This window comes from Flavobacterium sp. (assembly GCF_036782315.1).
In the GTDB taxonomy this organism is placed as follows: Bacteria; Bacteroidota; Bacteroidia; order Flavobacteriales; family Flavobacteriaceae; genus Flavobacterium.
In genome coordinates, this window is the sequence record NZ_DAIPZK010000005.1 from 57,672 (window position 1) to 155,944 (window position 98,273).

Consider the following 98,273-nt stretch of genomic DNA (forward strand, 5'->3'; position numbering starts at 1 on the left):
ATAAGTTTCCATGTTACTGCACTTCCAGAATATGGAGGCATCTTATTTCCTTTTGCTATTGGTGCTGTTGTTGATGGTGTACTAACAACTTTCCAAATTCCTGATTCTGGACAAATTTCACCTGTTCTAGCGGTTGTCCCAATTGGTAATTTTGACATAATTAATTTTTTTTATAGTTAATAATGTCCAAACTTAAAACCAATAAAAAAGTATTCCTTACGGGAATCCGTAAAGTGATTATTTTTTTAATTTGAGAGTTAAAAAAATTAGATGATGCCTAAATCTTTGGCAATAGCAATTAAGTGAATGTTGTTGCTTGCTTTGAAGTAATCTTTGAGTTTAGCCACTCGTTTTTCAATAGTGCTTTTACTATTTGGGGTAATATTTAATTTTTTAAATAACGCTTCCATGTCTTCAATTGCAACGCCATTGGCAAGATGAGTTAGCAAAGTTATGTCGTAATTGTCAATTTCTTTGCCTGTTTTATCCTGTAAAGTATGTACTAATTCGGGAGAAATAAATGTTTTACCATAAAGTAAGGTTTCAATAGCTGTTTTGAGTTGACTAATACTATTTCTTCCTTTGTGTACAAATGCGTTAATCTTTTGCTTCTCAAAAAGTGTTTTTATTGTGTAAGCTTTATCTTCAACCGAGTAAACAATTACATTGAGTTCAGGTTGTAAATTTCTAATAGTTTCAATGAGTTTTTCTCCTGAAGGAATTTCCACTTTTCTATAATCGGCAACAAAAGATAAATCGCTAATTAGCAAATCGAAGGGTTCGTTGTCTTGTTTGGCTTTTTTAAATTTTAATAACGCATCATCACAATATTTAGCGTACTGAATTTCTTCAACTCCAAGAGATTCAAGGGTTTGTTTTACGGCTATATTAATACTGTCGAAATCTTCTGCTATTAAAACTTTTTTAAACATATGCTATTATTTTGGAATCTCAATTTTTACTTTAAATCCTTTTTCAGGTGCAGTGTCAAAATTAATAGTTCCGTTTATAGAAAGAATGCGGTTTTCCGCATTTTGAAGACCATTTTTTAAATTTAATAAGTTATCCGTTCCAATCCCATTGTCAGAATAGTTGATTTGTAAAGATTTCTTGTTGGATTTAATCGAAATACTAGCCAAGGAACATTGGCTGTGTTTTTTCATGTTGACCATTAATTCTTGAAGTACACGATGAACAACAACTTTAATTTCTTTTGAAGTTTTTAAATGATTAAAGGCATCCATATTTACAATTACATTTCGATCTGAAGAATTATAAGTGGCAAGCATAGCTTTTAATTTTTCAAGATATAATTCACCAGTGTCAATGTCTTTGTTTTCATTTGAAATATTTCTCGTTCGGTTGTAAATGGTTTCTAAATTTTCTAATAGGATATCTTTATTTTTTTGATTTAATAAATCTTGTGTTTCGGCAAAAGCAATGGTATTATGAACATCATTTGCTAGTTCATCATGTAATTTTTTAGCAATTCGAGTTTCTGTTTGATAGGCTGTTTCTTTGATTTTTTTTCTGTTTCTTTTTTTGATTCTATAATAAGCAAATAGACCTATTCCAAAAAGAGTAATAATTCCAACAACAGAAAATTCTTTAAGCCGTTTTTGTTTTTCAAGTTCTTTGAGAGCTTGTTTAGAATCGTACTTTATTTTTGCAAATTGATTTTTAGCTTGTTGTCTTACGGTTTGTATACTATCATTTAATTTAAAGGTTTGTATAGCATACTCTTTAGCTTCAATACCATCTGATAGTTTAGTTAGAAATTGTAATGCTTCAATTTTATCATCTGGATTATTTGTTTTTTTTGCCATTTCAAAGGCTTTTAAAGCATAGTTTTTGGCAACATCTAAATCTGCTTTTTGATAATATTCTGCTAAATGCATATATGAAGAAGTTAATCCAATAATATCCTGATTTTTTTCTCTGAGTTGTTTAGATTGAATTAAGTAATCGAATGCTTTTTTATCATTAAGTTTATATAAAACATATCCTAAATTATCAATTACTCTAGCGTACTCTATATGATTAATTTTTAAAGAATCATTAATTCTTAGTAACTCTAAAATTTCTCTAGCTTTTATATAATTTCCTTGATTGATATAATTATATGCTATATTATTTTTAATAATGCATTTTGATAATTCATCTGCCGTAATTTCTAAACTTTTTTGATAATATTTTGATGCTTCATTGTAATTATGTAGCTCTTGATAATTTAATCCTAGTATATTATAAATAAATGTTTTAAAATCTAAATTAGTGTTGTCTGTAAAATAAGTTATAGCTTCTGTAGCGCTTGATTCACTTCCTACATAATCTGATTGACGCATTTGAATGTTAGACATTTGAATTAAGCAATATATTATTTTTTCTTTTTCTGAATAAACATTACAAGAAGCCTTTGCTTTTTCATAATTATAAAAAGCTAATGTATTGTTTTGCTTTTCAAAATTATATTCCGCTTTTTCTAAATGTAACTGATATAATTTGTTATGATAAGGTATTTTGTCACAAAATAGAAATGTAGTTCCTGTGAAGCATAAAAAAATTCGAAGAATGTATTTTTTAAAAATCATTCTCCGAATTTAAAGATTCTAATTTTAATACAAAAATTTTTTAGTAATTATGGTTTTGGAGGTTTTACAGGTGTTGTTCCTCCTTGACCGCCTGTGTCTCCTTCACCTAAAGTGTCTCCTTCTTTTTGCATTAAGGAATAATCGAATTCTTGAACTTCAGAATTTGTTTTTGAGATTGGAAAATCGTTGTCAGTTGTACAAGAAGTTGCAAAACCACCGACAGCTATGATAGCTATAAATAAATATTTTTTCATTGTAATTGAAATTAAAAATTGAACATAAGTTTGGCTGTTCGGAACTATTCCGAATTCATTTTTTCGGGCAATTAAACCCAACTCTTTTGAGTACTCGTTTGTTTTTTTGGGAAGTGTGAGTGTGCTAATACAGAACTTTCATTTCATACTTCCCGAATAAAAATTCGATTCTGTATAGCGACACTTTTTTAAATCAGTTTTGTACATTTGTTTCAATAGCTAGTTAAAACAAGAACTGATTCTGAAGCAAAGGAAGTGTGTTTTTGTGTGAATGTTTGTAAGGAATTCCGATAATTCTGATAATTCCGAATAATACTGATAAATGCTTAAAAATTCCGTTATGGCAAAAACATTTGATGATTACATTCTTGCAGTAAGAAGTAAATATGAATTTGAAAAAAGTAAGGTTTATTCTGATTTTTTGTTACAACCTTCACCTGCTCAATTACGAGATTTATGTTTGATAATTCATGATAGAGGATTGTCTAAAAAAGATAAAGAAGTTTTTGAATTGTTTTTCAAAACAAAACCTGATATTGAATTACGAAAAGCTATTGAAAATATTGATGTAGAAAAACTAAAAAAGATTTGTAATTTCTTAAATAAGAAATCACAAACAACAAGTCAAAATACTTTAAACCTAATAGCAATTTTAGTTGATTATGATTTACGTCCTTTTAGTTACTTTTTGAATTCCAATCAAAAGCAAGAAGATATTGAAATTGAGAGTTTACCTGAATATAATAATGCAGTTCATGAAATACAAGCTCAAATACCTGAGCAAAAGAAGAATTTTAAGAGGAAGTTTTTATTTGGGTTTTTAGGATTAACAGGGTTAACATCGATTTGTTATACAGCAAAAGATATTATTTCTCCCGATCCACAGTGTATGCAGTGGCGAAAAAATCATTATGAAATTGTTGATTGCAATAGTGAAAGTCAACAAGGTTTATTGAAACAATATGATATAATTCCATTTGATGATCATCAAAGTAAATTAATCAAAATTGAAGTTTCTGATACAACTATATTTTTTAAAAATGGGAAGTCTTTATATTGGTATTGTAAAGTAGATGGTAAACCAGAATTTTTCAATACCCACGGTATCCATCCTGAAACTGGTAAAGCCTTGAAACCTGTTAGTGAGTATATAGTTGAAAAGTATGTACGATAAACTCAAATTTTAACATAAACTGCAGAAAATCTACAGCAATTTATAAATTCATTTTTTATTTATTTGCCAAATGTTAAAACACCACCCCCGTAAAAATACTTAGTTGACTAGGTAAAAATACCTGGTTTGAAAAACAGGTATTTCTACGGTTGTTTTATGTATGCAAATAAATATATATTTGACAAATTTTGTAAGAATAATACTTTAGATTAATGAGAAATAATAACCCCTACTTGATAATTGCTGGTTTACTGGCAGTTACAACACTTCATGCCCAAGACATTCTTTGGGAACGCTCCTACGGAGGAAAACATGCCGAATTTTTATATGATGCAATTCCAACAGCTGATTATGGTTTCATATTGGCTGGAAGTTCTATTTCTAATAAAAATGGAAATAAAACAGAAGCTAATAAAGGCGATCTCGATTATTGGGTTTGGAAAATGGATGAAAAAGGTAATGCTGAATGGCAAAAAAGTTTTGGTGGTAGTGGAGTTGATTTACTACAAAGCGTAAGAATCACAAATGACGGTGGCTTTATTTTAGCAGGAACTTCAAGTTCTTCAATAAGTGGAGATAAAAAAGATGCTTGCAAAGGTCAAGAAGATTTTTGGATTATTAAACTAGATGCTAGAGGTCAAGAAATTTGGCAAAGAACTATTGGTGGAAGTGGGCAAGAAAAACTTTTAAGTATTGCTCAAACAAAAGATGGTGGATATGTTTTAGGAGGTTCGTCAAGTTCAGATAAATCTGAAGTGGATGAAAAAGGTGTTGAAGATAAATATGGTAAGAAAGAAAACTCAAGAGGAAGTTTAGATTACTGGGTTGTAAAACTTGATAGTAAAGGAGAAATCGAGTGGGATAAAACCATTGGAGGAAAATATGTAGACGAATTAAAAAGTATTGAGCAAACAAAAGATGGGGGTTTTATACTTGGAGGTTATTCTAACTCTACTGAATCAGGAGATAAATCCCAAAAAAACTTTGGTCTGGGGGATTATTGGATAGTAAAAATAGATAAAGAAGGTAACATTCAATGGCAGGAAACTATAGGTGGAGATAAAGACGATAATTTATTTGCATTAACTCAAACTAAGGATGGTGGTTTTATTGCTGGAGGAAACTCAAACTCAGGAGCTACAAATTCTAAATCAAAATCAAATAGAAATGGCACTGATTTTTGGGTAGTTAAATTAAATGAAAACGGAAGTATTTCATGGCAAGAAACGTACAATTATGGAAAGTTAGATGTGCTTACATCGATTGTTGAAAACCCAGATGGTACATTTTTAATTGGAGGATATGCGCAATCAGAAGTAAAATCCAACAATTCAAAATCAAATGATAAAAACACAAAATCAGATAAAGAGGGCATAAATGATTATATCGCTTTAAAGATTAAAGCAAATGGAGATGAAATTTGGACTCAAACTGTAGGTAGTAAAGGTGATGAAGTATTAAAAAAACTTTTTGAGACTAGAGATGGGGGTTACATATTAGCTGGTACATCTAAAGGACAAGTTTCAAGAGACAAAAATTCATTTAAAGGAGGAAGTGATTTTTGGATTGTAAAACTCAGAGACAAAGACAAAAAACACAAAGACAAAGAGAACATTGAGGCAATACCTAACCCAGCAAATACATTTACAAACGCAATTGTTGGCTATGACTACAAAAAAGGTACAGCCACTTTGTTTGATTTAAGCGGAAGAATGATTAAATCTGTTAAAATTGAAGGAGAAAGAACTATTCCAATAGATTTAAGCGGACTTCCTCAAGGAATTTATATTATTGAGGTAAAGACAGACGTTAGTACAGATGGTGTTAAAGTGATTAAGAAATAAGAAAAAACATATACTTATGAATAAATACATTAAAGCAATATTGTTCAGTTTTTTTTGTGTAATTGGAGTAGCACAAGAAGAAATCAAATTACCAAATTTTACCCCTCCATCTCCTGAAGCATCTGCAATGACAAAATATGCAGATTTGCAAGCAAATGAATTTAAAGGAATGGTTAGCCATACAATTCCTCTTTATACATACAAAGCAGGACAATTAGAGGTGCCTATTTCAATTTCATATAACGGTTCGGGTGTGAGAGTTGACGACATACCAACTTGGGTGGGAATAAATTGGACTCTCAATGCAGGTGGTGTTATTACAAGAACGATTAGAGATATTGCAGATGAAACTACGGGAGTGAATAAAAGAAGAATTTTTTCTGATTCCGATGTGGCGTACTATAATACAAATACTATAGATGGTTCTTCTCAAGCAAATTATATATGGCAAACATTTACAGATTCGCAATATGATACTGAAGTTGATATTTTTCAGTTTAATTTTAATGGATATTCAGGGAGTTTTTATTTTGATGAAAATTGGAATGCTCAGTTAATCAAAGACGATCAAAATCTTAAAATTAATATAGGTTCTAAGGCAGATTTTAATAATTACAAAATAATTGAAATTTATGATCCAAATGGAGTAAAATATACTTTTGGTGGTATCTCTGCAATTGAAGAAACAACATTACGAAATGTAATTAACGGGGGATTAACAGGTGAAACATATCAAGGTATTACCGCTTTTTATTTAACAAAAATTGAGCATCCTATTAATGGCAGTATTTACTTTGAGTATGAAACGTTGTCATCACAAATCTTGTCTGTTCAAAAAACTCAAAAGAAAAGCAGAGTTATTGCTTATGCTGATGAAGATTATTGTATGGGGAATGGTGATAATAATAGTAATAAAAAATGTCAAAACTACAGAGATATAGTAGCTGTTACTTCCTCATTAATAACGGTTTCTTCAAGAGTTATTAATCCTAGATATTTAAAAAAAATATATTCTATAAATAATAATGAGCAAATCAATTTTAATTCAGAAAACATTGACAATCAATCATTTAAAAGGGTTTTAAATTCCATTACAGTCGATAAAGATGGTTTGGGTCCTCTTGGAGCATTCAAAACAATTGACTTTGAGTATTATGGTTTTAGTCCTAATCCAAATCCTCCTGCTACAACAAGGTATGCTCAAAAAAGATTTTTTTTGACTAAGATAATATTTGACAAAAATGTTGAGTATGCTATTAATACACAAAATGGTAGAAGGAACAATATTTATGAGTTTGACTACAATGTCCCAGGAGGTTTACCAAATAGGTTTTCTTACTCACAAGATTTTTTGGGTTTTTTTAATGGTAAATCAAATGTTACTGGAATTCCAAACCACCCTACATTTAATCCTTTTGGGAATGAGATTGTTGCGGATAGATCACCTGATTTTAATTATGCAAAATATGGAAGTTTAAAAAGAATTTACTATCCAACAGGTGGTTATACGGAATTTGATTACGAACCAGCGAGCAAAGCAAAAAAGAAAAAATACAAATCAATATCCCTTCATGCTTGGCGTAATATGTCGCAATATAATTTTAGTACAAATAATTATTTAACTGATGGAGTTCCTAAAATATTGCCAGAAGAAGAAGGAAGTAATGTGATAGGAATATTTAATGTTTTTCAAACACAATATGTTAATATTAATGTTCTTTTGAAAGCATATAGAGAGCAAGGCGATATTATATTGAATCAAAATGAAAGAGCTACTATAATAGTTACAAAAGTAAATCCTAGTACACTTCAAGAGGTTGTTATTAAAACTCAATTATTGGCCTTTAATTCTGATTCAAGTTCATTAACTCAAATAGAAATTGTTCAAAAATCATTTTTAGTTAGTGTACTTTTTCAGCAAGGATATAATTATAAAGTAAGTATTAGTATAAATCCTACCTCAAGTAATGACCCAATCGGAATGGAAGCATTAGTAGGTTTAAGTTATGATGATGGGTATACAATTGAAGATAATTTAGGTATAAGGTTGAAGCGAATGACTGATTATTCAGAAGATAATCAGCCTGAAAACATTAAAAGATACTACTATTCAGAAATAAACAATATTAATGCACCTATAGACTTACAAACTTTACCAATTTTAGGGGAAGGCAATAATTATGTTAAAGAAGATAAACACATATTTAATGAAATTTGTATTATTAATCAAAATTGTCCGTCAGGTACTTCTAGTAATGCAGAAGAAATTTGGTATCAATATCTTAATATATATTCAGATAGGGCTGTTTATGGAGAAAGTGATGGAGGAGATATGTATCAAAATGTTAGTATTAGTTTAGGTGGTGATAATTTTGAAAAAGGCGGAATAGAAAAACAATTTGATATTTTTTCTAGTTACGGCGTTACTGAAATAAAAACTTTCTCAAACAATTTAACTCTTTCAATCGCTGCTTATTTAATTGATGCCGATAATGAATTTTTAAATAAGTTTAATTCTATTCCTTCTCCATATAATGGTACATTGGTAAAAGAAAGATACTTTAAGCGTGAAAATTCAAATCTGAGTAAAATACGAGAGGTTGAGTACAATTATAATTATAACAGAAGTGGTAAATTAAATAACGTAATCAGTCACAAAGAATTTGAGCCAATTTGGTTTGAACCTGGAGAAACTCAATCAAATGTTGCGTCATACTTTACCTTAGGAGTTTACATTACAGAATCTAAAAGAGGTGAATTAATCCAAAAAATTACTAAAGAGTACATTGATCCCGTTCCATTAAATGTTTTAGATGATTCATCATATAATAGAATTACGTCAGTGGAAAATTATCAATATGGAATTTTCAGAGGGTTACCAACAAAAATTATAACTTATGATAGTGATGGTTCAACCCATGAAGTTAACAATTATTATGTTAATCAAGGAACAAATCAAGTATATCAGACAGGTTTAACACCAATTCAAGTTAATGCTGTTCAATCACTTTACGCTAAAAATATAATTAATACACCTATACTTGTTGAAAAAAGAAAAGATTCAGAGGTAATAAGTAAAGTTAGAACAATTTACAGAGATTTAAATTCTGTAATTCCAAATTCTAAAATTGTTTTGCATAAAATTCAATCTGATAAAGGAGAAGAGTCGGGGTCTTCTTTTGAAGACAGAGTGATTTATCATGAGATTGATGATTTTGGTAGACCAACATTGGTTTCTTTAAACAAAGGAACAAAGACAAAATATTTCTACAACAGTAAAAATCAAGTAACAATGAAAATTGAGAATTATGTTGCTGGAGCTGGAGGCATGCTTTCGGATGATATTGAAAATTTACCCATAGCTGCACCTTGTGTTTATCTTGATGCATCAGGTAATCCATTGCCAATCTTAGTAACAATTTATAAATATGACCCTGATACTGATTTGTTAACCGAAATCATAGATCCAAAATGTGACCATTTGTATTACATATATGATGATTTGCATAGGTTAAAAATGATTAAGGATAAAGAGAATAAAATTTTACAAGAGTTTGATTTAAGTTTCAAAAGATATTAATAGAAAAGTATGAAATATATATATATTATAATCAGTGTGTTTTTTAGTTTAGTATCTTTTGGGCAAGACACTAATCAAAATTACACAAAGAAAGTTACATACAAATTGCCTACAACTAATTCAGTTAATAATCCAGATATTACAATTGCTAATACTGAAGTTGTCTATTACGACGGTTTAGGTAGACCAATACAACAAATAAATCACAAGCAATCTAATTCGGGGAAAGATATTATCACTCATATAGAGTATGATCAATTTGGTAGGCAAATAAAAGAGTATTTACCTTATGTAAGTTCAGGCGCATCGCTTAGTTATTTACCATCAGCTCAATCAGATTTATTGGGTTTTTATATTTCACCTAGTTTTGCCAATACGGGTAATCCAAATTTTGAGGCAACTGGTAATCCTTACAGTGAAAAAATACTTGAAAATTCACCTTTGAATAGAGTTTACAAACAAGCTGCTCCAGGAGAGGATTGGAAAAAAAATGGAGGTAAAGAAGTTAAGTTTGAATATGCTACTAATCTTTCTACTGGTTCTGAAGCTGTTAAATTGTACAAAGCAAATGCTTCATGGAATAATAGTTTAGGAGTGTATGAAATCTCTTTAGTTCAAAATGGTAATTACGGAGCCAATCAATTATATGTTACGATAACAAAAGATGAACATTGGATTTCAGGAAAGAATAATACTACTGAAGAATTCAAAGATAAAACAGGTAAAATAGTTTTAAAAAGAACCTATAACAATAACGATGCTTATGAAACCTATTATGTTTATGATCAATTTGGTAATTTAACGTATGTCATACCTCCATTAGCGAATGGTAATACTATCAATTTAAATGATATGTGTTATCAATACAAATATGATTACAGAAATCGTTTAGTTGAAAAAAAGCTGCCAGGTAAACAATGGGAGTTTATTGTGTATAATTCACAAGATATGCCCGTTGCCACAGGTCCTGCATATAATCCATGGGGGGCTTCTGAGGAAACTGATATTGGCTGGCTTATTACTAAGTATGATTCTTTTAATAGAGTTGTTTATACAGGATGGTATACAGGAAAGGATGTTAACTCTATAGAAAGAGCAAAATATCAAGCAGAACAAAATGGGTTGCTTACTCCTTATGAAAGTGTTTCAGTAAGTTCAAGTTTTGATAATCTACCATTAGGTTATACAAATAATGTTGAACCTATAGCAAGTTTCAAATTGTTAACCATTAATTATTATGATAATTACAATTATTCAAATGCACCTACAATTCCTACTACTATGCCTCACAGTAGTTTTCCTATTGCATCCAATGTAAATGGACTTCAAACAGGCAGTTGGGTAAGGGCTTTGGATAATCCAAATAATACTAATGGTGAAGTATCTTATACAATATACGATAATAAATACAGACCAGTTCAAACTGAAACGACTAACCATTTAGGAGGCTATACTAGAGTAGACACTAATTTAGATTGGGCAGGAAAAACGATTTACACCATTACAAAACATAAACGTACTAGTTCAGATACAGACATTGTTATTAAAGATATGTTTGAGTATAGTCCGCAAGATAAATTGGTTTTACATAAGCAACAAATTAATCAACTTGCTGAACAATTAATTGCAAAGAATACATACGACGAACTAGGACAATTAATTAGCAAAAATGTTGGTGGAGAAGATGTTTCAGGATCATCAAGCTTACAAAAAGTAGATTATACCTATAACATTAGAGGTTGGTTAAAATCCATTAATGACGTGTTGGATATTGAATCTGAGAATGATTTATTTGCCTTTAAAATAAATTATAATGATTATGATTCTCATGGCTCAAATGATGTTGCCTCAACTCCGCTGTATAATGGAAATATTTCCTCGACTTATTGGATAACTAGTGCTGATAATGTTTTAAGAAAATACAATTATAGTTATGATAATTTGAATCGGTTATTAGAAGCAAATTATTTAAAGCCACAAAGCTCAAGTTACTTTGATAATTATTTAGAACAAATCTCATATGATAAAAATGGTAACATTACATCATTATATCGCAATGGTAATTTAGATACAGATGGTTATCAAATGGAGAATAATATTGATGAATTAAAATATTATTATGATCAAGACAATCAAAATTTATTAAAAAAAGTTTTTGATTTGTCAAATTCGCCCGATGGATTTTCAGAGAATAATGATGACATAGAATATAATAACGGGCAATATGAGGACAATACCGATGATTATGAGTATGATAGAAATGGTAACATGATAAGTGATACTAATAAAGGTATTGATCAAATAATATATAATCATTTAAATTTACCTGTAACTATTGTATTTGGAAATGGAAATGTAATTAATTATCTTTACAATGCGTTAGGTCAAAAAATAAACAAATCTGTAATTGATAATTCTTCATTATTATTGAACTCAAACGTTGAAATAGATTATTTAAGTGGTTTTCAGTATAAAAATACAGTATTACAGTTTTTTCCACATGCAGAAGGATATGTAAATGCTACAGAAGAAATGGCACTTTTGGAAGGAACAAGTTACAGTTTTAATTATGTTTTTAATTATACAGATCATTTAGGTAATATTAGATTAAGTTATGGATTTGATCCTTTAACTCACAATATAAAAATAATGGAAGAGAATCATTATTATCCATTTGGGTTAAAACATACAAACTACAATAGTGATCTCTTATTATATTCAAAAGGAACATCAGGGTCTATCGGTTTAAGAAGACCACCTCCTGTAGCTCCTGTTGAGCCTTCTTACAAGTATAAGTACAATGGAAAAGAGTACCAAGACGAGTTGGGGCTTAACATGTACGACTACGGAGCAAGAAATTATGACCCTGCTCTTGGTAGATGGATGAATATTGACCCATTGGCAGAACAAATGAGAAGACATAGTCCATATAACTATGCTTTTGATAATCCAATTAGATTTATTGACCCTGATGGGATGGCACCAACAGATATTGTTGAAGACCCAATCCAAAGAGATAAGGATGGTAACATTGTTTTTGTAAGTGCAGGTTATGGAGAAAATGTTCAACATCCAGGTGGGAGTAATGATTTTGAAGTTGGTTATATTTTTGCAGATGATGGCACACCTATTAAAGTTTTAAATAATAGCCAAGGTGGTACTAAGGAATGGGATACAAATTGTCATGGTACAACCTTTGCTGATGGGAAATACTGGATTGATAATAGAGAAGTTCCAGCATTAATAAAAGGTGATGGTTATAAATCAGTTAGTGTAGATGATGCTCAAAAAGGTGACAAAGTTGTATATTATGGGCCAAAAGAAGCGGAACATTCAATGACTGTTACTCAAACAGATGGAACAGCATCTGGTATGATGGTTTATGGTCAAGGTGGATTAGAAGTTGAAAACCATACAGACAAAGCAACTGAAGCTTGGCCGACTGCAGTAGACTTTAAAGTACTTAGGAAAGAAACACCTGATAAAGTTATAACAGAAGAACAAAAAATATTATTATCAATAACAATACCTCAAGATTGATTATTATGAATTTAAAAAACAAAATTTTTCAGTTAATTTTTTTTATGGTTTTATTTTCCTGCTGTCCTCAAAATAAATTCCAGTTAGGCGCTCAAATCAACGGGGATATTAGCAGTAGAAATAAAATTATGATTCCATCGGGAGCATTGCTTGATGTTAAAGAGATTCATTATAAAAATATTTCTTATACGCTAGCTATTTCGGAAAATAAAAAAATAAAGTATATTTCAACAAAAGATTCAAAATTTAGTGTAGAAAAATTGAAGATAAACGATGATATTTCTAAAATTTTTGATGAAACTAAAATAAAATATATTCCAGGCTGGGGTTATTATATGAAAGTAAACTCGGAATGGTATGTAGGATTAGACTTTAGAATGAAACCAACAAAATCATCTAAAATTGGTTGGTTTTTTAAATATGAATTTTCTGAGCCAAATCCTAACTGGTAATGTTTCAGATTTAGTGATGAGCACTTTTTTGATATTTAACAAATTGATAATCAACAAAAATTAAAAATAATTATAAAAAAGATGAGCTATATAGTTCATCTTTTTTTATGTTTAAAGAGCTTAAATCAAAGAAAATGATAAAAAATGAAATCTCGTGTATCAGATTTAGTGATAGGAAAATTTGTCCAAGTTGTAGTTCAAATCATGTTATAAAAAACGGTTATACAGCTAATAGGAAGCAACAGTTTATTTGTAAAACATGTAAAACTAGATTTATAGATTTTTATACCTACAAAGCTTATAATAATTGGGTAAACAAAAGAATAATTCAATTTACAAAAGAAGGTCTTGGAATAAGAAGCACTGCAAGAATTTTAAAAATATCAACTACAACCTTGTTAAAAAGAATAATTTCAATTGCAAAGAAAATACCTAATCAGCCTATATTTAAGAACAAGACATATGAGGTAGATGAAATCAGAACATTTATCAAAAATAAAGAACGTCCAGTTTGGATAGTTTATGCATTAGAAAGGAAAACTAAGCAAGTTGTAAATTTTAGTATAGGAAGAAGAACCAAACGAACATTACAATATGTTACAAATACATTGTTACTTTCAAATCCTAAAACAATTTATACGGATAGTTTAGTACATTATAAGTCTCTTCTAAATGAATTAGTTCATAAAATAAAGCCCTTTGGTACTAATCATATTGAGAGAAAAAACCTTTCATTAAGAACTCATCTTAAACGTCTTAACAGAAAAACTATTTGTTTTTCAAGAAGTTTCATATTGTTACAATGTATTTTGAGAATTTATTTTTGGGGTTAGAAATTTACTAGTTATTCACCCAAATTATCAGATTACTAATATCTGCTCCTTCAAGTTTTTGTGAGGTTATAAAATTAATTTTATTTTCTTTGATATTGATTCTCAAAATATATTCATTTATTATCAAACAACTATTAAATCGATTAGCAATTAAAAAGTATCCAATTTCGCATTTTGTTTTTTTATGGTTTAGTTCTTTAATAAAATTTAAAATGAATGAATCTAATGTCTCTCCAAAATAATTGTACTCACAACTAAAATCTATAGAAAAAAGAGATTTTACATATTATAAATTCCCATTTTTGCATGAATCTAGAAAACTTTTTATTATGAAAGTTTTTTCAATATCTTCATTTTCAATACGTTTATTTTTTTTACAAACTTCATAAAATACTTCATTTAGCCTTTTTCTTAGCTCTAGGTTCTTTGGGTCAAAAAGAATTGCTCTCTTGTAGTGTACAACAGCTTTTTCAATTGAATATATATCATTTTCCATCAAATGTCTTTCAGCTGATTCAATATAATGTTCTGATATTTCTTTATCTGTTTTCATAGTGTAAAATGTAATTAATTTAACATCAAAATAAATGCCATAAATTTGATTTTCAATATTTAAAATGTCACATGGTTTTGATAATACTTAGTAAAAATTACTTAGGCATTTTAGTGGGTTATAATATTGAGTTTACTATAAAAACAAAAAGATTAATATATTATGGTTTTTCTCATGTTGTTTTTATTAAAAAAAGATATTTAACCTTACTATGATTTTCTAAAATCATTTTACGGATTTCCACATTTTTATTCCATCCACTTTATTTACTTTCGCTAAGAAAGTTCCTACGTATTTCTACCTAGTTTGAAAATCAGGTATTTTTACGGGTTGTATAGGTGCTATTTTTTTATTATGTTTGGGAAGTAAGTATTTTATGACAATGGTTAATCAAAATCCAGAACAAATTGCTGGTGATTAAAAAGATAAGCAGTTGTTTGCTAGCGATAATGTGATACATAATAAAACGTAAATTAACTTAGTGTATAGAGTAAAAAAATATTCAGCTGATTAAAATCCATTTTAATGATTTATAAAAAATAATACGCAACAATAGTTGAATATATCTTTTTAAAACAGCTAAATATGTTCAATTAAATAGTAAAACATAGAATATTAATAAGTTATAGGCAAACTCCGATTACAGCTTTATAAACATACAACAAACTAAACATATGAAATTAGTCAGTTTTACTTTGGAAAATTTTCGCGGATACACCGAACCAACAACAATAACTATTGATGATTTAATTGTTCTGATTGGAAAAAATGACGTAGGAAAATCATCCATTTTGGAAGCAATGGATATTTTTTTTGAAAATAGAAAGTTAGATTCTGATGACATAAATATTGTTGCTAAAAAAGACAAAAAAGGTATTAAATTAACAGCAACATTTACACAGCTTCCAACTGAATTAGACGTTGATGCAGGTGCAATGACAAATTTAAAAGATGAATATCTTTTAAATTCGGATGGTTTTTTAGAAATTAAAAAAGATTACTCAACAATGTCAAAACCCAAAACTTACATAGTCTGTAATCATCCTACTAATAAATTTGCAAATGACCTTCATAACCTTAAAATCAAAGAACTTCTAACTCGAGCAAAAGAACTTAATGTAACTGAAGATTATAATGCCAAAATAAAAAACGAAATTAGAAAAGCAATTTGGAAAAGTTTCGGAGAAGAATTAATAACAAACACAACTTATCTTGAAATTTCAGAAGAAGGAATCAAAGATTTTTGGGACAAAATCTTCCCAGAACTTCCATTGTTTGCACTTTTTCAATCTGATCGAAAAAATGACGAGAAAGATAAGGAAATACAAGACCCTTTAAAAGTTGCCGCTGAGGAAGCTTTTAAAAAGCATTTAGTTGTTTTAAATGATATAAAGAGACAAGTAGAAGAAGAAGTTGCTGAAGTAGCTAATCTAACACTTGAGAAACTCAAAGAAATGAACGAAGAAGTTGCAAAACAATTAACACCTCAATATCCAACAGAATTGAAATGGCATAGTTTATTTACTCCAAGTTTATCTAGTGATGAAGTACCTATGAACAAAAGAGGAAGTGGAGTTCGAAGACTACTACTCATTAATTTCTTTCGAGCAGAAGCGGAAAGAAAGAGAAAGTTGAAAAATACTGCAAATGTAATTTACGCAATTGAGGAACCAGAGACATCACAGCATCCTGATTGGCAAAAAAAATTAATTGAAGCGTTAATCGATTTATCTTCCAATGGAAATACACAAATTATTGCAACTACACACAGCCCTAGTTTAGCTAGTTTAATACCCGTTGAAAATTTACGTTTTATCCATAAAGAAAATTTAAAACTCATAATTGAAGATGGAAGTAATGAAAACTTGGAAGATATCGCTACAACTCTGGGGGTTTTGCCAAATATTGGAAAAAAACCTGAAGATGTTAATCTTTTTCTTTGTTTAGAAGGTCCAACAGATATTGCTTTTTTTAATGCTATATCTCCATTATATGGAATAGATTTGGTTAATGACCCTAGAATAATCGCTATAAGCCTTGGAGGAGGAACATTAGGGCATTGGGTTACCAACAATTATCTAAAAAAATTAAATAAACTTGAAGTTCATATTTACGATAGAGATTTGGACAACAAATATCAAGAATTCGTAAACGAGGTGAATGCACGTGGTTTAAATCATTTTGCCACTTTGACACAAAAAAGAGAACTTGAAAATTATTATCATGAAAGTATTATAGTACCAAGTTTTAGAGCGAATGACGGATTTGACATAATGTTAACTGTTGATGATAACTCTGACATTTCTTACATTATAGCAGAACTAAGGCATTTACATAGAAATCCAGGAAGACCATTTGCAGATGAACCAAAACGGTATCGTGAGCGTTGTTTGAGTTTTGTAAAGAAATATTTAAATGAGCATACTGCCTTATGTCTGACCATTGAAACTTTTCAACAAAGAAACTCTCATGAAGAAATAGACAATTGGTTTAAGGAAATCAAAGCAAGATTAAATTAAGTTTGAACAAAACAGCGGTTTGTTTCAATTACTACTTTCTGATTTCCTTAAATAAATACACTTCTGAATGAAATGTTTTGTAATACTTTTAATTTTTGGAGGAGAATATAGAAATCATCTAATTGGTTTATAAAGTTTTAGAGCAATTATTGTGAGTTTGAAAGCATAATGATTTTTATAAAAATTGAGTCAACTAGTATCTAATAATTTTTAGATACTAGTTTTTTATGCAATTATTTTTAGTCTAAAAATTACATTTAGTTATATTTAAAGGAAATAAAGTATATATTTTTTGTTTGATGTAAAAAAATCAAAATCTATCAAATAACAGTTTTTTGTCTATTTGATACTAAATTTTACTTTGATTATTCTACTTCGATTTTTCTATTTTTTTGATGTTTTTACTACTTTGAAGTTTCTATTTTTTTGAAATTTTTACTTTGTTTTTTCTACTTTTTCTATGTGTTTTCTAATTTGAAGTTTCTATTTTTTGAAGTTTCCATCTTGATTTCTTCTGATTAATTTTTTTACAACAAAAAGTTTGTAATATTACAAACTTTTTGTTAAATTCGTACTTTGTAAAAAATAATTAATATGATTAATGTTGCAGATTACTTTTCTATTTTAGAAAAAGCTCCTTACTTATTTGATAAAATTCAAGAAAAAGTTTTTTTAAAAACAGAAATTGATATTGTTTATTCTGATATAAAAAATTGGGAAAGATTCGATTTACTATCAGAATGTGATGAATCTGATAAAGGGAATTGGAATAAAATAAGTTATTCGGAATATGTTTGGATTAAAATAGTTGAACAGTTAAAAGATTTTGGAAGTAGTAATGAAGAGATTTTATTGCTTAAAAATCATCTTGTTAGTAAATTTAAAGTAAAAGACTATATTTTACTATTTGATAAAGTAAAAAATACCATAGGAGAAAAAGACTTTGAAGTATACAGTCAGTTATATAATGATTTAAATGAAGTAGATTCTAATCAAAATTTGAATTTTAATATTTTAGATATTTTAATAGTAAATATTATTTATACTAGTGAACAACTTTCTTTATTTATAAGAAAAGATGATTCATATTATTTTTTACCATTTTCTGAAACAATGTTACAAGAATATAGTAATTCAGGTATAAGAAGTTTAGTAGATGATTTTTTAAATTTTCCATTTTACAATATTCCAATAAGTAGTTATGTTTCTAAATTTTTAAGTAATAAAAATGATGTGAAGTATAATTCATTTACTATGATATTAACGGAGCAAGAAAGTAAATTATTGAAAATCATTAGAAAGAATTTTCAAAAAATTAAACAATTAAAAGTAAAATATAAAACTGGCAATATTGAATTGATTGAAGTTACTACAATAAAGAAAGTAGCTTTAGAAAGTAGAATAATCAATCACATAAAAAAATCGGATTACAAAAAAATTACTATAGATATTGCAAACGGAAATATTGTAAATTTTGAAGATACTGAAAAAATAAAATTATGATACTGAAAAACTCAGATCGATAAATAAATAGTAAGCTTATCGTAGAAAGCGAAAGTGATGCACATGTGTAATAAACATGGTTTCATTTAAAGAATGCAAAAAAATATTAAACAAAAAAGGAGTAAAGTATTCAGATGAGAATATTAAAGAAATCAAAGAACTGTTAGAGTTTTATGCTAAATTAACTGTAGAAGAATTTTATAAAAAACATAATTATGAAAAGAGCAGCCATAATGTGTCGCGTAAGTAGTGATGAACAAGCTAAAGGATATAGCTTGGATATTCAGTATGAACAATTAGTTACTTATTGTAGTAGAAACGAGATAGAAATTGTAAAGGAGTACAAGGAAGACCATTCTGCTAAAAATTTCAATAGACCTGAATATCAAAAGTTTCTTACTTTTTTAAAGAAGAATAAAGGAGCTATAGATTTATTATTAGTTACATCTTGGGATAGATTTTCAAGAAACTTAACCGACTCGCTAATAATGATTAGGACTCTTGAAAAATTTGGAGTTGAAGTACAAGCAATCGAACAACCAATAGATATGAGAATTCCTGAAAACAAAGCAATTTTGGCTATGTTTTTAGCTATTCCAGAAATCGATAATGAAAGAAGATCAATAAAAATTAGAGGAGGAATCCGAGCAGCTCTTAAATCTGGAAGATGGTCTAGAATGGCTCCAATTGGATATAAGAACTCTAGAGATGAAAAAAACAAGCCAATCGTAGTAGTAGCTGATAATGCTAATTTAATTCAAAATGCATTTAAAGAAGTAAGCGAAGGCAAACCTCAGAGTGATATTATAAAAGATTTGAGAAAAAAAGGAATTAAAGTAAGTAGAAGCAATATGTCTAAATTGCTTAGAAATCCATTCTATATGGGTAAAATAATAATCCCAAAATTAGGAAATGAACCTACTCAAATTATTAATGGAATTCATGAAGCAATTGTTTCGGATAGTTTATTTTTTAAAGTACAAGATGTTTTAAATGGAGTTACATCAAATAAGAAAGAAGGGTATTCATTTCAAAGAGATGAATTTCCTTTGAGAGGTATTCTTTTTTGCTCTTCATGTAATGCAAAGTTAACGGCTAGTAAATCTAGAAGTGCAACTGGGAGAAGATATGCTTACTATCATTGTAATTATTGTAAAAATGAAAGATTTCCAAGCGAAGATGTTAATAATAACATGGAATCTATTTTGGGAGAATTTCAATTTACAAAAGAATCGAAAACTCTTTATGAGTTGATGGTAAAAAATTTATTGAATAATAAATCAGGAGAAGATGAATTATCACTCGACAGATTAACTGTTCAATTAAATGAACAAAATACTCGAATTCAAAAACTCCAAGATTTGTATGTAGATGGAAATATTGATAATGAAAATTATATGTTAACATTAAAACGATATGAAGGAATAAGAAGAGATTTAAAAGATAAAATTGAAGCTTTAAACGTTACAGATCTTACTTATGGCAAATGGTTAAAGTCTGGTATTTCAGTACTTAGTAACCTAAATAGTTTTTATAAAAATGGAACAGTAGGAGATAAGCAAGCATTACTTAGTTCTATATTTCCTGAAAAAATATATTTTGACGGAAAAAAATGTCGAACTCAAAGAATTAACGAAGTTTTGAGGGTTATAATGTTGAATAACAATATTTTAGAAAATAAAAAAAGTGAACAAATCTATAAAAATATAGAGTTGTCCACTTTAGTGGAGTCGGAGAGAATATAACCTTTCTCAAAACTTCATATTTTAAAAGGAGAGGAAGATGTTACTAAATTAGGGTAACCGATTTTACCACCTTTTTAAACTAATCAAATTATCTCAAATCGTATTCTGTAAATTTAAGCATATTTTTAATTTTAAAAAATAAAAATTGTTAATGAAACAGTAATTATTTTTTAGAAATATAATCATATTAATATCTGATAGATTTTTACTAATATATTGATACTAGAGATATAACAACTAGATATCCCAGTAAATCTATTTTACTCATATTTTAATTATTTATTTGATTTTTTCAAAAAAATAATAGATGTAACTTATTTATCTTATAAGCATTGTCTTTTTTCAAGAGTATTTACTTAAATAAGTAAATTAATTAATTGAATTTGTTTTTGATATTCTTAATTTTTAATATTTTTTTAACTTTTTTTCGAAACATGATTTTTATCATATTAAAGGATATTTTTGTCTTTTAATTTTGGCTTGTAAAATGATAGTAATGAAACTATTATTGAAACCAATATTTAAAAACTAATTTTTTCTACCATGAGTAATTTTATTAAAAAAGTTCTTGTATTATGTGTGGCTTGTGCAGCAAGTATCGCATGTAAACAGAACGCTGACTCAACAACCAATTATGCAGACATTGCTGTTGGTGATGAAATGATTGCAGAATTAACAGCGCCTCCATTTGTTCCCAAACCAATTGGAAATCGCCCTGCTAAAAAATTAATTGTAAACATGGAAATTAAAGAAATCGAAGGTGAAATGGCCGACGGTGTTAAGTATGTTTACTGGACTTTTGGAGGTAGTGTTCCAGGAAGTTTTATTAGAACTAGAGTAGGTGACGAAGTAGAATTTACTTTAAAAAATCACCCAGACAACAAATTGCCTCACAACATCGATTTACACGCAGTTACAGGACCAGGTGGTGGAGCAGCTTCTTCATTAGTAGCACCTGGGCATGAAAAAACATTCAATTTTAAATGTATTAATCCAGGATTATACGTATACCACTGTGCTACAGCACCTGTAGGGATGCACATTGCAAACGGAATGTACGGTTTAATTTTGGTGGAACCAGAAGGTGGTTTACCTCCAGTTGATAAAGAATACTACGTAATGCAAGGGGATTTCTATACGAAAGGAAAGTACGGAGAACCTGGAATGCAACCTTTCGATATGACAAAAGCTGTTGATGAGCACGCGGATTATGTTGTATTTAATGGTAAAGTTGGGGCTTTAACAGGTGAAAAAGCTTTAACGGCTAAAGTAGGAGAAACAGTTAGAATTTATATGGGTAACGGTGGACCAAATTTAGTTTCTTCCTTCCACGTTATTGGAGAAATTTTCGACAAGGTACACATTGAAGGTGGAGACATGATCAACAAAAACGTACAAACAACTTTAATTCCTGCTGGAGGTTCTGCAATTGTAGAGTTTAAAGTTGACGTTCCAGGAACATTTATTTTAGTAGACCACTCTATCTTCAGAGCATTTAATAAAGGTGCATTAGGGATGTTAAAAGTAGAAGGCGCTGAGAATGCTAAAATTTATTCTGGTACTACACAAGAAGGAATTTATCACCCAGAAGGAGGAACTATTCAAAACATGCCGAAAACAGGTAATGGAAAAGAAATTGTAGTTAACAAAACCTTAGACCAACAGATTACAGATGGTAAAAATGTTTATGGAAGAACTTGTTTTGCTTGTCACCAATCAGAAGGTCAAGGAATACCTGGAGCTTTCCCTCCATTAGCTAAATCTGATTTCTTAAATGCTGATCCAAATAGAGCTATCAATGCGGTTCTTCACGGATTAAGTGGTGAAATCACTGTAAATGGTAAAAAATACAATTCGGTAATGACCAGTCAAAACCTTACAGATCAAGAAATTTCAGATGTTTTAACTTATGTATACAACAGTTGGGGAAACAACAAAACCAAAGTAACTCCAGAAATGGTTAAAACACAAAGAGCAAAACCAGCTCCAAAAGCAAAAGAGATGCATTAATTAAAAATAAATAGAATAAATACAAAATGAAAAAAATAGTATTGAGTGTAATTGCACTTATAGTAACTGGAACTTTAATCAGTTTTAAATTACCAACAACCAAAACATCTGAAGTAGTTGCATTTCAGGATGGAAATAAAGGAAAAGCAATTTATAATAAAACTTGTGTAGCTTGTCATCAAGCAAACGGACAAGGAATTCCAAATGCATTTCCACCTTTAGCAAAATCAGATTATCTAAATAAAGATGTAAACAGAGCTATTAAAGTGGTATTAAACGGATTAAGTGGACCTGTTACTGTGAACGGACAGAAATATAATAGTGCTATGACAAGTCAAGGATTGAGTGACGAACAAGTGGCAGATGTATTGACTTATGTTTACAGCAGTTGGGGAAATAACAATACAAAAGTTACCCCTGCTATGGTAAAAGCACAAAGAGGTAAAAAATAAACTATAAACAAACTGAAGAATGGAAACTCATATTTTAAAACGATTTCACTACTGCCTAATTTTATTATCTTGGGTTTCCATTTCTTTTTCTCAGGTGCTAGAGGATATGGTAACCATTGGATCAGGTAGTTACGTTCCTTTATATGGAACAACAGATAAAAAACCAGTTTATATCAAATCCTTTTTATTGGATGTATATCCAGTTACAAATCGAGAGTATTTAGAATTCTTGAAAAAAAATCCGAATTACAGAAAATCAAAAATCAAACGCCTTTTTGCCAATGCTACTTATTTATCAGAATGGACTGGCGATTTAAGTTTCGGACCATTAAATGCCAATGCGCCAGTTACAAACATTTCTTGGTTTGCAGCAAAAGAATACTGCGAATGTCAAGGTAAAAGATTAGCCACTTTAGACGAATGGGAATATGTAGCTATGGCCGATGAAAAAAGAAAAGACGCTCGTTCTAGAGAAGAATTCAACAAATACATCTTGAGTTGGTACGAAAAAAACAAAATCTACAACAATTCCGTAGGGAAAACATTCAAAAATTATTGGGGCGTTTACGATATGCACGGACTTGTTTGGGAATGGACTTTTGATTTCAATAGCATCTTTTTATCAGGAGAATCAAGAAAAGATAAAGATACCGATAAAGATTTGTTTTGCGGAAGTGGTTCAGTCAACGCCACCGATTTAATGAATTATGCGGCTTTTATGCGCTATGCTTTCAGAGGCAGCATAAAAGCAAACTATACTACAAAAAATTTGGGCTTCAGATGTGCCAAAGACATCGCTAATTGAGTTTTCAATTAAAAAAAATAGTCATGAAAAAGATAATTTTATTCGTAATTGCTTCCCTTTTATTAATCGGATGTAATGCAAAAGATGAAAAACAAGATATAAAGGATAAACCAATAACTGATTTATCAATTTACAACTTACCTGAAAAATGGTCCAATCAAGATGGAAAAGATATTGAACTGAAAGAACTGAGAGGAAAAGTTCTTGTTATGGTAATGATTTACACTTCATGCAAAGCGGCTTGTCCAAGATTAGTTGCTGACATGCGAAATATTGAAGAAAGAATTCCTGAAGAATACAAAGATAAAGTGCAATTGGTTTTAGTAAGTATTGATCCAACGGTTGATACGCCAAAACGATTAAAAGAATTCTCTATTGAAAATAAAATGACTGGAAATCAATGGGTTTTCTTGCGTTCTAACGAAGAAAACACAAGAGAATTTGCTGCGGTTTTAGCCGTAAATTATAAAAAAATATCTCCGATAGATTTTTCACATTCTAATATTATCAGTGTATTTAATGAAGAAGGAGAATTGGCATTCCAGCAAGAAGGCTTAGGAGTTAGTTACGATAAAACGGTTTCAAAAATTAAAGAAGAAGCGGCTAAAATAGAGTAGTGCTTCCCCAAAAAAATTCAATACAACATGAAACTTCAAAATAAAATGCTAGTTGCAGTTGCTTTTGCAATTTCAACCGTAGGTTCTTTTGCCCAAGAGTTAGAAGTCAACCTACAAATACGACCTCGATTTGAATACCGAAACGGTTTCAAAGAATTAATGAAAGATGATTTTTATCCCACTTCGTTTGTTTCCCAACGTTCGAGAATGAATTTCTTCTATAAACAAGAAAAATTTAAAGCCAATTTATCGTTTCAAAATGTAAGAGTTTGGGGTGATGTGGCAACCACTTCTCCTTCTGATAAAAATGGAGTAGCGTTATTCGAATCTTGGATTTCGTATGATTTTAATACCAATTGGACAGCTAAATTCGGTCGACAAGTGCTTTCATACGATAATCAAAGAATTATGGGTGGAATCGATTGGTTACAACAAGGTCAAAGTCACGACGCGGTTTTAGTTACAAATAAGAAAAATAACTACCAATTGGATTTCGGTGCAGCTTTAAATAACAATAACGAAGCCTTGTATGAATCCGCTTATATGACGAATTACAAAAACATGCAGTTTATTTGGTTCAATCAAAAATTTTCAAAAATGAGTTTGAGCTTTTTAGCATTGAATAATGGTTATCAATATGAAAATTTAACTGAAAATAAATTTCAAGTTGCCTATTTACAAACTCTCGGAATTTACGGAAAATGGGATGCTTCTAAATTTTATGGTGATTTCGGTTTGTACGCTCAAACAGGTGAAGCTGCAGTTACTAATGATAAAGTAGATGTTGGTGCGTATTATGCTGGATTTAGTTTAGGATATAAATTCTCTTCTCCATTTAAAGCCGAATTAAGTTTCGACTATTTATCAGGAAAAGATCAAAATGATACCGATACCAAAGTAAAATCATTCACACCATTATTTGGAACCAATCACGGATTCAATGGTTTGATGGATTATTTCTACGTTGGGAATCATAAAAACTCGGTTGGATTACAAGATTATTACACCAAATTCATTTACGACAAGAATAAATGGCAAGTAACGTTAGCTCCACATCTTTTTTATAGCGCTGCTTCGGTTTACAACATGACTACTTTAGAGGCAAAAGATAGTTATTTAGGTACAGAAATAGATTTAACAGCTACTTATAAAATGGATAAAAGCTTTGTAATTTCTGGTGGTGTATCAAAAATGTTTGCTAGCGATACAATGGAAATATTAAAAGGAGGAAATAACAACAATTGTAACAATTGGGCATGGGTAATGATTTCATTTAATCCGCAATTGTTTACTTACAAAAAATAGATTGATTAATTATAAATGGGTTATTTTAATTAAAAAAGGACTGCTAATGTATTTTAGCAGTCCTTTTACTTTAAAAAGAGTCGCTCTGTTTTGCAAAACGACTCCGTTTAAAGAACCTAATTAACTAATAAAACTTATCTTGTAAAACAATGGCACTTGGAAACAAAATATTATTTTCTAAATGAATGTGTGTATGTAGATCCGCTTCAAATTCTTGTAACATTTTAAAGGTTACTTTGTAAGTGTTACAAGCATCAGCCGGTGGGTTGTAGTTGTTTGATAATTCTACAATTTTTTCAAATCGTTCGCCTTCATTTTCATGTTCCTCCATCATCATTGCAATAGGATTGGCAACAGAACCAAATCCAGGATTGTTGATAGGTGTGTTATTTCGATTCGCTTCTACCATTTTTTTGATGAATGGAAACAGAATTAACTCTTCTTTTTTCATGTGTTGGGTTAATTCATCAGCACTTCTTTTGAATAGTTTTTTAATTTCGAATAGTTCCGGATGTTGAGCGCCGTGTACTTGTTCCAATTTAAGTAAAAACGATAGCAATTGCGGAATTTTCTCTTCCACATAACGATGGTGTTTTTCCTCAATATAATCAATTAATAAATCCAATTCCCAAGATTTAAAATCGATTCCTTGATTGTTGTTGTTTGCCGTAACACGTTTTAATTCATCTAAAAGCGCATATTTATCAATGCCTTTTTTTGCACATACTTCATCGATTGTTCGGTTCCCTTTACAACAAAAATCGATACCTAACTGACTGAAAACTCCTGCAGTTCTATAATCATCTGCTACTATTTTTCCCACTGTTTTGTTTGAATCTATTACCATAATAATGTTTTGTATAAATAAAAGACAAATTTATCCTTAATTTAATTTCTATAGTATGATTTGAATCATAAAGCATGTTTTTTTTTGGTAGTTATTTTGTATTTAATTAAAGGACAAAATTATCCTTTATAATTTCTAACTAATATCTAAAATATGTTATCAAAATCACAAGCACGAGCATTTTTTTTAGGTGGAACAGTAGTAACCTTTTTAGTCTTTATAGGCTTAACTATTTACTCGTTCATGCCTAAAAATGATCAAACTTATCATGATAAGATTGATGCAAAAGTTATTCGAGGAAAGGAACTTTGGGAATCGAATAATTGTATGGGTTGTCATACCATACTTGGAGAAGGAGGCTACTACGCTCCAGAACTTACCAAAGTAATCGAAAGAAGAGGAGAAGGCTACGTAAAAGCCGTTTTACAATCGCCAGTTCCTTGGGGACCAAAAGGCAGAAGAATGGTCAAATACGAAATGAACGATGCCGATGCCGAAGCCATGATTGCTTATTTCAAATGGATTGGAAACATTGATTTGAATGGTTTTGACCGAGTGGTTTCCCCGTTAGCTAAAGAAGAATAATCCAAAATTTAGTATCATGAAATATAAATCACAAAAAGTAGCGTATTGGTTCTTTGGATTATGCATGTTATTATTTGCATTACAAATTATCTATGGTTTTATTATGGGCTTTGCCCGAATTGGAATGGATGGTTTTCACGATTTTATTCCGTTCAATACAGCAAGAGCTGTTCACACGAATTTATTAGTAGTTTGGTTATTAACAGGTTTCATGGGAGCTGCGTATTATATCATTCCCGAAGAAGCACAAAGAGAATTAGTCAATGTGAAATTGGCTTATGTTCAATTAATTTCATTAGCAGTTGTCGGCGTTTTAGCTATCGTTGGCTACCACTTTAATATTTGGGAAGGACGAAAATTCCTTGAAATTCCTAGAGAACTTGACTTTTTAGTAGTGGTAAACGTATTATTATTCTTAGGATTAATCCTCACCACTTTATACAAAGCAGAACGTAGAACTACAACAGCATTAGTTTTAACAATGGGATTAGTTTTTGCCGCTTTATTATACTTACCTGGTATGATTTGGTTCGATAGCCAAGTTACCGATTCATTCTTCCGTTGGTGGGTAGTTCATTTATGGGTTGAAGGAGTTTGGGAACTAATCATGGGTGGTATTTTATCGTACTTATTAATCAAACTTACAGGTGTTGACCGAGAAGTTATCGAGAAATGGTTATACGTAATCGTTGGTTTGACATTCCTTTCAGGTTTATTAGGAACTGGTCACCATTACTACTACATCGGAGTAAATAAAATTTGGTTAATCGTAGGTGGAATTTTCTCAGCATTAGAACCATTAGCTTTCTTAGCAATGGCATTATTCGCAGTATATATGTATAGAAAAGGTGAAAAATCACATCCAAACAAAATTGCCTTATTCTGGACTATAGGAGCTTCTATTGTATCTTTCATCGGAGCTGGATTGTTAGGATTTGCTCACACTTTACCACAAACCAACATTTACACGCACGGAACTTTAGTAACAGCAATGCACGGTCACTATGCATTCTGGGGCGCTTACGCGATGATTGTTTTAGCAATTATTAGCTATGCTTTACCAAATATTACCGGAAGAAAATTATACGACAGTACAAGAGGTCACATGGCATTTTGGTTATCTAATATCGGAATGTTAGGAATGACAGTAGCTTTTGGTGTAGCAGGTGTAGCCCAAGTGTACATGGAACGTAAAATGAAAATGGATTTTATGGATGTTCAAAACGAAATCAGTATTCACTTTGTGGTATTGTTGCTGTGTGCCACATTATTTACAACCGGAATTACCTTGTACATCTTAGAGTTTATCAAATACGGTAAACCTACAGATGAGGCTCTAGTAAAAGAATAGTTATTAATTATTTAGGTTAGAATTATACAATTAATAACCAGCCGAGACCAATTGCCCAGAGTTGTCGCTGCCCGCTTTTGGTTTCGGTTTTTTCAAAAATAAATTGTCATGATAGTAGCAGAAAAAACCATATTTTATAAAGCAGTAGGTGCTGAAATTGAAATTTTTAATCAAATCAATCAATTACGATTGCCTTTATTATTAAAAGGTCCAACAGGTTCTGGAAAGTCGCGTTTTATTGAATATATAGCGAATGAAGTCAACAAAAAATTAGTCACCGTAAGTTGTCACGAAGAAACTTCAGCAACCGATTTAATTGGACGTTTCATTATCAAAGGAGCCGAAACCATTTGGATTGACGGACCTTTATCCATAGCCGTAAAAAACGGATATATTTTATATTTAGATGAGGTTGCAGAAGCACGTCCTGATGTCATTGTAGCTATTCACTCTTTAACCGATCATAGAAGAGAACTTTTCATTGATAAATTAGGGGAAACCATCAAAGCGCATCCTGATTTTCTTTTGGTAGCTTCATTCAATCCAGGATATCAAAAAGGATTTAAAGAATTGAAACCATCCACTCGTCAACGATTTGTAGCGCTTTCATTCGATTATCCCAATCCAAAAATTGAAGCCGAAATTTTAATTAGCGAAACCGGAATTCATGCCGATATCGCTCAAAAGCTAGTCGCTATAGGAAGAAAAATTAGAAATCTTACCGAATTAGGCCTAACCGAAACCGTTTCCACCCGATTATTAGTAGACGCCGCGAAACTTATCAATAATGGATTACCAAAACGATTAGCCGTTCATGTTGCCATTGTGGAACCTTTAACAGACGAGCAAGAAACCATCCAAGCTTTAAACGATTTGTGCGATTTAATGATTTAGATTTGAGATATGGGCTTAGAATTAGACGAAATTATCTATAAAAAAGTACTCAAGTACTTTAAAAATAGACGACTCAATGATGCCGAAATTCTGAGCCGTCAAATCAACTTGTCCGATATTAAACCGAGATTGACTCTTTTTGCAAGAGCTATTTGTGGTGCTCCAATCGAAATTTTTCCAGCCGAACGAGAAGGCGGTTATAAAAACAAAAACTTCTTTCTTCCAATAAATTGTTCGCTGTTCCCAACAAAAGAAGAAAACCTAAAATTCTATTTTTTCAGAACGGTGTATTTGAGTATTCAAAAACAACTGAATTTCAATTGGGATAACCAAGATAATACACACGAACTTTCTTTGGAAAAAGCCTTTGAAACAGCGCCATTAGTTATTGGTGAAATGTTTGAAAAATATCCATCCATGCAAGAGTTTTATTATGATGCGGTGCCAAAACTACCTGTTAATAAAAAAGACCAATCCATTGATTATTCTTGGTTGTACGGAAAATGGATGAAAAACACACCCGAAATTGAAGACCAAAATGTATTGCAAAATTTTGATGACAATACTAAGAAAATAAAAAATAATGTTGTAGCTGAAACCACACTTCATGCCAAAGCGGTAGAAGAAATTGAATCGCTTACTATCGACAAAAAACAACAAGAAGATTATGTGTTAATGCATAGTTTCGAGAAAATTGAAACCGCAGAAGAATTCAACGGAAATTGGCGCGATTTTGATGGAAAAGATGATTTAAAAGACCATCAAGAAGCCTTGGAAGAAATGGACATGAAGTTTACGGTTCGTGTTGATGACATGGTGCATTCTGTATATCAAGCGGATTTTGTCGAAAATACTTCAATAGCCGAAAGTGCTGAGGTAGATGAAAAAGGCTTTCATTTAAAATATGACGAGTGGGATTTCAAAAAAAGAAATTACTTAACGGATTTCTGTAAAGTGTATCCAAAAACCCAACTCAAAACGCACGTAACTTATTATAAAAACACGATGGCAAAGTACAAAACCACTTTAAATGGTTTACGAAAAATGCTTACTAGCGTAAATAATAAAATGCAACAACAACGAAGACAATTACAAGGTGACGCTTTCGATTTAGACGCGTTAACCGATTTATATACCGACATTCATTCAGGAAAATCGCCAGACGAACGCATTTATTTATCTCAAAGAAAGAAGAACAAGGATTTAGCCATTTTAGTTTTGTTAGATATTAGTCTTTCAAGCGATGGTTACGTCACAGGAAATCGTGTGATTGATGTAGAAAAAGAAGTTTCCATTTTATTTGGCGAAATTCTGAATGAGTTCGACATCGATTTTGCTATTGATGGATTTTACTCCAAAACCAGAAATTTCACTACTTATCTCACTTTGAAAGATTTCAACGAAAGTTGGAACAAAGCCAAACATAAAATCGGAGCTGTTGAGCCTAATGGTTACACCCGAATTGGTCCCGCTTTACGTCATGCTGGCGCAAGAATGGATCAATTGGATGCTAAAAACAAATGGATTATCGTGCTTTCCGATGGAAAACCAAACGATTACGATAAATACGAAGGACAACATGGTATTCAAGACATTAAACAAGCCTTGAGAGAACTAAACGAGCGAAAGATTAATTCGTATGCCTTAGCCATTGAAGCGCAAGCCAAATATTATTTACCGCAAATGTTCGGTCAAAATCATTATCAAATATTAACGTCTCCCGAAGCTTTACTAAAATCATTGGTAAAACTTTATGAGAAAATCAAACATCAATAAAATGGCAACATCAGAAACACATACAAACGTGATTGAAGGACATCCCATTCATACTTATTTCGTAGAAACCGATTTTATTCATCAATTATTGGAAGAATTGAATAGCATTAATCCAAAAGAGGAATTTCAGAAATTTTATAATGTATTCAATCATTTAGCAACCGTTGAACGGCGCTTTGAGCGAAAAGAAAATCAATTATTTCCGTTTTTAGAACAAAAAGGTTGGACGGGACCATCTCGCAATATGTGGTCGTTTCACGAAACGATTAGGGAAATGTTTCGAATTGTTAGAAAAAATTTAGACGATCAAGATTTTACTTCTGCCAAACACAATACGAATTTAATTTCTCAAAGTTTATATCGTTTACTAGATGTTGAAGAAAACGTGTTGTTTCCAAATGCTTTAGAAATGCTATCCGATGGAGATTGGATTAAAATGCGAAAAGGAGAAGACGAAATTGGTTGGATGTTATCAGAAGCACCACCAAAATTCCCAAAAGAATCTGAATACATTCATCCTTCTCAAGATACAGAACGCAGAAACGATGTTATTTTTAACGAAAATGCTGCGCATTATGATGAAGGTTACATGACGGTAGAACAAGTAAATCTACTTTTCAAAACGCTACCCATCGATTTAACTTATGTAGATGAAAACGATAAAGTAATTTTCTACAATCGAGGAGAAGAACGTGTATTTCCACGAAGCGCCGGAATTATTGGTAGAGAAGTTCGTTTTTGTCATCCGCCCAAAAGTGTGGATACGGTTTTGCAAATTTTAGAAGCATTTAGAAAAGGCGAACAAAACGAAGCTTCCTTTTGGATTAACTACAAAGAACGCCTGATTTACATTCGCTATTTCGCAGTTAGAGATGCTCAAAAAAGATACAAAGGCGTAATCGAAATGTCGCAAGATATTACCGATATCAAACAAATTAGTGGCGAAAAACGATTGTTAGAATGGAATAGTTAATTGAAAAGTTATGAAAATTATAGGTACGATTTTATTCAGCATTTTTATTATTTTTATTTTTTCTTGTGAAACTGTCGAGCACCATCATGTTTCAAAAACAGCAAATGAAGCTTTAAAAGAATTGATGGAAGGAAACCAGCGCTACGTTAATAATGTACCGATACATCATGATTTTATTGATGAAGCTCACCATTCCCAAAAAGACCAACATCCTCATACTTTTGTGTTGTCTTGTATCGATTCTCGTGTGCCGCCAGAAATTGTTTTTGACCAAGGAATTGGAAATCTATTTGTTGCGCGTGTTGCTGGAAATATCGAAGACGATAATATATTAGGAAGCATGGAATACGCTGTTCAAGTAAAAGGAACTAAATTATTGGTGGTTTTAGGACATTCCAATTGTGGTGCGGTCCAAGGCGCAATCGACAATGTGAATTTAGGGCATCTTACGCAGTTAACCAATCAAATAAAAGTAGCTTTTAGTCATCACAGAACATATCCATTACCCGAACATTTATCAAATGAAACAGGTAGGTTAAACGTGCTTTCCACAATAGACCACATTCTTTCATCCAGTAAGATTATTAGAGATTTGGTCACTCAAAAGAAAATAAAAATAATAGGAACATTTTACGATTTACACACAGGTAAAGTCGAATTATTACAACCATGAACCATACAAAATCAATATACTATCCGCCTGGAGGCATTTTAATTTGGATAATCATTTATTTAGAACTCATCACTTTCGGAATGGCGATTTTAGCCTTAGCCTATTACGGTTCTGAAGAGCGTGAATTATTTCACAACAGTAGTTTAAAACTAAATAAAACAATAGGAACTATAAACACTATTTTATTATTAACTAGCGGATTTTTTGTAGCCAAAGGAATTCATTTTTTTAAAGCTGCTAACATCAAAAAGATGTTGATTTATTTCAATTGGGCAATGGTTGGAGGTTTCGGATTTTTAGTTTTAAAATCATTCGAATATTACGAAAAATTAGAAGCCGGATTGCACATGGATTACAATTCGTTTTTTAGATTTTATTGGCTATTAACGGGTTTTCATTTTATACATGTTTTGGTGGGATTGGTAATTTTATTAGTAAATACATTTTCCATCAAGAAAAAACAAACCGAAGCATCCTTTGAAGACATCGAAGCAAGCGCTAGTTTTTGGCACATGTGCGATTTAATTTGGTTGCTTTTATTTCCGCTACTTTATTTATTTTTTTAAATGTTAGATTATGCGAGACACTATTTCTTCTACGTTTATTTTGTTGCTAGCACTTACCGTAATTGCTGCTTTTTTGGCATTAAATGTTAGTGCAGAAATTATGGCAACAACAGTTGTGACTTTAGCTTTAATCAAGTTTTGGTTGGTAGCCTTTCAATTTATGGAATTAAAAAAAGCGCATCCTTTTTGGAAATATCTGATATTAGGTTTTGGCGGTTTAATGGGGATCATTTTAGTTATTTTACTCTAACTTCTTCCAATTTTCAAAGCATGATAATAATCATATATTAATCTGAAGGATTGTATTTTATTTGTCACTATTTATTTTGTTAACAAATAAATCGAACACCAAAAATAACCAAGAAAACAATATGACATTACAAAAAAACCTACACACCTTTCATATTCCAGTTATGGGATTGGCCTTCACTATTGATAGCCCTATGCGAGTGGCACAATACGGAATCGATTCTGTAATTTCGATTATGGATGACGATTTGATTGAAAAAATGACCGCTTTTTACGCAGAAAAATTCAAACAACCTTATGAAGAAATCTCTCAAAAAGTAGAAGATTTTAGAGCTAAAAGAATCACCAATTATTTGAATTTATTGGATACAGTTGTCACTCAAAAGTTCGAGTCATTCAAATCTGAATTGCTTGAAAAAAGAGCGCAATTGGAAGATTTTATCGCCATTTTGCCTACAACTTCAGAATTGAAAATCAAATTAGAACATTTAATCGATTCAGGAAAAAACAATATGATGGAATTAAAAACAATTCTTGACCATCATTTTGCACCAGGAAGTATTGATGTGAACATCATGACGAAAATCGATAAAGATAATTTTATTGATAACGAACAATTGTCTGTAATCTATAACGATGCACATGCGGCTTTGCGAGGTTTTGTAAAAAGTACAACAAACTCATCGGTAGTTTTTTCAGCTGGAATGAATCCGAGATTGTATAGTTACATGGAAACTTTCGATGCATTTTACCCCAATGCAAATGGACAATTTCAAAAGAAAATCATTTTGAAAGTTAGCGATTATCGTTCTGCGATGATTCAAGGAAATTTTCTGGCTAAAAAAGGACTTTGGGTTTCTGAATATCGAATTGAATCAGGTTTAAATTGTGGCGGACATGCATTTGCAACCGACGGATTTTTATTAGGTCCAATTTTGGAAGAATTCAAAAACAAGAAAGACGAATTGATTCAATCGGCCTATTCGCTATTTACAAATGCTTTAGCGTCAAAAAATAAAGAAGTTCCAAATGAACCACCTGTTTTAAAAATCACAGTTCAAGGTGGCGTTGGAACAGCAGAAGAACATAAGTTTTTATTAGACCATTATCAAGTAGATGCTGTAGGTTGGGGCTCACCATTTCTTTTAGTTCCAGAAGCTACTTCAGTTGATGCAGAAACTAGAAAATTATTAGCCGATGCTAAAGAAAAAGATTTGTACTTAAGTAATATTTCACCTCTTGGAGTTTCGTTCAACACAATTAAAGGAATGACGAATGATTTCTTTAAAAGCCAACGTATCGCTTCGGGAAAAGCAGGAAGTTCTTGTCCAAAGAAATATTTAGCGTTAAGCAAAGAATACAAAAAAGAAGGTACTTGTACTGCATCTAAAAAACATCAAGACAAGAAATTGGAAGAGTTAGAAGCAAAACGTGATAACATTTCATTCGAAGCTTACACTAAAGAGTACAATTCAATCACAGAAAAATCGTGTTTGTGTGTCGGATTAGCAAATGCAAGTCATATCGAATTAGGAATTCCAATCAAAGGTCAAGCACAAGGTGTTGTGGTTTGTCCTGGTCCAAACATGGCTTATTTTTCAAGAGAATTTTCATTAAAAGAGATGATTCAACACATTTACGGCAAGAAAGAAATCGAAAATCATACCGATAGACCTAATATGTTTGTGAAGGAATTAGGTTTGTATGTTTCGTATTTGTCAACCCAAATAAATGAAGCTTTCGAAATAACTCCCCAACAAATAAAAAAATGGGAAACATTTAAAAAGAATCTTTTAAATGGAATCGACTATTACAAATCGATTTTTCAAGAAAAGAACTCAAAAATTCAAAATGATATTTTACAATTGGAATTCCAATTAAATAAGTTAGAATTCAATACAATTCCAGTTTAAGATATAATTACTTAATAATGAGGGTTATTTAATTTTTATAAATAGGTTTTTGCAAAAGGTTGTTTTCACTTTTTTTTTTGAAACAGCCTTTTTTTGTTCAAAAATTGTTAATAATAAAGATAAAAATATCCTTTTTTATGATTGTAATCATACTTTTAAAGCGCTCAATTTCAGAAATTTGTAGTAATAATTTTAATATTAAAATATCATGAACAAATCAATTTTACTTGTTTTATCTCTTGCTTTAGCAATAGCATGTGGTAAAAAAGAAGCATCTGCTGAGGATAATTATCAACCTGGTGGAGGTGAAGCAACAACAGAAGCTGCTGATCCAGCGTCGTATGATCCAAAACGTGGTGAAGGAAAATATGACACAGTTGAGTTAGGAGCTACATTAGACCAAGCAATGGCTACCAAAGGAGAAGAAGTTGCCGGTGTTAAATGTACGTCGTGTCATAAAATGACAGATGAAAAATTAGTGGGTCCAGGATGGAAAGGCGTAACTGAAAGAAGAACACCTCAATGGATTATGAACTTTATTACCAATCCAGATCCAATGATTGACAAAGATCCTGAAGTGCAAGCACAATTAGAAATCTGTTTAGTTCGTATGCCAAATCAAGGTATTTCAGACAATGAAGCTAGAGGAATTCTTGAGTATATGCGTAAAAATGACGGTGTGAAATAAACGTAAAAGGGTATTGTGTTAAGTGAAAGTAATACGATACCTTAATTTAACTACATATATCATGAAAAATAAATTTGTACAGGCAATTTTAGTAATTGCCCTAGGAAGTGCTTTGGTAACTTCTTGTAAACCAAAAAGCTCAGGTGATGCTGTTAGTGGCGATGCTGCTGAGAAAGCATATGTTGCACCAGGAAAATACGATGAGTTTTACAATTTCGTATCAGGTGGTTTTAGTGGACAATTAAGTGTTTACGGATTACCAAGCGGACGTTTATTCCGAGTTATTCCAGTATTTTCGGTTGACCCAGAAAAAGGTTGGGGATACAGCGAAGAAACAAAACCAATGTTAAACACTTCTCACGGATTTGTGCCTTGGGATGATTTACACCACACCGAGTTATCTCAAACTAACGGTGAAGTTGATGGACGTTGGGTTTTTGGGAATGCTAACAATACTCCACGTATTGCTAGAATTGACTTAAAAACATTCAAAACGGCTGAAATTATTGAACTTCCAAACAGTGGAGGTAATCACTCTTCTCCATTCATTACTGAAAATACAGAATATGTGGTAGCGGGTACTCGTTTTAGTGTTCCTGCTGATTATTCTAATGGAGACGTTCCAATCAATACTTATAAAGAAAATTACAAAGGACATATCAGTTTTGTAAGTGTAGATAAAAAATCAGGAGAAATGGATTTGGCTTTCCAAATTGTAACTCCTGGTGTAAACTTTGACCTTTCGCATGCTGGTAAAGGAAAATCTCACGGGTGGTTCTTCTTCTCTTGCTACAACACAGAACAAGCCAACACCTTGTTAGAAGTAAATGCTTCTCAAAAAGATAAAGATTTTATTATGGCAGTGAACTGGAAAAAAGCAGAAGAATACATCAAAGCAGGAAAGGGTAAAAAACAAAAAGTGAAATATGCTCACAACACTTGGGATGAGCATACGCACTCTGCAAAATCTGTTATGAAAGACGAAGTATTGGTTTTAGATGCTTCTGAATTAAAAGACATCTGTTACATGATTCCTTGTCCAAAATCGCCTCACGGATGTGACGTTGATCCAACGGGAGAATTCATCGTAGGTTCTGGTAAATTAGCCGCTTTGATCCCTGTATTTAGTTTTGATAAATTACAAGCTGCAATCAAAGGGAAAAAATTTGAAGGTGACTATGGCGGAATTCCAGTTGTGAAATATGAAGCAGCTTTACATGGTGAAGTTCAAAAACCAGGTTTAGGTCCATTACATACAGAATTTGATGGAAAAGGTAATGCTTATACGACTTTCTTTGTTTCTTCTGAAGTAGTAAAATGGGATATCAAAACGTTAAAAGTATTAGACCGTGTTCCAACGTATTATTCTGTAGGTCACTTATGTATTCCTGGTGGCGATAGTAAAAAACCATTTGGTAAATACTTAATTGCTTACAACAAAATTACAAAAGACCGTTATTTACCAACAGGTCCTGAGTTAGCGCAATCAGCACAAATATTTGATATTAGCGGTGATAAAATGAAGCTAATTTTAGATTTTCCTACCATTGGAGAACCACATTATGCTCAAGCAGCTCCAGCAGATTTAATTCGAAACAATGGTCAGTACAAATTCTATAAATTAGATGAAAATAAACATCCTTATGTAGCCAAAGGTGAAAAAGAAGCCAAAGTGGTAAGAGAAGGAAATAAAGTTCATGTATATATGACGTCTATTCGTTCTCACTTTGCTCCAGACAATATTGAAGGAATCAAATTAGGAGATGAGGTTTATTTCCACGTAACCAACTTAGAGCAAGATTGGGATGTACCACACGGATTTGCTATCAAAGGTGCTAACAATGGTGAGTTATTAATTATGCCTGGTGAAACCACCACACTGAAATGGGTTCCAGATAGAGTAGGAACATTCCCATTCTACTGTACCGACTTCTGTAGTGCGTTACACCAAGAAATGCAAGGATACATTAGAGTATCTCCAAAAGGTTCAAATGTCCCACTACAATATAGTTTAGGAACAAACGTACCATCAACAAAATAAATTTTTAACAAAAGGGGCAAAGTAACTTTTGTCCCTTTTTTAAACTCAATTTTATGGAAACTGCAAAAGTTACTTTAGTTTCAAAAATCCTTTTATTTCTTATTTCGGCATTGTTTATAGGTTCTTTATTTGTGCCTATGTGGCAAATCGATTTAGATGCGCCACAATATCCTGAAGGTTTGGTACTAAAATTATACGCTAATAAAATTGGTGGTGATGTAGAAATCATAAATGGCTTAAATCATTACATTGGAATGGCAACTTTGCATACTGAGAATTTTATCGAATTTAAAATTTTACCTTACATCATTGGTGTTTTTTCACTGGTTTCTTTAGCCTTGATTTTTATCAATAACAGAAAATTCGTATTAGCATTTTTCGGAACCTTTATACTTTTCGTTATCTTAGCAGGAGTAGATTTTTATCGCTGGAATTATGAATACGGACACAATTTAGATCCGAATGCAGCTATTAAAGTACCAGGAATGGCCTATCAACCACCGTTAATTGGATACAAACAACTATTGAATTTTGGAGCTTATTCGATTCCAGATATTGGTGGATGGATGTTAATTGGTGCAGGTGTAATGCTATTTTACATTGTATTTAAAGAATTCAACTTATTCAAAAGAAAACAAACTATTTAGTTATGAAAAAGATTGTACTTTTATTTTCGTTTATTTTTATGATTTCGTGTGTTTCAAGCGAACCAAAACCTATCAAATTAAATGTAGATACTTGTGAATTTTGCAAGATGACCATTTCAAACGGAAAATTTGGAGCCGAATTGTTGACTAAAAAAGGACGCTACTACAAGTTTGATGATTTGTCTTGTATGTTATTATACGCAAAAGAAAATACGAACGTTCAAGTACAATCTTTCTTTGTAAACGATTACGTAAAAGACAATACTTTAATTCCTGCCGAGCAGAGTTTTTACTTGCGCGGAGGTTCTATAAATTCTCCTATGCGAGGTAATTTTGCAGCATTTGCATCCGATAAAGACCAAGACAATTTTCAAAAACAACTTAATGCCAAAATGTTAACTTGGGAACAAGTTTTCACAATGTATTAATGAAAAAAATTAGTTTCATATTATTCCTATTGTTTTTTTCAATTGGGTATGCGGCTACTATTAACGTAGGCGCTAACTTTCCAGTGAAGAAAATCAAGCAAGCCCTTGTATTAGCAAAAGATGGCGATACGATTTTTGTACATTCGGGTATTTATAAAGAGGGAACGATTTTAATCAATAAAAAGATTTATTTTATTGGAAAGAACTTCCCTGTTTTAGATGGTCAACATAAAAAAGAAGTATTGTCTATCAATGCCAATGATGTGGTGGTAAAAGGATTTAAAGTCATTAATTCGGGTCATGCTGCGTTGAATGATCCTTGTGGAATTCGTGTTTATGATAAAAATAATGTCACAATTCAAGGCAATTTTCTCGATAATAATTTCTTTGGGATTTACCTTCAAAACAGTACAAATTGTATCGTTAAGAATAACGTAATTAAAGCTTATGGCAAAGCCGAACAGTTAATTGGAAATGGAATTCACTGTTGGAAAAGCAATAATCTGCAAATCATTGGAAATAAAATCACAGGTCACAGAGACGGCATTTATTTTGAATTTGTAACCCAATCGGTTATTTGGAGAAACATTGCGAACAATAACGTTCGTTATGGACTGCATTTTATGTTTTCTAATGATGATGCTTACATAACCAATGTTTTCAAGAATAATGGAGCAGGAGTAGCCGTAATGTTTACTAAAAATGTAAAAATGTTTAATAATTATTTCGAGGAAAATTGGGGCGATTCGGCTTACGGATTGTTACTGAAAGAAATCGCAGATAGTTATATTTTCAATAATCGTTTTGCAAGAAATACTTCTGGAATTTACATGGAAGGAACTTCACGAATCAAAGTAGAAAAAAATGTGTTTGAATCGAATGGTTGGGGCATGAAAATCCAAGCGAGTTGTATGGAAAACGAAATCGTAAATAATAATTTCTTAAAAAATACTTTCGATATCAGCACCAATGGAAGTTTGGTTTTAAATACATTCAATGCCAATTATTGGGATAAATACGATGGTTACGATTTAGACAAAAACGGAATGGGAGATGTTCCGTATCATCCGCTGAGTTTGTTTGCCGTGCTAACCGAAAATACGCCTTCCGCTATGTTGCTGTATAGGAGTTTTATGATTACGCTGTTAGATAAATCTGAAAAAGTATTGCCCAGTATAACACCTGATAATTTTGTAGATAATAAGCCTTTAATGAAGTCACTGCCGCTATGATTGAGATAAAAGAATTGCAGAAAAAGTTTGGAAAATTTGAAGTTTTAAAGAATATTAATCTTTCTTGTAAAAAAGGAGAATGTATCGCTTTAATTGGTCCAAATGGTTGTGGAAAAACCACTTTGATAAAATCTGTTTTAGGAATGGTATTGCCAGATTCGGGTACGATTCATTTTAATGGAAATTCCGTTTTAGGTGAATATTTGTATCGTAAAAAAATTGGATATATGCCACAAATTGGACGCTATCCAGATAATATGACAATTGGTCAAATTATCGAAATGATAAAAAAAATTCGAAATTCATCAGATGATTTGGATGAAGATTTGTTGCACGCTTTCGAATTAGAGAAAATGTTCGACAAGCAAATGCGCACTTTATCTGGCGGAACTACGCAAAAAGTAAGTGCTGTTTTAGCCTTTCTTTTTAATCCAGATGTATTGATTTTAGACGAACCTACAGCAGGTTTAGATCCAATAGCGGCTGAGGTTTTGAAAGAAAAAATCATCAAAGAGAAAGAAAAAGGAAAATTGATTTTGATTACGTCGCATTTACTAAGTGAATTAGACGATTTAATTACCGAAATCATTTTTATGCAAGAAGGAAAAGTGCATTTTCATCAAAAAGTAGAAGAATTAAAAACCACTACTGGCGAAGAAAAAATCTCAAAAGCGATTGCTAAAATTTTAAAGAACAAACAAAATGAACCGAATAATTAAAATTATATTATCCGACATTATCCGAAACAAAATTATTTTGGCTTATACGCTGATTTTGTCTATTTTATCATGGAGTTCTTTTGCATTAGAAGACAATTCAGCAAAAGGTTTACTAACCATTTTGAATGTGATTTTATTCACAGTTCCGTTGGTTTCCATTTTATTTGCTACGATTTATTTGTACAATAGTGCTGAATTTATTGAACTTTTGCTAAGTCAACCCATAAAAAGAAGAAAGATTTGGCTGAGTTTGTTTTTCGGATTATCAACAGCGATGGTTTTGGCTTTTTTTATAGGTGCTGGAATTCCGTTATTAATTAATTCGCCTGATAGTGTTGGTTTTATGATGTTGCTTAATGGTTGTTTGATTTCAGTCATCTTTGTTGCATTGGCTTTTTTGAGTTCGATTTTAACCCGAGATAAAGCAAAAGGAATTGGTTTAGCCATAATGATTTGGTTGTATTTCGCTCTATTATTCGACGGAATGGTTTTGTTTTTACTCTTCCAATTAGCCGAATATCCAATCGAAAACATGATGGTAGGCATCACCGCATTTAGTCCGATTGATTTAGCGCGAATTCAAATTCTTTTACATTTAGACGTTTCCGCTATGATGGGATATACAGGAGCTATTTTTAAAGATTTCTTCGGAACTTCAGTTGGATTAGTAGTTTCATTTGTTTTGTTGAGTTTATGGGCGATTATTCCGTTTTTCATTTCGATGCGAAAATTCAACAAGAAAGACTTGTAAAACAGTTAGAAAGTTGCGAGGTAAGAGTTGCGAGTTTTTACCATTTTGTAAAGTCAATATCTAGAAACCTTAAACCCGAAACCTGTAACTCGAAATTTTATTAAAATGAAAACAGATATTAGAAATAGAAAAGATATTGAACTTTTAGTCGATACTTTTTATGATAAAATCAAAACCGATGCAGTTATTGGTTTTCTGTTTACCGAAATTGCCCAGGTGAATTGGGAAACTCATTTGCCTAGAATGTACGATTTTTGGGAAAACATCCTTTTCTATACCGGAAATTACAACGGAAGTCCGATGCAAGTTCACAAAGATTTACATAGTAAATGTCCTATGAATCCCGAACATTTTCAACATTGGGTAATCGTATTCACCACAACAGTTGATGAATTATTCGAAGGCGAAAAAGCTACCGAAATCAAAGAAAGAGCGCTCAATATTGCCAATGTTATCATGTATAAAACGTTAGCGTAATGTATCATCATTTTTTATTAATCATACATTTATTAGCGGCAACCGTTTGGATTGGTGGTCATATTATTTTAACGATTCGTTATTTACCTGAAGCCATAAAAACTAAAGATTTAGAGAAACTTATAACATTTAAAGATAAGTTTGAACCAATTGGATTGCCTTCTTTAATTACACTAGTAATCACAGGAATTTTGATGGCGTACGATTATGATGTTACTTTTACCAAATGGTTTTCCTTCTCTAACGGAATTGAAAAAGTAATTTCCATCAAACTTATTTTGTTTATTACTTCGTTAACATTAGCCATTTCAGCCCAACTTTTTATTTTTCCAAACCTTACTCCAAAAAGATATCATTATGTTACGATTCTCATAATAATAGTAACACTTATCGCTTTTTCGATGTTGGTTTTAGGTTCCTTAATTCGATTAGGAGGCATATAAAGGTAAAAAGCGTAAACTGTTGAAGTCTACGCTTTTTACCTTTATAAAAGATGAATTAATAATTGTTTCTTATTTTGGAAGTAAAACGTCGCCAATTACGTGGATAATTCCGTTTGATGTTTCAATGGAAGCAACAATTTCTGAACCGTTTACGAATGTTTTTCCGTCTTTTTTAGTGATTTTTACTTTTCCACCAAATACCATATCAAACTCTTGTCCGTCTTGCATGTATTCTGCTTTCAATGAACCAACATACGTATGATATCCTAAAATGTTTTCTAAATCGCCTTTTTTCTCAGGTTTTAATAAGCCTTCTACGGTTCCAGCAGGTAACTTATCAAAAGCAGCATTGGTTGGTGCAAATACAGTAAAAGGTCCGGCATTACTTAAAGATGTCACTAATCCTGCAGCTTTTACTGCCGTAACTAATGTGGTGTGATCTTTGCTTCCAATTGCAGTTTGCACAATGTTTGGATTTGATGTTGCATCTACTACATTTTCTTGTCCTCCAGTTGGTACTTCTGTAGATTCTGATGTTGGTTCTGATGCCGTTTCTTCGCCTTGTTTACATCCAAAGATGATCAGTAAACTGGCTAACAATAAAGTTTTAATGGAATTTTTCATAATTTGAATAATTTATAAACACAAAGTACTTGATTATCTGCTCATTATTTTATGCGTAGAATCATAAAAAATACTTTTTTATCCTTTTTTTGTAAAAAAAGTGGTCCATAAAATACTTGCGAAAAGCATTATGGCAATTCCAAACAAGACCTCATTAATAAAAGGGATTAATGTGTAACTAAAAGACGCAACACCTTGAATTCCTAAAACAACTTCATTCAATACAACTCCAATACTAAATAAGACTAATCCTAAAATGGTTTTCTTATTTACCGAAATAAAATCATTCACATAAATGTAAAACAACAGAAAAAGCGAAATAATAGCTAACAAAATCAAATGCAAATAAGCAATTATTATAGGTCTAAAACCAAATGCTAATTTACTGATTGCAGGAACGGTGGAACCCAATTGTAATAGGAACTTCGCACTCAAAGCAAAACTGATAAATAAAATCAGATATTTTAAATAATTTGGAAGATTTACGAAGATGAATTTGTTTTCTCTAAAAATAGTTTTAAATAATAAACACCAAACAACTACTTGAACAATTGCCGAAATAGCAGTTAAAATATAAATCAGTAGCGGTAAATCTAACCAAAGAGTTGATAGAAAATACCCTGCAATGCACGACCAAAATAACCAAATAAACGATTGCGAATAAATGCGATTTGAGTTTGATATTACTTTTAAATAATCCAACAACAATCCCATACAAGCAAAGAAAAACCAACCATTGTATTGAAAATGCAAATAATAATAAATGGAAGCTAAATATTCATTCTGATGGATGTTTTTAGTTGCCATCATATAAGCTAAAGCAAAAGTTCCTAAAGATGAAATCACATTAAAAAATAATGCTGCTTTGAACCATTTTGTTGCTACAAAAGAAGTTTCAATTTGTTTGCAATCTTTAAAGAAAACATAAGCAAACCAATAAGATACAAAAATTGAAAGGGTTGAAAAAGTAATCGAAATCGCTCCATAGCCTTGCATAATAAAGGAAATCAGCATTACATAAGAGCAAATTAAATTCCCAATTAAAATAAGATTATATTTCTTAAATGCGATTTTATTGAATGTATCGTGTTTTTGTAAAAAAGCTATGAGTAAAGTTATCAAAGTATGCGTAACCCAACCTGCGAAAGCAAAATGAGAATGCGAGTGTTGTAAACTTTTTTGATCGAGAAGTGGAAATTCAAACAGAATTTTATAACGCATTATAAGTCCTAATAATGCAACAAGCATCAGATTAAAAATCGAAAATCGAATCCAAAAAGTTGTTTTAAAAGACATCAGTAATATAATTTGTGATTAATAATTTCCACTTTATTCGTTTTGCTCATTTTTGAAAGTTCTCGAATCACCGTTTCTACACGTAAACCTGTAAAGTTGGCAATTTCTTGTCTTGTAAATGCTACCAATTCTTTTTTAGGACAATCGGGGTTTTTGTGCGCATTTAAAAAAGCTAAAATTCGAAACTCTGGTTTTTGGTTTACTATGTCTTTAGTAGTTCTGGCTTTGGTGTGAATTCGAGTGGCCATTAAATTTAAGAATTGCTTTTGAATAAAGGGATATTCCTCTAAAATCTTTAAAAACTTCTCCTTCGAAATTTTTATTATTTTAGAATCTTTAAAAGCTACTGCGGTAGAAGGATACACTTCATCAATAAACAAAGGAGGTTCACCAAAACTTTGACCATTCTTAAAATAACCTTGGGTAAATTCTTTTCCTTCATCATTGGAATTGTACATTCTTATGCAACCATCAATAATTTGATAATAAAAATTCGCCGATTCCTCTTCATGAAAAATAATTTCATTTTTCTTGTACTCCTTGGCAATAGCGCCCCAAGTAAATAATAAATCTAAATCAATCTGCATAAAGTAGTTGTGTTGAAGGCTTTAATTCTTTTAGATAAAGCACAAATTAATTTCAATAAAAGTAAAAAAAATATGACTGAAATCATACTAAACCCTAATTTATTTGCTGTAAATTTGTCCCATGAAACAATTACTAATCATATTAACTTTGCTAATGTTCCTTAAGCCAATACTTCCGGTTTTAGAGTATGTTGTGAATTATGATTACATTGTAACCAATCTTTGTGAAAACAAATCCAAACCCGAATTAAAATGTAACGGTAAGTGTCACTTGGCAAAACAATTGGCAAAAGCTTCAGAAAGTAATTCTGAAAATTCTTCTGATAAGAAAATATCTTTCGAACAAACTGAAATTGTATTTTTTCAGGAAATTCAACCTATAGAAATTAGACAAATTTATTTCTTACATAAAACTTCTAATGGTAACAATTATTCTAATCTATACTTTCACTTGAATGATTGTGCCTTTTTTCATCCACCTACAGTTATTTCTTAGTTAAATATTGGTTTTTGTTAGTTCATTTTCTGAATTAACCCCCTCAACTTATATCATAATTTCTCTGAAAAATTACATTTCAGATGCAATTACAATCACTTTAATTAAAAAATAAAATGAAAACTTCAATAAAATATATTGTAGCATTATTTGCTATGACCTTAATTTTCGTGTCTTGTTCAAACGATAATGAAACTGCTGTAAATGAATTAGACGGAATTACTAAATTTAAAGAAATCACTAACGATACACACACAATTGAATTGTATTCTCATATGGGAAGTTTAGAACAAGGATACAACGAAATTAGCCTAAGAATCAAAGAAAACGGAACCAACAATTATATCAAAAATGCAGAAGTGAGTTGGACGCCATTTATGCACATGACTTCAATGACACACTCTTGCCCTTATTCAATAGTGGAAAAAGTAACTGAAAACGGTACTTTATATGAAGGTTACATTATGTTCCAAATGGCGCAGAACACTACAGAATATTGGGATTTAAAGATTGATTACACAATTAACGGTGTGGATTATACTGCTACAGATGTAATCGATGTGCTCGCTTCTGCAAAACGAAAAGTAAACACCTTTATGGGTTCGGATGGTACAAAATACTTAGTAGCTTTAATTGAACCAAATACTCCAAAAGTAGCCATCAACGATATGAAAGTTGGCGTTTGGAAAATGCAAAACATGATGACGTTCCCAGTTGTGGATGGTTATACTGTGAAAATCGACCCAAGAATGCCAAGTATGGGAAATCATTCTTCACCAAATAATGTTCATGCAACACAAGCTTTAGTTGGCGGATTTTATAATGGTAAATTATCGTTAACCATGACAGGTTATTGGAAAATCAACTTACAATTAGCTAACGCCGAAGGAACAATCTTAAAAGGAGAAGAAATCACAGAAACAGTTACCGCTAGTAGTATTTTCTTCGAAATCGAATTTTAATTTTTACTCTAAAAAAGGTCGTTATGGCTTTATTAATGACCTTTTTTAAAATCTTTATATCATGAAAAAATTAGTTGTATTTTTTCTGTCACTTTCGTTTTGTTTTACTTTTAGTCAAGAAATAGATTCTCTCAAAACTAAAGAGCTTAAAGAAGTTTTGGTAGTAGGAACAAAAGCAGCTTTGCACGAAAAACAAACCAAAGCACTCGCTACTTTAGACGAATTTTTACAAAAATCAACCAAAGTAGATTTAATCAAAAGAGGTGCTTATGCTTGGGAACCTATCATCAATGGAATGGCGACCGAACGAACCGTTGTTACCATCGACGGAATGCGAATCTTTGGCGCTTGTACCGATAAAATGGATCCGGTAACTTCTTATGTTGAAGTATCAAATTTGTCTGAAGCTACCATTTCTTCTGGGCAACAAGGAAGTTGTCATGGAAATACGATTGGTGGTTCGATTGATTTAAAAAGAAGCCAACGCCAATTTACTAATGCAGGTTGGGAATTCTTTGTCAACTCAGGATATGAAACGAATAATCAGCAAAAAATCATAGGCTCAGCCATCAATTATGCGGATAGTTTATTTTATGTAGATACCGATGTGATGTTCCGCGATGCCGAAAATTACAAAGCAGGAAATGATAAAGAAATTCAGTTTTCACAGTTCAGAAAACTCAATCTTTCCGCAACTTCGGATTATCGATTGGCTCCTAATAAGAACATTGAAGCTTCAGTAATTTTTGATAGAGCTACCGATGTCGGTTATCCTGCATTACCTATGGATGTTTCTTTGGCGGAAGCTTTAATTACTTCGGTAAAATTCAATTACAAACCTAATTTAGAACAAATCGATAATTGGGAAACCAAACTCTATTTCAATACAATTACGCACACCATGGACGATACGAAACGCCCGGACGTTCCTATTCACATGGACATGCCAGGTTGGAGTGATACCTTTGGTTTTTATTCAAAAATCAATGGAAAATATAAAAAACATCAATTTTTGGCCGATTTGAATTCGTTTTACAATCGTTCTGTTGCCGAAATGACGATGTATCCTTCCGATCCAAACGAAAACTTAATGTTTATGTACACTTGGCCAGATGTTCGTACCTTGTACACTGGAATTTATTTGGAAGATAATTTCGAAATCAATTGCCATTCTAATTTGAAATTCACTACTAATTTAGGGTTTCATAATAACAATATTGAAAGTGATTTCGGTTTACAAAGTTTACAGATTTTCTATCCTGAAATGAAAGCCTCGAATTCTCGATTCCTAAAAAGTATTTCAACCAATTATTTCTACAACAAAGATGGAATTTCGTATGGATTCGGAATGGGATATGGCGAACGCGCTCCGTCAGTTTCAGAAGGGTATGGTTTTTATTTATTCAACAGTTTTGACGGATTTGATTACATTGGGAACCCAAACTTGAAAAACGAAAAATCATTAGAAGGAAATGCCAATATTGGTTTCAAAAATGCGAAATGGCAAGCGAAGTTATCAGCATCGTATTTTCACATTTACGATTATATCATCGGAATTCCTGATGCTACGGTATCGCCTATGACTATTGGGGCTAATGGAATTAAAGTTTATACCGCTTTAGATTATGCGACTATTTTATCTTCCGATTTTACGGTAAGTTATCAATTATCTGATTTTTGGATTTGGAAAGGACAATTAGTAAATAACTTTGGAAAAGACAATGAGAGTAATGGATTACCTTTCATGAGTCCGTTTAATTACATGACTTCTGTCAGATTTAAACCAGGAAAATTCAGTTCGGAATTACAACTAAAAGGAAATGCTACACAAACTGAGTACAACGCTTTTTATGGTGAAGACAAAACACCTAATTATGCAATTGTAAATGCTAATTTAGGTTATAAATTTACTTTTGAAAAATCAAAAATGATCCTAAATACAGGTGTTGAAAACATGTTCGATGCCAACTACACCACTTATACCGATTGGAATAACCTCCCAAGAATGGGACGAAATATCTTTGTAAATTTGATGTTTCAGTTTTAAAATTCTACTGTTTAGAAGAATTGGTTTTATAGCGATTTCAAGAAAGTTTCTCCTGATTTAATTCCTAAAGCTAATTCTTCTAAATTAGTGGTTTCTAGCATATGCGCTAATTCATCACGAATACTTTTGAATTTATCATGCACAGGACAAGGATGTGTTTCAGAACATTGTGATAATCCTAATCCACAACCATGAAAAACCGCGTCTCCATCAATAGCATCAACGATTTCAACTAAGAAAGTCTTTTTAATTCTCTTTTTCGGAATATAAAACCCACCATTTACGCCTTTTACCGATTCGATAATCCCTGCTTTTACTAGTATTTGTAAAATTTTAGCTGTAAAAGCTTGTGGCGAATCGATTTCTTTAGCGATATCGACAAAACCTACCTTTTTTTCTTCTAAAGAATGTTTGGCAATAAATATAGTAGCTTTTATAGCATAATTGCATGATTTTGAAAACATAAGCAATGATAAATTTGAAAGAATTAAAGGCCAAATATACAATGGAATTATGATATTTTACCTGATTTTTATCATCGTATTTTTAGTATAAACTTATTCATCAATTTTCAATTCATTTTTCTTCCAGGATTGAATAAAAATGTAAATAAAAAAACTCGCCATACTGAACATCAAAATCGTGCCTAGAATGATGAAAATTAAAACCCAATTTCCACTGGAACTACTCATTTTACTGAAGCTTTCAGAAGTCAATCCTCCTTGCCAAAATGCTCGTTGAATACCCATTCCAATTAAGGAAATTAGAAAAAGTAATAGGGTAATTTGTACTATCCAAAATGCAATGCTTCCATACAATCGCCATTTTGCTGAGTTAAAAGTTGGTTTGATAAAATAAAAAACACCTGCCAAAATAATCATAGTGTTAATCCCAATGGTTGTTCCCATAGCATGCGCCACCGTGATATGCGTTCCATGCGTGTATAAGTTGATGGCTGGAATCGACATGAATAGTGCAAGTGTTAAGTTTATAGTGACCCAATAATCAGATGCCATTAAAAATCGATAAGGGAAAAAGTAGTAAAACTGTTTGTTTTCTTTGATTTGTTGACTCCATTTGTAAAAAATACGAATCAAAATAATCCATTCGGACATGCTTACTGCGTAGGCAATGTAATGAATGTATTTTTCAGTTGGAAGTAGGTAAATATGGTGTCCCCAATTGAACATCAAGTTAAACATTCCAAGAAAATACATCGCAAAAGATAGTTTTTGATAGGACAATTTTTCATCGCCACTAATTTTTTCCATCAAATAAAAAGCAACACCATAAATAATTTGATTGATAGCTCCCACGAGCGAACCATTTACTTTCCACTGAATCGTCATATCAGCAATGAAATGTTGTCTGAAATAAGGAAAAATCCACAAATAATTTTCGATGAAAGTGAAAATAAAGAAGATAATTCCAGTGAGCCACATCCAATAATAAACAGGCCATTTAATAGAAAATCCAATTTGATACAGATAAAAAACTAAGAAAACAAGAAAAGAGAGAAAAATAGGTAAAGCCCAAACGGGATTGAATTCCCAATATTCTCTTCCTCCAAAATCACCAGTAAAATAGCTGTAGAAAATTCCAATTAAAGCAATTACCCAAAGTGAAAAATGAATATATTGTAAAAAAGTACTAAATCGGGTGGTTTTCATTTTAGCAATAATCAGTGTGACAAAACCCAATCCAGCAGTTATAATTCCCAAATAAGCGCTACTCACATGAAGTGGACGAAGCGATAAAAATCCCATAACACCCGATTTGGGTTGGGTAATGCGATAACTTTCGGAAGCTAAATGTCCAAAAAATAAACCTAAAACAAACAACACAAGGGCGATTCTGATGAGCCAAATTCCAAAATTCTTCATTTTTTTTCTAAACTAAAAGTTCCTATTATTTCAGGTTGGTAATCTTGCGGATTTGATGTTCCTGTGGCATCTACATTTTTCAAAAAGTGTAAAAGTGCTTTCATTTCGTAATCTGAAATTTTAAAAGCAGGCATTTGTTTTACTCCCGATTTTATGATGCCTTTTATATACGCTTCGTTGTTGGAAGTTCTCGAATACACATTCGTTAAATCCGGACCCAAATAACCGCCTAAACCATACAATTGATGACATGTATGACAGTTGTTTTTCTGCCAAACCAATCGACCTTCAGCTACTAAATGAAGTTCTTTTTCAGAATAGGGCGTTGGGCTAAAAAGCGGAATGGCATAAATCCAAATGCTAAACGCTAGAAAACAAACGAAAAGCACCAAAAAAATGCGTTTTGGATGGGCAAATAGATGTAGCATTACGAAATAGTTTTTTCTTTTTTAACCGATTTTACGCGGTATCTTTTTGGTAAACAATCATTTAAAATAATTTCTGCGGTTTGAATTAAATTATAAGTTTCGCATAAAAACGGATGCGAATCATAATTTTTGAACTTCATTTTGAAGCGTTTGCTCATCTCGGTGACCATTTCATATACTTTTTCAGTATTTTTCCTAGAAGTGTACAAAGCATCGTATTTCATGAAATGTTGCAGTTGGTTTTTGAATTGCAACACTTGGTCGTGATGAATGTTTTTATAGCGAATGGGCGTAATTTCAGATTTATTCAATTTAATCGCATCTATTGAGGAAATCAAATGATTCGCTAAATCATGCGCATAAACAATCGCTTCTAATAATGAGTTGGAAGCTAAACGATTGGCACCATGAAGTCCTGTGTGCGAACATTCTCCAATGGCGAACAATTGTTTGATAGAAGTAGCTCCCGTTTCATCCACGACAATTCCGCCACATTGATAATGTGCTGCCGGAGTTATCGGAATTAAATCTTTCGAAACATCAATGCCATTTTCAAAACAATAGTTGTAAACCTTTGGAAATTTCATTTTAAACTTTTCTATAGGCAAATGTCTAACATCGAGCCAAACGTGTTGCGAATGTTCCTTTTTAATTTGATCTGAAATGGCTTTTGAAACGATATCTCGAGTTGCTAATTCGCCATCAGGATGATATTGAAAAACAAAACGTTCCATTTTATGATTTAAAATATGAGCTCCAAATCCTCGAATGGCTTCGGTAATTAAGAACGCCTGACTTTTATTAGGTTCATAAAGTGCTGTAGGATGAAACTGAATGTATTTCATTTTTTCCAATTTAGCGCCCGCTCGATAGGCCATCGCCACACCATCACCCGTAGAAACAAACGGATTTGAAGTCACACTAAACACTTGTCCAGAACCGCCAGTAGCTAAAACAGTTGCTTTTGCTAAGATGGAAGTCACTTCGCTTTTTTCATCAAATCCAATAATTCCGATGCATTTTTGATTGGCTAGTAAAACATCTGTGGCAAAAAAGGAAGTTCTGATGGTAACATTTGCTAAATTTTGAATGACTTGAATCAACTTGGTTTCGATTTCTAATCCTGTTTTGTCTTTGTGATGTACAATGCGATTTTGAGAGTGACCGCCTTCTAAACCTAAATCCAATTCGCCTAAATAATTCTTATCTAATTCCACGCCCCATTGTATCAATTCTTGTAATCGGGCAGGAGCTTCTGTAATTACGTGTTCGACTACTTTTTTATCGCAAATGCCTTTTCCAGCAAGTAAAGTGTCTTGAATATGTTGTTGGTAACTGTCTTTGATGAAGTCGTGTACTACGGCAATTCCACCTTGAGCATAATACGTATTGCACTCGTCAATGGAAGTTTTGCTAAGTAAGGTAATTTGTAGATTCGGATTTTGCTCGCTGAGATATTTTGCTAGTGATAATCCCGCTAATCCTGTGCCTACTATGAGTATCTCGGTTTCTAAATTTTGCATGATCTTTTAGTTTAGCGCTAACATTCTTTGAATAGGAAGTAAAGCTTTTTCGATGATATCGTTGTCCAAATGCACTTCCGGACTTTCATCTTTTAAACATTGATAGAGTTTTTCTAAGGTGTTGACTTTCATAAACGCACACTCGCTGCACGCACAAGTATTGTCTTCTTTTGAAGGCGCTGGAATTAATGTTTTGGTTGGATTATCCAATTGCATTTGGTGTAAAATTCCCGCCTCTGTGGCTACGATAAAAGTGTCGTTTGAACTGTTTTTTACATGATTCAACATACCTGAAGTCGAACCAATGTAATGTGCTACTTTCAAAATATGCGTTTCCGATTCTGGATGTGCAATGATGGTAGCGGTAGGATGTTTTTTATATAAATCGATTAATTTTTCTAAAGAAAAGGCTTCATGAACAATGCAAGAACCTTCCCATAAAACCATATCACGACCTGTTTCAGAAATTAAGTATTTGCCTAAATTTTTATCAGGAGCAAACACAATAGGTTGGTCTTCCTGAATAGATGCGATTACTTTTTTAGCATTGGAAGAAGTACAAACTATGTCGGTTAAAGTTTTCACTTCGGCTGTGCAATTGATGTAGGTTACAACGGTATGATTTGGATAATTTTTAAGAAATGCTTTGAATTCATCGGGTGGACAACCATCGGCAAGTGAACAACCTGCTTTTACATCAGGAACGATTACTTTTTTATTAGGATTGACAATTTTAGCCGTTTCTGCCATGAAATAAACGCCAGCAAAAACGATAATATCCGCATCAATTTGCGATGCTTTTCTAGATAATTCTAAACTATCACCCACAAAATCAGCAATTTCTTGAATGGCTTCTTCCTGATAATAGTGCGTTAGAATTACCGCATTTTTTCTTTTTTTCAATTCAAGAATTTTCTCTTTTAAATCCGATGTTGTTTTCATTAGAGGATATTTTTATCTTTTATTTAATCAAATTTTTTAAAGCTTAAGGAAAGTATCTCCCGTATTGAATTCACTAATCAAATCCAAAAGAGAGGTTTCTTTCAGTGTTTTCTTTAAATTTTCACGTAATGGCTTATACTTATGATGAAAAGGACACGGTTGTTTGTCGGAACAATCATGAAGTCCTAAACTGCATCGGTCAAATAAATCATTTCCGTCGATAGCTTTTACGAGCTGTTCTAGCTTAATGTTTTTCAATTGTACCTTTTCGATTTCAAATCCACCGCCATTTCCTTTAATTGATTTTATGATGTCGGCTTTTACCAAACGTTGTAAAATCTTAGCGGTAAAAGGTTCTGGCGATTCAATTTTTCTAGCAATGTCTCGAATACCGCTACGCTTGCCAGCAGACGATTCTGAGGCAATGTAAATGGTAGCTCGTATGGCATATTCGCAGGTTTTTGAAAACATAGATAAAATTTACACAAAGTTAGGTATTTTAAATCATCGAAATATGATTTTAGTCATATTCTGATGAATATCCTTTTCTGAAATTGATTGCGAACTGGGTAGTGACGCAATCGTGTTTTGATAATTTCTAAAATTTTGAATGTAATAGTTTTTATTGTAACCTAATTCTAATAAAACGTTTTGCATTGCAACAATATCTTCTGGATTCAATAATGAAGAATGATAAGTAGTTCGAACTTCAAACGGAATGGAACTCGCTTGAAGCAAATCAAAACAACTTATAAATTGAGCATAAAAATCAGCTTTTGTAATCGCAAAGAATTTCTCTTTCGGACCTTTAAAATCCAATGCTACATAATCGATGAGCTGTTCTTCAATTAGTTTTTCTAATACTTTGGGGTGACTTCCGTTGGTGTCTACTTTGATTAAAAATCCTAAACTTTTGACTAGTTTTATGAATGGGATAATGACTTTATGTATCAAACATTCTCCACCGCTAAACACCACGGCATCCAACAAATTTCTTCTGGATTTTAAAAACGAAACGATTTCGGAAAAGTAAAAAGAGCCTTTTCCGAAAACTATTTCGGGATTGTAACAATAATCGCATTTCATGTTACACCCTGCAAACCATAAGATACAAGCCGATTTATCGGGATAATCTAATAGGGTGAAGGGTGTAAAACTATGAATGGCTTTTTTGTTTAGAAAATCAAGATTTACATTCTCTAAAATGGGTTCGTTGTTTGTGTTCACCTTTTTTTCCAATATTAAAACTTTCTACGGGTCTGTGATAGCCCATTACTCGTGTATAAACCAAACATTTGGTTCTTTTTTCATTATTTTGAAGCAAAGCTTCAATGGTTTGTGTTTGCATAAGATTTTGTTTTTAAGGTTGCTAATAATTCTTCATCGCATTTAGGACAATATTCGTGTTCGCCATTCAAATAACCATGTTTCGGACAAACGCTGAAAACGGGTGTCACCGTGATATATGGTAATTTGAAATTCGTAATTACTTTTTTAATAAAATTACGACACGCTTCTACCGAACTCAATTTTTCGTTCATGTACAAGTGTAAAACTGTTCCTCCGGTGTACTGACATTGTAAATTGTCTTGTAATAACAGAGCTTCAAACGGGTCTTCAGTATAATCAACTGGTAATTGTGAACTGTTTGTATAGTAAATATTTTCGCCTTCTCCCGCTTGAATAATATCAGAATATCGTTTTTTATCTTCTTTAGCAAAGCGATATGTAGTTCCTTCTGCTGGAGTTGCTTCTAAGTTGTATAAATTGCCTGTGTCTTCTTGATAGGCTCTCATTTTGGTTCGGATGTGTTCCAAAATTTCGTTTGCGAATGCCATTCCGTAATCCGAAACGATGTCTTCTTTTCCATCAGTGAAATTTTGAATCATTTCGTTAATTCCGTTTACACCAATTGTAGAAAAGTGATTTCTGAAATGTGGCAAATAACGCTTGGTATATGGAAACAATCCTCTATCATACATTTCCTGAATGAAAACACGTTTTTTCTCTAAAGTTGCTTTCGAAATTTCTAGCAAACGATCTAAATCGGAATATAATTTCGCTTTATTGCCTTTGTTCAAATAACCCAATCGCGCCATATTAATAGTTACCACACCGATACTTCCCGTCATTTCCGCACTTCCAAATAAACCATTTCCTCTTTTTAATAATTCGCGTAAATCGAGTTGGAGGCGACAGCACATGCTTCGTACGGCATTGGGTTTGTAGGCATTTGGATTTTCAATTTTGTTTCCGTTTTCATCATAAGTGTATTGACTTCCGATAAAATTCTGGAAGTAAGACGAACCAATTTTTGCTGTATTTTCAAAAAGAATATCGGTGTTTTCTCCATACCAATCAAATTCTTCGGTAATGTTAACCGTTGGAATAGGGAAGGTGAACGGTTGTCCATGAGCATCTCCTTCGGTCATAACAGTATAATACGCTTTGTTGATGAGATTCATTTCTTTTTGAAAATGTTCGTAACGCATTTCGGTTATGTCTGAAACGCCTCTTTCTTTAGCTCTTTTTATAAAATCTTCTGAAGCGATTCCTTTAAAAAGATGTTGTTCGTTTCGTGTTGGTATTTGCTCTTTCAAATCATCTGGAACCACCCAATCCAATGTAATATTCGTAAACGGAGATTGTCCCCATCGTGCAGGCACATTCAAATTATAAACAAAACTTCGAATTGCTTTTAAAACATCTTCATACGATAAATTATCCTTGAAAATATAAGGAGCCAAATACGTATCAAATGAACTGAAGGCTTGAGCACCTGCCCATTCGCTTTGTAAAATTCCGAGGAAATTCGCCATTTGCCCTAATGCTTCTCTAAAATGATTCGGAGGACGACTTTCTACTCGACCACGAACGCCATTAAAACCTTCATTTAATAAAACTCGTAAACTCCAACCCGCACAATAACCTGTTAAACAATCTAAATCGTGAATGTGAATATCGCCATTTCGGTGCGCATAACCTTCTTCTTTCGAATAGACTTTGTCTAACCAATAATTCGCAATGATTTTTCCAGCGACATTATTAACTAAACCTGCATTGGAATAGGAAGTGTTTGCATTTGCATTGATGCGCCAATCCGTTTGGTTGGTATATTCTTCTATGGTTTGGGTGCTGTCGACATATGTGGTGTCATCATTTAGACCTAAAACGTGTTCACGTTGTAGTTTACGCGTATGACGGAACAACATGAAAGAACGCATCACTTCATAATGCCCATACTCGTAAAGTGTTTTTTCAATTTTATCTTGAATATCTTCAACTGCCCAAGTGTCTTGATGTGACAACAATTGGAACACCGTTTCAATTACTTTTAGGTTTAAAGTTTCACTTACACTGGCAAAAGCTTTTGTAATGGCTTCTTCTATTTTGAAAGGTTCAAATGGTAAATATGTGCCATTTCGTTTGATTACAAATTTGTCCATACTGCGGAATTTTAATTGTGGTATTGAACAAATTTAGATATTAAAAAGACTTTTTAGTCTTGTTTGAATAAATAATAATCAACAAATTATATTTTTTTTTGTTGATAAGTTATTTTAGTAAATCGCATTTTTAATTTTTGAAATCAAAGACATAATAAATTACAATTACAAAGTGCATAGAATTTTAATTGAAGAAAGACTGTATTTTAGATGAAAGTAATTCTTGTTATCGGATATAATAAACCTTTATAAATCAATATTTTACAGGTTTTTCGAGAAGCTGAAGAGAATATAATATTCCTTAAAATTTTAATTTTAAAGTAGGTTGAGAGGTTACTAAATTAGTTAACATATTTTTTTTACATAATAAATTATTTAAATTATCGTAAATGTATATTATAAATATGAGCATAATTTTTTGAATATTAATACTAATTTTTGAACTAGTTACTAATTTTTTCAGTGATATAGCAGTCTTTTTAGCTGATTAGATTTTATCCTACTATGCAACGCACAACGTGTTCTATTTTAAGTCCAGTATACTCGCAAAATTCTTCTATAGAGATTAGTTGATGTTGTTCTTTATTAAAGTGTTTCTTAATCTTCAATAAATATAATCTTGCTTGAGCGTATTCTTTTCCCATGATGCGCTGCACGTCTTTTGGATATATACATACCCTGATGCTGCTTGGTATCACTTCTTTTTGTTTTAATACTTTATCTATGCCTTTGAGTAGGCTTTGCCTAACTTCCAGCATTAGACAAATTTAAGTAAAATTTGAATGATTGGTATAATTAAAATAGTTGATTATTTATGTTTTTGTATGTTTTCTAAAAGAGACTGTTTGAAATATGAATTTAATAAATGAAACTTTGAATAAATCATTCGGGATTTAGTTGCAACGATTATCGAAATGAAAGTGAAATTTGAAAAGGAGTATTAATCAAAAACTTTAGAAATTATGGCTAGACAGAAAGGCATAATTAAATTGAAAGGTACTATCGGGGATATTACTTTTTATAAGACGCAGGATGGTCACTTAGCTCGTGAGAAAGGAGGAATTGATGCTAGTAGAATAGCAAGTGACCCTGCGTTTCAGAGAACGCGTGAGAATGGCTCTGAATTTGGTAGAGCAGGTAAGGCAGGAAAAATGCTAAGAACTGCTCTTAGACCATTGCTTTTAAACTCTGCAGATGGTAGAATGGTTAGTCGATTGACACAGGCAATGATGAAAGTCATTCAAGCGGATACAGTAAGTGTACGTGGTTTGCGAAATGTGATTGATGGTGAGGCTGAATTGTTATTTGGTTTTGAGTTTAACATTCGTGGTAAATTGGGAACCACTTTATTTGCTCCGTTTGTGGCATCAATTGATCGTGTTGCAGGTGAGATAAAAGTAGATTTGGCTTCATTTATTCCTGCTAATATGATTGCAGCTCCAAGTGGTACGACTCACTTTAAGATTATTTCTGGAGGTGCAGAGGTTGATTTTGAGGCTGAAACGTATGTAGTAGCAACTTCTGAAACCGCAATCTTACCATGGGATGCATCTGCAACTGTTCCAATTAATCAGGTAAATGCAGTTACTGCTAATTCAACTAAGCCCTTATTTTTGGCTTTAGGTGTTGAGTTTTATCAAGAGGTTAACGGTCAAATGTATCCATTGAAAAATGGAGCTTTTAACCCATTATCAATTGCGAAAGTTGATAGTGGTGTATAGCCAGTGGTCAGTAATCAGTTTTTAGTAGTCAGTAATGGTACTATTTTTAACTAGAACTTATTTCCCTGATGGAACGAATGGTAAACTCGAAAGCGAAGGTAAATTGATTTGTCATACAATTGAATTGCCGTGGAAGATGAACGAGACGAAAGTTTCCTGTATTCCAGAAGGGAAATATTTTATAAGAAAGCGATATAGCGCAAAGTATAAATGGCATTTGGAATTAGAGGATGTACCGAATAGAAAATGTATTCTTTTACATCCAGCTAATAATACTCAAAAGGAATTACTGGGTTGTATTGCTCCTGTTACTAAACTTTCTGGACCTGGATTAGGGTTGATGTCGAGAAAAGCTTTTGGGAAACTAAAGAACATTGTTTATAAAGCTTTGGATAATAAAGAAAGTGTTGAAATACTTATTCAATAGATCCTTTACAGGATGACAAAAAATGTAATTATGAAAAAAATAATAAATAGAGCTACAGCTCCTACACCAAAGTTTTTTAAAGTGCTTCGGACTGTTGGGTTAGCATTGGCAGCAGTTGGAGGGGCGATTTTAGCTGCTCCAATTGCTTTACCTGCAATTATAACTACTATTGGTGGTTATGCAGCCCTTGCTGGTGGAGTTTTATCAGCTGCTAGTCAGCTTACTACAACTGATGATAGCAAATAATCCTACTTTGGTAGGAACTGCAGGAGGAACGTTTTTAAGTATTGTACCGAATATTCAATCTGAAGATATTACACGAACTATTATTTTAGTTAGTGTTGGTGCAATTGTCAGTTTTACGATTTCGTTACTACTTAAAAGCTTAAATAAGAAGCGCAAAAAGTAAGTTTAGCCCTTGTTGTGGTGACCTTTGGGTTAAATAAATTAAAGTCAAGTCGTAAGATTTGGCTTTTTTTGTTTTAGATTTCTCCAAAGTGATTGAGTTGCACTTCAACAACAATGACTTCGGAATTATGACTATACAAATCATGGTATTTTGCAAAATCAATTGCTTTATTTCTACTATCAAATGCACCAAAAAATACTCTCGATGCTTTAGATTTCCAATTGTCGGTTTGAAATAATAAAAATAGGCTCATAGTATTATGATTTAAGTGTTAAAAATTGATTATTTGTTACTATAGCGGTGAATAATTACCCTACGCATATCGTTAATTAGATTAATGTTTTCGTGAAATTGTTTCTCTTTTTGAGCTAGCAATTTTAAAGTTTCCACATGTTTTATATGTGCTTCATATTCCTCCATTAATTGTGCAGATTTTGAGAAGAATTCTTTTTTAAAATCAGGTAGTCGTAAAAATGAAATGACTGAACCCACTAAATGTTGGTGCCAAAATTTTGATTTCCATAAACTATATGCTACCCAAAAGATATTTTCACAATCTTTTTCATTGTCAAATATGATTACAAAGCTGTTTGTGAATGGTTCATTTTGAGGTTTTCCACTATTCATTCCTTTGTTTAAAGTAAAGAAATGAGGTTTGTTGTAGCTAGTACCTACTTTGTGAGATTTGATGATGTAATTTTGCATTGTACAAGGTTTTAAAAGATTAATTTTCTTCTGTCTTCCTTGTTTCAGATGCTCGAAATGTGAACTGGAATAGAGGTGCCTCACACATATTTTTGCAAAAGAAAAAGGAAAAAAAGAAAGCCACTTCGCCTTGTGGAGGGTTTCAAAAAAGCAAGTTTTTCCGGTAAAATACTACCCTTATGAGTCATTAGTAATAAGTAAAAAGTGAAATGTTGGGGTGGAAATGTGAGGGTGGAGATTTTATCCGAAACTGAAGGCTTGAACTTGCTTTTTTGAATACCTGTAACAAACCTTTGGTTTCTTTTTTTTCTTTTTTTGTAAAAATGTTTCCTTTTTTGTTTTGGAATGGGGGAGTCTTCAAAGGGTGTGGTTTTCTTTTTTTAGAACGAGCTCGACTATGCTCGGTTAGATAGAAAGTTCAAATGAGATTTGAAAAATTAAAACCACACGCTTTGTGGAATTTGATTTTTGAGGATGCCTGATGAGACAAATAACAGTCGCAGTTTTCAGTTTGCAGTCAAAGTCTAATGGAAATGGGAGGCATTTTCAAAAAACAATGCAAATACTTCATAGTGCGAAAGTGCAGAAGGGCAGGCAAGGGTATTATTTTTATTTGCTTTACTATAGGGTTTTGCTATTGCTTTTATGATGGATAGATGCCTGAATGTCTTTAAAATTGATTTAGTTCAATTGCTACTAAGTATGATAGCTACGTAATGGCATCTTGCCATCGTGAAAGCAATTTACTGGGATTGTTTTAGCAAAAAAATGATATGCTTGCTGGGGATTTTGGTTTTGTGGGTAATAGAATAGCTTTTACCAAAGGCAAGTTAACTAAAATGGAAAGCTATTTTATTATTTACAAAAGCAATGAAAAAACTTCCTATTTAAACACAAAGCTGAAAAACAGTTAACGTGAGCGTTCTTAAAAGCAATTATAAACGTAAAGTTTCCACTGAAATGGAAAACGTTGTTATCGACAGTGGCGAAGGACGGTGTTTTTTGAAGCTGGGTGATGCGATGGGAGCTGCAAAAAATGTTGTCCTGGAGCCACTGGCACAAGCGTTGGGTGAGCGGCTTTTTTACATAATGTTATTATAGTGCATCCGTGATTTGATTAGTAGCAGGATAGTTCTTTATGCACTATAATGCCACATTATGTAACTAAGCTTTGGAAAAAAAAATTACTGGCATGAGTTGCGAAGCGTACGTGTTTTTGTTTTGAGAGTTGGGCAAGCTCTTTGACTGATGGCTTATTGGATTATCCTTTATAAACAAAACGTTATAGCCAACAGACAAAGTGCTTGATGTGCATTGGGACAAAAACCATGACAGTAATTTTTTTGGAGCGATGGGAAGGAGTGTAACAGAAAACATTAATTTAGTAATAAATGAAAAAGTACGTTCTCATTATTTTAGATATGAAAATCGCAAATGAAGAAATGGAAACAAAATCAAATAATTTATATTAATCTTCAATACCTTCTTTTTTTAGCAGCTTTTCTTATTTGGTTTAATATTCTAATGCATTTTTGCACCATTTCTAGCTTTTTTTAGAAACACTAAACTATAAGCCTTAAAATTAGCAAAAATTTTGAGAGTTCATTTTTCAGTTTTATAAAAAAAAACCATCCTTAGTTGGTATTAATTTCAATCTTTATTTTTAGCAATAAACTTGCCATTAACATCTTTTGAAATTATTACACTCCTTGGTCTGCCATAATCATGAATAGACATTTCAGTTGGATTACCTTTTTTGTCAAAATCTGTATAAACAAAACTTGGTTGGTCAAATTGATTATTGTAATTTACAGTCATAAAACAATCCCAACCATTTTCTTTTTTTCGAATATCATAACTACCTTCTAAAATTATTTCTTTTATTTTTGGGAAAGTTTCTAATAAAACATCCATTGTTTCTTGTATCTGCTCTTTTGTTACCATAATTATTGTATTTTAATTCCAATTTTTTCTAATTCTATCTCAAACTTCCATGATTCTAACTCTCTTAAAGTTATATCTCCTAATTTTGGATTGTACTTTTTTCTAATAGTATTAATATTATATAAATCAGATAATAAATCTTCTTTTTTCCATTTTTTGGTTTTTAATAATCTATTCAATACATATTGCTCGTGCATATGTGTAGGAATTTCAGCCCAATATTTCATATAATTAGGCGTTTTCTTTTTTAAGTACATAAACATTTCAACATGAAAAAGTTCGTGTTGGGTGGTATATTTTGTAAAGAAAACATTTTTTGCTACACCCCATTCATCTATAGTTTTACCGGCAAACATATAAATTTGAGGTCCTTCACCAAATAATCCTTTGTAAAGCTTTATACCAAATTCTCCAGAAGTCGGTTTAAAGAAACCGTGTCCACCACCTTTTTGCCATTGGTCAAAAAGTTTTTTATATTTTTCATTATTTCTATCTATTAAATGAATATCAAAGTTATTTAAACCTGTGCTTTCTCTTACTTGTTTTACAATGCCTTTTATATAATTTTCAAAAATATTGTCTCCACTATGCATGACAAAATCACCAAGTTTTCTTTCAATTTCCGCCACTTCATACAACTCATCAAGCAATCCATCTACATCTTCAATACCTTCTTTTTTAGATACTTTTCTTATTTCATCTTCATGTTTTACTAATTTCTTAGCACTTTTGCGTAAACCGTTTTTTATTGCAGCTGTGAGTTCACCTGATAAAGATAGTAATTCTAAATAAAATAAATATTCTGTGAGTGATTGTCCAAATGAGGTTTCTCTTAATTCGGTGAGTTTTAATAGAATGTTTAATGAGCCACTGCTAATTTCTATAGCTCCTACTGCTAGTCTAATTTTTGAAATAGTGGAAGCAAATTTACTTGCTTTTTGATACTTTGAAAAGCGTGAAGCAACTTTTGCCATATTTGCCAAGTGCCTAAACTTGGCGATATTTCCAATGCCTGATAAGGTGGTTACCACATCTACGGTATATTCTAAACTAGTGATGATGTTGCTCCAAAAGGCTTTGTCTTCATTTGCTTTAAGAAAATATGCTGGCAATAATTTTGGCAATGCAATTGCACTTTCTTGTTCTATATTTGCTAGTAAAATGGGTTGATAATAATGATATATATACTTGTTTTGTTCTTCAACTAATTGTTCTACCCATTCTCCAAGTTCAGGATCAAAAAAACTTATAACATTATCTATCCAGCTTTCATCTTCTGAAACTAATATTTGGTTGTTTTTTAAAAAATTAAAATTTTTATTGCTGCTAAAAAAGCCAGCAAATTTTTCAGATTTATAAGGTAAATTTAAAGGACCATTACTATTTTTAAAAAAATTATTGTCTATTTCAACAAAAGAACTTTTTAGCCAAGTATTGTAAATAAAGGTAGTCAATGAAACAAAATTGTCTCCATTCATTTTTTCATAGAGCAATGCAAACCTTGTTTTTTTACTTCTATTTTCTTTTAGAAGTTCCAATAAAAATATATTTTCATTAATAGAACTAGATAATATGCTCTCTAAAATATGCAAAACAATATCTTCTTTGTTGAGCCCAGCATTAGTAACCCTACCCTCTAAAGTGTTGTCTATAATAGACCATAGTAAGTTAGTATCTATTTTTTGAAAAAGAAACACAGGTACATAGTACAATATTTCGAGCACTTTGTCACTGCCTCCAAATGCAATTTCTGAGGTAATTAATTGAACATAATCTTCTAAAAATAATTCACGAGCACTAAATGTGCTTTCGTCGTCATTTATGAATTGGTCAATAGTGTTTAGTTCATAAAAAAGAGTTTGATTCAAAAATTCTGCCATTGCACCTATTGACTTGAACGACAATGTTATTGCAGGATTATTGATGCTTCTGTTAAACGGAATTCCTCGTTGATAGTAATTATAATCTAAAATATAGCGGTTTAGTGATGTTTTTATTTTAGGCAAAAGATAAACATATCCAGGTTTTTCGCTTTTATAGAAAGTTACAATTCTTTTTGCTTCAGAGATTAATACATTTAGGTTTGAAGAAAATAATACCCTAAGAAATCTATCTGAATTATCAGTAGTGTAGCCTTCTTCATCTTTGAAATTAAAGCTAAAAGAACTATCAGAACTAATGGTAATGTCTTTTGGATGATAGACAAAATAATCAGGAAAAACAAAGGTATCTTCTAAAAAAACTTCAATTATTGTGGCATTTTGATAGTCATAATAAAAATTACTTACTTGATTAATTTCTATTTCAACTAATAGGACATCTTCTTTTTCTACCCACGCGTTTGAAAATTCATAAGGAATTCTTTTATACCAAGATATTGCATCTGAACTAGTATCATCTTCTCTCTTTATATAATACTCTTTTATACTACTAGTTTGATTTATTAAAAACAAATTTCCAATAATTTCTCCAGCAACAAATTTATATCCATTTTGTTGCACAATAGCCTCTTTTTCTACAAAAATTAAATCGTTTTCATCAATAATTGTAGCATTTACATAATCTTCATCTACTTTTATTGCTGCTCTAAATTTGTTTTTTTCTTCAGTATCTTCTGTTCTTCTAAAAAACCTTAAATAATCAATAATTTCTTTAAATTCACTCATATATTATTTATAACATTTTGATATCTAAAATATTCTATTTGAGTGTCTAGGTCAATACGTATTAATACTTAATTATATTAAGGTTTAAAAAAAAATGATAAAATACAAGTAATTATGATAAACACTATTATAAAGGTCTTATTAATGAAAATCAATCTGTTCTAAATTTTCCCAAATCTCTTTTAAGATTAATAGAATAGCATCTATATTTTTGATTTCGTTTTGCAAATCTTCTAATCTAAATATCTCATCACTATATCTTGTCCATTGTCTTCCATCGTGAACTTTTTTGTAGATGTGTTTATGATTTGAACATCGCACGTAAATTCCTTTTTCATCTTTTTTAACGTCATTCCAAACTCCGTGTACAAAGAAATTACGTGTTTTTTTTTAATTGATTATTTTTCTTAATAACCTCTGTAATCTTTTTTCCTCATAACCTCTTCTGCGATTTATTTTTTCTAAAACATTCAAGTTTGATGAAAGATTATTATTTTCAATTAAAGTATTGCTAATTACATCATCATCTGAATTTATTAAGCGTTCTATTATGTGAGAAATTAAACTTTCTAATTCAGTAAAACGTACTGTAACGAGCCCTATGTGACCGTAAAATGGAATGTTTTCTTCTGTAAGCTCTAATTGTACTTTCTTAAATAGTTGCATAAAATTGCTTGAATTTTTTATATTTTATATTCAAATTGAAAATCTGAATGAGTAAATAAAAAATATGAACAATAACCCATAGAAAACTCATTTTGAATTTTAAAATTTTGGTCATCAGATGTAAAATGATAGTGAATTGTAGTTCTTTTTATTCGTTTAGACTGTCTATTTTATCTTGTATTTGATCTAATAGTTTATTTAAATCGTGACCAAAATAATTTGGTCTAGTAAATTCCTCATATATTATTGCTCTGCCATAATCTGAAACATCTGCGCCTCCAGTAAAGAGTTCATATACTTCAGGATTGTTTTTAACGTGATAATCTGCTAAATGTATTGCATTGAATATTTTTCTCTCTGCATCATTTCTAATTTTTTTATTTTTACCATTTCTGTATGTTTGATAATCGATTACAAAATTTGTATGAATATCATTTAGAATTCTATATAATTCTTGCCATTGTTTTTTAGTCATTTTATAGATGGATTATTTAAATTAATTTTTATTTTCTTAGATATTTGTTAACTATCATAATAAATATATGTTGAACTTAAATATATTCTCTTTTAATTTATACTTACGTTATCTAAAAACATAATTTTATTAGAATTGATAAAGAAGATGGTATTAATATGATAATATATAAATTAGGGTATAACGTTACATTCCTATCACTGGAACTTTAATAGTTTTTATTATTGGTTCTGAAAATGTTTTCTTTTCGTATCGAGGAGTAACATTTATATCGGTAAATTGTTTGTCTTCATAATAATTGGTTTCCCAGATAACAGAAATCTTTACGTTTGCATCTATTCCTTGAAATTGATTATCATTTAAAAGACCGATATAGAAAATTCCTTGAGTTCTGTTAGAATTTTTGCCATAAGCAGCTATCCCTTTTCCTTTATCAAATTGCATAAAATTTTGATTTGTCATAAAAAGTTGAGCATTATTATAATCTGTAATGAACCAATATGCTACATCTTCTCCCATCGTCGGCACAGCTAAATTAGAAACTGTACCAATGGCTAACCCTGCTAATGGACCACCTCCAAAAATTGTTGCAGTTCCTGATGCTAGATTTGTTATGGATTTAACATTTTTAGCCCAAGCATCTGAAGCCTCTTTTCCAACACCAATCCAATAAGCCCAAGACACAACTCTTTTAGTTTTATATGTTGAAATTTCATTTTCAGGTAATGTAACTTGAATTGTTTTGTAGTTTTTATATTCAAGATTGGTACTAGAATGTATTCTCTCATTTTTATTTATTATCATATCTTCAGAGAGTTCTGTTTTAACTAGTTCCCTTTTAGTTTTCTGGGTATATAAAGTATCATACCCGACCAAAACATCTTTTGTATATGTATTAAAAGTCGTTTCTTGTTTGTCTATCCAAGTTACTGTTGAGTTAAAACTTTTAGTTTCTTCATTTGCAGGAATACGTTGAATTTTTATTTTGCAAATTCGTCCTCCAAGTGCTGTATTTTTAAATCTGAAGGCATATACCCCTTGCTTTGTTACAGATATTATTTTGTTATCAATTTGTTTAGATTTATAATCTGAAAATTTTGAGTTATTTGGATACTCAACAATTTCAATTTCCTTTAATTCTTTGTTGTCTACCTCCTTAAAGTTTAAAATTATTTTATCGCCCACAGCAAAGCCAAAATAAAGTTCTTCTTCTGTAAGTCCACTAATTTTAATAGTTTGGTCTGTTACATCAATGGGTTCTTGTGAAAATATGGGATAAGTAAATAGAAATAGCCCAATTATTAAATTTATTACTTTTTGCATAAGATTATAGGTGTTGCTTTATTTATTTTGAAAAAATTGATTTATCTTATGTTTAACAATTTCGAAATGTATTAGGAACAATCTTTTTATAGGTTTCTTTTGATTTCTTCATATTCTAGTGAAGTTGATTTTAATTCTTTGAGTAAAAGAGACTTTTTAACACCTACTAATTTGTTATCCTCGATTATTAAAGAACTTCTATGTTCTTTGAATAATTTTAATGCAGTGTTTCTTGAGATTCCAATATTTTGTAGAGCAATTATCAACGGGTTTTGTGTTCCATATTCTAAGAGTGTTGCCCAATTATCTCCAGTTTTTTCTTCTCCAATGACACTTAAAAGAATTTGGTAATAATGATTAAAGTATTTTTCAAGTAAGAAGCGTAAAACGTATTCAATATCATCTATAATTTTTTCTATCAGTAAATTAATATGCTTTCTATTGGATTTATTAAATACTTCATATTCTCTAAAATCAATTTCAATGTTATTTTTATTATCGTGATTCCACTCTATTGATTGACTAATTATTTGACTTAATGAAAAGCCGTTAATCCATTGATTGATCAAAACAGAATAGTATTTTAAGCTATTTTTATTAGAAAGTTTTTTTTCGGTTTTATCCCAAGAATATAGAGTATGAAATTGTAAAAGTACTTTTAGAATACTTTCATATTTTATTTCATTTCCTCGTGGTAAAATGCTTTTTTTTGATTTCTGGACAGTTTTATAAACGCTTTCTTGTATATCAAAATCAATGGTTTGATTAAATTTAAGTATTGATTTAGGAAGTTGATAATTTTCAACTTTGTTTTTAGCTAATTCGATTATTTTGTGCTTATTTTTTTCTATCAATTTCTCAATGATTGGGCTTTTGTAATTTGAATTGGTTTCAAGCGTATCCACTTTTAGAATATTTGCTATATATTTTAAAATTTCTTTTTCAGTTTCAGAACCTGATTTAATTTCTTCATTTTTTAAAGCCTTCTCTATCCTTTTAAGGTTTCTGTCAATTTTTGTAAGAACGGTTGGTGTTAATGTGATTTCCTTTTTGATAAATACATCTTTACTTTCCCATTTAAACTCGTCATATTGAACGCAAAATATATTTCCTTCCAATTCCCTTGTTAATCTTCCTGCTCTTCCTGATAAATTCCAAAAATCAATTTGAGATAAAGGTGTTTTACTACCACTTCTATTATCAATGATGAAAATATTTTGTGTAGGCATATTTACACCTTCTAATAATGTTGAAGTACAAAAAACATATCTAATTTCTTCTTTTTGGTAAAGTTCTTCAATTAGATTTCTTATTAATTGTGGCAATCGACCATAATGGTATGCAATTCCTTTTTCTAGAAAATCGACTAAATAGTAATCAGGATGAATATACTCTTTTATGTTTTTAATTGCTTGACTTAGTTCTTTGCTTAGTTCTATTTTTTGAATTTTCTCTGCAAGTTTAATGGTCTTATTGATTGTGTTTCTTTTTGAATAACAATAAATTAGATTGTTTTTTCCATCTCCAATAAACTGAACGAAGTCTAATAATTCATAATTTTGCTTTGATTTTAAAACCTTGTCAAGTGGAACGGAATTATTATTGTAATATGTTTCAACTTCATTGTTTTCAAGATTTACAAAGTAAATATTTTGACTTACTGGTGATTCATTTGTTTTAAACGAATTCAGTTTGTTTCTATTGAATAATTCTAAAAATATTTCTGGATTGGAGACATTCGGTGAAGAAAAATAGAGTTTAATATTACCAAATTTCTTTTGAACCTTTTCTATAGCTGAATATGTTGTAACGCTTCTCGAATCTTTTTCATTTGCAAGTTTATGAGCTTCATCAATAAACAGGAATCCAATAGGAGGTTTTTTGTCTTCTGATAAATAACTTAATAATCTTTCAGGAGTAAGAATAAAAATGTAATTAAATCTTTCTTTTGTTAAGTTTTCTGAAACATTTGAGTTGATAAATATCTTATATCTATAAAGTTCAAGTTGCTCTTCAAGTTCTGTTCTTAAGTCAGAAAAAAATTGATTTATCAATGCTCTCGTCGGAACAATTATTACAATATTTTCGGGAGGACTATTTTTAATTACTTTTTTTATGAATGACTTAATTATAAATGACTTTCCCATTGATGTTGGTCCAGAAAAACTAAACTCGACACTATTAGAAAGTTTATTGAATAGTTTAAATTGCGTATCAGTAAAAACCAGACCATTACCATCAGGAGCTTCCTGAATTAGTTTTTTAGATTCAACTTCAATTTCTCTTAAAAGTGGAAGAGTAGCAAAATTGTTATTTTTACTTTCTAAGTAATTGATGGCAGGAAAATTTCCTAGTTTGCTAAATATTGCTTTTGAAATAGTTCTATAAATTTCGTTATTACTATATGTGTGATTTAAAGCTGAAGCTATTTGATAAGATTTGTTTCTAGCAATTGAATTATTTGAATTGGAAAGAATGTCTGCGAAACGTAGTATATCTTTTAATTCTTTTAAGGACAAATCTGTTTTCTCTTCTAGTTTAAAAATATTTTCAGCATTTATTAATAAACATTTACTGAAAAGTGAATTAAAGTAATTGTCTTGAAATATATCTTCAACTAATTTTTCGATTAACTTCATTATTCAACTATTTGTTTTATAATATCCTTTCTTACGTTTTTTAAATCTGAAAAAGGAACAACATAAATGTAAAATTGATAGCCAGAATATCCTTTTTTCTTAAGCTGAAAATTTAAAGAAGCCTTAGCCTCCAAAACTTGTTTTTTTATTTTCTCACGAATATTCTTTCTGAAATCACTATTGCTTTGCTTTCGTTCTTCTTCACTTACTTGAATATCAAAGCCAAGAAAAATACCAAATGAATAATCCAAATATGTTTTATCTTCTTTTGCGCTAGGGATCATAATTTTCTTTAGAGTATTATAACTTTCTTCATCATACGATTCTTTGACAAGTTCGCTATTAACTAAATCTATTTCTAATTCTAGTTTAGAACTTGATTTTAAAAATTTGTCAATAGACCCAAAAGCTTCGTATATTCCGGAACTTATGTCAGAGTTTAGTTTTGATTCCCCTAAGATTAGTTGGTAATCAGATTCATTAAGTTTTAGTATATGGACACCATCCGCACCTTTTACATAGTCGTTAGAATTTGTTTTTAATTCTAATTTTGTCAGAATTTTAGGCGCATTAAGATGAGATTCGAGTAAGCAATATAATAGTATTTCACCTAGTTCTCCATCATTTGTATTGTAGTCTTTAAGTTTAGCTTTAGATTTTTTTATAAGATCGTTAAGTTTATCCTCTTTTTTCAGATGATTAATTTGTTTTCTTGAAAGTGCAAAATAATATAGTTTGTTACCTAATTCATTTATTAACTCGTCATAAGAAAATGTATTGTTTTTAACTTTTAGTGTGAAAAGATTTAGATTGTTGTTGTTCTCTAACTTTTCATCACAAATATCATTATAAAACAATTCAAGAAAATCTTCTTTTATATTTTTTTCAATCATTTAGATTATATAATTAGGTTTAGTTAAATGCTCAAATAAAATTTATTTTGATTTTATAAACAATACGTAAAAACACGTAATTTTAATTAGAAAGGATTAGCATTAAAATAATAAATATGAAAATAGCTGTAAACATAATTATTTGGTAGACTTTGAGTAATATGAATTTGTTGGGAGAAAATATAAGGCTCATTAGCGAAGAAAAATATTGTATTATGCTTTTTTTATTTTTTGAATTAATGATATCTTTTTTTAAAGTTTCATTATGAGGATATTATCTTTTATAATGTTTTCTTAATTTCAAGTCAAATATTTTAAATTTCCAAAAAAATATTAATTTAACTATTGGTCCATTTTTTCCAATTTTTCTTTATTAACAAAATAATGATGAAGTTGGCTAAAATTAAAAATATTAATTATAACTTGGATTACCATTAGTAATGAAATAGTGAACAAATAAGAGATTGACAGAAGAGCTAATAAATTAATAAGTGTTGTATAAATATTCTTTAAATCAACATTCAAGTTTTCATGTTTATCAAAAAAAATAAATAGATGGAATGAATAAGCAATTACTAATGATACTGCTTGAATTATTATGTTTGCTGCAAAAGTAGCTGAGGATTTTTGATATAAACTAAACTTACTTTCCTCATTTAAAGGTTCTGTAATCTTATTTATCATGCCAACATGAATTAATCCAATCATAAAAGAGTAACCAGCTACTGTGAAACCTAAAATGCCAGGTAAAAAGTTTAACATTAAATCTTTAATTTCAATTAAAACGATGTAGAGATTAATCTTTAATAGAAGACATAATATTACAATTAAAAATGCAGAAACTAAAGGTACAATGTTTATCCAATTTGAAAATAATACCTTTTTTATACCAACAATTTTAAATATTGAATTAAAACCAAAAATTGTAGTCTCTTTAATTATATCATAATTTTGGTTAGTTTTTGTCATCACTTCTAAATCTATTAATGATTTTTTCTAAAACTAATCTATCAAAGCTACTTATTACTCCATATACATAATCCTTTAAAGGATAATCAGAAGTCTTTATGGTATCTACTCTTCCATTTTCATCAATTATCTTGGCTTCACTTTCCCCATTACTTATAGAAGATTCTAAAGCACCAGTTAAGATTTGACTTTCTTTTATTTTTATCGTTTTGTTTGGTTTATGAGTAGCCTCAATAACTAATCTACTTGAGTCTGAAGCTTTAATATCATTTTCAATAAACTCTTTAAAATCACCACCGTTGTCAAAATTTGAATAGTTAATATCAATAGTCAATTTTTTAATAAAATTTGCATTTAATATTTTTTCAAAACTAGAATAATCGGTTTCAACGTCAATTTGAACATACTCGTTTTCTTTGCATACTTCGTTTAATGCTATTTCAAGAATTTTTTTTATAGTATATGGTTTTGTTTTAAAATCAGTATTGGTTTTGTAAGCAAGTCTGTGAGCTTTAGGAACGAAAATTACTTGAGTGATTTTAGCATCTGGGAACAAACCATTTGGGACTTTGAACTCTTCGTCAATATCAAGGGACTTTAAGCTAAACCATTTATCATTTTTTATAAAAGTGAATTGAGCTAAAGTGCCAGAAATATATTTTATTCCGTTAATTTGATTGTCAAAAAATAAAGTTCTAAAAATACAATGCTTTGATGGAGAAGATTCAGCATGTATTTTTTTATCATATACATCTTTGAACAAACGAATGTAATCATTCTCATTTAATTCTTTATTTGACCTTTTATCCCTTAGTTTAATGTTAATCAGATAAAAGTATTGATGCTTCTGTCTTTCTTCTTTTCTCATTTTATTTTTACTTTTTAAGATTTTTATTAAAATTTAAAAACTATAATTGCTTTATTATTAAAGCCTTTACGATTTCAATGATGTTATTTGCTGCTTTATTATTCAAAACACTATGATTTATTTTTGGACCAAAAAAGCTACTAATCCATAGTGTATTATATCCATAAATATTGGCTATTTTATCCACTTTTTTTACTGTCATTCCACCAGTTCTTGTTGCACAAATAATTATATCGCAACCACCAAATTCTTTACTTAATTCTTTATCTGCCAATTTTTTAATAGTATCATCATATATCATTCTGCTATTTGGATCCCCCTGACTTTCAAAACCAATTTTAATTTTATCTAATTGAATAGTTAAAAGAATATCCCCAGAATAATTGGGTATTATAGAAGGAATTGCATTTGGGAAATCCCTTAATATAATTTCACAAACTTTTTTTATTGTTTCTGATTTTCCTTCACCAGCTCTTCCGTGTACAGCAATAATAGTTTTATTCATCTTTGTTTTATGATTTTGTTTTAACCTTTTTTTCTTTTAGTTGTATAAGTTGTACTAGGACTTTTTTTAGTTTCAGATTTGGTAACGTATCTACCAGTTTTTGCACTACGATGTTGTTGGTAGGTTTTTGATTTTTTCTCTTGTGCGTTTACTATTAAACTTAGAAATGTAATTAGTATTAAAGCGATTAATTTTTTCATTTGATTTAATTTTTAATTGTTTGTTTATCTTTTATTTCCAAATCCAAATACGATTCCCAATGCAGCAATTAGATTACCGTCTTTAGTGGTCGTACCGTCGTAGTTTTTACCGAATGAGAACGTTAATTTTTGATTTTTGAGAATAGCATAGTCAATGTTAAACATTAGACGCCAAGAATTGTCAGCTTCACTTTCTGTGAAGTAGTTTCTGTAAATAGCTTCTAAACTGGCATTTAATTTTGCTTGTGATTCTCCTAGGATATATCGGAATCCTGTATCGAACGTAGCAACACTATTAAATTCATTTGTACTATTATCTAAAGCAAATATTCTTTCTGGGTTGTATAAGTATCTTACTATCCCTAAAAAGGCACCTGATTTTTCAGTAGTGTATCCCATTGTTGTCCAAATTCCAGCATTATATATTTTGCCTTGGTCGAAACTTTTGTTGTAAAATTCTCCACTAATTCCGCCTGCAATATCCCATGTGAATCCTGTTCTTGTGAGTTGGAATTTACTTGCTGCTTTTTTTATTTCCTCATCTATTGTTGTTATTTCTTTATTGATTTCACTAGTGCTTAATAAAGCTTCCATTTTTTGTTCTATTTCTAGATTCATTTTTTCAGCTTTTTTATTCAGTAATTCTATTAGTTTGAGGTTGTCTTCCGATTCGTCATTAAAATCAATTCCTTTAAAAACATCTTTACGCGTTCTTTCTATGTCAGCAATTTCCTCAGCCAATTTTTCTAGCGAGTTGTCTAGATTTTTATTCATTGCTTTTAGTTTGACTTCTTGTAAATTTTTAATTTTTGCCAAACTTTTTTGGGTATCAGTGTCGTATTCTCCTCTGTAAATAGAAAACTTGAATCCGAAACCAGCATAAGTATTGTCTCTATTAAAGTTAAGTGAAGTTGAGTCTACATTTTTTATAGCGAATGATAGTACTAAGGATTGTGGAATAACATTTTTTCCTGATGAAGTACTCAGACCGCTTGTTGTAATGTCTCCTAAGTTTTTACTTTTTAATAACCAATAGGGTGCAATGTCAATGGCATAGTTTGAAGGAAGTTGTGTATAGCTATTTGATGCCGATTGAAGTGATACCATGAATTCAGACACGTCTGTTGGTTTATCGATTTCGCTTTGAGCAAATCCTAATAAGTTAGAGGCAGGAGAAACAGGTGCTTTTAGTAAATCATATTCCTGTGCAGTATTTAATGTTTGGTTATCATTTTGAGCGAAAGCAATTGTTCTTGTGAGTAAAATGACAATTAGAATTATTATTTTGTTCATGACTACGTAGTTTAAGGTTTGTAAAATTCAATCACTGCATAATAATTGGCTGAATCCCCTTCGTTTTCAACTGTTTTGTACAAAGGATAGCTTCTAGCTAAAACTCCTCCAGACATTTTAATGTTTAGAAAGGTCACGTTTGTTTTTGTAGACGTATCTGTAATAGTGGCTGTTATTTTCAGCACTTTTCCATTTAGTTCATTGTTTTTTCCAATTTCAATATTGGCTAAGTTTCCTGCATGGTTTTCTTGGATGATTTTTCTATCTAATCGAACCGTTAACAATGATGTTTGCCCTTCGTCACCTACAATAATTTCAAGGTTTATTTTTTTAGTACTATCGTTTATTAAGTATAGCGTGTTTAGGTTGGTTTTAGTTGACATATTATTACAGTTTTAGTTAGTATGTAAAAATAGGGTATAGGGTTTGGGTTTGAAATACGTGGAAATACTTAATTTGAGGGAGAAGGGAAAAGAGAGAAGGGGAGATAGGGAGATAAGGAGAAGAGGAGATAAGGAGAAGAGGAGATAAGATAAGGAGAAGAGAAAGGTTCGTATATCTCATAACTTTGTCTTTCAAGATAAATAATTGCTTATGATTTAAGGTTATGGGTATATGTTTTAATTGAAATATTAATTCAAAGAGTTAGATTTTTACAAATGGATGTCAGTTAGACTACTATGCTTGAATCCTTACCCCACTATGTAGATTATAAAACAGTCTTGTTCGTTTCAACGCATTTTTTGTACGTATAAATACTTATTTTTCACTGATTCTGTAAAGTTGATTCTTTTTTTTGGTAATCTAATTGTTAGGTTTTAGAGGCGGTATTAAGTAATTATACTTAATAAAAAGTGGTAAAAATACGTATTTTAAAGCCTGTTTCCAGCCGATACTTTTGGTTTCATAACATTAACAATTTATTTATGAAACCAGATGTAAACACAGGTAGTATTATTACAGAAGAAGAAGCAAAAACATTAATTACAGCATTTGAATCAAAATTTCCAGGTGAGGTAACTTCGTCATTTATTGGAGCTAATAATGTTAAAAATATTTTAGAACAAGAGAATTGTATAGGGGTGAGAATTTATAATGGTTATGATGATTTAAATAGTAAAATTAGCTTGGTTTTGGTTGGAATAGATGCTGAAGAAAAGGAGATTTTGGAAAATGGATTAATTTATGATCAAGTAATTACCTGCCCTCCAATTTGTCCAATAGATGGATTATCAAAAAAATAATTATTTTTACAAAGTTTCATATAACCTATCATTTGATAGGTTTTTTTAATTTTTTGTATGTTTTATATTTTTATTTTTACTCTTTTATGTGGAATAATTCCATTTATTTTTTTTAAAATCCAGAAAGATAAATTTTTGAATAAAGAAATTTTTTTTATTGAGCCATTTATCATGCTAGTCTTTTTTGGAAGTATATATGAATTAGTAGGGTCTTTATATTTTAAATGGAAAGTAAATTATTGGTTCATTACATATAATTTATTGTCTTATGCCACAATATTTTACTTTTATTTTAAAATATTAAATTCAAAATATAAGTATTTGTTTTTGTTTTTTGGATTAGGTATTCTTTTTTTATTTCTTTCAATTGCTATAAAATATACAATTGATGATTTTTTTTTATTTAATTATCAATTTAAATTAATTCAAACAATTTTTATTTTGGTTTTCTCTTTTTTATGGTTTCGACAAGTTTTTAAACAATTAAAAGTTGTTAGTCTGATTGAAAATTCAATATTTTTTATTATTTCAGGATTAATTTTATACTATTGTGGTACTTTTTTTTTATTTCTTGTTGCTAATCATGTTTATTTAATCAATAAATCTTTACTTTCAGATTATTGGTTTATAAACTTAATTTTTAATATTGTTTTAGATACTTTTTTAATTATTAGTATATGGAAGGCTCGGATGAGATAAAGTCTTTTTTTTGGATAGGAACATTTATGATGATGTTTCTTGCTTTTATACTTTTGTTTATGGTGTCTTTTTATCAAAGACATTTTGCTAAGATGAAGCAGAAAGAAACAGAATTACTTTTGAAAACCGCTTTGGAAAGTGAGAAGCAAGAACGTCAACGTATTGCAAAAGATTTGCATGATAGTGTTCAAAGTGATTTGAGTGCAATACGTAATTATTTTTTGTTGTTATCACGAAAGATTCGTGATAGTCAGAATCAAATTTTATTAGAAGAGATGAAAATTGCATTAGAGCAAACAATAGAAAATACAAGATTGATATCCTATAAACTTATGCCTCCTTTGTTGGAGAATGGTGGTTTTGTTATGGCTGTTCAAGATTATTTTGAAACCTTGAGTAAATCATCAGATAAAAATTTTGCTTTAAAAGAGTATTTAGAGGATTTTGTAGTTAGTACAGCTATAGCATATGAATTGTTTAGAATTGTTCAAGAGTTTACCTCTAATATGCTAAAGCATGGTACTATAAGCGAATGCAATTTGTTTATTTATGAGACCATTGAGGGAATTAGCTTGGAGTTAGTTGATGATGGAGTATCATTTGATTTTAAATCGAGTTATGCACAATCTAAAGGTTCTGGTTTGCAAAACATACAATCCCGTTTGAGTAGTATTGGTGCTAAACTTGTTCAACGTGAAGTTACAAGTGGTAACCATTTTGTTATTTATTTACCTAAAGAAATATGATTAAAGTAGCCTTAGTTGACGATCATCAACTTTTTAGAAAAAGTTTGTCCTTATTATTGTCTTCATTTGAAGGGATTGAAATTATACATGATACTAATGATGGGTTGGCTTTTTTAAAATTTGCTGAAACAGAAGTCATTGATGTTGTGTTACTTGATATTCAAATGCCAATATTGGATGGTTATGAAGTTTGCAAACGTTTGAAGTTGATTAATCCAGAAGCAAAAATATTGATTATTTCTCAGCTTACTTCTAAAGAGGCAATACACCAAATAATGGAGTGCGGTGCTAATGGTTTTTTTACAAAAAATTCACCCCCAGAACTATTGGAAAGTGCCATACGAAATGTAGTTGAACGCGATTATTATTTTGATGTGGAATTAGGTGCCGTAATTAGAGAAGCTATTTTATGGGAGAAAAAAGTACATTATAACTTAGATTTGACAGTACATGTTTCTTTAACCGCTAGAGAGATAGAAATTATTAAAATGGCTTGTATAGAAATGAGTAGTAAAGAAATAGGGGATAAGTTATGCATTAGTACTCGAACTGTAGAAAAACACAGAAAACGCATTATGGAAAAAACAGCCTCTAAAAATTTTATTGGTGTAATTTTGTATGCATTGAAAACTAATGCTATAAGTTTGAGTGATATTTAATTTTATAATAAATAGATAAAAGCTACTTTTTAGGGTAGCTTATGTTTTGAAATTTAATCCTTTTTTGTTTCTGTGTCTAGTATTTGAAGGATAGTTGGTATTCTATATTTTCCTTTCATTTTTTTTATTTTTTCCAATGCAGAATTAATTTCAATTCCAATACTGGAAATATATAAGGGCATCTTACTTTCACCTCTGAAGATAGGAAAAGAAACTTTATCAGTATTTACAAATGATTTTTTGGCTACCCCAATTATAGGAATTTTTTCATTTAATGAATGATACAAATGACCTCCTAAACCAAAAGTTTTGTTATTATTTATATATACATGACCATCAACAATTATACATTCCACTTTTTTTAAATCTATTTTTTCTAAAAGCTGGAGAATACAGGGCAGTTCTCTTTTATAAAACTGCCCTGATTCATATTCTGCAAATTCATCGATAATAGTTGTTTCAATTTCTTTTGGGATTTCATCTTCCCAATTGAAAAATACCCCAACGGCTTTGGAGTATTTTTCTTTGTAATGGACATCTATTGCGAGTAGCATTATTTTTTAGGATAATATTTCCATGTGCCAGGGACAGCAATATTATTGTGCATTTTTACTTCTGATTCAAGCTGTCCATTTTCATAATACTCTCTTTCCCAACCTTCTCTATAACCATTTTTAAACTCTATTTCACCTGACAACCATCCAGCATCTTCATAAATAAGTTTAATACCTGTAAATGGCTTGCCCTTATAATGCAAAATTTCACTACCTCCACTATCTATCCCTACTAGTTTTAAATCTTCTTGTTTTACTCTTAAACTCATATTTTAAAGTCCTATATATTTTACATTTGTTGTTAAAAAATGGCAATGTGCACAAGGTGGTTGAATTTTATTAGCCCCTTCTCTTAAATATCTATTATAGCCAACAATATCTTTAAATACATCATCTCCTAACTCTCCTAAAGGATCAATTTCTTTTAATAAATCATCTAAGGCTCTAATTTCACCATGACTAGCTTCTATTCCTGATCGTGCTATATCAGATGAATCTGCATTAAGTCCTTTTTTAACTTCTTTCATATGTAAATCATATCTTTTACGTAAGGTAGGATGCATTTCGTCTAAAAAAATCTGATACTTAGTTGGGTTTCCTAAATCATCCGAGAATTTACCATTACTAGTCAATTTTCCAATTTCGTCTATGCCATTCATTTTTGTAAAATTATGCCTTGTAAATGTTTTAGATATTTTGCCATTTTTAATATATGTCATCCCAGAAACCATTGTGCATTTCTCTAGTTTTGTTTTAGACAATGAGTTTACTAATTTTTGTACCTGTAAATTGACTTCTTGCACGGTTTGTTTGCCTATTTTTCCATATTTTGCTAAAGCAGTACCCTCATCAACTAAATTTTGTAAATTTCGACCTTCATACTTTATTTTATATACATCTTTATAATTAAATATTTTGTTAGATGATTTTATATCATCAAACAATTTTCTCAACCACTCCAGTATCTCCTCCAAAAAAGGTTTGATGTTTTTTGCACCATTTCTTAGTTTAGCTAATAAATCAATTGTATACTCAATAGAATTTGTTGCAACTTTAGAAGTGTACTTTAAAGTGCTTTTTGCAAATTTATATATTTCTGTGAATTGTTTGCTTATAATTTTTAAAACATCGGCAACTGTTTTTGCACCACCTGTAAATATGGCACTAATAATTATATCTACAAGCATACCAATAAAATAGCCTATATAGTATCCAAAAGCATCTATGGGTACTTTTAAATCTGTATTTAAAAGATAATTTGTTCCCTCAATTGATAATTGCAGAAAAAGTTTTGGTAATTGCACTATAAACTGCAATAAAGCCTTGAGGTTTTCTTTTGTAAAGAGGTTTTTTAAGGAGTCTAAAAAATTTTCTATGCCTTCAAAAAACATACTGAATAAACTAGCTAAATTTTGAGCTAAATAACTAGTACCTTTTCTTATTCCTTCAAATAGTTGGCACAAAAGGCTTAAAATATCAAAAAGACCCTTAAAAATTTCAATAATTCCGTTAATAAAACCCACTAAAAAAGCGTTCAAAGCAATGAGTGTGTCTTTATTGTTCTCAATAACTAATGCTTCAGGATTTCCTAAAAAATCTTTTGTTGGTTTTAAAATGTTGTCAATTTTATTAATAGAATCATTAATGTAGGTATGAAGGTATTTATTTTCTTTATCAAATTTTAAGGTTTTTATATTTGCTTTCCACTCATCATTTTTATTATTTAATTGTTTTAAAGCACTAGAAAACATTTTTTTATGGTAGTTAGTTTTTAATTTAGCCTCTAATTTTTCAAAGTCATTTAAATTAAAAAATAATAGATTTTTTTCTTCGTTTTTTGTACCGTCTTCGTTATAATATCTCCATCTGTTTTCTTCTAATTTTATACTATTAATTCCAGATGAAATGGAATCAAAAGCCTCTTTAAGTGTGTTAAAAGCAAAATTTACAGGGACAGAAACAATTTTATCTGTTGCCCAAAATCTTTTTTTTATGTAGTGAATAATCCCTTCATTATTTTCAATTTCTTCTTTGATAGCTTTTGAAAGAGTAACCGTATCTATATCAATTCCAAGTTTAAAAGCATTAATTACTTTTGCTGTTTGGCTTGCAGGGAAATTGCTGTTTTCTGTTATGTTGGCACCTAATTTTATTCGTAATACCGAACCAAATAAGTTACTACCAAAATCATTTTCAATGAATAAGACTACCTCATTATTATAGCATTCAATATTTTGATAAGCACGCTCAAGCTTTACTCCATCATCTGAAATAAAAACAATTACACTTGTAGATTTGTCGTTTAGTATATCATTAAGTAAGATTAAAGGTTTGTTCTTTTTTTGCCTATTTTCCTCTATAATATAAAAATTTTGTAATTGGCCAGCTACTTTTACAAATTGTTTACCTTCAATTTCATATATTTTTGATTCTCTAATTAAAACTTCATCCGTTGTTGTATTTTCAAATGAAAAATTGAAATCTATCTCGCGCCAAGATACTATATCACTATTTTTGATGTAATCAAATTGCTCCCAAGAGATTTTTTCACCATCTGTTATAAAAACTATACTTCTTTGACCTATCTCATTATTTATAAATTTGACTTCTATAAAATGATAATCGGACTTAAAATCTGAATTTATGTCATAATCATTTCCTATATTTACTGCTTCATTAAATACAACAACATTTGATTTGGTGTTTTTGTAGGATGGATCTCCAAAATTTTGTATTCCATAATCTATAGCTCTCATTTACATTAGTTTTTTAAAATAATAAATTTGAGCTCATATATTTAATAATATAAATCTCATACTAATTTTATTAAATTTATTTTGAATTTTTCAAGTTTTGAAATTGATTAAACCTCTAGAGATGAGATGTCTCTAGAGGTTTTTTTATTTAAAAAGAACCACTTAATGAAAATGTTATTTCAATTTCAAGAGTTTGATCATCATCTAATACAACAGTTTGCTGTTTAGAACCTACCATTACTATATAATTATTGTTTGTGTATTCATCATCCTTATCAATAATTAATTCATAAGTGCCAGCAGGTAAATTGTTTATTTCCCAGTCGCCATTCATATCATTAAAAGTTCTATCTTGGATTGACCCATCTAATCTATTCAATTGAATTTTTGACATAATGATAGTATCACAATTAATTTTACCAACAATGCGAGCAGTTTTAGAATTTCCACCCCCAATTTGAGCATTATTAAAAATTATTTGAGAAGATTGTGGTACTTCGTCAGGGTTTTCAAAATCAGATAAGTCATCATTAAACGGTAAAGCTTTAGTTACATTCAATCCAATGCTTTGTGCTTGTAAAATTGTCATTGAAGTTGGTATTCTTGTTGGCCAAGCTTTGCCTACTTTTTCTCCTTCAGGTTTTTGAAGTTCATCAACAATAGATAAGAATAATTCATCCCCAATTACTGGCACTTCACCACCGTTCCAAATTTGACCTGTTTGCATGTAATATTGTACAGCTTCTTCAAACCCTGGTCTAACCGTTACAATTGCTTTTGCCATACCACTTTGCATAAACGCTTTGAATATGTGATCGTGCGTTTGATCGAATTGGTACATTTCAATCCAATTTTTACTATTACCCCAATAGAAAGGATAGAAGTAATAACTCATGATATCCCATTCAAAAGCTTGTTCAATAAATTTCACAAAAGCTGCATAATCATCTAAATCTGTGCTTTGATTAATCATTATGTTATCAAAACTATTATTTAAACTAGGATTAATTTTTTTATAGAAATTTTTCCCAAATGTGCGTTTTGCAATAGGATTACTTGAAATTAGGTAAGAAATACAATTTTTTCTCAACAATGTGTTTTCTATTTCTCTGTAAAATCCAGGATTTGTTTCTAATATTTGTATCCCATTTGTTTGTTCTGTTGATAATGTTTCCTTGTATTTTTCTAAAGCTTCTTCGTAGGCATTAATAATAGCGTTGAATGTTTGTTGTTGCCATTTATTTTTTAAAGAATTATCTAATTCAAATTTTAAATCAAAATGTACTAATCCTGCATCTGCTTTTCTGAAGAATGCAGAAACAGGTACTTTTCCAACATAAAGTTTATTAGAAACAGATTCTTCCCACGTTCCAATAATAGCATTTGTATAACTTGTTGCACCTGAAACACTAAAACCAGCATTGCCCTCACTACTTCCACCTCGATGAAGTGTTTTAACTTTATAATATGTAAGGTGATAACCTTCAGGAATCTCTATATTATTATCTGTTCCTTCGTTACCCATGTTGATGCTTTTACCTGCCCAAATTGTTTGGGGATGAGCTGTTTCAAATTCAAAATTATACTTTGATGACCAGTATTTAATAGTAGCGTCAGTTATTTTTGAATAATTATCAATTTTATTAATTTTAGATGTTCTAGGATCCTCTGGTTCAACAAGAAATGATATTTTTTCGTCAGTATTTTGTGATTTCATTCCAAGTTTATGCAAGCAAGCTGGTTCAGGTATCATGAATTCAAACATTAATCGCTTACCATAATTTATAATTTGGTTTTTCATTACTTTATCGACCCAACGATATACACCAACAACATGTTTATCACCTTTTCTATTGTCAAATCCATGAGAATTATTTTCTTCGAATTCTTCTAAAATTTTTTCGATTCGTTCTTCTTTGACTTTTTTAACAATTCTGTCCAAAGCTCGTTCTGTAATTTCTTTTGCGCTAGTAACAGCTTGTCGAGTACTTTGTTCGTTTGAATTGTGTGTTGCAAAATTAGCATTGGTAGAGATACTAAAACTAGATCCGTTATATGATGCATTAAATCCAGCACTAAAATCTTTACTATTCGCAATTACTTTCGCTACTTCACTTTGCATCTCAAATCTGTCAACGGATGAAGTGTCTGTTAATTGCTCACGTTCTGTTTCAGATGAAGTTGTTTCTGTGATTTCACTTCTTCTCAATCTTCTAGTAGATTTTTCTTTGAACTCACGAGCCATGACATTTTCAATATGAGCTACTTCACCTTCAATGTAACCATGTATACTTTGTTCTACTTTATTATAGTCAGCTATTCCAATTTGTTTTACTCCAAAACCAGTAGGAATAAAAGTGTTTTCAGGAGCTACAGTTGAATTATTTTCTTCATCTATAATATCAGAGATTTCATTTAAAAATAATAAATGGTTTTTGTAAGTACTATCAAGAGCAAAATCTGGAATTAAAATTGATGCAACTGCTCCATTAGATAATTGGATTGTAACTGATAATTCTTTTAGATTTGATGTAATTCCATCCATATTTAAGTCAACCATTGTATCATAACCAGTATAATGGTCTACAATTGTTGAACTATTTTCTACTATTGAGTTATCAAGTTTTGTCATTCTGTATTGTATGGCTGAAATCCTAGAGTTAACGTCAGGAATTCCAACCATTAGTTGAAGTGTTCGGGATGTAACGTTAAAGACACTTCTTCTTCTAGTTTTAATTTCATATTGAAATGGTTCGAGAGGAATAGAAGTGTTTGGAATCGTTATAGTGCTACCACCAATTACTACAGTAGTATTTCCATTGTCAATATTATTGTCGCTAATTATTAGATTTTCGGCATCAATTAGCTGGTTAATTCCATCGTAAATAGAATTAAAAGAGTTATAAGTTATTGGACTAATATTTGCTAGTTTACTAGAATCATTAAATTTTGATATTTCTGAACTTTCTTGATATATATTTATGTTTTGAAATACCTCATAACTTTCTAAAGTAAGTTGTTCACTAATGAAATTTGAATCTAGTTCTTCCATAAAAGAAAATTCAAATTCTGGAATTTTTGGATAGGGAACAACAGGAGCTTGTTGACAAGGATCAGAAGGGTCATAAGGTAATGTGCTTGATGTAGGATTTATTGAACACCAATCGCTCAATGCTGCTTTTACATCATCATTATATTTGTCAATTAAAGGTTTAATTTCATCTTCATAATCTAAATAGTCTTTTTTGTATTGATTTTGATATTCTTTACGATATTTTTGTTCAGCTATTACTAATTCATTTTTTAATTTAGTTAATAAATTAATATTTTCTTTTGCTATGGCTTGTTTTTCCAATTTGTTTAAAATTGGATTTGCAAAAATCATTTGAGGATTTAAATCAACTGTTTTATTGATTTCCGCACTTATCTTTGTGCCGTTATCTGTGAAAAGTTTTTTTGACAAAACTACTTTTGCTAAAGCTCTTTCCTTAAATGTACCAAGATTCGATTCGCAAACATGATGTGCAAGTAATATTTGCATCAATGTTTCTTTAATATAAAAATCTTTTTGTGTAATTACTTGATAGATTAAATTTTCCCAAATTGTACCTAAATTAATTGAGGAATCAGTTATCAAATTAGCTTGAGTTTCTATTTCAGAATTAGTAGCCTGTCTTTTGTTTTTAGCTAACCAAACAGAAAAGAAATATAAGTCACTGTTAAGATCTTTTAATTCATCAATTTTTATAGCATCATCTTCAAAATCAGCTGCGGCTGCTAATAAAACATCTCTTTTTGTATTTCCAGGGGAGATGTTATCAATTGCGTCAAAAAAATAACCTTCTTCTGGAGTTTGAGTTATAAAATTTGGTTTTATGTCGATTTCTGAACATAATTCAGGTGCTTTCATGTTAACAAATCGAAAGAGCGTGTTTTTGATTTCTGTGTCCATTTTTAAAATAAATTTAAAGTTATTAAATTCAAATATAAGTGGGCGAAATGCATTTTTCTATTCGTATTTATACTTCTTTTAATAAGTATAAATACTCTTTTTAAACTTGATATGGAAATCAATTTTAAAATTTTTTATAACGAATAATTACGTGTTTTCACGTATTGATAGTCAAACTTTAGTCTACTACTTTTATTTTTAAAATTATACTTATGGAAATAAAGCACGGTTTTACAAAACTTAAACCAATGGAGTTTGAAAATTGGATATCAACTATTCGAGTTGGGAGAACTATATTAAAAATTCAGCAGCATCATACCTATATACCTAACTATTCTCATTTTAATGGTACTAATCATTTTGAGCGTCAACTAGCTATGAAACAATATCATATTGTTCAGAATGGATGGCAAGACATTGGACAACATTTTACTATTTTTCCTGATGGGAGTATTTTAACTGGACGAAGTTTAGAAAAATCACCAGCTTGTATCACTAATCAAAATGCTCATTCCATTTGTATAGAAAATTTTGGAAATTTTGATAGTAATGGAGATAAAATGACTGATTCTCAAAAGGAAAGTATTTTAATTGTTACTGCAGCTTTATGTAAACGTTTCAATTTACCAGTTGATTCTAATTCAATAGTTTATCATCACTGGTTTCGATTGGATAATGGATTAAGGACAAATGGTGGTGTAAATACCAAATCATGTCCTGGAACGGCATTTTTTGGAGGTAATAAAGTTGTTGATTTTGAGCAAGAGTTTAAGCCATTGGTTATTGAACAGCTTAATGGTATACTGCCTAAAACTGATGTAGAATCTGTTTTGCGTTTTGTTTGTGTTACTGCTTCAAAATTGAATGTTCGTAGTATGCCAAATGCTACGGGCTCAATAGTTAAAGAACGTCCAAGTTTATCTATGGGAGCCATTTTAAGAGTTTATGAAATACAAGATGGCTGGTATAAAATTTCTTCCTCTCAATCGCATTGGATTTATGGAAAATACACTAAAGAAGTAAAAAGAGCAGAGGTAAAAACTTCTACTTTAAATGTTAGAACAGGACCAGATGTGAAATTTGAGAAACAATATAGTCTTCAAAAAGGTGAGATTGTTTTTGTTTTTGAAGAAAATAATGGTTGGTTTAAAATAGGTTTAGAAGATAAATGGGTTAGTGGAAAGTATTTAAAATTTTAGATAATTAGGATTATGAAGAATATCGGAATTTATATTTCAGGATTAGGTCAATCTTTTCATCAAGAAAACGTATTGAAATATGCTGAACGTTTTAAAAATGAATTATTATTTAATGAGCGAGGAACTTCTTATGAATTAAAAAGTGAAATTATTACTTATTCAGGGAAGAATACCTCTAAGGTTGTTAGAGTTGTTAGACAAGGGCAAGAAAGCGAGGAGGTTGTTTATACTTTTTATGAATTTGAATACCATGAATTATTGACAGAAAGATTCAATAAGCGTAATATTTTGTTGAAGAATTTATTACTTTTTTGGTTGGTTTTAAAAAAGTTACCACAACTTCTCAAGCGTGTTTTTGTTCATGATCACTATAATCGCCCATACTTAACATTTTATGCCTTTTCGATTTTGGTTTTAGTATCGTTAGCTGTTCTTTTTTTAATACCAGCTTCCATTGATATGGTAAATGATTTTCAAGTGGCTAAAAAAGCATTGGCTATTATAGAAAGTTCTACAGGTAATTTGCCTAATTATATAAAAGAGGCTTATAAATGGACGGTGCCTTTGACTACTTTTGTTTTACTTGTAATTCCGGAATCGAAGACAATTGTCACCTCAATTGCTACTGAATTTGCTTGTGCTGACCAATACTTAAATGATGGGATACAGAGTCAGTTGATTTCTGGTAATTTGGATTTGCTTGTTGAATATATTTCTGAAAATGAACCAGAGTCTAAAATTCATTTCCATTGTTATAGTTTTGGTTGTTTGATAGCTACCGATTATTTATTTCCTTTAGGTACTATGCCTTCTAAAAACGCGAAATTATTAACAGATGTTTTAATTACTATTGGTAATCCATACGAGTTTATTAATTCGTATTACAATAGCTATTTTAAGAATAGAAATTTAGTGATAGAACAGAAAATTAAATGGCTAAATGTTTATTCGATTTCTGATGCCTTATCTTCTAATTTTAGAAATGATTCTACAAGAGGTGAGGCATTGAATGGCATTCGAGATTCGTTATTAAAGCCAATTAATTTGAATTATGAAATCTCTCCAGACAAATCTCAACACTTTTTTAATTTTATTACAATGGATGGAATTCGAATGCATCGTTTGTATTGGGATACTGAGACTAATGGACAAAGTTGTCTTCGAATCCTTTTTGATAAAATGGTTGAATTAGAAATTATTAAGATTGATAGTTAAATATTCTCAAGTATTAAGATTTTGTATTTTGAATTAAGAAAGAAACAATGATAAATAAGCCTATTTATAATACTCATACACATATTTTTACCATAGACCATGTGCCTAATAAGTTTGGTAAACGATTGATGCCACTAGGTTTGCATCATATTATTACTATGCGTTTAGTAAAATGGTATTACAAGAATTTTACCTCTAGGGGCAATTATAATTATAAAGTTTTTAGGAATAGGTTAACGTTAATAAAGTACTTTATTAAAAATTTATTTAGAAAAACTATTGTTCTTCATCTTTTATTTGAAATATTATTTTTTATTTTAGGTTGGCTGTTTAAAGTTGTAATGCATTTTTTTAAATTAGAATTTGTATTTAGTAAATCTACCAGAGAAACATTTAAAAGATTTTTGACTTTGGGTCGCTATTCATTATATCACGATCAGTCTAAAATTTTTGATTTACTTTCTAAAAGTTATGATTACAATACTCGTTTTGTTGTATTGTCTATGGATATGGATTTTATGGAAGGAGGAAAGCCCGCTAAGCCTTATCTTGAGCAATTAGAAGAATTGCGATGTTTGAAGTTGCGAAAGCAAGAAAATTTGCTTCCCTTTTTATTTTTGGACCCGAGAAGAATAGCTGCTACTCGAAATGAAGTAAAGCATAAAAATTATGAAAATTATGCAAAGCATTTATTGCACTCACAACAGTTTGATGGAATAAAACTCTATCCTGCATTAGGCTATTATCCATTTGACAAGGATTTGATTGAAATGTATCTTTTTGCTCAAGAAAATGAAATCCCAATCATTACTCATTGTATTGAAGGAACTGTATTTTATAGAGGTAAGAAGAAGCAAGAATGGAATCAACATCCCATTTTAAAATACAATAAGAAAGATGGTATTTATGAACCTATTCCTCTGCCACAAAGAGAAGGGTTTGAGTATACAACCAATTTTACACATCCTTTGAATTATCATTGTCTATTAAATAAGGATTTGTTAAATATTTACTTAGGTAATTCAGCTTCTGAAGCTATAGATTTGAGTAAATTAAAAATTTGTTTGGCTCATTTTGGTGGTGAGGATGAATGGAAAAAATATTTGAATGATGGTTGGAATAACTACAATAAGAATATTACTCACGATAGTGTTGCAGATTATCATAAGAGAAAAAATACATTGAATCACGGTAATCCTAGAACTATTTGGTGGAATGCAAGTTGGTTGTCAGTCATCTATGATTTAATGATTGAATATGATAATGTTTACGCTGATATCAGCTTTATACTTCATGATGAAAGTTTATTTCCGTTACTAAAGTTTATACTTGAGGATGAAAAAGTAAAGCACAAAGTTTTATTTGGTTCTGATTATTATGTAGTGAGTCAGAAAGATACCGAGAAGGATTTGCACTTGAACTTGAGAGGTTATCTTGGAGAATCTTTGTTTGAGTTAATAGCTAATACTAATCCAAGAAAATTTTTGAGTACTAAGTTTAAGCAATATTAATTTTTAATATAGGTTATATAGTCTTTCAGGTGATAAAGTTCGATTAGTTGATTTGAATTTGTTTCTAGTTGTTTGATTTTAAACTTTTGGATATTATTGATTGCTAAATCTTCACCTAAAAGATGTTCTATAATTATGTAAAGTGATTGTTTTAGCTCTGTAATGTTTTTGTAAGCTAAGTAGTTTTTTATCCAAATAATGATTGTTATTTTTCTTTTTTTATGATTCCATTTAATCGGAGTGAAGTACATTTCACTAATTTTTAATTCCATTCCAAAAAATCGAAATGGATTGTCATTTCCAGATTCATATTTCTCAATATTTAATGTAGGTTTTAATAAAGCGGTGATTTTCCATCGTTCGATTTTTGGTGCCTGTCTTACTATTTCAAAAGCATTTTCATAGGCTTCTTTATTTCCATTTGCAGTAATAATTAGTTCGCCTTTGTTCTCTTTTGTTTTGATGATTATATCTAAGTTTTTATCGTAGTCGTGTAAAAGACTTGTAACTTTATTAAAATTAATTTGTACTTCTTCGTGAGTAATTTCAATTATGAAAAGGAATATGAAATTATTTTTTTGGAAGTGGTTCCAGAAGTTGGTTATTGTTTTCATGTGTTTTAAGTTGACGATTTCAAATTTTACCACCCCGTCCTTCGGACACCCCTCCAAAGGATGGGAATATTAACGTTTGTCTTGTGCTGATTTTTCGAATGCAATTAGATTTACCATTTGTCTTAGTCGACTTCTAACTCTGTTTCCGTAATGGGTTTCTATTTCTGAGGCTGATAGGTTAGTGGTGATGTGTGTTTTAAGTTTTTTTGAGATAAATAAATCGTATCTACTCAAAAGAATCTCAGCCATTACGTTACACTCGTTACCAAAGTATTTTAGATTGTTTTCTGTGCCTAAATCGTCAAAACAGTAGCTTCTTGGTCCAGATTGATCTAGATTACCATTACTATATTTATGGATTATTTGGTAACCATCTTGGATGAATTCAAAACTTATATCTCGACAAGGTTTTAAAAAGAATTTTTGTTCGGTAGGAGCGAGGTATTTAATCAAATTCATTAATGAGGTTTTACCGCAGCCGATTGGTCCGGTTAGTAATAAGCCTTTGTTGAGGTTTATTCCATGTTGAAAACAAGTTGGCTCGTCTTTTAGAAAATAAGCAATGAGTTTGAAGATAATTGGATAATCGGTTTCAAGAATTTTAAAATGATTGCCATATAGTTCGATGCCTTTTTGTTCGAGCAATGTTATGACTTCTGAATAGCAGTATTGGGATTTTAAATTTTCACTCATATTATTGTATTTTGTTCGCTAAAGCGAAGGTTTTGGAACACGGATGAAGTTGATTAAACGGATTTACATAGATTAGCCACCCCGCCCTTCAGGCACATCCCGAAAAAAAATCGGGACAAGCTCTCCAAAGTAGGGGAATTTTAAAGCGGTTCTGCATAGTTTTTATCGGTTGTGGTGTTTAGTTGTTTTGGTCTGTTTGGTTGTTCTGCGTTTGGGATGAATTTTGTTACGTTTAGCATCCAATTTTGTGCTGCTGCTTGCCAATCTAACATTGGTGTTTTTCCACCGACTAGCCAACCGACGCTTTTGAAGTAGTTGAAGAATTTTTGAGCTTCGAGTCCTGGGAAGTGGTTTTCATGGAAGTAGGTTTTGACTTCTTGAATTGTAGGTTCAAACTTTTCTTCTTTTTTTGCGGAACTTTTTTCTTCTTTTGGCATCTCGACTTCGCTCGATGTGACAATTTTATCAGATGAATTATTTATTTCTTCAAAATTTTTTGCTTGATCTTCTAAGTTTAAAACGTTTTTTTCGTTTAAAATGTTTGTATTGTTTATATAGTTTATAGAAGGTACTACTGCTTGTTCACTACCTGTTTCACTACTAGTACACGACTTGTTTACAACTAGTTCAGAAACAAGTTCAATAAGCGGTTCATTTTTTGGTTTTCTCTCATTTTTTGGTAGTGGTTTCAAATCTTCTGAAAAGTTGAATAAAATGACGTGACTTCCTTTGAACGGATTATATGATGGTTGGTAGTTTATATAGCCTAAACCATGTAAGTTTTTCAGACATTTGTGATAGGTAGCTTTTGAGCTTATTTTGCTTATTCGCATTACCTCATCGCGATTGATACTGATTGGATTTTTGAAACGATTACAGTTCCAGAATTGGAATAAGGCTATGTATAAGCTTACATGTGTAGGATTGAGTGTTCTATCTATGGCTACTTTTTCGAAGAAGCCGGTTAGGTGTTTGATGTAGTTCATGGTTTGTTGTTTCAGGTTTCAAGTTTAAAGTTGTGGTTTTTAAGCTGTGCTTAAAAGGGTGGTCTACTTTGTAAATTAAGTTTACCACATAGAAACATAGGTTTTCTTTTTAGGTGTTTTACTTTGCATAGGAATGATAGTTGCTTGAACTGCCTTCCAGTCTATCCTGCTTTCCATGGCACCTCGATTCCGATTAGTCGGAATGAGCTAGGCTCAGTGTGACAATTGCTTACTGTTTTTACTCCCGAATTCGTGAGAGATTTGCAGGTGCACACTTCACAGGTGCCGTTGCAGGTGTTTGTGTTTTCTTGCATATTACTTTTCTAACATTTTTACTATATCATCGTATTTGTAGTAGTTGATGCCACCGATTTTAGTGTAGGAAAGTGTTCCATTGATGCGGAGGTTTTGGAGTGTACCAGGGGAGATGTTCAAAAGTTTGCGGACCTCATTGGATTTGATCCACTGTTTGTTTTTTTGGGGATTGGATTGAATGATTTCTTTTATATCATTTAATAAAAGATTTCTGAATTCGTTTAAGTCTTCTAGGGTAATAATTTGCTCACGATACATTCTATTGTTGTTAGATGTGTTCGCGAACCTTTCGGTTTCTACTGCCATAACGTATGATTTATATTGTTATGGAGCAAAAGTGGCGTGTATGGTTGGTTTTATTTCACAACTGTTTCACAAGTTGTGATGAAAAAATAGAAAAATGTACCTAAAAAGAATTAGGACATTTCATTTATTTTTTGAACGAAGTATGTAGGAGAAATATCGGTTCTGTTTTTGAATGCTCTTGTAAAATTTTGTGTTGAGCCAAAGCCAACTTCCTCTGCTAGCGCTTTATTGGTGTAATTTCGATATTTATTTTCCGTTTTTAATAACTCAATTATATAATCAATTTTTAAATCGTTAATATAATCGATTGTCTTTTTACCTCTATGTTTTAAAATTATTTTTGAGGCGTATTTGGTATTGGTTTTTAGATAGGCAGCAATCTTACTTAAATTCATATCTTTTTCTAGATATTTTTTTGTTTTTTCAAATTTTTCAAGATTTTTTAGAGCTGATTCAATAATTTCAGGATTAATCTCTAAGTCATTATCCGTTGTTTTAGATACAAATGATTTTTCGTTACTATTAGCGCTCATTAACTCTTCAAATTTTTGCTTATAGTATTTACTTTTTCTTCTATGTTTACGAATACCAATAAAACTAACAACAATGAAAATTGTAGCAGTACCATATGCCATGCTATTTCTCCAAATCATTTTGTTTTCTATTTCCGCTTTGGCTTTAATTAACTTTTTAGCATCATATTCTTTGAAGATTTTTCTAGAAAGGTATTTGTAATTGTGGTTTAAGATACTATCTACTTCCAACAATCTATTTATATAAAGTAATTGTTTATTTGCATCGCCTTTATCGGAGTAATATTTTATTAAAAGTTCGTAGCTTTCTCTAACATCTGGACGTATGTATTTTTTTTCAAGAAAAGTTTTATCCACTTTTAACAAATAGGGGATTGCTTGATTCGTTTTATTGAGCATCCAATATGATTTAGCTATATAAAAGTTTGCTATGGTGATATTGTCAAAATCACTTTCTTTTGTTAGCAATGAGATTATTTTTGTTAGGTTATCAATACAAGAATTGTATTCCTTTTTATGGTATTTATTTATGGCTTCTGAATGTTCAAAATATTTTATCATTTGCGGAATTTCCCAATCATGACATAATTTTATACCTAATGAATTGTAGTAAGTAACTTTATTAAAATTGCTTATTTTCATATTGCAAAGACCAAGTGCATGAATTGTATTCAAGTAAGCTCTATCATTTTCTTCGATAAAAAATGCTTCCAATTCGTTGAAAATAATTATTGCTTCATCATAAAATCCAAGATAAAACTTAGTTTGTGCAATAGCATATTTTGCCTTACTTAAATCATATTGATTTTGCGATTTTTCTAAATAGCTTTCTGCTTTAATGTAGAAGTTTAATGCTTGCACTAATTCCTTATTCTCATAAAATACAATACCTTTATTTAAATAGGCATTTCCAATTGTGTTTAGATTTTTAGTTTTAAGAGCTATAGTTATTATAGAATCGGCATAAACTTTCTTTATTTTAATAGGCTCATTGATCATCAATTGGCGGTAAGCCTTTATTTGTTCTGCATGATTTTCTTCATTTTTAGCTTTTAAAAGCCATGCCTTTTTAAACTTGAGATTCTTTTCGTTTTCATTCACTTTTCTTAAGAAAAATTCATAATCGCTTTTACTTAAATGAATAAGAGTACTATCTAACACAGGTGTTGCTTGTAGTAAGGCATAGTTAGTTATTACACTTATAATAGCGATTAATTTCTTCATTTTAAATAGGTTGTATTGTTTAATCTGCTGGTGTTGTAGATTGGTAAATTTAGTAGGCTATTAATAGCAAATTTAGTTTAAAAAAATATAAAAACTAAACAATAGTTAAAGTTGGAATGAAAAATTTGATTTTGTGTGTTTGTTCAATTCAAGAATTGACATTGTTTAATTCGGGAATTGAAATTATGACGGTTTGTAGAGGCTGGTTTTGTGAGATAGTTTTGCCTCGAATTCAAAAGGATTTATTAGCTGTAAATCCAACCTAGTTCAGCTTACCCGGGCAAGATGAACTGATGAAAAAAAGTAATCAGTACAATCTTAAAAAAACAAAATCATGAAACCATTTTATTTATGCATTCTATCTTTATTTCTTTTATACTCTTGTGACGAAACCACAGATTTGGAATTTAAGTTTCAAACACCATCCAATTCATTATCAACCCATAGAATTGGTGAAGCTATGTATTTTGATTTACCAATAAATCAGAATAATCCCTATGATTATGTTGGGCAATTGCATTATGAACTTTATCAAGATTATTATGCTACAAAACCTGATAGCTTATTGTCTTTTGAGCAAGTTTTATATGATGTAGAGAGTATAGCTAATAAAAACTCAAATTTTACTTCACTTGCTGGGATAAATTATTCCTTTTCGAATGTAATAGCTTTGGAGCAACTTTTAGGTTGTAAGACATTGTGTTTGGATACTGTTTTGACACAATCTTCTTTATCGTTTATTGGTCAAGATAAAACAAAGGATTTCTTTGAAAATTTTAATGAGCTCTTTGAAAAGAATCTTGAGAGTGCACCTGTATTGGAATATATCATCCAATTTGAAAATGAAATTATTACATCAGCAACTTTATCATTATCAGATAAATCCATTATTTTGAGTGCCACATCAATTGCACGTTATAGTACATATGAGAGTAAGCGTAGACCAAAGAAGAATACTGACCCTGATTGGGATTCTTTGATAACAAGTCTTTATGGAGCCTTTTTAGGTGATGAAAATAGCGTAGGGGATAGAATAGTCGCTTCATTAGTTTGTGGTATTAAAACTAATGAATAATTAGATGGAAGCGGTTCTTCTAAGATAACAAATAATAGTCTATTGAAGTCTTTTATTTAGTTTTAGAAGAGCCGCTTATTATTTATCTAATTGTATTATTTTTTTGTTTAGGTTTTCTTGAATTGTTTTTAAGAAATTTGTTTTTTCAATCGTTTTACGATTTCTTATTTCTAAAAATATTCTATTGTGTTGTTTAATTTCTGTGTTAAAGAAAGTTTCTGCCACTTTCACAAGTTCATTTAGGCTTATTTCGCCATTGTTTATTACTCTCTCATTGTGTAGGGCATAAATGAGTTCTACTAAGGCTACTTTACTAGCTGTCCATTTTATGTTTTGATTTATAATATTATCCGCTTTGTTTTTTAAGGCTTTGTTGAGATTTGCTTTTAGATAAGAAATAATTTTTTCATTGGCTATAATTTTTGCCCATAAGTAATCATGAGAAGTTGAAAAGTTGTTGTCTGATTGAAAATAATAACTTTCAAGAGTAAGTTTAATATCGTACTTTCTTATAGTAAAATATTTTTTATCTAGATAATTGTTATTTGTTCTGTAGTACTTATATATTTCCGCATTTTTAGAAAAGAAGTTATATCTTTTTCTAATTTCTTTCTTGTAGAAGTTTTTTATTTGCTTTTTGTCTTCTCCTGTTGGTTTGTTGATTTCTATGGTATAGACGTCATTGTAGTAGATTAGTTTACTAGTAATTTTTGGTTTGATTTCTTTGAAGAATTCAATCTCTTCTTTTTTATCTGTTATTTGATAATTTTTGAAAAAAGATTTTAATTTTTCTAATGCTATAATGGTACAATTTATAGCTTGCTCAGAATATTTGACTGGGTCTTTTTCTACTTGTTTGATGTTTTCTACTTGTTCTTCTAATTCGGATATTAATTTACTTGAAAAATTTTTCATTTCAATTTTAGTTAGATTTGGTTGTTTCGCAAATCTATGTTTGATAATTCATTAAATGAAGTTGTTTTGTGTGTAATTCCCGAATTGAATACTAAAATTCCCGAATTATATTGTTGTTTTATTTGATGCTTTATTATTGAAATTTAAGCATTTAGCTTAATTGACTATTTAATTATTTGTTACACCCCAAAAAATATTTTTATTTATACATTTGATAGCGTTCAGGAGACTATTTTCTATTTTACGAATTTAAAATTTGGACTACTTCTTTTTCTTATAGCGGTAATATCCGTTTTTATGTTCATAGATTTTTCCTCTTAGATAAGCTCCAACTATCACAAAGATTATTATAAAAGCTACTTCATACCATTTCATAATTCACTAATTTAGTTTACTAAATTAATACGTTTTTATAGGTAATTAAATACGTGTTTTTACTACTATTTGCTGTTTGTTATTAATTGGGTGTAATTCTATAAAATTTATATACAATATTAATTCTCGTTTCTACAGTTCTCGATACATTTTGCATTTGTAATGCCCTGGGCTTTACAAATGCAAAATACTCAAAGCGACGAAGCTGGAATTGTTTTAAAAAAATATAGTATAAAAATTATCCACAAAATTGTTGCTATTTAACATCTAATTTGTAACAAATGTTTAAATAAATACGTTAAATTAGCAATAGGAATATATTGTTTAGGTGTTATTACTTATTGCTACTATTTCAGTATATTTGTATTGTCAAAGAAGTTAAATTCAAACTGTGTATTATGTCAAAAATAGTTTTTAGAAAAGATGTATCTCAAACCAAAGCTTTAGTTAAAGCGGCACGAGTTTCAGCTAAAAGAGCTTTTAGTGGTTCAAAGGCATTGGGTTTGTCTGTTTCCTATATTAAAGATGGTATAGTATATGAAGAAGATGCAGATGGTAAGACTATTGTTAAAAACCATATTGAGGCTTCAGTTGACACACCGTTTAAAATAGAGAAAGGTTTAGTTTTACATGCCAAGTAATAAAAAAATACGCATTTTTGCAGGACCAAATGGGTCTGGTAAAAGTACACTTTTTCATGAGTTCTCTAAAAATTACAATACTGGTTTCTTTATTAATGCTGATATTTTAGAAAAAAGATTAGCAGAATCAGGTTTAATTGATTTGAAAGAGATTGGCTTAGACGCTACCCAAGATGATTTAGATGCTTTTATGATTTTAGATTCTTCTAAAACATTATTTAATAAAGCTGCTGAAGAAGGTCATGTTATCGATGTTTTTGTTAAAGAAAATTTCATAGTGGATGCTTCCAAAGAAACACAAAGTTATGAAGGTGCTTTCATTGCGTCTTTTATTAGGCATCTTTTAATTACACAAAATAAGTCGTTCAGTTTTGAGACTGTAATGAGTCATACTTCAAAAATTGACGAAATTAAGCACGTTGTTTCTTTAGGCTACCATGCTTATTTGTATTTTGTTTGTATAGATAGTCCAGAGGTAAATGTATCCCGAGTAAATAATCGTGTTGAAAAAGGGGGACATGAAGTCGCTGAAGATAAAATTATAGATCGTTACTACAGAACTCTTGAGAACTTACATTTAGCACTTCCACATTGTTATCGTGCTTATCTTTTTGATAATTCAGGTAAAGAACAATTATTGATTGCAGAGGTTTATAAAGGGAGTATGGAGTTAAAAACAGATAAATTGCCTAATTGGTTTATTAAGTTTGTTTTACCTTATTATACGAGATAATATTAATTTAATTCCCAACATTAGAAGAAACACACATACATATCGAATAGTTGTGAATTGCTTTCAAAATTGTATTTTTACTTATAATTCCCAACAGTCCAGACAGAATCATTTCATTAGGAACTGTTGTGAATTGCTTTCAAAATTGTATTTTTACTTATAATTCCCAACATATAGCAAAGGCGCATTTATCGACATTCAGTTGTGAATTGCTTTCAAAATTGTATTTTTACTTATAATTCCCAACTGAATTAAAATTAACATTATTAGCAACCTAGTTGTGAATTGCTTTCAAAATTGTATTTTACTTATAATTCCCAACTTTCTTTTGAGAAAATATTGAATTTAATACGTTGTGAAT

Annotated in this window: 94 protein-coding genes and 1 pseudogene (1 of these 95 only partly in view); 50 read left to right on the top strand and 45 right to left on the bottom strand. The window is 30.6% G+C overall.

Going from position 1 to position 98,273, the window contains the following annotated elements; translation table 11 throughout:
* From V7P59_RS06085 to V7P59_RS06100, 4 genes are all read right to left on the bottom strand, one after another.
* Window positions 1-158, bottom strand: partial view of a hypothetical protein gene (locus V7P59_RS06085; RefSeq protein ID WP_290819885.1) — the 5' portion only. 13 nt of this gene lie to the left of the window's left edge; the window shows 158 of its 171 coding nt (coding positions 1-158); it begins with the start codon at window positions 156-158; its stop codon lies off the left edge, out of view.
* 108 nt (window positions 159-266) lie between these two features.
* The gene (locus V7P59_RS06090; RefSeq protein WP_333809264.1) at window positions 267-932 is read right to left on the bottom strand and encodes a response regulator transcription factor; all 666 of its coding nucleotides are present in this window, start codon (window positions 930-932) and stop codon (window positions 267-269) included.
* Window positions 933-938: 6 nt separating this feature from the next.
* Window positions 939-2,591 carry a tetratricopeptide repeat-containing sensor histidine kinase gene (locus V7P59_RS06095; RefSeq protein ID WP_333809265.1) on the bottom strand — a complete coding sequence of 551 codons (1,653 nt, stop codon included), beginning with the start codon at window positions 2,589-2,591 and terminating at the stop codon, window positions 939-941.
* Window positions 2,592-2,638: 47 nt separating this feature from the next.
* Window positions 2,639-2,845 carry a hypothetical protein gene (locus V7P59_RS06100; protein ID WP_333809266.1) on the bottom strand — a complete coding sequence of 69 codons (207 nt, stop codon included), beginning with the start codon at window positions 2,843-2,845 and terminating at the stop codon, window positions 2,639-2,641.
* Window positions 2,846-3,185: 340 nt separating this feature from the next.
* Here V7P59_RS06100 and V7P59_RS06105 point away from each other — a divergent pair, with 340 nt between their 5' ends.
* From V7P59_RS06105 to V7P59_RS06130, 6 genes are all read left to right on the top strand, one after another.
* The gene (locus V7P59_RS06105; RefSeq protein WP_333809267.1) at window positions 3,186-4,019 is read left to right on the top strand and encodes a hypothetical protein; all 834 of its coding nucleotides are present in this window, start codon (window positions 3,186-3,188) and stop codon (window positions 4,017-4,019) included.
* A 212-nt stretch (window positions 4,020-4,231) separates the two neighbouring features.
* On the top strand, window positions 4,232-5,863 hold the full coding sequence (locus V7P59_RS06110; protein ID WP_333809268.1) for a T9SS type A sorting domain-containing protein: 1,632 nt from the start codon (window positions 4,232-4,234) through the stop codon (window positions 5,861-5,863).
* A gap of 16 nt (window positions 5,864-5,879) precedes the next feature.
* Window positions 5,880-9,443 (top strand): hypothetical protein, encoded by a 3,564-nt coding sequence (locus V7P59_RS06115; RefSeq protein ID WP_333809269.1) that lies wholly within the window; start codon window positions 5,880-5,882, stop codon window positions 9,441-9,443.
* 9 nt (window positions 9,444-9,452) lie between these two features.
* Window positions 9,453-12,983 carry a DUF6443 domain-containing protein gene (locus tag V7P59_RS06120; RefSeq protein ID WP_333809270.1) on the top strand — a complete coding sequence of 1,177 codons (3,531 nt, stop codon included), beginning with the start codon at window positions 9,453-9,455 and terminating at the stop codon, window positions 12,981-12,983.
* Window positions 12,984-12,988: 5 nt separating this feature from the next.
* Window positions 12,989-13,435 carry a hypothetical protein gene (locus tag V7P59_RS06125; RefSeq protein WP_333809271.1) on the top strand — a complete coding sequence of 149 codons (447 nt, stop codon included), beginning with the start codon at window positions 12,989-12,991 and terminating at the stop codon, window positions 13,433-13,435.
* 134 nt (window positions 13,436-13,569) lie between these two features.
* The gene (locus V7P59_RS06130) at window positions 13,570-14,268 is read left to right on the top strand and encodes an IS1 family transposase (protein ID WP_333809272.1); all 699 of its coding nucleotides are present in this window, start codon (window positions 13,570-13,572) and stop codon (window positions 14,266-14,268) included.
* Window positions 14,269-14,554: 286 nt separating this feature from the next.
* Here the strand turns inward: V7P59_RS06130 and V7P59_RS06135 are convergent, their stop codons facing one another.
* A complete protein-coding gene (locus V7P59_RS06135) occupies window positions 14,555-14,821 on the bottom strand; it encodes a hypothetical protein (RefSeq protein WP_333809273.1) in 267 nt (88 codons plus the stop codon).
* 674 nt (window positions 14,822-15,495) lie between these two features.
* Between V7P59_RS06135 and V7P59_RS06140 the strand changes: the two genes are divergently transcribed.
* The 8 genes and pseudogenes from V7P59_RS06140 (at window position 15,496) to V7P59_RS06175 (ending at window position 25,777) form a co-directional block, all read left to right on the top strand.
* Window positions 15,496-17,340, top strand: a complete 1,845-nt coding sequence (locus tag V7P59_RS06140; RefSeq protein WP_333809274.1) for an ATP-binding protein — start codon at window positions 15,496-15,498, stop codon at window positions 17,338-17,340.
* A 594-nt stretch (window positions 17,341-17,934) separates the two neighbouring features.
* Window positions 17,935-18,843 carry a hypothetical protein gene (locus V7P59_RS06145; RefSeq protein ID WP_333809275.1) on the top strand — a complete coding sequence of 303 codons (909 nt, stop codon included), beginning with the start codon at window positions 17,935-17,937 and terminating at the stop codon, window positions 18,841-18,843.
* A gap of 215 nt (window positions 18,844-19,058) precedes the next feature.
* The gene (locus V7P59_RS06150; protein ID WP_333809276.1) at window positions 19,059-20,588 is read left to right on the top strand and encodes a recombinase family protein; all 1,530 of its coding nucleotides are present in this window, start codon (window positions 19,059-19,061) and stop codon (window positions 20,586-20,588) included.
* 543 nt (window positions 20,589-21,131) lie between these two features.
* Window positions 21,132-22,598, top strand: coding sequence for a copper-containing nitrite reductase (gene nirK / locus V7P59_RS06155; protein ID WP_333809277.1), 1,467 nt, complete (start codon window positions 21,132-21,134; stop codon window positions 22,596-22,598).
* Between the two features lie 140 nt (window positions 22,599-22,738).
* A pseudogene (locus V7P59_RS06160) lies at window positions 22,739-23,050 on the top strand (c-type cytochrome); the annotation flags it as partial.
* Between the two features lie 19 nt (window positions 23,051-23,069).
* The gene (locus V7P59_RS06165; protein WP_333809278.1) at window positions 23,070-23,855 is read left to right on the top strand and encodes a formylglycine-generating enzyme family protein; all 786 of its coding nucleotides are present in this window, start codon (window positions 23,070-23,072) and stop codon (window positions 23,853-23,855) included.
* 23 nt (window positions 23,856-23,878) lie between these two features.
* Window positions 23,879-24,472 carry an SCO family protein gene (locus V7P59_RS06170; RefSeq protein ID WP_333809279.1) on the top strand — a complete coding sequence of 198 codons (594 nt, stop codon included), beginning with the start codon at window positions 23,879-23,881 and terminating at the stop codon, window positions 24,470-24,472.
* A gap of 27 nt (window positions 24,473-24,499) precedes the next feature.
* Window positions 24,500-25,777 (top strand): alginate export family protein, encoded by a 1,278-nt coding sequence (locus tag V7P59_RS06175; protein ID WP_333809280.1) that lies wholly within the window; start codon window positions 24,500-24,502, stop codon window positions 25,775-25,777.
* A gap of 124 nt (window positions 25,778-25,901) precedes the next feature.
* Here V7P59_RS06175 and ric read toward each other — a convergent pair whose 3' ends face one another.
* Entirely contained in the window at window positions 25,902-26,624 is a 723-nt protein-coding gene (ric, locus tag V7P59_RS06180) for an iron-sulfur cluster repair di-iron protein (RefSeq protein WP_333809281.1), read from the bottom strand.
* A 153-nt stretch (window positions 26,625-26,777) separates the two neighbouring features.
* On the opposite strand from ric, the gene V7P59_RS06185 reads away from it, so the two are divergent.
* The 18 genes from V7P59_RS06185 (at window position 26,778) to V7P59_RS06270 (ending at window position 43,030) form a co-directional block, all read left to right on the top strand.
* Complete coding sequence (locus V7P59_RS06185; protein WP_333809282.1) at window positions 26,778-27,209, top strand: c-type cytochrome; 432 nt, start codon at window positions 26,778-26,780, stop codon at window positions 27,207-27,209.
* A gap of 16 nt (window positions 27,210-27,225) precedes the next feature.
* Window positions 27,226-28,560 carry a cbb3-type cytochrome c oxidase subunit I gene (locus V7P59_RS06190; RefSeq protein WP_333809283.1) on the top strand — a complete coding sequence of 445 codons (1,335 nt, stop codon included), beginning with the start codon at window positions 27,226-27,228 and terminating at the stop codon, window positions 28,558-28,560.
* A 108-nt stretch (window positions 28,561-28,668) separates the two neighbouring features.
* Window positions 28,669-29,454 carry a CbbQ/NirQ/NorQ/GpvN family protein gene (locus tag V7P59_RS06195; protein ID WP_333809284.1) on the top strand — a complete coding sequence of 262 codons (786 nt, stop codon included), beginning with the start codon at window positions 28,669-28,671 and terminating at the stop codon, window positions 29,452-29,454.
* A gap of 9 nt (window positions 29,455-29,463) precedes the next feature.
* The gene (locus tag V7P59_RS06200) at window positions 29,464-31,230 is read left to right on the top strand and encodes a nitric oxide reductase activation protein NorD (RefSeq protein ID WP_333809285.1); all 1,767 of its coding nucleotides are present in this window, start codon (window positions 29,464-29,466) and stop codon (window positions 31,228-31,230) included.
* A gap of 1 nt (window position 31,231) precedes the next feature.
* Complete coding sequence (locus V7P59_RS06205; RefSeq protein ID WP_333809286.1) at window positions 31,232-32,203, top strand: DUF438 domain-containing protein; 972 nt, start codon at window positions 31,232-31,234, stop codon at window positions 32,201-32,203.
* Window positions 32,204-32,213: 10 nt separating this feature from the next.
* Window positions 32,214-32,876 carry a carbonic anhydrase gene (locus V7P59_RS06210; RefSeq protein ID WP_333809287.1) on the top strand — a complete coding sequence of 221 codons (663 nt, stop codon included), beginning with the start codon at window positions 32,214-32,216 and terminating at the stop codon, window positions 32,874-32,876.
* A complete protein-coding gene (locus V7P59_RS06215) occupies window positions 32,873-33,442 on the top strand; it encodes a cytochrome c oxidase subunit 3 (protein ID WP_333809288.1) in 570 nt (189 codons plus the stop codon). The genes V7P59_RS06210 and V7P59_RS06215 overlap by 4 nt, the downstream gene beginning before the upstream one ends.
* 10 nt (window positions 33,443-33,452) lie before the next feature.
* Window positions 33,453-33,692: a cytochrome C oxidase subunit IV family protein gene (locus V7P59_RS06220; protein WP_333809289.1), complete on the top strand. Its 240-nt coding sequence runs from the start codon at window positions 33,453-33,455 to the stop codon at window positions 33,690-33,692.
* 121 nt (window positions 33,693-33,813) lie between these two features.
* A complete protein-coding gene (locus V7P59_RS06225; protein ID WP_333809290.1) occupies window positions 33,814-35,604 on the top strand; it encodes a hypothetical protein in 1,791 nt (596 codons plus the stop codon).
* Window positions 35,605-35,812: 208 nt separating this feature from the next.
* A complete protein-coding gene (locus V7P59_RS06230) occupies window positions 35,813-36,292 on the top strand; it encodes a c-type cytochrome (protein ID WP_333809291.1) in 480 nt (159 codons plus the stop codon).
* A gap of 61 nt (window positions 36,293-36,353) precedes the next feature.
* Complete coding sequence (nosZ, locus tag V7P59_RS06235) at window positions 36,354-38,333, top strand: Sec-dependent nitrous-oxide reductase (protein WP_333809292.1); 1,980 nt, start codon at window positions 36,354-36,356, stop codon at window positions 38,331-38,333.
* A 53-nt stretch (window positions 38,334-38,386) separates the two neighbouring features.
* Window positions 38,387-38,980 (top strand): hypothetical protein, encoded by a 594-nt coding sequence (locus V7P59_RS06240; protein ID WP_333809293.1) that lies wholly within the window; start codon window positions 38,387-38,389, stop codon window positions 38,978-38,980.
* Between the two features lie 2 nt (window positions 38,981-38,982).
* Window positions 38,983-39,408, top strand: a complete 426-nt coding sequence (locus V7P59_RS06245) for a nitrous oxide reductase accessory protein NosL (RefSeq protein WP_333809294.1) — start codon at window positions 38,983-38,985, stop codon at window positions 39,406-39,408.
* Window positions 39,408-40,640 (top strand): nitrous oxide reductase family maturation protein NosD, encoded by a 1,233-nt coding sequence (locus V7P59_RS06250; RefSeq protein WP_333809295.1) that lies wholly within the window; start codon window positions 39,408-39,410, stop codon window positions 40,638-40,640. The genes V7P59_RS06245 and V7P59_RS06250 overlap by 1 nt, the downstream gene beginning before the upstream one ends.
* Window positions 40,637-41,359 carry an ABC transporter ATP-binding protein gene (locus tag V7P59_RS06255; protein WP_333809297.1) on the top strand — a complete coding sequence of 241 codons (723 nt, stop codon included), beginning with the start codon at window positions 40,637-40,639 and terminating at the stop codon, window positions 41,357-41,359. Before V7P59_RS06250 ends, V7P59_RS06255 begins: the two co-directional genes overlap by 4 nt.
* Complete coding sequence (locus V7P59_RS06260; RefSeq protein WP_333809298.1) at window positions 41,343-42,110, top strand: ABC transporter permease subunit; 768 nt, start codon at window positions 41,343-41,345, stop codon at window positions 42,108-42,110. Before V7P59_RS06255 ends, V7P59_RS06260 begins: the two co-directional genes overlap by 17 nt.
* Before the next feature lie 105 nt (window positions 42,111-42,215).
* Window positions 42,216-42,587, top strand: coding sequence for a group III truncated hemoglobin (locus V7P59_RS06265; protein WP_333809299.1), 372 nt, complete (start codon window positions 42,216-42,218; stop codon window positions 42,585-42,587).
* Complete coding sequence (locus V7P59_RS06270; protein WP_333809300.1) at window positions 42,587-43,030, top strand: copper resistance protein CopD; 444 nt, start codon at window positions 42,587-42,589, stop codon at window positions 43,028-43,030. Before V7P59_RS06265 ends, V7P59_RS06270 begins: the two co-directional genes overlap by 1 nt.
* A gap of 69 nt (window positions 43,031-43,099) precedes the next feature.
* On the opposite strand, the gene V7P59_RS06275 is transcribed toward V7P59_RS06270, so the two are convergent.
* The 3 genes from V7P59_RS06275 to V7P59_RS06285 all read right to left on the bottom strand — a co-directional run bounded on the left by V7P59_RS06275 (window position 43,100) and on the right by V7P59_RS06285 (window position 45,537).
* Entirely contained in the window at window positions 43,100-43,654 is a 555-nt protein-coding gene (locus V7P59_RS06275; RefSeq protein ID WP_333809301.1) for a fasciclin domain-containing protein, read from the bottom strand.
* A gap of 78 nt (window positions 43,655-43,732) precedes the next feature.
* Window positions 43,733-44,950, bottom strand: a complete 1,218-nt coding sequence (locus V7P59_RS06280; protein WP_333809302.1) for a hypothetical protein — start codon at window positions 44,948-44,950, stop codon at window positions 43,733-43,735.
* On the bottom strand, window positions 44,950-45,537 hold the full coding sequence (locus tag V7P59_RS06285) for a Crp/Fnr family transcriptional regulator (RefSeq protein WP_333809303.1): 588 nt from the start codon (window positions 45,535-45,537) through the stop codon (window positions 44,950-44,952). The genes V7P59_RS06280 and V7P59_RS06285 overlap by 1 nt, the downstream gene beginning before the upstream one ends.
* 121 nt (window positions 45,538-45,658) lie before the next feature.
* Here V7P59_RS06285 and V7P59_RS06290 point away from each other — a divergent pair, with 121 nt between their 5' ends.
* From V7P59_RS06290 to V7P59_RS06300, 3 genes are all read left to right on the top strand, one after another.
* Complete coding sequence (locus V7P59_RS06290) at window positions 45,659-46,033, top strand: hypothetical protein (RefSeq protein ID WP_333809304.1); 375 nt, start codon at window positions 45,659-45,661, stop codon at window positions 46,031-46,033.
* 116 nt (window positions 46,034-46,149) lie between these two features.
* The gene (locus tag V7P59_RS06295) at window positions 46,150-46,995 is read left to right on the top strand and encodes a hypothetical protein (protein ID WP_333809305.1); all 846 of its coding nucleotides are present in this window, start codon (window positions 46,150-46,152) and stop codon (window positions 46,993-46,995) included.
* A gap of 61 nt (window positions 46,996-47,056) precedes the next feature.
* Window positions 47,057-49,042: a TonB-dependent receptor plug domain-containing protein gene (locus V7P59_RS06300; protein WP_333809306.1), complete on the top strand. Its 1,986-nt coding sequence runs from the start codon at window positions 47,057-47,059 to the stop codon at window positions 49,040-49,042.
* Window positions 49,043-49,068: 26 nt separating this feature from the next.
* On the opposite strand, the gene V7P59_RS06305 is transcribed toward V7P59_RS06300, so the two are convergent.
* The 10 genes from V7P59_RS06305 to V7P59_RS06350 all read right to left on the bottom strand — a co-directional run bounded on the left by V7P59_RS06305 (window position 49,069) and on the right by V7P59_RS06350 (window position 58,022).
* Window positions 49,069-49,506: an RrF2 family transcriptional regulator gene (locus tag V7P59_RS06305; RefSeq protein WP_291284343.1), complete on the bottom strand. Its 438-nt coding sequence runs from the start codon at window positions 49,504-49,506 to the stop codon at window positions 49,069-49,071.
* A gap of 93 nt (window positions 49,507-49,599) precedes the next feature.
* Window positions 49,600-50,925: a cbb3-type cytochrome c oxidase subunit I gene (locus V7P59_RS06310; RefSeq protein WP_333809307.1), complete on the bottom strand. Its 1,326-nt coding sequence runs from the start codon at window positions 50,923-50,925 to the stop codon at window positions 49,600-49,602.
* Window positions 50,922-51,353: a c-type cytochrome gene (locus V7P59_RS06315; protein WP_333809308.1), complete on the bottom strand. Its 432-nt coding sequence runs from the start codon at window positions 51,351-51,353 to the stop codon at window positions 50,922-50,924. The genes V7P59_RS06310 and V7P59_RS06315 overlap by 4 nt, the downstream gene beginning before the upstream one ends.
* Window positions 51,353-52,876 carry an L-aspartate oxidase gene (gene nadB, locus V7P59_RS06320; protein WP_333809309.1) on the bottom strand — a complete coding sequence of 508 codons (1,524 nt, stop codon included), beginning with the start codon at window positions 52,874-52,876 and terminating at the stop codon, window positions 51,353-51,355. Before nadB ends, V7P59_RS06315 begins: the two co-directional genes overlap by 1 nt.
* A gap of 6 nt (window positions 52,877-52,882) precedes the next feature.
* Complete coding sequence (gene nadA, locus V7P59_RS06325) at window positions 52,883-53,818, bottom strand: quinolinate synthase NadA (RefSeq protein WP_333809310.1); 936 nt, start codon at window positions 53,816-53,818, stop codon at window positions 52,883-52,885.
* Between the two features lie 36 nt (window positions 53,819-53,854).
* On the bottom strand, window positions 53,855-54,289 hold the full coding sequence (locus tag V7P59_RS06330) for an RrF2 family transcriptional regulator (protein ID WP_333809311.1): 435 nt from the start codon (window positions 54,287-54,289) through the stop codon (window positions 53,855-53,857).
* Between the two features lie 33 nt (window positions 54,290-54,322).
* Window positions 54,323-55,045, bottom strand: a complete 723-nt coding sequence (locus V7P59_RS06335) for an anaerobic ribonucleoside-triphosphate reductase activating protein (RefSeq protein ID WP_333809312.1) — start codon at window positions 55,043-55,045, stop codon at window positions 54,323-54,325.
* Window positions 55,002-55,166 (bottom strand): anaerobic ribonucleoside-triphosphate reductase, encoded by a 165-nt coding sequence (nrdD, locus tag V7P59_RS06340; protein ID WP_333809313.1) that lies wholly within the window; start codon window positions 55,164-55,166, stop codon window positions 55,002-55,004. Before nrdD ends, V7P59_RS06335 begins: the two co-directional genes overlap by 44 nt.
* Window positions 55,147-57,264, bottom strand: coding sequence for a ribonucleoside triphosphate reductase (locus tag V7P59_RS06345; RefSeq protein WP_333809314.1), 2,118 nt, complete (start codon window positions 57,262-57,264; stop codon window positions 55,147-55,149). The genes nrdD and V7P59_RS06345 overlap by 20 nt, the downstream gene beginning before the upstream one ends.
* A 494-nt stretch (window positions 57,265-57,758) precedes the next feature.
* Window positions 57,759-58,022: a hypothetical protein gene (locus V7P59_RS06350; RefSeq protein WP_333809315.1), complete on the bottom strand. Its 264-nt coding sequence runs from the start codon at window positions 58,020-58,022 to the stop codon at window positions 57,759-57,761.
* A gap of 204 nt (window positions 58,023-58,226) precedes the next feature.
* On the opposite strand from V7P59_RS06350, the gene V7P59_RS06355 reads away from it, so the two are divergent.
* Genes V7P59_RS06355 through V7P59_RS06370 form a run of 4 tightly spaced genes read left to right on the top strand, consistent with a single transcriptional unit; the run spans window position 58,227 to window position 59,821 of the window.
* Window positions 58,227-58,985, top strand: coding sequence for a hypothetical protein (locus tag V7P59_RS06355; RefSeq protein WP_333809316.1), 759 nt, complete (start codon window positions 58,227-58,229; stop codon window positions 58,983-58,985).
* A 34-nt stretch (window positions 58,986-59,019) separates the two neighbouring features.
* Complete coding sequence (locus V7P59_RS06360) at window positions 59,020-59,412, top strand: DUF5675 family protein (protein WP_333809317.1); 393 nt, start codon at window positions 59,020-59,022, stop codon at window positions 59,410-59,412.
* A 30-nt stretch (window positions 59,413-59,442) separates the two neighbouring features.
* Window positions 59,443-59,658 carry a hypothetical protein gene (locus V7P59_RS06365; protein WP_333809318.1) on the top strand — a complete coding sequence of 72 codons (216 nt, stop codon included), beginning with the start codon at window positions 59,443-59,445 and terminating at the stop codon, window positions 59,656-59,658.
* Entirely contained in the window at window positions 59,645-59,821 is a 177-nt protein-coding gene (locus V7P59_RS06370; protein WP_333809319.1) for a hypothetical protein, read from the top strand. Before V7P59_RS06365 ends, V7P59_RS06370 begins: the two co-directional genes overlap by 14 nt.
* Before the next feature lie 73 nt (window positions 59,822-59,894).
* On the opposite strand, the gene V7P59_RS06375 is transcribed toward V7P59_RS06370, so the two are convergent.
* The 16 genes from V7P59_RS06375 to V7P59_RS06450 form a co-directional block, all read right to left on the bottom strand.
* On the bottom strand, window positions 59,895-60,074 hold the full coding sequence (locus tag V7P59_RS06375; RefSeq protein ID WP_333809320.1) for a hypothetical protein: 180 nt from the start codon (window positions 60,072-60,074) through the stop codon (window positions 59,895-59,897).
* A 29-nt stretch (window positions 60,075-60,103) separates the two neighbouring features.
* Complete coding sequence (locus V7P59_RS06380; RefSeq protein WP_333809321.1) at window positions 60,104-60,526, bottom strand: DUF6943 family protein; 423 nt, start codon at window positions 60,524-60,526, stop codon at window positions 60,104-60,106.
* A gap of 1,650 nt (window positions 60,527-62,176) precedes the next feature.
* Window positions 62,177-62,470, bottom strand: a complete 294-nt coding sequence (locus V7P59_RS06385) for a hypothetical protein (protein WP_333809322.1) — start codon at window positions 62,468-62,470, stop codon at window positions 62,177-62,179.
* A 2-nt stretch (window positions 62,471-62,472) separates the two neighbouring features.
* Complete coding sequence (locus V7P59_RS06390) at window positions 62,473-65,136, bottom strand: hypothetical protein (protein WP_333809323.1); 2,664 nt, start codon at window positions 65,134-65,136, stop codon at window positions 62,473-62,475.
* Between the two features lie 141 nt (window positions 65,137-65,277).
* Window positions 65,278-65,457 (bottom strand): hypothetical protein, encoded by a 180-nt coding sequence (locus tag V7P59_RS06395; RefSeq protein ID WP_333809324.1) that lies wholly within the window; start codon window positions 65,455-65,457, stop codon window positions 65,278-65,280.
* A 69-nt stretch (window positions 65,458-65,526) separates the two neighbouring features.
* Window positions 65,527-65,802, bottom strand: coding sequence for a hypothetical protein (locus V7P59_RS06400; protein ID WP_333809325.1), 276 nt, complete (start codon window positions 65,800-65,802; stop codon window positions 65,527-65,529).
* A 148-nt stretch (window positions 65,803-65,950) separates the two neighbouring features.
* Window positions 65,951-66,277 (bottom strand): hypothetical protein, encoded by a 327-nt coding sequence (locus V7P59_RS06405; RefSeq protein WP_333809326.1) that lies wholly within the window; start codon window positions 66,275-66,277, stop codon window positions 65,951-65,953.
* Window positions 66,278-66,463: 186 nt separating this feature from the next.
* Window positions 66,464-67,600: a hypothetical protein gene (locus V7P59_RS06410; protein WP_333809327.1), complete on the bottom strand. Its 1,137-nt coding sequence runs from the start codon at window positions 67,598-67,600 to the stop codon at window positions 66,464-66,466.
* Between the two features lie 86 nt (window positions 67,601-67,686).
* The gene (locus V7P59_RS06415) at window positions 67,687-70,239 is read right to left on the bottom strand and encodes a DEAD/DEAH box helicase (RefSeq protein ID WP_333809328.1); all 2,553 of its coding nucleotides are present in this window, start codon (window positions 70,237-70,239) and stop codon (window positions 67,687-67,689) included.
* On the bottom strand, window positions 70,239-71,132 hold the full coding sequence (locus V7P59_RS06420; protein ID WP_333809329.1) for a HamA C-terminal domain-containing protein: 894 nt from the start codon (window positions 71,130-71,132) through the stop codon (window positions 70,239-70,241). The genes V7P59_RS06415 and V7P59_RS06420 overlap by 1 nt, the downstream gene beginning before the upstream one ends.
* 342 nt (window positions 71,133-71,474) lie before the next feature.
* Entirely contained in the window at window positions 71,475-72,101 is a 627-nt protein-coding gene (locus V7P59_RS06425; RefSeq protein WP_333809330.1) for a hypothetical protein, read from the bottom strand.
* The gene (locus V7P59_RS06430) at window positions 72,088-72,969 is read right to left on the bottom strand and encodes a DUF4747 family protein (protein ID WP_333809331.1); all 882 of its coding nucleotides are present in this window, start codon (window positions 72,967-72,969) and stop codon (window positions 72,088-72,090) included. Before V7P59_RS06430 ends, V7P59_RS06425 begins: the two co-directional genes overlap by 14 nt.
* A 40-nt stretch (window positions 72,970-73,009) precedes the next feature.
* The gene (locus V7P59_RS06435) at window positions 73,010-73,474 is read right to left on the bottom strand and encodes a hypothetical protein (RefSeq protein WP_333809332.1); all 465 of its coding nucleotides are present in this window, start codon (window positions 73,472-73,474) and stop codon (window positions 73,010-73,012) included.
* 20 nt (window positions 73,475-73,494) lie between these two features.
* Window positions 73,495-73,674, bottom strand: coding sequence for a hypothetical protein (locus V7P59_RS06440; RefSeq protein WP_333809333.1), 180 nt, complete (start codon window positions 73,672-73,674; stop codon window positions 73,495-73,497).
* A gap of 24 nt (window positions 73,675-73,698) precedes the next feature.
* Window positions 73,699-74,967 carry a hypothetical protein gene (locus V7P59_RS06445; protein WP_333809334.1) on the bottom strand — a complete coding sequence of 423 codons (1,269 nt, stop codon included), beginning with the start codon at window positions 74,965-74,967 and terminating at the stop codon, window positions 73,699-73,701.
* 11 nt (window positions 74,968-74,978) lie between these two features.
* Complete coding sequence (locus V7P59_RS06450; RefSeq protein ID WP_333809335.1) at window positions 74,979-75,350, bottom strand: hypothetical protein; 372 nt, start codon at window positions 75,348-75,350, stop codon at window positions 74,979-74,981.
* Between the two features lie 543 nt (window positions 75,351-75,893).
* On the opposite strand from V7P59_RS06450, the gene V7P59_RS06455 reads away from it, so the two are divergent.
* The 4 genes from V7P59_RS06455 (at window position 75,894) to V7P59_RS06470 (ending at window position 78,315) form a co-directional block, all read left to right on the top strand.
* Complete coding sequence (locus tag V7P59_RS06455) at window positions 75,894-76,211, top strand: hypothetical protein (RefSeq protein WP_333809336.1); 318 nt, start codon at window positions 75,894-75,896, stop codon at window positions 76,209-76,211.
* A 135-nt stretch (window positions 76,212-76,346) separates the two neighbouring features.
* Window positions 76,347-76,910 carry a hypothetical protein gene (locus V7P59_RS06460; protein WP_333809337.1) on the top strand — a complete coding sequence of 188 codons (564 nt, stop codon included), beginning with the start codon at window positions 76,347-76,349 and terminating at the stop codon, window positions 76,908-76,910.
* Window positions 76,889-77,656 carry a sensor histidine kinase gene (locus tag V7P59_RS06465; protein WP_333809338.1) on the top strand — a complete coding sequence of 256 codons (768 nt, stop codon included), beginning with the start codon at window positions 76,889-76,891 and terminating at the stop codon, window positions 77,654-77,656. The genes V7P59_RS06460 and V7P59_RS06465 overlap by 22 nt, the downstream gene beginning before the upstream one ends.
* A complete protein-coding gene (locus V7P59_RS06470; RefSeq protein ID WP_333809339.1) occupies window positions 77,653-78,315 on the top strand; it encodes a response regulator transcription factor in 663 nt (220 codons plus the stop codon). Before V7P59_RS06465 ends, V7P59_RS06470 begins: the two co-directional genes overlap by 4 nt.
* A gap of 53 nt (window positions 78,316-78,368) precedes the next feature.
* Here V7P59_RS06470 and V7P59_RS06475 read toward each other — a convergent pair whose 3' ends face one another.
* The 4 genes from V7P59_RS06475 to V7P59_RS06490 form a co-directional block, all read right to left on the bottom strand.
* Window positions 78,369-78,869, bottom strand: a complete 501-nt coding sequence (locus tag V7P59_RS06475; RefSeq protein WP_333809340.1) for an endonuclease V — start codon at window positions 78,867-78,869, stop codon at window positions 78,369-78,371.
* The gene (locus V7P59_RS06480) at window positions 78,869-79,138 is read right to left on the bottom strand and encodes a hypothetical protein (RefSeq protein ID WP_333809341.1); all 270 of its coding nucleotides are present in this window, start codon (window positions 79,136-79,138) and stop codon (window positions 78,869-78,871) included. Before V7P59_RS06480 ends, V7P59_RS06475 begins: the two co-directional genes overlap by 1 nt.
* A 3-nt stretch (window positions 79,139-79,141) precedes the next feature.
* On the bottom strand, window positions 79,142-81,625 hold the full coding sequence (locus V7P59_RS06485; RefSeq protein ID WP_333809342.1) for a hypothetical protein: 2,484 nt from the start codon (window positions 81,623-81,625) through the stop codon (window positions 79,142-79,144).
* 148 nt (window positions 81,626-81,773) lie between these two features.
* Window positions 81,774-85,577: a hypothetical protein gene (locus V7P59_RS06490; protein WP_333809343.1), complete on the bottom strand. Its 3,804-nt coding sequence runs from the start codon at window positions 85,575-85,577 to the stop codon at window positions 81,774-81,776.
* Window positions 85,578-85,789: 212 nt separating this feature from the next.
* On the opposite strand from V7P59_RS06490, the gene V7P59_RS06495 reads away from it, so the two are divergent.
* The 3 genes from V7P59_RS06495 to V7P59_RS06505 are packed head-to-tail and all read left to right on the top strand — an operon-like array spanning window position 85,790 to window position 89,502.
* A complete protein-coding gene (locus V7P59_RS06495) occupies window positions 85,790-86,776 on the top strand; it encodes an SH3 domain-containing protein (RefSeq protein ID WP_333809344.1) in 987 nt (328 codons plus the stop codon).
* A gap of 12 nt (window positions 86,777-86,788) precedes the next feature.
* Entirely contained in the window at window positions 86,789-87,991 is a 1,203-nt protein-coding gene (locus tag V7P59_RS06500) for a hypothetical protein (protein ID WP_333809345.1), read from the top strand.
* 47 nt (window positions 87,992-88,038) lie between these two features.
* A complete protein-coding gene (locus V7P59_RS06505; protein WP_333809346.1) occupies window positions 88,039-89,502 on the top strand; it encodes a hypothetical protein in 1,464 nt (487 codons plus the stop codon).
* On the opposite strand, the gene V7P59_RS06510 is transcribed toward V7P59_RS06505, so the two are convergent.
* The 5 genes from V7P59_RS06510 to V7P59_RS06530 form a co-directional block, all read right to left on the bottom strand.
* Window positions 89,499-90,116 carry a hypothetical protein gene (locus tag V7P59_RS06510; RefSeq protein WP_333809347.1) on the bottom strand — a complete coding sequence of 206 codons (618 nt, stop codon included), beginning with the start codon at window positions 90,114-90,116 and terminating at the stop codon, window positions 89,499-89,501. The two genes, V7P59_RS06505 and V7P59_RS06510, sit on opposite strands and share 4 nt — an antisense overlap.
* 69 nt (window positions 90,117-90,185) lie before the next feature.
* Complete coding sequence (locus V7P59_RS06515) at window positions 90,186-90,809, bottom strand: ATPase (RefSeq protein ID WP_333809349.1); 624 nt, start codon at window positions 90,807-90,809, stop codon at window positions 90,186-90,188.
* 140 nt (window positions 90,810-90,949) lie between these two features.
* The gene (locus tag V7P59_RS06520) at window positions 90,950-91,795 is read right to left on the bottom strand and encodes a transcriptional regulator (protein ID WP_333809350.1); all 846 of its coding nucleotides are present in this window, start codon (window positions 91,793-91,795) and stop codon (window positions 90,950-90,952) included.
* Window positions 91,796-92,110: 315 nt separating this feature from the next.
* Window positions 92,111-92,416, bottom strand: coding sequence for a helix-turn-helix domain-containing protein (locus V7P59_RS06525; protein ID WP_333809351.1), 306 nt, complete (start codon window positions 92,414-92,416; stop codon window positions 92,111-92,113).
* 110 nt (window positions 92,417-92,526) lie between these two features.
* Window positions 92,527-94,173: a helix-turn-helix domain-containing protein gene (locus V7P59_RS06530; RefSeq protein ID WP_333809352.1), complete on the bottom strand. Its 1,647-nt coding sequence runs from the start codon at window positions 94,171-94,173 to the stop codon at window positions 92,527-92,529.
* A 116-nt stretch (window positions 94,174-94,289) separates the two neighbouring features.
* On the opposite strand from V7P59_RS06530, the gene V7P59_RS06535 reads away from it, so the two are divergent.
* Window positions 94,290-94,439, top strand: a complete 150-nt coding sequence (locus V7P59_RS06535) for a hypothetical protein (protein ID WP_333809353.1) — start codon at window positions 94,290-94,292, stop codon at window positions 94,437-94,439.
* Window positions 94,440-94,507: 68 nt separating this feature from the next.
* The gene (locus V7P59_RS06540; RefSeq protein WP_333809354.1) at window positions 94,508-95,248 is read left to right on the top strand and encodes a hypothetical protein; all 741 of its coding nucleotides are present in this window, start codon (window positions 94,508-94,510) and stop codon (window positions 95,246-95,248) included.
* Window positions 95,249-95,326: 78 nt separating this feature from the next.
* Here V7P59_RS06540 and V7P59_RS06545 read toward each other — a convergent pair whose 3' ends face one another.
* The gene (locus tag V7P59_RS06545; RefSeq protein WP_333809355.1) at window positions 95,327-96,163 is read right to left on the bottom strand and encodes an RteC domain-containing protein; all 837 of its coding nucleotides are present in this window, start codon (window positions 96,161-96,163) and stop codon (window positions 95,327-95,329) included.
* Between the two features lie 773 nt (window positions 96,164-96,936).
* On the opposite strand from V7P59_RS06545, the gene V7P59_RS06550 reads away from it, so the two are divergent.
* Window positions 96,937-97,179, top strand: coding sequence for a hypothetical protein (locus V7P59_RS06550; protein ID WP_333809356.1), 243 nt, complete (start codon window positions 96,937-96,939; stop codon window positions 97,177-97,179).
* Window positions 97,169-97,912 carry a hypothetical protein gene (locus V7P59_RS06555; RefSeq protein WP_333809357.1) on the top strand — a complete coding sequence of 248 codons (744 nt, stop codon included), beginning with the start codon at window positions 97,169-97,171 and terminating at the stop codon, window positions 97,910-97,912. Before V7P59_RS06550 ends, V7P59_RS06555 begins: the two co-directional genes overlap by 11 nt.
* Window positions 97,913-98,273 lie beyond the last annotated feature (361 nt).

What these genes read in the sequence shown, in the direction of transcription:
- V7P59_RS06555 (WP_333809357.1), top strand. Translation starts at nt 97,169, where the DNA reads ATGCCAAGTAATAAAAAAATACGCATTTTTGCAGGACCAAATGGGTCT.
- V7P59_RS06465 (WP_333809338.1), top strand. Translation starts at nt 76,889, where the DNA reads ATGGAAGGCTCGGATGAGATAAAGTCTTTTTTTTGGATAGGAACATTT.
- V7P59_RS06345 (WP_333809314.1), bottom strand. Translation starts at nt 57,264, where the DNA reads ATGGACAAATTTGTAATCAAACGAAATGGCACATATTTACCATTTGAA.
- V7P59_RS06255 (WP_333809297.1), top strand. Translation starts at nt 40,637, where the DNA reads ATGATTGAGATAAAAGAATTGCAGAAAAAGTTTGGAAAATTTGAAGTT.
- V7P59_RS06495 (WP_333809344.1), top strand. Translation starts at nt 85,790, where the DNA reads ATGGAAATAAAGCACGGTTTTACAAAACTTAAACCAATGGAGTTTGAA.
- V7P59_RS06265 (WP_333809299.1), top strand. Translation starts at nt 42,216, where the DNA reads ATGAAAACAGATATTAGAAATAGAAAAGATATTGAACTTTTAGTCGAT.
- V7P59_RS06150 (WP_333809276.1), top strand. Translation starts at nt 19,059, where the DNA reads ATGAAAAGAGCAGCCATAATGTGTCGCGTAAGTAGTGATGAACAAGCT.
- V7P59_RS06145 (WP_333809275.1), top strand. Translation starts at nt 17,935, where the DNA reads ATGATTAATGTTGCAGATTACTTTTCTATTTTAGAAAAAGCTCCTTAC.
- V7P59_RS06550 (WP_333809356.1), top strand. Translation starts at nt 96,937, where the DNA reads ATGTCAAAAATAGTTTTTAGAAAAGATGTATCTCAAACCAAAGCTTTA.
- V7P59_RS06295 (WP_333809305.1), top strand. Translation starts at nt 46,150, where the DNA reads ATGAAAACTTCAATAAAATATATTGTAGCATTATTTGCTATGACCTTA.
- V7P59_RS06370 (WP_333809319.1), top strand. Translation starts at nt 59,645, where the DNA reads ATGATAGCAAATAATCCTACTTTGGTAGGAACTGCAGGAGGAACGTTT.
- V7P59_RS06100 (WP_333809266.1), bottom strand. Translation starts at nt 2,845, where the DNA reads ATGAAAAAATATTTATTTATAGCTATCATAGCTGTCGGTGGTTTTGCA.
- V7P59_RS06365 (WP_333809318.1), top strand. Translation starts at nt 59,443, where the DNA reads ATGAAAAAAATAATAAATAGAGCTACAGCTCCTACACCAAAGTTTTTT.
- V7P59_RS06360 (WP_333809317.1), top strand. Translation starts at nt 59,020, where the DNA reads ATGGTACTATTTTTAACTAGAACTTATTTCCCTGATGGAACGAATGGT.
- V7P59_RS06245 (WP_333809294.1), top strand. Translation starts at nt 38,983, where the DNA reads ATGAAAAAGATTGTACTTTTATTTTCGTTTATTTTTATGATTTCGTGT.
- V7P59_RS06215 (WP_333809288.1), top strand. Translation starts at nt 32,873, where the DNA reads ATGAACCATACAAAATCAATATACTATCCGCCTGGAGGCATTTTAATT.
- V7P59_RS06475 (WP_333809340.1), bottom strand. Translation starts at nt 78,869, where the DNA reads ATGCTACTCGCAATAGATGTCCATTACAAAGAAAAATACTCCAAAGCC.
- V7P59_RS06190 (WP_333809283.1), top strand. Translation starts at nt 27,226, where the DNA reads ATGAAATATAAATCACAAAAAGTAGCGTATTGGTTCTTTGGATTATGC.
- V7P59_RS06470 (WP_333809339.1), top strand. Translation starts at nt 77,653, where the DNA reads ATGATTAAAGTAGCCTTAGTTGACGATCATCAACTTTTTAGAAAAAGT.
- V7P59_RS06440 (WP_333809333.1), bottom strand. Translation starts at nt 73,674, where the DNA reads ATGAAAAAATTAATCGCTTTAATACTAATTACATTTCTAAGTTTAATA.
- V7P59_RS06485 (WP_333809342.1), bottom strand. Translation starts at nt 81,625, where the DNA reads ATGAGAGCTATAGATTATGGAATACAAAATTTTGGAGATCCATCCTAC.
- V7P59_RS06195 (WP_333809284.1), top strand. Translation starts at nt 28,669, where the DNA reads ATGATAGTAGCAGAAAAAACCATATTTTATAAAGCAGTAGGTGCTGAA.
- V7P59_RS06095 (WP_333809265.1), bottom strand. Translation starts at nt 2,591, where the DNA reads ATGATTTTTAAAAAATACATTCTTCGAATTTTTTTATGCTTCACAGGA.
- V7P59_RS06405 (WP_333809326.1), bottom strand. Translation starts at nt 66,277, where the DNA reads ATGACTAAAAAACAATGGCAAGAATTATATAGAATTCTAAATGATATT.
- V7P59_RS06200 (WP_333809285.1), top strand. Translation starts at nt 29,464, where the DNA reads ATGGGCTTAGAATTAGACGAAATTATCTATAAAAAAGTACTCAAGTAC.
- V7P59_RS06260 (WP_333809298.1), top strand. Translation starts at nt 41,343, where the DNA reads ATGAACCGAATAATTAAAATTATATTATCCGACATTATCCGAAACAAA.
- nadB (WP_333809309.1), bottom strand. Translation starts at nt 52,876, where the DNA reads ATGCAAAATTTAGAAACCGAGATACTCATAGTAGGCACAGGATTAGCG.
- V7P59_RS06120 (WP_333809270.1), top strand. Translation starts at nt 9,453, where the DNA reads ATGAAATATATATATATTATAATCAGTGTGTTTTTTAGTTTAGTATCT.
- V7P59_RS06515 (WP_333809349.1), bottom strand. Translation starts at nt 90,809, where the DNA reads ATGAGTGAAAATTTAAAATCCCAATACTGCTATTCAGAAGTCATAACA.
- V7P59_RS06430 (WP_333809331.1), bottom strand. Translation starts at nt 72,969, where the DNA reads ATGAGAAAAGAAGAAAGACAGAAGCATCAATACTTTTATCTGATTAAC.
- V7P59_RS06350 (WP_333809315.1), bottom strand. Translation starts at nt 58,022, where the DNA reads ATGCTGGAAGTTAGGCAAAGCCTACTCAAAGGCATAGATAAAGTATTA.
- V7P59_RS06290 (WP_333809304.1), top strand. Translation starts at nt 45,659, where the DNA reads ATGAAACAATTACTAATCATATTAACTTTGCTAATGTTCCTTAAGCCA.
- V7P59_RS06230 (WP_333809291.1), top strand. Translation starts at nt 35,813, where the DNA reads ATGAACAAATCAATTTTACTTGTTTTATCTCTTGCTTTAGCAATAGCA.
- V7P59_RS06420 (WP_333809329.1), bottom strand. Translation starts at nt 71,132, where the DNA reads ATGATTGAAAAAAATATAAAAGAAGATTTTCTTGAATTGTTTTATAAT.
- V7P59_RS06525 (WP_333809351.1), bottom strand. Translation starts at nt 92,416, where the DNA reads ATGGCAGTAGAAACCGAAAGGTTCGCGAACACATCTAACAACAATAGA.
- V7P59_RS06315 (WP_333809308.1), bottom strand. Translation starts at nt 51,353, where the DNA reads ATGCTACATCTATTTGCCCATCCAAAACGCATTTTTTTGGTGCTTTTC.
- V7P59_RS06425 (WP_333809330.1), bottom strand. Translation starts at nt 72,101, where the DNA reads ATGACAAAAACTAACCAAAATTATGATATAATTAAAGAGACTACAATT.
- nosZ (WP_333809292.1), top strand. Translation starts at nt 36,354, where the DNA reads ATGAAAAATAAATTTGTACAGGCAATTTTAGTAATTGCCCTAGGAAGT.
- V7P59_RS06220 (WP_333809289.1), top strand. Translation starts at nt 33,453, where the DNA reads ATGCGAGACACTATTTCTTCTACGTTTATTTTGTTGCTAGCACTTACC.
- V7P59_RS06165 (WP_333809278.1), top strand. Translation starts at nt 23,070, where the DNA reads ATGGAAACTCATATTTTAAAACGATTTCACTACTGCCTAATTTTATTA.
- V7P59_RS06250 (WP_333809295.1), top strand. Translation starts at nt 39,408, where the DNA reads ATGAAAAAAATTAGTTTCATATTATTCCTATTGTTTTTTTCAATTGGG.
- V7P59_RS06435 (WP_333809332.1), bottom strand. Translation starts at nt 73,474, where the DNA reads ATGAATAAAACTATTATTGCTGTACACGGAAGAGCTGGTGAAGGAAAA.
- V7P59_RS06520 (WP_333809350.1), bottom strand. Translation starts at nt 91,795, where the DNA reads ATGAACTACATCAAACACCTAACCGGCTTCTTCGAAAAAGTAGCCATA.
- V7P59_RS06105 (WP_333809267.1), top strand. Translation starts at nt 3,186, where the DNA reads ATGGCAAAAACATTTGATGATTACATTCTTGCAGTAAGAAGTAAATAT.
- nadA (WP_333809310.1), bottom strand. Translation starts at nt 53,818, where the DNA reads ATGAAAACAACATCGGATTTAAAAGAGAAAATTCTTGAATTGAAAAAA.
- V7P59_RS06210 (WP_333809287.1), top strand. Translation starts at nt 32,214, where the DNA reads ATGAAAATTATAGGTACGATTTTATTCAGCATTTTTATTATTTTTATT.
- V7P59_RS06280 (WP_333809302.1), bottom strand. Translation starts at nt 44,950, where the DNA reads ATGTCTTTTAAAACAACTTTTTGGATTCGATTTTCGATTTTTAATCTG.
- V7P59_RS06310 (WP_333809307.1), bottom strand. Translation starts at nt 50,925, where the DNA reads ATGAAGAATTTTGGAATTTGGCTCATCAGAATCGCCCTTGTGTTGTTT.
- V7P59_RS06410 (WP_333809327.1), bottom strand. Translation starts at nt 67,600, where the DNA reads ATGCAAAAAGTAATAAATTTAATAATTGGGCTATTTCTATTTACTTAT.
- ric (WP_333809281.1), bottom strand. Translation starts at nt 26,624, where the DNA reads ATGGTAATAGATTCAAACAAAACAGTGGGAAAAATAGTAGCAGATGAT.
- V7P59_RS06125 (WP_333809271.1), top strand. Translation starts at nt 12,989, where the DNA reads ATGAATTTAAAAAACAAAATTTTTCAGTTAATTTTTTTTATGGTTTTA.
- V7P59_RS06390 (WP_333809323.1), bottom strand. Translation starts at nt 65,136, where the DNA reads ATGAGTGAATTTAAAGAAATTATTGATTATTTAAGGTTTTTTAGAAGA.
- V7P59_RS06110 (WP_333809268.1), top strand. Translation starts at nt 4,232, where the DNA reads ATGAGAAATAATAACCCCTACTTGATAATTGCTGGTTTACTGGCAGTT.
- V7P59_RS06275 (WP_333809301.1), bottom strand. Translation starts at nt 43,654, where the DNA reads ATGAAAAATTCCATTAAAACTTTATTGTTAGCCAGTTTACTGATCATC.
- V7P59_RS06270 (WP_333809300.1), top strand. Translation starts at nt 42,587, where the DNA reads ATGTATCATCATTTTTTATTAATCATACATTTATTAGCGGCAACCGTT.
- V7P59_RS06450 (WP_333809335.1), bottom strand. Translation starts at nt 75,350, where the DNA reads ATGTCAACTAAAACCAACCTAAACACGCTATACTTAATAAACGATAGT.
- V7P59_RS06170 (WP_333809279.1), top strand. Translation starts at nt 23,879, where the DNA reads ATGAAAAAGATAATTTTATTCGTAATTGCTTCCCTTTTATTAATCGGA.
- V7P59_RS06205 (WP_333809286.1), top strand. Translation starts at nt 31,232, where the DNA reads ATGGCAACATCAGAAACACATACAAACGTGATTGAAGGACATCCCATT.
- V7P59_RS06445 (WP_333809334.1), bottom strand. Translation starts at nt 74,967, where the DNA reads ATGAACAAAATAATAATTCTAATTGTCATTTTACTCACAAGAACAATT.
- V7P59_RS06375 (WP_333809320.1), bottom strand. Translation starts at nt 60,074, where the DNA reads ATGAGCCTATTTTTATTATTTCAAACCGACAATTGGAAATCTAAAGCA.
- V7P59_RS06535 (WP_333809353.1), top strand. Translation starts at nt 94,290, where the DNA reads ATGAAAAATTTGATTTTGTGTGTTTGTTCAATTCAAGAATTGACATTG.
- V7P59_RS06455 (WP_333809336.1), top strand. Translation starts at nt 75,894, where the DNA reads ATGAAACCAGATGTAAACACAGGTAGTATTATTACAGAAGAAGAAGCA.
- V7P59_RS06140 (WP_333809274.1), top strand. Translation starts at nt 15,496, where the DNA reads ATGAAATTAGTCAGTTTTACTTTGGAAAATTTTCGCGGATACACCGAA.
- V7P59_RS06480 (WP_333809341.1), bottom strand. Translation starts at nt 79,138, where the DNA reads ATGAGTTTAAGAGTAAAACAAGAAGATTTAAAACTAGTAGGGATAGAT.
- V7P59_RS06130 (WP_333809272.1), top strand. Translation starts at nt 13,570, where the DNA reads ATGATAAAAAATGAAATCTCGTGTATCAGATTTAGTGATAGGAAAATT.
- V7P59_RS06330 (WP_333809311.1), bottom strand. Translation starts at nt 54,289, where the DNA reads ATGTTTTCAAAAACCTGCGAATATGCCATACGAGCTACCATTTACATT.
- V7P59_RS06185 (WP_333809282.1), top strand. Translation starts at nt 26,778, where the DNA reads ATGTTATCAAAATCACAAGCACGAGCATTTTTTTTAGGTGGAACAGTA.
- V7P59_RS06225 (WP_333809290.1), top strand. Translation starts at nt 33,814, where the DNA reads ATGACATTACAAAAAAACCTACACACCTTTCATATTCCAGTTATGGGA.
- V7P59_RS06380 (WP_333809321.1), bottom strand. Translation starts at nt 60,526, where the DNA reads ATGCAAAATTACATCATCAAATCTCACAAAGTAGGTACTAGCTACAAC.
- nirK (WP_333809277.1), top strand. Translation starts at nt 21,132, where the DNA reads ATGAGTAATTTTATTAAAAAAGTTCTTGTATTATGTGTGGCTTGTGCA.
- V7P59_RS06285 (WP_333809303.1), bottom strand. Translation starts at nt 45,537, where the DNA reads ATGCAGATTGATTTAGATTTATTATTTACTTGGGGCGCTATTGCCAAG.
- V7P59_RS06090 (WP_333809264.1), bottom strand. Translation starts at nt 932, where the DNA reads ATGTTTAAAAAAGTTTTAATAGCAGAAGATTTCGACAGTATTAATATA.
- V7P59_RS06505 (WP_333809346.1), top strand. Translation starts at nt 88,039, where the DNA reads ATGATAAATAAGCCTATTTATAATACTCATACACATATTTTTACCATA.
- V7P59_RS06540 (WP_333809354.1), top strand. Translation starts at nt 94,508, where the DNA reads ATGAAACCATTTTATTTATGCATTCTATCTTTATTTCTTTTATACTCT.
- V7P59_RS06500 (WP_333809345.1), top strand. Translation starts at nt 86,789, where the DNA reads ATGAAGAATATCGGAATTTATATTTCAGGATTAGGTCAATCTTTTCAT.
- V7P59_RS06300 (WP_333809306.1), top strand. Translation starts at nt 47,057, where the DNA reads ATGAAAAAATTAGTTGTATTTTTTCTGTCACTTTCGTTTTGTTTTACT.
- nrdD (WP_333809313.1), bottom strand. Translation starts at nt 55,166, where the DNA reads ATGCAAACACAAACCATTGAAGCTTTGCTTCAAAATAATGAAAAAAGA.
- V7P59_RS06510 (WP_333809347.1), bottom strand. Translation starts at nt 90,116, where the DNA reads ATGAAAACAATAACCAACTTCTGGAACCACTTCCAAAAAAATAATTTC.
- V7P59_RS06135 (WP_333809273.1), bottom strand. Translation starts at nt 14,821, where the DNA reads ATGAAAACAGATAAAGAAATATCAGAACATTATATTGAATCAGCTGAA.
- V7P59_RS06530 (WP_333809352.1), bottom strand. Translation starts at nt 94,173, where the DNA reads ATGAAGAAATTAATCGCTATTATAAGTGTAATAACTAACTATGCCTTA.
- V7P59_RS06240 (WP_333809293.1), top strand. Translation starts at nt 38,387, where the DNA reads ATGGAAACTGCAAAAGTTACTTTAGTTTCAAAAATCCTTTTATTTCTT.
- V7P59_RS06305 (WP_291284343.1), bottom strand. Translation starts at nt 49,506, where the DNA reads ATGTTTTCAAAATCATGCAATTATGCTATAAAAGCTACTATATTTATT.
- V7P59_RS06400 (WP_333809325.1), bottom strand. Translation starts at nt 65,802, where the DNA reads ATGCAACTATTTAAGAAAGTACAATTAGAGCTTACAGAAGAAAACATT.
- V7P59_RS06545 (WP_333809355.1), bottom strand. Translation starts at nt 96,163, where the DNA reads ATGAAAAATTTTTCAAGTAAATTAATATCCGAATTAGAAGAACAAGTA.
- V7P59_RS06415 (WP_333809328.1), bottom strand. Translation starts at nt 70,239, where the DNA reads ATGAAGTTAATCGAAAAATTAGTTGAAGATATATTTCAAGACAATTAC.
- V7P59_RS06115 (WP_333809269.1), top strand. Translation starts at nt 5,880, where the DNA reads ATGAATAAATACATTAAAGCAATATTGTTCAGTTTTTTTTGTGTAATT.
- V7P59_RS06355 (WP_333809316.1), top strand. Translation starts at nt 58,227, where the DNA reads ATGGCTAGACAGAAAGGCATAATTAAATTGAAAGGTACTATCGGGGAT.
- V7P59_RS06385 (WP_333809322.1), bottom strand. Translation starts at nt 62,470, where the DNA reads ATGGTAACAAAAGAGCAGATACAAGAAACAATGGATGTTTTATTAGAA.
- V7P59_RS06175 (WP_333809280.1), top strand. Translation starts at nt 24,500, where the DNA reads ATGAAACTTCAAAATAAAATGCTAGTTGCAGTTGCTTTTGCAATTTCA.
- V7P59_RS06490 (WP_333809343.1), bottom strand. Translation starts at nt 85,577, where the DNA reads ATGGACACAGAAATCAAAAACACGCTCTTTCGATTTGTTAACATGAAA.